Genomic DNA, 115,343 nt, shown 5'->3' with positions numbered 1-115,343 from the left:
GAATGAGAAGGACCTCGAGCTCTATCAGAACCATCCGGACCATCGCGCGGTCGCCGAGTTCATCGACAACGTGAAAGAAGACCGGGCCGTTGTCGACTACAAGACGCTTTGACATTTTTTGTCTATATATAAGGAAGCCGCATTCAATTCTGAAGTGCAACAAATGAGCGAGTTACTTCCAGAGGTGTTTTGAATCCCAAGCATCTTCTGGGTCGGTTGTTGATCAGCTTTTCGTTTTCTTATCTGCTTTTTGTCAAACGTACTGAAATCAGTGCTCTTTGGCAAGTTGCGTCGGCTAAGACCATTTATTGAGCCACATAACACACCAGACTCCGGTCTGATAATGGAGTGGCAACCCGAAGGGCTCATGCAAAGTTGTCGCATGTAACAGTAAAAAATCCCCCAGCACCTGCCGGGGGATTTTCACTCTGAAAACGTATGTTTTGAAGAGTTGGAGATTGTATCTCGCCTTACATGGTCTGTACGCCTGCCGCACGGCGCCTACTGCACAATAAGGTGTCCTTCATGGCTCAGGATAATGAACTTATCGCTTCCAATATACTGCAATTCAATGGCATCATATTGGCCTCCGCTGATTGAACCCGTGATTCCAATTGTAGTGCTTGGCTTGGTCGCACTTGATGTGTAAACATAGTCTGTTGTAGCCATCACAGCGGCCAGATTGGCGCCGTCCGAGGATGAGGCCAGACAAAACCAGTTATTGGATGGCCCGCGCGGCGTCCAGCTCAAACCTGAATTAATTGATGTGTAAAGTTGACCGCCTAATTCCGAAGCAACCAAAGTAACTCCGTCTGCGGATGATGCTACAGATGACCAATATCTGGGTGCATCGCGGGACGTCCACGTTGCGCCGGAATCATCGGAGGTATACAGGCCTCCATAAGCCGCTGCAACCAGTTTTGTGCCGTTAGTAGATGAGGCAACAGACGTCCACGACAGGGTTGGACTGGTCGCGCTTACTATCCAATCTACACCTGAATTAGTGGAGGTCCACAGCTGGCCTCCGTATACTCCTGCAACCAGTTTGGTGCCGTCTGAGGATGATGCAACAGACTGCCACGATGCGGTTGGACTGGTGATCACTTCGCCCCAAGTCACACCTGAATCAGTGGAGGTATACAGCTTGCCCCCATATACTCCTGCAACCAGTTTAGTACCATCCTCAGATGAGGCAACGGTCCGCCACGACAGCGCTAGGCTGTTGCTTACGGTCCAGGTCATCCCTGAGTTAATGGAGGTATAAAACTTGCCCCCGTCCACCCCTGCAACCAGTTTTGTGCCGTCCGCAGATGAGGCAACGGTCCGCCAATAAAAGGTTCCAGTCTGTCCGCTTGAGATCCAGCTCTGCCCTGAATTCGCGGATGTCCAAATTCTGCCGCCGTAATTGAGGACAACGAGTTTAGCGCCGTCTACGGACGATGCCACGGCGGAGAATGAAGCCGATGCCAGTCGCTGGGTCCAATATTCACCAATATTAGCTTCAGGCAGGTTTCTCGTTATTATGGACTGCCCTGCATTCTGCGCGATCTTCCAGCCGCCCGAGCCGATACCTGCTACCTGTATGATATTTCCATTTGTTGGCGATGGCGGCAGCGTGATCGTGACCTGTGTAGACATATCTGCTAAATAACCGGTGTTCGCCTGGGCCTGCACCGGTGTGGTGGTGACGTTTACCCAGGTGACACCCGGTCCTGCCGGTCCTATGGCCCCGTTACAGATATAATCCGAAGACGTAATTTCGGCGCTATCAAGAATGTTATTATGGTTGGAATCCTTGCCGACACTGACCTTCTTGCCTCCGTCCGTGCAGTTTGTTCCCGCGGGCTCGGACGTAACTGCAACAAGGGTATCAAGGCCATTGCTGCCAGACGCCCCATTACACACATACTGTGTACTGGTAATTTCTTCGGGATCGAGAACTCCGTTGTTATTACTGTCTATGCCGGCATCAACCTGAATGCCCTCGTTCGGACAGGCGCTGACAGGCGCGAAATTATAGATTTTTGTAACGATTGAAGGGTCAGCCGATGTGGCAGCAGTACCCCCCCCCGCCCCCGCCTGAGCAACCGACAACGACCGCCGCAGCACAGAGAGCTGCCAACCTTTTTAGAAGACAAAACCCGGATTTGTTCATAATTTCTCCTTATGCTCACGTGCAAATAATCGCATTGAAAACCATTGTATCGTACGAGTTGTCCGAAACGCAGACGCATCCCATCATGAGGCCTCTATTGGCTGCCTTTTCTTCATTGTCGCGCAGGATTCTGTTTGTCCGCGTGAAATGCATATCGAGGCGATCGAACATCAAATACTGCGCATGTCAATTTTACGACCACCTCATCTATCGTCCTGACCCACTTGTTATTTCTTTTACTATACGCGCGGTGAATATTTTGTCAAGCTGCTACCCTGCAGGCAGTGTAAAATTCCCGCAGTAGAAAAAGGTTGATTCAATAAACCCCGTTAGAGAACTTCGTTTTCTCATGATGTAAGATTGTGTCTTTGAACCACAATCTGAGGAATGATACGTACTGCCGACAGAAGTTGGCATCTTTCTCTAACGGGGTAAACATTGCATCCGGAAAGCCTTAATCGCCGAGCGACCGGTGTTTTTATAAATACGCCGCAAAATACGGTTTGATCTCCCGGAGCAGGTCATCCGCGGCAAGCGGCACCATCTGGGCGAAGCAGTCGAGGTTCACCAGGGCGTTCACGTTGGCGTCCTTTTTCGCAGCGTCCCGCAGCCGCAGCGCGAAGTCCCGGTTCACGATGCCCACCTGCGTGTAGACATTCGCGAGACCATCAAGGTTCCAGGCGGGCGACTTGCCGTCCTGTTTCTGAAAATACTGCGCCATAAGGTACATCGAGGCCATCCTGAAGATCGTTTCCTCGAGCGAGGCAAAGGGAAGGTGGAACCGCACCATGGGCTTGAGGTGGTCCATGATCGGGCATCCGCTCGTGGTCATGATGATGCCGATGAGCGGGCTCAAGCCCTGCTGAACGGTCGTTGCTTTTGAGTACTGCCGCTCTTCGGTCGTGACAACAACCGTTACGTGCTCATGCGAGACCAGATCCTTGAACTGTTCCGCAATATCGGCAAAGTTGCGCGCTACCGGGCAGTAGGGATGCTCCCTGTCCGCAAGCGGGCAATTCTCGCATTTTTTATGATTCAGGAGCGCCCAAGGTGGCGGGGCGGGCCGCTTTTCGACCTGCAGGTCAAGCGTAGTCTGGTCCAGGACCATGGCGAAGTTCTTGACCATGCCGGAACGGAATACATACTTGTATTCAATGGTGATTGCTTTTGACATTTGTTCCCTCCCTGTGCGGAGACAGTATCGCATTGCGCCGTACTTGTCAAGACAAGGGGCACGTCAGTAATATGCAAATATACAATGAAATGATGAATTTTACAGTTGCAGTCTGCGTTCAGAAGGAGTAGATTGAATCACTGAATATCAAGGAACACCACGCAAACAGGGACGCATTTCCCTGGTTTTTTTTACTTCAACAGAACAAGAGGAGAACACCATGGTTCAGGCAAAACAGGGAGATACGGTTCAATTACATTACATGGGCAAACTGCAGGATGGGACCGTCTTCGATTCCTCACGGGAGCGCTGTCCGCTGCAGTTCACCATCGGCAACGGACAGGTGATCGCCGGATTTGAACAGGCGGTGATCGGAATGAAGGTCGGCGAGCTCAAGACCGCACGGATCCCGATGGAGCAGGCGTATGGTCCCCATCGCGAGGACATGATCGTGAAGATGGACCGCAGCAAACTGCCGTCGGGCGTGGATCCAAAGATCGGCCAGCGTCTCGAAATGACCCAGGTCGATGACCAGACCAGCCTGGTCACGGTAACGGATGCGAACGAAACAACCTTGACGCTCGATGCCAACCATCCTTTGGCTGGCAAGGAACTGACCTTTGATATTGAGCTGGTCGGGATCGTGTAGGGGATCGACTGATTTTCTCTGATACGAAGGCAATTAATGTTGATAAAAACGTAAAAAGACTATTCTCACACAAAGCCACGAAGCTCACAAAGAAAACCTAAACTGCCTTTTTCTTTCTTCGTGTCTCCGTGCCTTCGTGTGAAAAAATGTATTTTTTAAATAGGAGCCGTCATGGACATCACGATCACCTTTCCCGGCGGGAAAAAGGTCAACGCTGAAATGAACGGAATGGTCATTCCCACGGACCAGTCGAAACTCCAGGGCGGCGAAGACAGCGCGCCGAGTCCCTATCTTCATTTTCTTGCCTCCATCGGGACCTGTGCCGGCATCTATGTCCTCAGTTTCTGTCAGGAGCGGAAGATACCAACCGACCACATTACCCTCACCGAGCGGCTCGAATATGCGACCACGCCTGAAGGGAAACAGGTCCTGGACACCATCGCCATTGACATCAATGTTCCGCGGGACTTTCCGGAAAAGTACCACAAGGCCCTTATTAAGGTCGTGGACCAGTGCGCCGTAAAGAAGACCATTATGTACCCGCCGAAGTTCGCGATCAATACCATCGTTCGGGGATAAGCCCTGCAAAGGCGCCTCAAGTCCTGCTCTACGAGTACTACCAGGTTGTCCGCCTGTTCTCCGCTTCGCCCGTTGGGGAGAAATCAGGTGTAAGCGGGAATTCACTATGAAAAAAACACTCGGCCTGCAATCCATTTTTCGCATCGTCCTCTACTACCTCGTGTTCGGCATCGCCTGGATCATCCTGTCCAAAAACGTGCTCGACCTGCTCACTCCGGATCCGCATCAGATGAGCGTTTTCCAGACCTATACCGGCTGGGCCTTTGTTATCGCCAGCTCCCTGCTCATCTATTTTACCATCCAGCGCGAGCTCCGGTCGCGAGCGCGTACCGAGATGATCTTGCGCGAGTCCGAAGAAAAATACCGCACCCTTATTGAAACCGACAACGACGCAGTCTTCATCATTGACGCGGAAACGGGGATCATCCTTGACGCCAACAAAAAAGCCGACGACCTCCTCGGAATGCCCCATGAGAAGATCATCGGAATGCACCAGAAGTCGATCCATGCCGGGGAAGACGCCGACCAATGCGCCAGGATCCTTGAAGACGGGCTCAGGAACGACGGCGTCGTCTCCGGCGACATCTGCGTTTTCAACCGGGGGGGGAGGAAAATACCCGTTGAGGTCAGTGTGACCGTCGTCGAACGGCGCGGAAAACGGGTCATTCAGAGCTTCTTCCGGGACATCACCAAACGAAAACATGCCGAAGACCTGGCAAAGGAACGGCTCCAGCGCCTCACCGCTCTTCATGCCATCGACATGATCATCAGCTCGAGCCTCGATCTTCGGGTCACGCTCTCGGAGTTTCTCGACCTCGTGATCGCACAACTGCACGTGGACGCCGCTGATGTTCTGCTCCTGAACCCGCACACCCAAACCCTCGAATACGCCGCGGGCCGCGGGTTCCTTTCGAAGGACATTCAACGATCGCGTCTCCGTATGGGTGAAGGCATTGCGGGCCTTGCCGCCCTGGAGCACCGGAGCATCAGCATCCCGAATATCCTTGACCCCGCAAGCGGTTTCCGGCGCGCGCCGCTCTTCGAGAGCGAAGGCTTCATCGCCTATGCCATGGTGCCGCTCATGGCAAAAGGCCATATAACGGGCGTGCTTGAGGTCCTTCACCGGTCCCCCCTGGTCCTTGATACGGAATGGCTGAATTTCCTCGAAGCGCTTGCGGCCCAGGCCGCCATTGCCATAAACAACGCCGCTCTTTTCAATGAGCTCCAGCGATCAGCCATCGAGCTCACCGTGGCGTACGATGCCACCCTCGAGGGCTGGGCCCGCGCCCTCGATCTTCGAAACCGGGCGACCGAGCGCCACACCGAGCGGGTCGCGGAAATGACCATGCGCCTCGCGCGAAGCATGGGGATCAGCGAACAGGAGCTGGTGCATATTCGTCGAGGCGCGCTCCTGCACGACATCGGCAAGATCGCCATTCCCGACAGCATCCTGCTGAAGCCCGGCCCCCTTACGAGCGAGGAGTGGACCCTGATGCACAAGCATCCCCAGGACGCCTTCGATATGCTTCAGCCTATCGCGTATCTCCGGTCTGCGCTGGACATTCCTTATGCGCACCATGAAAAGTGGGACGGCAGCGGGTATCCCCGCGCGTTAAAGGGAGAACAAATTCCTCTCGCGGCCAGGATCTTCGCTGTCGCGGACGTATGGGACGCCATGACCGATGAGTTGCGGCCGTACAGAAGAGCGATGTCAAAAGAGGAAATTCGAGAACACATTCGCGGGTTGGCGGGGAGCCACCTTGATCCAAAGGTGGTTGAGGCGTTTTTGAAGCTGGAGTGGTAGTTCTGATGAGAGGACCATGCCCGGCGTAAATAACTTTGAAAAGAACGTGCAACAATACGAAGAGTGGTTTGTCGATAATCCCTTTGCCTACGTGTCCGAGCTCCATGCCGTGCAGAAACTGCTTCCGGTGAAGGGGAGCGGGATCGAGATCGGCATGGGAACCGGCCGTTTTTCAGCGCCGCTCGGGATCAAGCAGGGGATCGAACCGTCGCGCTCCATGGCAGAGGTCGCGAAGAAAAAGGGGCTCGACGTCCTCTCCGGTGTAGCCGAGAACCTGCCGTACAAGGATTCAGAATTCGATTTCTGCCTCATGGTCACCACGGTCTGTTTTCTTGACGATATCGATCGGGCTTTCCAGGAGGCTTACCGGGTGCTCAATCCGCGCGGCTCGTTCATCATCGGATTCGTGGACAAGAACAGCCCCATCGGTAATACATACCAACAGCAGAAGAACGAGAGCCTGTTCTACAAGGCAGCCACATTCTATTCCGTCGATGACCTTCTCGTTCATCTCAAAAAGGCCGGGTTCCTGAAATTCCGCTTTTGCCAGACGCTCTTCGGTCCTCTGCAGGACATGCAGGAACCGTCAGAAGTTAAAGAAGGGTTCGGTGAAGGTTCGTTCGTGGTGATCAGGGCGGATAAATCTGAAGAGGATATGTAGGTAGCTACAAATACACAAAAATTACGGGGAAAAACGCGCGCCTGACGCGCCGCTGGTTGAAGTCATAGTGCGATATAACTGGCCCTGGTCTGCTCAAACAAGAGATTCTACTTCTGCCTGTCAATCCAGTAGTCCGGTTGCCGATGTAAATGAGCGAATGCAAGAACGACTATTTTGTCAGCTTGAATGGAATAGAGAATCTTATATGGGAATTTGTGGACGATGTAACGCCGGATTTCCTTGCGCTCCGGCGGCCATGCTTGAGGGTACTGTTGAATGCGGAGAAGGGAATGTCTGATTTGTTCCTTGAATTGGGATCCTAAGCCGGGTTGCTCTGTTTCATAAAACTCTTTAGCCTCATCATATTCCCGACGGGCAATTTCGAGAATCTCAATTTTCATTTAGCGAACATATCCTCGAATGAGACTGTTTTAATCTTGCCGGCCTTGTATGCCTTGAGTCTTTTCTCGGCTTCAACCGCCCATATCCTTTCAATTTTTGGATCGGTTATATCAAGGCTCCGAAGCAAGGCTTCGATAAGAAGGGATTTTTCCGCTGGTTTAAGGTTTAAGGCTTTTGAAATTATAGTTCTTGTCGGGCTCATATATTTACCAAACCTCCACTATCCGTTTATTTGCTGCTGTTCTGTTGACAATTATAACAATATAGCAATTGTTTATCAATCAGTTTTCGCTAGTAAACATCCTTGTTTCCAATTTATCTAACATACAATAAGAAGCTGACAACCAACAGCCCAAGGCCGCATAGGATGATGCTAAAAATGCCGCCGATGCTTTTACGTTCAATAACGCCTAAAGCTTGTAGGCTGGGCTAAGCCCAACGTATTCGTATTGAAAGATGTTGGGCAAGTTGAACTTTTTGCCCAACCTACCACTGTTCGTCAAGACCATCAAGAAGTTCCTCGTAAACCTTAAACGCCATCACAAAGACCTCTACGAAGCTCTGGATAAGGCCCTTTCCGACCGGTACATGACCAAACAGGGAGAAGCTGTCTTCTCGATGGTTAAGCCTTCGGAATCGACAAAGACACTTGCGAGCTTGGCTGAGGACGTTTTCACCCTTGTGGAACATTTCAGGGGAAATGAGCCGGTCGTCACCATGACCAGTTATCAGTTCCTTATCCGGCTGCTCAAGGAACAGTGCATCCTGGCGCGTGTTGATACGCATACCACTCAGGTCTCGGTCAAAGAGAACAAAGACGTTTCGTCTGACTCATTGCAGAACCCTTCCGACCCTGATGCCGGGTATAACGGCTATAAGGGCCAAGGCTATCAGGTGCAGGTCGCCGAAAGCTACGGTACTTCCGAAGATACCGACACCCTGAATTTGATCACCGGTGTGATCGTCGAACCTGCACACAAGCGCGACGCTCATGCCCTGGTCCCTCTCATCGAAACCATCACGGAGCTTGGCCTGAAACCGAAAGAAGCCTTGGCCGATACCCTTTACGGCGGTGACGAGAACTGCCAGAAGGCGGCAGCTCTGGGTGTTGAAATCATTTCGCCGGCCAAGGGCACAGGACCCAAGGCCTCTTCGCTCACGGAATTCACCATAAACAGCATGAACGAGGTAACCGCATGCCCAATGGGAAATGCACCGGAACACACAGAAAGCCGGAATGACAAGTACACCGCGTTCTTCTCAAAAAGAATCTGTCGCGGCTGTTCCCGAAAGAAAATGTGCCCGTCGAAGCTCGTCAAAAAAGGACGCTCTCTCAGATACGACGATAAGGCGATCCGTCTGGCACGGCGGCGTGTGTACGAAGAATCCCCCGAGTTTCGGAACCGGTACCGTTTTCGTGCGGGAATCGAAGGGACCATGTCTCAGCTTGATCGCTTGACTGGAATCAAGAACCTTCGCGTCCGAGGCATGTCCAGCGTGAGCTTCGCCGCTTACTTAAAAGCAGCGGGGATCAACATCATCCGGGAGGCGGCATATCGAATCCGGGAAGCCGAAGGAGAACCGGCCCCCACAGCCGCTTTTTCCTTGCTATCTTGTGCTGTCAAAGAGCGATTGCAGCGCGTTTCAGCGGCCATCCAATGTTGGAGCAGTCTCCAATGGCCGAATATGCACTTCGCGGCGCTTTTTGCCGCGTGACTTCTTACGAGACCATCAATATTAGATGCTTTCAAGGTATATAGTACTATATGCTTTTCGTACATACGGTGACATGAATATATACCTGATTCACGACTGTGTCAACGCTGACGAATAGGGTTTGACGAATGGGGTTGACGAATGGGGTGACGAATGGGGTATTTTATGGGTAAATGCTGAAGAACGGGTGGCCAACTGCCTTTTTTAGCAGGCTGTTGAAAAAGTCACTGCTTACGGCATAATTCGTCATCCCCGTGAAAACGTGGATCCAGAACATTTTTGGACCCTGGATTCCCGCCGCAGCCTGCCCCAGCATGACGCAAGCAGGGGCGGGAATGACAGGAGGGGCGCGAGATCAATTTTTGAACAGCATCTTAGTCCAATTGTGTCTCGATGCTCCTGCCTTGATTCCATTCATCCGGGCGAAAAAACCGTACAACCGTGTCAGCGCTACGACGAAAGAAGCGGCGTGTTCCCCGACGCACCGATAAGCTTCCGCACATAGAGCTGCTGCACGATCGAGAGCACGTTGCTCAGGGTGATGTAGAGCAGGAGCCCCGCCGGGAGCCATGCGAACATGAAAATAAAAGCGATGTTCATGAACATCATGATCTTTGCCTGCTGCGGGTCGGGAGTGGAAGACGTCATTTTCATCGTCAGGATCATGCTTACGCCCATGAGCACCGGCAGGATGTAGAAGGGGTCAAAGACCGAGAGGTCCTTGATCCAGAACGAAATGAATGACGCGTGGCGCAGCTCGATGGACACGGACAGCACGTTGTAGAGCGCCACGAAGAACGGGAGCTGCAGGAGCATGGGCAGACACCCGCCGACCGGGTTCACCTTGTGGTCCTTGTAGAGCTTCATCATCTCGGTATTCATCTTCGACGGGTCCTTCTTGAGTTTCTCCCGGAGCGCCAGGATCTGGGGCTGGATCTTCTTCATCTCCTCCATGGACATAGCGCTTTTCAGAGAAGGATAGAACAACAGGATCCGCACCACAATGGTGAGCAGGATGATCGCGATACCGTAATTCCCGGTGAGCGCATAGAACTGCTTCATGAGCCAGAACATGGGCTTGGCAAGGATGCCGAACCAGCCGTAGTCAACCATCTGCTCCAGTCCATGGCCGTATGATTGCAGTTGCGAATAGCTCTTGGGTCCCGCGTAGAGCGTGAAGGCGCGCGCTTCCGGTTTTTCTTTCACGGTCAGCGCGGTCGTGAGCAGGTCGCCGACCTCTTTCGGGGCCGTTGTTCGCTTGCCCGTCACGAGACCCTGGCCCCCGTAAATGATGGTGGCGGTGAAATACTTGTCCGCTTGACCAAACCATCCGATGGCGCCGGCGTGCTGCACCTCGCCCTTTATGTCCTCAATCTTCTCGCTCAGCACCTTGCCGTCGGTCTGATCAACCAGCGCGACGCGTCCGCTTGCATCCGAGCTCGTCTTGTCCGCAAGACCGAAGTCTGTTCCGAGAGACAGGTCATAGCCGTCCAGCCCGCTGGTATTGACGACGACATCAACCTTGTACTCATCATTGTAAAAGGTCAACCGTTTTTCGATACGCAGGCCGGCAGGACCCGCATAGGTGAGGACCAGGGTCTCTGATTTTTTGTCCATGCCGAGCCGCACGGCGTCGCGGTCCGCGCGATACTCCACCTGAGAAAGCTTGTACAGTTCCTTGTCAAGAGGGATCATGGTCAGCGGCGCGACCATGTCCTTTTTGTCGATACCTGCATAGACCGGCAGAAGCTGGACATTGCCGAGCTCCTTCTTCGGAGCTTCAACTTTCGGCGCCTGTCCCATTATCTTATGGTACATGACCACGAGCCCGACCGGGGTCTTGTCCGACTCCCGGTAGTGCTTGAGCTCCCAGCCCGAGATCACCCCGCCGGCCGTGTTCACCGTGGCCTTCACCAGATCGGTCTCAATGATGATGTCGCGGCCCCTGGCAGCTTGCTCGATCTTCGCGGCCAGTGCAGCGGCGCGAACCGGTTTCTGCGCGGGTTGTTCCGGCGCTGCCTCCTGCTGTGCCTGCACCGGGGCAGCGGGTTTCTCGGGCAATTTGGGCGCAAAGAAACGCATATAGCCCACGAACACGAGCAGAGAAAGGGAAAGCGCTAAAATGAACCTTCGTGTTTCCATGGAACCTCCGAAATTATTTTATTGGGTCGTCAAGATTTAACCACAGAGCACACAGAGAAAACCTTGATTGAATGGAGGAAAGGCCTCTGTGTTCTCTCTCCCCTCCGGAGCCTTGTTGCATTACCAGTTTCGTTAATTTTTAATTATCTTTAAATCAAGAGAGCACTGAATATCTTATTGATAAATAAACTCAAGGTATTCTTGTTTTCCCAGGTATTTCTCAGTGCCCTCTGTGGTTATAATTGCTTCTTCGGTTTTTATGGAACGTTTGACACTACTTATTTTACCGGGTCGTATCCGCCCGGATGAAAGGGGTGACATTTTAGAACCCGTATGACGGTCATCCAGAGCGCTCTAAACAGGCCTTTTTTCTGAAAGGCCTCGATGGCATATTCCGAGCATGTCGGCGTGAACCTGCAGGCTGGCGGCAACATCGGCGAGAGGGTGCGTTTGTACAGTCGAAGGAGAGCAATCAAAAATCTGTTCATAATCACGGTGCGGTGCTTTCCTGTTTTCGGTCGCGAAGCACGGTCCGCTGGAGAACGGTTTCAACGGCCTTCATGATCCGCTCATGCCCCGCGGTGACCAGCTCCCGCCGCCCCACGAACACCAGGTCGAACCCCAGTGTCCGGTCCCGGAGCGTTTTCATAATGCAGGCCCGTATCTGCCGTCTCAGCCTGTTTCTGGTGACCGAGTTCGCCAGCTTTTTACTGACGGCGATGCCGACCCTGAAATTCCCCGTTTTGTTCCCGGTATAAAAAAGAGAAAGACCGTCAACCGACAGTCTTTTGCCCTTCATGGTGGTCACAAACTCTGAATTTTTTCGTATCCGCTCGCTCTTTCGGTATGCGTACGGCATCGCGCCTTTCCCGGCCCAATGTTATACGGCCAGACGCTTTCTTCCCTTGGCCCTGCGGCGCTTGATGACATTCCTGCCCGTGGCGGTGCTCATCCGCTTCCTGAAGCCCTGTGACCGTTTCTGCTTAAGGTTGCTTTTTTGTGCTGTTGTTTCCGACATCGTCTTGCTCCTTCAGTGATAATTTTGAACAGGCGGGTATTATAAGCGAAAACGTACATATGTCAAGCGAAAAACCAACAAAAAGGGGCTGTTGCCCGAATTGCCCAACTTCCCTTTGACCCGCCCGAGGGAGTGATAATTGCATCAACGCTTACCGTTTATGCCGGGATACGCGAGGCGCGGAATCGATCCGGGCCGCTGCCAGGACACCGGCAACAGTGCTTGACTTTCGTTATTCCCTTCTGTATATTACGCTATGCACAAACAAACCAAGCCGGTTCGGGCCGGCAAAAAATTGGTTCCCGGCCTTCGCGGCCGCGTCTGGATAGACGGGACCGACGGGACGTTCCTGGGATACGGCCGCGTCGTAATGCTTGAACGGATACGGGAATTCGGGTCCATTACCAAGGCCGCCAAGTCCATGGAGATGTCCTACCGCCGCGCCTGGGACCTCGTGGATTCCATGAACCGTCAGGCGAAGCGGCCTTTTGTCGAGCTTGCCACGGGCGGCAAGGGCGGCGGCGGCGCCCGCGTCACCGAGGACGGCGAACGCGCCATTCATCTGTTCTGGAAATTCTCGGAGGATTTTGAGGCATTTGTCGCAAAGGAACAACAAAAGCTTTCAGCTGATGAATTGTTTAAAAAATAGGCAACTACACAGGTGGCCGAATTTATAGAGAACCACGACATATTTGCTGCCGCCATTACCGCATAGTGTCGTCATTCCCGAACGATGTAATCGGGAATCCACCGGTTTTCAACGCTCCTGGGTCCGTCCTCGAAAGTACTTATCGGGGATAGGGGCATGCGGGGACCCAGGGAATTAGTCACATGAAGAGTTATTAAAATAGTCGCATAGATCGATCGGGAGGAAAATTCATATGGGATTTTTGAAGGGTATTTCAGCAGGGCTGTTGCTCACCGTAATAGTCGGAGGTATTGTTTTCGCATCAACGGAAACGAGGATTCGCTGCGCATCCACCACGAGCACACAGAATTCCGGGTTGTTCGATTACCTGCTCCCGATATTCGAGAAGAAAACGGGGATCAAGGTGGACGTGGTTGCCGTCGGCACCGGCGCCTCCATCGAGATCGGAAAGCGCGGGGACGCGGATGTTGTCTTTGTCCACGCCAAAGAGCAGGAGCTGAAGGCTGTGGAGGAAGGCTATTTCGTGAACCGGCACGATGTGATGTACAACGACTTCGTCATCATCGGTCCGACAAATGATCCTGCGAAGATCAAAGGGATAAAGTCAACGACTGATGCCTTCAAGAAAATTGCGGAATCAGGATCATCCTTTGTCTCGCGCGGGGACAAATCCGGCACGCATACCAAGGAACTTTCTCTCTGGAAAAAAGTCGGTATTGAGCCGGCGGGCCAGAAATGGTATCTCGAAGTGGGGCAGGGCATGGAAAAGACCCAGCGAATTGCCGATGAAAAACGGGCCTACACCCTCACGGACCGCGGCACGTGGCTTGCGACAAAAGACAAGGACAAACTCGACATGGTCATCGTCCTTGAGGGTGACAAGGCGCTGTTTAACCAATACGGCGTCATGGCGGTGAATCCCGGGAAGTTCAAGACGGTGAAGTACAAAGAGGCCATGGAGTTCGTGAACTGGATCATCTCGAAGGAAGGACAAGGCGTGATCGCGGCATTCAAGGACAAGAACGGCAACGCGCTCTTTATTCCGAACGCCCAGTAACGTCGCAAGGCGAGCACGGACCCGAGCGGCATACGAAATGATACCCCCAGTATCCTTCAACGCTCCGGTCCGTGCTTTTTTTCTATGAACTCACTTATCCAGGGTTTTGTACAGGCCATTGACCTGATCCTCCATCTTGATCCGGTGCTCTTCGGGATTATTTTCCTTTCCCTGAAAGTATCGGGTCTTGCCCTGCTGATCGCGACGGCGTTCGGCCTGCCTGCGGGCGCGCTGCTCGGTCTGAAGCGGTTTCCCGGCCGCGACCTGGCCATCAGCACCGCTAACACATTCATGGGGCTGCCGCCTGTGGTTGTCGGCCTGTTCGTCTATCTCCTGCTTTCACGCAAGGGGCCCCTGGGTTTCATGGGGCTCCTCTACTCCCCGACCGCGATGATCATCGCCCAGACCATTCTCGCGACACCCATTGTTATCGCGCTTTGCCAGTCGGCTATCGTCAACGTCGACCCCATCATCAGGCAGGCGGCCCGGACCCTCGGCGCGACTCCGCGACAGGTGACGCTCACCATCATCAAAGAAGCGAGATACGGCATTCTGTCCGCCATCATCGCGGCGTTTGGAAGGGTCATGGCCGAGGTCGGCTCGATCCTGATCGTTGGCGGGAACATCGCGGGATACACACGGGTCATGACCACGACAATCGCCCTGGAGACTGACAAGGGAAATTTCGAGCTCGCCCTTGCCCTGGGGATCATTCTGCTGGCCATCTCGTTCAGCATCAATTCTATCCTGCATGCTGTGCAGAAAAAAGGAACGGTTACGGTATCATGAAGCTGACGGTGTCAAATATCGCAAAGGCATATGAAGGCAGGGTGATCCTGAAAGACTGCTCGTATTCATTCGACCGGAACGGGACCTATGTGCTGATGGGTCCGAACGGCTGCGGCAAGTCCACCTTGCTGAGGATCTGCGCCCTGCTCGAGCAGGCGGACGGAGGGACGGTCACCTATGGTGAGAACGGCGCAGTGCTTCAGCCTGATATGGCGCTCAGACGACGGATCACACTCGTCCTGCCCAGGATCGGCGTGTTCAACACAACCGTGTCACGGAACGTGGCATATTCCCTGCGAGTCAGGGGGATTGCTCATGCCGAGATCGAGTCCCGGGTGAACAAGACACTTGCTTTCGTCGGCCTCGACCAAAAGAAGACCCAGCAGGCGAGGACCCTTTCAAGCGGCGAAACCCAGCGTCTCGGCATTGCGCGCGCCCTCGTTCTTGATCCGGAGGTACTCTTCCTTGATGAACCGACCGCGTCCATTGACGAAGAAAACACCCGGATTATCGAATCCATTATCAATGACATGAGAAAACAGAACCGGTCCAAGGTCATCATGACGACCCACGATCACGCCCAGGCTGAGCGGATCGCGGACAGGATGCTGGTGCTGGAGCATGGGATTTTAAAAGGATAGCTGGATAACCGGGAGAAGGGAGTTCATCCGCAGCCCCGCTTAATCGCCCGTCCACACCGGACGATTGTTTGATTGACAATTTCACCTCATCGCATTACAATTCCATCCGAATAAGGCATCAGACACCAAACATCATCAAGGAGCGCTTATTGTGACGATTACGGTGAAGGGTCCCATCGTGGAGATGGACGGCGACGAAATGACGCGCATTATCTGGAAGATGATTAAGGACAAGTTGCTCGCGCCGCACCTGAACATGAACCTCAACTATTTTGACCTCGGCATCAAGCATCGGGACGAGACCGATGATGCCGTAACGATCGAGGCGGCGAATGCCGTCACCCTGCACGGCGTGGGCGTGAAGTGCGCGACCATCACGCCGAACGCGGCACGGGTGAAGGAGTACAACCTTAAGCAGGCATGGAAGAGCCCGAACGGCACGATCCGCTCCATCCTTGACGGCACGGTCTTCCGCAAGCCCATCATCGCGAAGAACATTCCGCCGGCGGTTCGGAGCTGGAAAAGGCCGATCAGTATCGGCAGACACGCGTATGGCGATATTTACAAGTCGGTCGAGTATAAGGTTCCCGCGCCAGGCAGGGCAGAGCTGGTGTTCACGCCTTCCGCGGGCAAGGAAACGGTCTCGCTCGTGATTCACGAGTTCACCGGGCCCGGCGTGATCATGGGCATGCATAATACCGAGAAATCCATCCAAAGCTTTGCGCGGGCCTGCATCAATTACAGCATCGGCGAACACTGCGACCTGTGGTTCGGCGCCAAGGACACCATTTCCCGGACGTATCACGGTTTTTTTAAAGAGGTCTTCGACCGGGAGGCCGCGGCCCGCAAGGCCGACCTTGCGAAGGCAGGCGTCACCTATCGCTACATGCTGATCGATGACGCGGTTGCGCAGATCATGAAGGCGGAAGGCGGCATGCTCTGGGCGTGCATGAATTATGATGGCGACGTGATGAGTGATCTGGTGGCCTCGGGTTTCGGCAGCCTCGGCCTCATGACCTCGGTGCTGGTCTCGCCCGAGGGAAAGTATGTGTTCGAGGCCGCGCACGGCACAGTAATGCGCCATTACTACGAACACTTGAAGGGCAACCCCACGTCAACGAACTCCGTGGCGTCCATCTTTGCCTGGACCGGCGCGATTGCCCGGCGCGGCGAGCTGGACAAGACGCCGGAGGTGGTGGCGTTCGCCAAGAAGCTGGAGTCCGTTGCGGTCAAGACCATCGAGGAAGGCGTGATGACCAAGGACCTTGCTGCGATCGCTGAACCGAAGCCTGCGAATTATGCGACTACCGAGACGTTTATCGACAATGTGGCGAAGAAGTTGTTGTGATGAGAGGGCAGGGAATGGTAGGCCGAAGATTTGACCCCCGGTGGTTTCATGCAAAGAAAACCGGGCGGCATTTGAAGTAATGATTATCACTCGAAAAACGCAAAGTGTGGTTCTTCCCGACCTCCGCATTTTGTGATAGTGTCATTCAGCAAAAAGTAGATTCTATAATTCCCCGGTTTTCTCGGCAGCCCCGTTACGAGACATTCCCCCATATTCTTCTTTTTACTGAACCAAAACATGATATAATTTCCCCCATGCGGAAAGTGCTTATGACGGGCAACGATGCCCTTGCCGAGGCGGCGGTCCGGGCGGGATGCAGTTTCTACGCTGGTTATCCCATAACGCCCCAGAATGAAATCCCTGAGTACCTGTCCCGAAAGCTGCCTGCCGCGGGCGGAACGTTCATCCAGGCGGAGAGCGAAGTGGCCGCGATCAATATGGTCTACGGTGCATCGGCCTGCGGGGCCCGCGCCATGACGTCGTCGAGCAGCCCCGGGATCAGCTTGAAGCAGGAAGGCATATCGTTTCTGGCAGGAGCCGAACTCCCCGCCGTGATCGTCAATATGCAGCGGGGCGGCCCCGGCCTCGGCAATATCTCGGCCAGCCAGGCGGACTATTTTCAGGCGGTCAAGGGAGGCGGGCACGGGGATTACCGGATGCTCGTCTACGCGCCCTTCAGTGTGCAGGAGCTCTGGGACCTTACGATGCTCGCCTTCGACAAGGCTGATGAGTACCGGACCCCGGTGATGGTCTTGGGCGACAGCATCCTGGCACAGATGATGGAGCCTGTCGAGCAGACCCCCTATATGCGGCCCCGTCTACCCGAGAAGACCTGGGCCCTCGGCGGCTGCAGGAACAGACAGCCCAATGTCATCAGGACCCTGTACATGGCGGAAGGCGAACTCGAACAGCGGAACAACGCGCTCCAGAAAAAATATCGCACCATGAAGATGCGGGACGTCCGGTATGAGACCTATGCCGTCGAGGACGCCGGGCTGATCGTAGTTTCCTTCGGGATAACCGCCCGCATCGCAACTGCCGCGGTCCGCATGCTCCGGGAGGACGGCATGAAGATCGGCCATTTCAGGCCGATCACGTTGTTCCCCTTCCCGGAACAGCAGCTGCGAGAACTGGCAGGACCACACCGGAGGTTCATGACCATTGAATTGAATGCCGGCCAGATGGTGGAGGACGTGCGGCTGGCGGTCAACGGCAGATCAGAGGTCCTGTTCTACGGGCGGCCCGGCGGTTCGATCTTCACACCGGAAGAGTTGTACGAACGGCTGAAGGGTGCAGTAAAGGATAACGGATGAAAAAGAACGTTGACAGGCCCCGGAGCCTCAAGAATACTTCATTTCGCTACTGTCCCGGCTGCGGGCACATCATCATCCACCGCCTGATCGCCGAGGTCATCGACGAGCTGAACATCCGTGAGCGCACCATCGGCATCGCACCCGTCGGATGCGCTGTTTTTGCTCATGAGTATTTCGACTTCGACATGCTTGAAGCGGCCCATGGCAGGCCGCCTGCCGCCGCCACCGGCATGAAGCGGGTGTGTCCCGACAGTATCGTGTTCTCCTATCAGGGTGACGGCGATCTGGCCGCGATCGGGCTCGCGGAGATCATTCACGCCGCCAACCGCGGGGAGAACATCTCGGTCTTCTTCATCAACAATGCCACGTACGGCATGACCGGCGGACAGATGGCGCCGACAACCCTTCTGGGGCAGATTACCACGACGACGCCGAACGGCAGGGACGGCATTACAGCAGGCTACCCGCTTCACATGGCGGAGCTGCTTGCCACGCTCGAAGGCCCGTCGCTGATCGCCAGGACCTCGATAGATTCACCCGCAAACGTGAAGAACACCCGGGCGCTCATTGAGGATTCCTTCCGCTGCCAGATGGAGAACAAAGGCTTCAGCTTGATCGAGATACTATCCGCCTGCCCCACCACCTGGAACATGACCCCCGCCCAGGCCACCATCTGGCTGCGTGAGAAGATGATGGACGTATTCAAGCTCGGGGTGTTCAAGGATGCCCGGTAAGCAGGCGGGACCTGTACTTCTATGGGAAAACGCATTATCATAGCCGGCTCCGGCGGACAGGGCGTGCTGTTCTTCGGGAAGCTGTTGGCCTACGCAGCCATGCTTGAAGGCCGGGAGGTCACCTGGTTCCCTTCCTACGGGGCCGAGATGCGCGGCGGCACCGCGAACTGCACCGTTATCATATCGGACAGAATGATCGGCTCTCCGGTCATCAGGAACCCCGACGTGCTGGTGGTCATGAACGATGATTCCTATCGGCGCTTCGTGGAGAGACTGTCTCCCGGCGGCATCCTGATCTATGATCCATCGCAGATACGATCCGCAACACCCAGGGGCGGCATCAGGCTCGTCACGACACCTGCCGGCGCCATCGCTTCATCCATGAACAATGCAGGCCTCGCGAACATGGCCTTGATGGGTGCGTTCATCGCTGCTGCCGGCATCGTCGATATTAAGTCCGCGCTCAGCGCGCTTGACGAAATCACCCCCGCTCACCGGAGGGAACTGCTCAAGGTCAACAAGGACATCCTCATGAAGGGATATGATGGTCTGCAAGATTCAAACGGAACTTGTTAATCCCGCGACTTGAAATCCCCCGGCTCCCTCCGGGGGAGGAATGCATGGTGGCGCGGGAGGTCGCGTTATTGTATAGGTCCCGCCGTGGCGGGACTGCCGGAGGGGGGCTCCACTAGTTTCGATTGATCGAAATCACAAAACTTGTTGATGATGATTGGGAGAGCCTCAAGAAGCTGCAGAAAATGTCCAGGAACTGACGACTGCATCGGAAGACAACGTGAAGATCAACTGAGGCGGCAAGGAGCATATTCATACTGCTCACCCCGGGCCTGATCCAACGGAAACAATGAGCCATTGTCCCGCAGGGTGTCAGGTGCCATAACATGAAGAAAAATAAAACGAAAACTTGACACACCCAAAGAAATGTGTTAATTTTTTTAACATGCCAGTTAAAATACTATTGGCCGACAAGAGCATCACAATCCAGAAAGTGGTGGAAATGCTTTTTTCGGGAAGAGACTACGAAGTCGTTTGCGTGAGCGACGGCGAGACGGCACTGAACGAAGCGACGCGGGTCGTCCCCGATGTGGTGCTCGTGGACGTGGGTTTGCCGCGCATCGACGGCTATTCCTTGGCGGCGCGGCTGAAACAGACCCCGCAGTTCGCGCAGATGCCGGTCATCCTCATGATGAGCAGGGACGACGTGTATGACGACGCAAAGGGCAAACAGGCGGGGATCATCGACAACATTGCCAAGCCCTTTGAGTCCCAGGAACTTATCGGAAAAGTGAAAAAAGCGCTTGCCGGGGCCGCGCCACGGCGTGCTGAGCCCACGCCTTCCCCCACGCGCCAGCCCTCGGCACCCCCACCAGCGGCACCACCAAAACCCAAAAAGGCCGCGCCTGCGGATATCTTTGATATTATCAGCGAAGCCCCTTCTCCGGCGGATCTCGTGCGAACAGCCTCACCGGTTGAGGAAGAGTCTGTGTACGAAGTTGAGCCCGTCGTGGAAGAGGTGGACGAACCACTTGCGCGCGACATGGCGAAGTCGTTGCCAGTCGGCGCCAAGGCCGTGGAAGAGATGCGGGCCGGATTGGGCCTGACCAGGGATAAAGAAGAGCCCCAACCCGAGATCACTACCATTGAAGCCCTTAATCGCGCTCTTGGGGCGGATCAGCAGGCAGCATCGAGGCCCAGGACCCCGAGCTCTCCGCCGCCGCAGTCCACACCGCCGTCGATTCAGGCATCGTCGCCGTCTGAGGCCGAGCTGCGCAAGATGGCAGAAGAGGTCATGACCAGGATGGCGAAGGATGTATTCGCAAACCTGCCGCCTGTTCAGCCACCGAAGATTTCCGATGAGACTCTTCGCGCCATGGTTGATGAAAAAGTTGCACGCATGACGAAAGAGGCTTTAGCAAACCTGCCGCCTGTTCAACCACCGAAGATTTCCGATGAGACTCTTCGCGCCATGGTTGATGAAAAAGTCGCGAGCATGACGAAAGCGGCCCTGGAAAAGATGCCGGCGCCGCAACCGCCGACGCTTTCTGCGAGCGAGGTATGGAGCATAGCGGAAGAGACCATCGCCAAGATGGCAAAAGACGTGTTCGCCCAGATGCCGCCGGTCCAGCCGCCTCAGCTGTCCGATGAGGCCCTGAGCGCGCTGGTGGAAGAAAAGGTATCGAGCTTGACGAGCAAAGCTTTCGAGAAGAGGCCTGTTGCCCTGCCGCCGGACCTCTCCCCGAGCGATATGTGGAGTGTGGCCGACGAGGCCGTCCAGAGGATCGCAAGAGAGTTATTTGACAAACAGCCATCGACGAAAACGTCGCCGCGTTCCGATGAGACGCTCAGGACCATGGTGGAAGAAGTGGCCGCGAAGACGGTGGAAGAGGCGCTTGAAAAAAAGGCCATTTCGCATCCAACACCGATTCCCGCGGGCGAACTGCGGAAGATGGCGGAAGAGACCGTCTCCAAGATGGCGCTGGAAATATTCAGTGACATGACTCCGCCCATTCCGAAGATCTCCGAGGACACGGTGCGGAGAGGGATCGAGGAAGCGGTCATGAAGATCGCCCGGGAAGTCGCCCGGGAAGTGATCGAAAAAGTGGCCTGGGAAACAGTCCCTCAGCTGGCAGAGGTCATGATCAAAGAGGAAATCGAACGATTGAAAGCGATGGAGTCTTAATAAGATACATTCCAGGATCCAGGCACCAAATCCCAAATAAGCGCCAAAACACCAAGCATCAAATGGCAAACGTTTTGAATTTGGTAATTGGTAATTGGAATTTATTTGGGATTTGTAATTTGAGATTTATGATTTACATAAAGGGGACTTGCTCCCCTCTTTTATTTGGACGACGGTGTGCGGGTAAACCCCGTGAGAGAACACATTCCCTCATGATGACCGATTGCAGCTATCGACCGCAATTTTTCACGGAGTATATCAATCGCCGACAAGAGTGAGCCTTCTCTAACGGGGTAAAGGAGATCGTGCTTCATGTCAGGAAAAGAATTGCCCAAGGCCTATGACCCGAAGTCAGTAGAAGAAAAATGGTACGGTTTCTGGACGGAGAAAAAATATTTTCACGCCGATGAACGTGCGAGCAGCGCGCCTTTTTCGATCGTGATCCCCCCGCCGAACGTGACCGGCTCGCTCCATATCGGCCACGCGTTGAACACCACGCTCCAGGACATCCTTGTTCGATGGATGCGCATGTCCGGCAGAAACACGCTCTGGGTGCCGGGCACGGACCACGCGGGAATCGCTACGCAGAACGTGGTTGAGCGTCATCTGGCAAAGGAGCATATCGACCGCCATCAGCTCGGGAGAGAGCAGTTTGTCGAGAAGGTCTGGGAATGGAAACAGGAATACGGCGGCAGGATCATCAACCAGTTGAAGCGCATGGGCGCGTCCTGTGACTGGGACCGAGAACGGTTCACGATGGACCCCGGTCTTTCGAAAGCAGTCATTGAGGTCTTTGTCACCCTTCATGAAGAGGGACTGATTTATCGAGGCGAGCGCTTGATCAACTGGTGTCCGCGCTGTCACACGGCGCTGTCGGATATCGAGGTGGAGCACGAGGACGAGAAGGGCAAGCTCTACCATATTGCTTATCCCCTGAGCCACGACCACTCTATCCGATTGACCGTCGCGACCACGCGGCCGGAGACCATGCTCGGAGACACCGCCGTCGCCGTTCACCCGCTTGACCCGCGCTATAAGGATCTGATCGGCAAGACCGTTGACCTGCCGCTTACGGGCAGGAAGATCCCGATTATCGGTGACTCGATCCTGGTGGACCTCGAGTTCGGGACCGGCGCCGTCAAGGTCACCCCTGCGCATGATTTCAACGATTATGAGGCAGGACAACGGCAGAAACCGGAGTTGCCGCGCATAAAAATACTGAATGACGGGGCTGAGATACGAGGCGACATTCCCGATGTACTGCCGGACGTTCTCAAGCTGATCGTGGGAAAGCCGGCGAAAAAGGCCCGCGGCATGGTGGTTGAACTGCTCCAGGAGCGGGGTTTCATGGTCAAGACCGATGACCATGCGCACTCCGTAGGCAAGTGCTACCGCTGCAAGTCCATTGTTGAGCCCGCTCTATCCCCCCAGTGGTTTGTGAAGACCGGACCTCTTGCCGGACCCGCGATCAAGGTCGTGGAGGACGGCCGCGTGCAGTTTGTTCCCAAGGGTTGGGAGAACACCTACTTCGAGTGGATGCGGAACATCAAGGACTGGTGCATCTCGCGCCAGATCTGGTGGGGGCATCAAATACCGGCATGGTATTGCAGGCAGTGTGATAAAGCCGTACGCATTTCAAAAACAGGTGCAGGTGCTGTCGGTGAGGGTGGGAGGATGCCAGCCCCGCCGGAGGAAGTTGCAACAATAGGAGTCGATGCGGTAGCCATTGTCCAGAAGGAGGCGCCAAAGCAATGTCCCCGTTGCGGTTCTCACGAGTTAATGCGAGATCCCGATGTTCTCGACACATGGTTCTCGTCGGCGCTCTGGCCTTTCTCCACACTGGGATGGCCGGACAAGACCAAAGAGGTTGAGACGTATTATCCCACCTCGGTGCTCATCACCAGCTTTGACATCATCTTCTTCTGGGTGGCGCGAATGATCATGATGGGGCTGCACTTCAAGCACGAGGCGCCGTTCCGGCAGGTGTATATCCATGCGCTCGTGCGCGACGCCGAAGGCCAGAAGATGAGCAAGTCCAAGGGCAATGTGATCGACCCGCTCGTGATGATCGACCAGTACGGCACCGACGCCTTCCGGTTCACGCTCACGGCGTTCGCCGCCCAGGGCAGGGACATCAAGCTTGCGCCTGAACGCATCGAGGGCTACCGGAATTTCGCGAACAAGATCTGGAACGCGAGCCGCTTCGTGTTCATGAATCTGGAAGAAGACTTCGCTCCGAACTCCGAACTCCTAACCCCGAACGCAACACTCGCCGACCGCTGGATCCTCTCGCGCTTGAACTCGGTCGCGAAAGACGTGCAGGCCGCGCTTGTTGACTACCGGTACAACGACGTCGCCTCGTCGCTGTATCACTTCATCTGGCATGAGTACTGCGACTGGTATCTCGAGTTGTCCAAGCCCGTCTTATACGAGGAAAAGGGATCCGCGTCGCGGCAAGCGACGCAGACCGTGCTTGCCCATGTTCTCGAAACCGCGCTTCGCCTGCTGCATCCGATCATGCCGTTCATTACGGAAGAGATATGGCAGGCGCTGCCGGAGGGAGTAAGAGCGAAGGGACGAGGGACGAGGGACGAGGGACGAAAAAGCTCGGCCGAGTCGATCATGGTTGCGGCATATCCGGTGGCGGATGAGAAACTGATCAACGCCGGGATCGAGCGGGACATGCAGATGGTCATGGACCTGATCCTGGCGATCAGGAACATCCGCGGTGAGATGAACATAGCGCCGTCCATGCAGATAAGCGTCATCGTGAAAGTGGAGACCGCGGAACTCGGCGAGCATCTTGAGAAGTGCGCCGGATATGCAAAGACCCTCGCCCGGATCAAGGAGCTTCGCATAGGCGTGTCTGAAGCAAAGCCCAAATCCGTGGCAACAGCGGTGATTGCCGGCGCCGAGGTCTATGTGCCGCTCGAAGGTCTGCTCGATCTCGCCCAGGAACGCGACCGGCTCCAGAAAGAGATCGCGAAGATATCAAAAGACATCGAAGTATTTTCCAAAAAGCTTTCCAACAAGAATTTCGTTGATAAGGCGCCGAAGGAAGTTGTCGAAAAGGACACGGCGAAGCTTGAGGAGTTCAAGATCAAGCGCGGGAAACTTGAGCAGAGCCTGGGGATGCTGGGATAAGTCTTTTCCGTCGGACAGGTCCGACCTTTCAGAAGCAATGCCATGCGCGACAATTATGATTTGATCCCTTTGCACGGCGGTTATCTCAAACTGTGCAGTTTCCAAAATGATGCTGAAAGGGCGCGCGATGAAAGAAATAACCGGCAATAATCCGTCGATCACAGAAGAATACCGGCAGTTCATCGCAGATTTGAAAGTGCGGGTCGCCGCCGCCCGTCTTTCCGCCGCGCGAGCCGTGAACCGCGATCTGATTCTGCTTTACTGGGACATCGGGCGTGGCATCGTGGAGAAACAGCAGACGCTGGGATGGGGCGATTCGATTGTCGAGATGGTTTCGGCGGACTTACGACAGGCATTTCCCGGCTCCTTCGGTTTTTCACCGCAAAATGTGTGGCGGATGCTTCAGTTTTTTCGGACGTATACAGATAACCTATTTCTCTCACAGGCTGTGAGAGAATTGGAAAAGAAAGGGCAGAAAACGCCGGGCCGCGAAGAACTCTCACAGCTTGTGAGAGAATTGATCGCCGCAGTTCCATGGGGCCATCATGCAAACGTTTTGGCCAAGCTCACCGACCCCGCCGCCCGCCTTTACTACCTCCAGGCCACCGTCCAGTTCGGCTGGTCGCGCAACATGCTGCTCAACCAGATCAAGGTCGGGGCCTATGAGCGCGCCGTTGTGGAAAAGAAAACGCACAACTTCCCTCTCGCCCTGCCGGAACATCTTGCCGAGCAGGCCGAAGAAATGATGAAGAGTTCCTACAACCTGGAATTCCTCGGCATCCGCCGGGAAGTGAAGGAGCGGGAACTGGAGGACCGGCTCATCTCCCGTCTGCAATCGTTTCTCCTCGAACTCGGCTACGGGTTCTGCTTCGTCGGACGTCAACACCGCATTGCCCTCGGCAACAAGGAGTATTTCATTGATCTGCTTTTCTATCATCGCTTTCTCAAGGCGCTGGTGGCCTTCGAGCTGAAAGTCGGTCCGTTCGAGCCGGAGTTCGCCGGGAAGATGGATTTTTACCTGAACGTACTCAACGACAAGGAACGCGGGCCGGGTGACCAGTCCTCCATCGGCATCATCCTCTGCGCGGAAAAGGACGATGTGGAAGTGGAATACGCCCTGCGCACGAAAGCAAATCCCATCGGCGTGGCCGCGTATCACTTGCAGTCGAAGCTGCCCGGCGAACTGAAGGGGAAACTGCCGACCGCCAAGCAGCTTGCCGGGGTCGTACGGGCGGAGCTGGATATGGGAAAATGATGCGATGAATCAGGCCTCGATTCATCGAGTCTTCGCAAATGAAATTTACTGAGAGAGCGCATCAAGGGAACATCATGGGGCCAGGTCTATAATGTTGTACCGGTGTAGATAATCCCACCTGAATCATGGCCAAACGTAAAACAGACAAATCCCGTGAGGAGCGTATTGACGAAGAAATCATCGTAGACTGCTACGACGAAACCGAGCGCGCCATGGGGTGGTATTATTACCTTGAGGACCGCTTGGAGTTTCCATTTAACGGAAAATGTATTAAAGCCAGATCAATTTCCCCATTGAAGACCGGCGAGGTAGTGGAAGTCCTCAGCATGGCGCCGGAGGATGAATGCAAACATGAAATGTTCGTGACGATCCGATGGGAGAAACGAAAATTCGGCGTGCCGCTCTCGCAGTTGGAAGGTATCAAGGCGAGCAACGGTGCCAAGCAGGCTGTTGAAGACTGGCGCTACTGGGTGTCGATGGGAGATGAATTTTGAGCGGATATGATTCGGAGAAGACCCATACCGGTTCATTCATCGTGTTCAATGTCTATATCAATTCTTGTAAAGACAGTGGAAGAGGCGGGAGATGAAAGAAAATACGCTTGCTGTATTTGAAAACTACAAGATCCGCAGAATATATGATGAGGGATCCGAAACCTGGTATTTCTCCGTCGTGGATATTATTCAAGCTTTAATTCAACAGCCGGAGTATCAGGCTGCAAGAAATTATTGGAAAGTTCTGAAGAACCGTCTGAATAAAGAAGGAAGTGAAGCGGTTACAAAATGTAACCGGTTGAAGCTGGTTGCTGAAGACGGTAAAATGCGCCTTACCGACGTTGCTGATCCTGAAACGCTTCTCCGGTTGATACAGTCCGTATCCAGATAATTCACGGACAATTTTGCGATTGCCAACCATCTCAAGTAGTGCTATGTTTAATGCTCAATAACACCTCACAGGAGGTGCGGTATGTCTCGCATAAGTCTCTCAGAGGATATTCGCTCTGTTACCGAGCTGAAACGGAACACGCGGGATATTCTTGATCATCTCCACGCCACGGGGCGGCCGGTAATACTGACGGTCAACGGCAAGGCCGATTCCGTGCTGCTGGATGTGCATGTTTACGAAAAAAATCTGCATGCCGGAAACCTTGCAAAACTCCTTGCGCCGGCCGAGCGGGATGCGGAAAGCGGCCGGACTCGTCCGGCCCGGGACTTTCTAAAAGAGTTTAAGCACGCCAAAAAAATACAACGTTGATATTACCGCAGCCGCGGAAGCTGATGAGAACAGTTGCTGGAGGAATTGACGAAGTCATGAACATTTTCCCGAGGCGCGATGTAGACCCTTATCTTACGAGTCTCATAGAGCGCGCACTTTCCGAAGACCTCGGCGCCGGGGATATAACCTCCGAGGCGACGATCCCCGCTGAGTCAACGTCCGAAGCCGTGATGCTGGCGAAGCAGCACCTGGTGCTTGCCGGGATTGAGGTCAGTCGGGAAGTGTTTCTCATTCTCGATCCAACCATTCAGTTCACGCCCTTTGCGAAGGACGGCGATATCATCCACGCGGGTACCGAGCTTGCGCGGCTGTCCGGCAATACGAGGGCGCTTCTGGCGGGAGAGCGCCTTGCGCTGAACCTGCTCCAGCATCTGTCCGGCATTGCGACCTTGACGGCAAAGTATGTTGAAAAGCTGAAGGGACTCAAGGCCGAGGTTCTGGATACGCGTAAAACACTCCCCGGTTTGCGGCAGCTTGAAAAGTACGCTGTCCGGATGGGAGGCGGGAAGAACCACCGCATGGGTTTGTATGATATGATCCTGATCAAGGACAATCATATCAAAGCGGCGGGAGGCATTACGAAAGCGTCCGCGTCCGCGCGAACGAAGACCGGCACGCTGAGGATCGAAGTCGAGACCAAAACACTCGATGAGGTGCGCGAGGCTTTGGCGGCGAAGGTCGACATCATTATGCTGGACAATATGCCGATCGATATAATGCGCGAGGCAGTGAAGCTGATCGCAGGCCGCGTACTCGTGGAAGCCTCCGGCAACGTGACGCTTGAGACGGTCCGGCAGATCGCGGAGACAGGCGTGGATTTCGTGTCGTCCGGAAGCCTGACGCATTCGGCGCCGGCTGCGGATATCAGTATGAAAATCAAATAGCAGTGTTCAGGGGTCGGGGTTCAGGGGACAGTATAAGATGTGCGAGGCTTTGCTGTTTGACTGAATCCTGACAACTGACCCCTGTACCCTGGTTTATCTATGTATAAAGAAAAAATTCTGAACCTGCTCCGGTCGTCCTGCCCGGGATTCATCTCCGGAGAAGCACTGGCGAGAAAATGCGGTATTTCCCGCACGATGGTGTGGAAACACATCAAGTCACTGGAGCGTGAGGGATTCGGGATCGAGGCCGTCCCATCGCAGGGATACAAAATCACGACCGTGCCTGATATCCTCAGACAGAACGATATCAAGCCGGGGCTCAGGACCACGGTCATGGGAAAAAAAATACATTTCCTGTCCGACGTGGCATCCACGAACACCCTGGCCATGGAGATGGCGGCTGAGGGAACGCCCGAAGGGACCGTCGTGATCGCCGAGACGCAGACGGGCGGCAAGGGGCGGCTCGGCAGGAAATGGATCTCGCCGAAAGGGAACCTCTATCTGAGCGTGGTCCTCCGTCCGAATATTCCGATGCAGAAAGCGCCCCTGATCACTCTGACCGGCGCTGTGGCCGTGGCGTCGGCGATCAGGACAACGTGCGGGCTGGAGGCGGGCATCAAGTGGCCGAATGATATCCTTATCTCCGGCAAAAAGGTCAGCGGGTTGCTGACCGAGATGAGCGCCGAGCAGGACCGCATTCGCCATATCGTGCTCGGCATCGGCGTGGATGTCAACATGGAGATGGGCGAGCTGCCCCCCGAGGTCCGCAGCCTGACGACCACACTCGCGGCAGAGGCGGGAGCGAAGATAAACAGGACCGTACTGCTTCAGCAGGTCCTGCGGGACCTTGAGCGCTGGTATCAGAAGTTCCTCAATAATGACGGGGATGTTCTCGAAGAATGGGAAAAGCTCAATATGACCGTGGGCAACCGCATCACCGTGAGCGGAGCGGGCGAGGCTTTCGATGGTCTCGCGCAAGGGATTGATCGTGATGGCAGACTTATCGTCAGGCTCGATGACGGCACGATACGCACGGTAGCGGCAGGGGATGTGACGATAGTAAAAACATAGGGTGCAGGGTTCAGTAGCCAGGGTAAAGGAAGGCCTAAGGCACCAGGTTTTTTCAGCTCATTGCCTGGCCCCCGGACCCTGACCCCTTGACCCTTATTTTTCCGGAGGAAAAATGCTCTTAGCCATCGACATAGGCAACACCAACGTGGTCCTCGGTGTGTTCGACGGGGAAAAGCTTGTCGAGAACTGGCGCGTGGGCACGAACACGCAGATCACGCCCGATGAGTACGCCATGATCTTCAAAGATCTCTTCGGCTTCGCCCGGATCGAGTTCACGCAGATACACGGGGTGATCATCTCGACGGTGGTGCCGCCGCTCCTGCCGGTGATGGTCGAAATGTCCCGGAAGTACTTCAAGATCGAGCCCATGGTCGTGACGCATAAGCTCAAGACGGGCATCACGATATGCACTGATAATCCAAAAGAGGTGGGAGCGGACCGTATTGTGAACGCGGCCGCGGCCTACAAGCGTTACGGCGGTCCGCTCATCATCGTTGATTTCGGCACAGCCACCACCTTCTGCGCGATCACGAAGAAAGGCGAGTACCTCGGCGGGGCCATCTGTCCGGGCATGAAGATCTCGGCTGAAGCTCTGTTCAAACGCGCATCAAAGCTGCCTCGGGTCGAACTCGTTAAACCCGCGAAGATCATCGGTTCGGACACCATCAGCGCAATGCAGGCGGGAATCATCTACGGCTACGCAGGTCTGGTGGACGGCATTGTCATGAAGATGAAGGAGGAGCTATCGGCCGAAGCGAGGGTTGTGGCGACCGGAGGTCTTGCTGAGCTTGTTTCTTCGGAAACAAAGACCATTCAGGAAATAAAACCACATCTTACTCTTGAGGGGCTGCAACTGCTGTTCGATATAAATCGTTGATATTTCAAATAGCTAAGCTATGACTGTGCGCATATTCTCTTTTTTCTGCAAGGAGTGTTACTCTGTGTAACCTTGACGATTGCATAAATTTATGATATTTTTTCTCTACCATCTTGTATTGAGGGAGAACGAATGAAGATTCTTGTTGTCGATGACGAAGAAGGCGCTCGCGATCTCTTCAATACCATATTGACCGATGAAGGCTATGACGTTTCCCTCGCCAACGGCGGTGAGGAAGCGCTGAGCCTTTTCAAAAGCCGCCCCTTTAACCTCGTTATCACGGACATCAAGATGCCGGTCATGGACGGCCTGCAACTCCTGCAGGAAATCCGGAAGATGGGGTCAAAAACAGACGTGATCATGGTTACCGCGTATGGCGAGGTGGAAAGCTATCTCAAGGCCATGAGCCTTGGCGCCGCCGAGTATATCAACAAGCCCATCCGTATCAAGGAACTGAAACAGATCGTGCACAAGGTGCTGACCGAGCAGCGGGCGAGGTCGGGCAGCTGATGTCCCGCCTGCGTAAAGACCCCATCGTCGGCCGGTGGATCATCATTTCCACCGAGCGTCCGAAAAAACCCGAAGACTATTCATTTGAAGAGCTGCCTGATGATGTGACGCCTGCGGAGTGTCCGTTCTGCGGCGGCAATGAGGCAAAGACACCCCCGGAGATCGCCTCGTTCCGCACCGAGAAGTCCGCACCGAATAGCGAAGGCTGGTGGGTGCGCGTGATCCCGAGCAAGTTCCCGGTGCTGCATATCGAAGGCACCCTTGAGCGCGAGGGCAGCGGCATCTACGACTGGATGAACGGCATCGGCGCCCACGAGATCATTATCGAGAGCCCTGAGCACGCGCTCCGGCTCGAGGAGCTCCCCGAAAGCCAGGTGGAAAAAGTGCTCTGGTCCTACCGTGACCGGATCCTCGATCTCGAGCGGGACAGCAGGCTCCGCTATGTCCTGGTTTTCAAGAACCAGGGCTGGACCGCCGGCTCGGCCCTGAACCACTCCCATTCCCAGATCATTGCCACACCGGTCGTCCCCAAGGCCGTGAAGGAAAAGCTGGATGGCGCCAAATCGTACTATGATTATAAAGAGCGATGTCTCTTCTGCGACATCATCAGGCAGGAACTTGCAACTCCGGAGCGCGTGATCGAGGAGACGCGCCACTTCCTGGTCATGGTGCCCTTCGCGCCTCGATTTCCCTTCGAAACCTGGATCTATCCCAAAAAACATCTGTGCTCCTATGTGGACATTTCCAAGGAGGAGATCATGGACTTTTCCCGGACGCTCCGCCATACGCTCCAGCGTCTCGGGAAGGTACTCAAGAATCCCCCGTACAATTATATGCTTTACTCCGCGCCGAACCGCATCGCGCGCCGCGGTCACTGGCATACCCTGAACGACGACTTCCATTGGCACCTTGAGATCACACCACGGCTCATGCGCGTTGCGGGGTTCGAGAGGGGCTCCGGCTTCTATATCAATCCCACGCCGCCGGAAGCGGCTGCTCAGTATCTAAGGGAGGTAAAATTGTAACGACACGCACCTCATCGACGAGTTGTTGTTTTTTTCGGCGACCCCTGCACCGTATCCCTCCGGCAATAAATCTCAGAACCGCAGTCAACCACAGCGTGACAGACGAAGGCCCCGGAATCTTTATTGCCCTTTTCCGAGATTTTCGCAGTTGTCGTACTCCCCGCGTTCTTATCCTTTTGCAGCCGATCAGCAATACAAAACCGGAAACGGATAACTCAGCGGAGAGAATCGGCCGACGTTGTTAAGAGTTGGCTGATGCAGAACTGAAGCGTCCCTTTGACCTTGTCCCTGCTTTTCAGGATTTTTTTACCGATCTCGATGATCCCCCGGGACGCGGGGCATCGGGGATAGAGGTCCACAAAGGCCCGCTGTGCTTGAACAGCCGCATGGACAGCCACGTCGAGAGGGAGATTGCCCAGGTAGTCAAGGGATATGCTCTGGCACGGCTCGGTAGCGAGCGAGAGGCGCCTGAAAACCTCAAGTGCTTCTTCGTCGTTCTTCGCCAAATTGACGAGCACGTGAAACTGCTTTTCCTGGTATCTGCTGTACAGCACGGTGATGAGCGCGGCGGAATCGGCGATGGACGCGTGCTTCGGAGAAGTGAGGATAAGGATCTCCTGTGCAGCGCTGCAGAAGAAAGCGATATTTTCGGAGATTCCCGACGCCGTGTCGATGAGGAGAACATCAATATCGCCGGCGAAGACGTCGATGGCGTTCAGAATATTGAGACGCTGGAGCTCTGTGAGGTCCTTGAGTTCCCGCGGCCCATGGCCGGCGGAGAGGATAGTGCTGCCTGCCGGATCTTCCCCGAGAATATCCTTGAGCGAAAGCTCCCTGTTCAGCAAGTGTTGAATAGGGTATTTCGGCGGCAGGTATGGCCGTTCCCCGATAGTTCTCAAACCGAAATCCGAGTCCATGAGCATGACCTTTCTGCCGAGCTTGTTCATGGCAAGCGCGAGATTCACCGCCACAGTGGTCTTGCCCACGCCGATCTTGCCGCTTGCTATGGCGATGGTTTTTAAGAATTTTTTTTCGCTCATGAAAGGCACCTTTGTTGCTGATATCGATTCAGCTTCCATTGCCGAAGAGAGTATCGATGGTCTTCGCAGAGATCATCGGCATTGATAACTATATTTATACAAGAATTGTGCCTACCACAACCCATTGAAATAAAGTGCGTTTCATTTTGACGATGTCAGATTAATGGCTGTTTTTCAGTATATGCGATCAATATTCATGAAACGAAACGGCTGGAGTTAAAAACGAGTGTCAATAGGTTGACAGGGTTGTGGTCTTCTGTTATGTTTGTCCTATACATTATGAAGAGAGTTCTTGTCATAGAAGATGATGAAACCGTTCGAGATGTCCTCCGCTCCTTTCTCGGGCAAAAAGGGTTCGAGGTAACGCTGGCTCATAATGGCGAGTCAGGGCTTGATCTGCTGCGGACGGATAAGTTCGATCTTATCTTCACCGATCTTGTGATGCCCGGCATCAGCGGGATGGAGGTGTTGAAGGAGGTCATCGCGGCCAAGATCGCCGTCCCCGTTATTGTTATGACGGCCTTCGGCACCGTACAGACCGCTGTTGAGGCCATGCGTATCGGCGCCTTCGATTACATCACCAAGCCCTTCAATCTCGACGAACTCATGATCGTCCTCGAGAAAGCGTTCTCCGCGGCAAAGCTCCAGAAAGAGAACCTGATGCTCAAGATGCAGCTCAAGAACAAGTACAACTTCAAGGGGCTCGTCGGTGATTCTCCTTCGATGCAGGTGGTCTACGGATTGATTGAAAAGATCGCGGACACGGACAGCACGGTCCTCATTACCGGCGAGAGCGGGACGGGCAAGGAGCTCATCGCCAAGACCATCCACTTCAACAATATTTCGCGCTCCGGCGGCCCCTTTGTGCCCCTTAACTGCGCCGCGATCCCAAGAGATCTTCTTGAGTCCGAGCTCTTCGGCCATGAGAAGGGCGCCTTTACCGGCGCTATCAATACCCGGATCGGCCGCTTCGAGCTGGCACAGGGCGGTACGCTTTTTCTCGATGAAGTGGGCGAACTCGATCCCTCGCTTCAGGTCAAGTTGCTGCGAATCCTGCAGGAGCGGGAGTTCGAGCGGGTCGGCGGCGTCAAGACGATCAAAGTGGACGTGCGGATCCTTGCCGCCTCGAACAAGGACCTCGAGAAGGTTACGAAGGAGGGGAAGTTCCGGGAAGACCTCTTCTATCGCTTGAACGTGATCCCGCTTCACCTGCCGTCGCTCCGGCAGCGGGTCGAGGACATCACGCTCCTGACAGCCCATTTTATCGAGGAATTCTCTCAAAAGAGAAAGCGTGAAGCATTCACGATCTCATCCGATGCGATGCACTGCCTGCTGAAATACGACTGGCCGGGGAACGTGCGGGAGCTCGAGAACCTTATCGAGCGCCTTACCATCCTGGTGAGCAACAAGGTCGTGACCGTAGCGGATCTTCCCGAGAAGTTCCATCAGCTGGACTTTGTGGACCGTGAGCGGGCGGGCGGTGCTCTCACGCCGCCGGACCAGACCGCACTGAAATCCCCGCCCGCGACGCTGAAACACGGCGCGATGGAATTCGGAGATGACGGGATCGACCTCAACAATATGGTGAGCAATCTGGAGCGGAACCTGATCACGCAGGCCCTCGCAAAGGCCGGAGGAGTGAGAAGCAAGGCAGCCCAGTTGCTCAGACTCAACCGGACGACGTTGCTCGAGAAGATGAAAAAAATGGGCATTGAAACACAAAAGAAGTAGGTCAGCGGCGAACTCACCACGCTATCCCTACGCAGAAATGAAAGCGTGAATATTCCCTCCCCGCAGTATATAACCCGGAAAACAACGGCAAGCCGATGACAAATATGGATAGACGCGGATAAACAGGGATTTTGACCCGGCTGTTCGGCTGAGACTTCGTCGAGCTCAGTCGGGGCGCTCACGACAAAACCTGCCCTGTCTTCGCCCCGTCATGGCGGGGTTTAATAATGCTGCAGGTGATGCTCTTGTCAAGTGCTGTTCAGTTAAAACAGGAAGGGGTAGTGCGCGTTCGAATCGCCGCGTGGTTGCACTGGAAGAAGAGAGAAGGGCCGGTAATGAACAGAAGGATTATTTTTTAGGAAGCGGGCCCGTTCCCGGTTTTTTTAATTTTTTGATCGACCGTGGTCACGTCCGTTCCCGTGGGCAATTCGAACGTAAACGCGGTGCCGCCCTCATTATTTTCGAACCAGATGACCCCGCCATGCTCGGTGATGATCCCGTGGGAGATTGAGAGACCCAGCCCCGTTCCCTGGCCCACGGGTTTTGTGGAGAAAAAGGGGTCGAAGATCTTCGCGGCGATCTGCGAAGGAACGCCGGCGCCGTTATCGCTCACGGTTACGATGACCCGCCGGCGCTCTTTGTCGCCCCGGGTACTGAATACGATCTTGCCATTTGCCTGTCCGGCGTCGAGGATCGCCTGCTCGGCATTGAGCAGCAGGTTCAGGACCACCTGCTGGATCTGCTGCGAGTCCACGAACACTGTTGTAGCAGGAGCGTAGTCCCTGACGATCTCGATAGAATTGGCCTTGAGCCAGTAAACTCTGAGGCCGATGGCCCGGTCAATGATGTCGTTGATGGATTCGAGGCTCTTGGACGGCGTCCGTTGTCGGGAAAAGGTCATGAGATTGTCCACGATCTTTTTACACCGCTCGGCGCTGTCCAGGATCTTCTTCAGTTCGGCTTTGGTCTCCTCGTCGGTCACTTTCATGGAGAGAAGTTCGGTATAAGCGATCGTCCCAGTCAACGGGTTATTGATCTCGTGTGCCACACCGGACACCAGAAGGCCGATGGACGCCAGCTTATCGGCATGATACAGCTGGTCCTTCAGTCTTCGCACCTCGGTGATATTCTTCAATACATGGATGGTGAGGAAGTAGTCATTTTCACGGAGTGGGAAAATACTGACCTGATAAATGTCATCGTTGATCTTTTTCTCGTATGTCCGCGGCATGCCGTCCCTGCGGACATCATTGAGTAGTGTTTCGTTCGGGATGTCCCCATTGAATACCTCCTCGAGTTGCCTCCCGACGAGGTCCCGCGGGTGCATGCCGATCGCTGTTGAGAAGGATTTGTTCACTTTCACGAGTCTCTGCGCATGGTCAAGAACGAAGATGTGGTCCGTAATGGCATCGATGATCGACATCCACTGCTTCTGGTTTCTGATGATCTCCAGTGTCTGCTCTGCGTACGCCTGGGAGGTCCCGGAGCGCGCGATGGCGCGCAGGGCGATTGCCGGGTAGCCGGCAATGGTTTCTTGGTCCATGCCGACGCAGTCTGATGCGCCGCCGCGGAGCGCATGGAGAATTGCCGCCTCATCGGCATGGGGCGACATCATGATGACCGGTGCGTGCTGGTTGATCGCGGCAAGATCACACGCGAATTCGGTGGCGTTGGGCCTGCCCCGGACCTCGTTGATGAACAGGACATCAATGGTCTCTCGCCTCATGACCGCGAAGCAGTCCTCGCGAGTGGGGACAAATTCGAGGCGCGCTGGCATGTTCGCTTTTATGAACGCCGCACGGATACGCTCGCGCGTATCGAGGTTGTTCTCGATGAACAGGATGGTATGCTCCGACTTTTTCAACGACACCGGGAACGTCTCCCTTCCGGTACGGATCCTTTCTTCAGCCATACCAATGCAAACAAAGTGATACTTGCTACCTTTTGTTATTATAACAAATTCCATGGATTCTGCCCGGGCATCATTCCCGGAGGTCCTGTCGTCTCACGAGGCCTGATTCTATTTCAGCCGCGAGTTCAGCCGGGCAGGCAAGTTTATGGTTTTATCGGGTTTATGATGATGAATGGCTGTGAGGGGATGTTCGTTCAGACAGGTATGAATTTCTTTGACTTCGTATCGAGTATCCGCCGTACCACGGAAAGAAGATAATACGATTCGAACGGCTTCTGAAGAAAGCCGTCAATTTCCTTGATCTCGTCCTTATCCGCAACATATCTCGAATACCCTGAAACCGCGAGAACTTTAACGTCGGGATTGATCGTTTTTATCTGCCGTATGAGCTCCTTGCCGTCGATGCCGGGCATGACGATATCGGATATGACAAGCGCCACTTCGTGAAAAATTCTTCGATAAATGTCCATTGCCACAACAGGATCGCTGGTTGCAAACACCTTGTATCCATTGGTTTCCAGCGAATCCCGCATGATGTCCAGAACATCCTGTTCGTCATCGACGACAAGCAGGGTTTCCTTTCCGCTGGTCCGCTTTAAGGGCTCCTTTGTTCCGGCGACTGCCGTGGGGGCTGCAGCAGGCAGGTACACGGTAAACGTGCTCCCGACGCCGAGCGTGCTCTGAACAGAGAGATATCCCTCATGGTCCTTGACGGCTCCATAGACCATGGACAGGCCGAGCCCGGTGCCTTTTCCCTGCTCTTTCGTCGTGAAGAAAGGTTCGAATATCTTGTTCAAGATGTCTTCGGGAATCCCCGCGCCCGTGTCAGTGACGCTTATCTGGACATATTCCCCGGGAGGGACATAGGGCGGTACATCCGGCATGCTCTTCACGACCGTCCTGGATTGCGTATGGATGACAATGCGCCCGCCCTTTTTCGGCATGGAATCACGGGCATTGACGATGAAATTCATGATAACCTGCTCCATCTGATTGACATCGCCCTGGATCAGGGGGAGCCGGTTATCAAGTTCCACGCTCAGGTCTATGCTCTTGTCGATGACCTGCTCGAGCAGTTTGATGGTTTCATACACCACGTCGTTCAGGTTGATCGGGATACGCTCATATTTGCTCTTGCGCGCGAAGCCCAGCAGTTTTGAGATCATTCTCCCCGCTCTTCGCGAAGCGTCTTCGATAACGTTCAGACTGCGTGTCGCCTTTTCGTCCAGCACGGAAAACCGGCGAACGAGGTCGGTGTGGCCGAGGATGGCGGTCAGAATATTATTGAAATCGTGGGCGATACCGCCGGCGAGTACCCCGATGGATTCCATCTTCTGCGACTGGAGCAAATGTTGCTGGAACTTCTGCTTTTCAGTGATATCACGATAGAAGGACTGAATGAACAACGCGTTGCCGATGGAGATGGCCTTGGAACTGATTTCGAAATAGACCGCTGTGCCGTCCTTTTTGTTGTTCTTGGCTTCAAACACGAGAGATTCGCCGTCTAATATCCGGCGCAGCCTCTCCGCCATTTTATCCCAGTCACCATCGCCCGCCAATAGCTTCATATGGGTGCCGACAAGCGCCTCTCGTGTAAAGCCGTGCATTTCGCAGGCCTTGTCATTTGCGTTAACGATGATGCCGTGCCGATCCATGACGATAATTCCGTCCGTTGCGTTCTCAAAAAGGGATCGGTGCCATTGCTCGGATTCGTGGAGTTCTTTTGTTCGTTCTTCAACCTTGTCTTGAAGCTGAAGGGAGTAGTTTTCGAGCTGCTTCTTTTGCTGTTCCAGATCATACTGCAGGGAAAGGTTTTTTATAAGCAATTTTTGGCTGACGTATCTCCATGAAATTCCACCAAGAGCTGCGGCCAATAAAAAAATATTATTATTGATAAATATTCTAGCATTAACAATTTTATCGAAAATTAAAATTGGTACAAGATAAATGCTATATACCACAATCGCTACTGCAACCGCTAACTTGACGGAAATCGGGAGAAATCCGAGAACAAAAGCAAGAACAATGATCATTCCGGCATAATAAATAGATTGATGACCTCCAAAAGATAAAATCATCAATTCAACCATTAATGATGTTATTATCGTAGCCAAAATAACAGAAAATAAAAGAAATAAATAGCCCTTCTTTAATTTGAGGAGAAAATAGAGAATCGCCATGAAAAAGACAGCGAATAGTCTATAAGTTAAAAATGGCAGAAAATTTTCAGGAGTTACAAGGTAATCCAACAAACTTAATGACAAATCTATGACGCCACCTATAATAATAAGCGTAGGAGCAAGAGAGGCCGCAGTGGCATATAATTCCTTCTCTATATAGTGGTCTTTTTTACTATCTTTATTAGTCATGATTGAAATTTTATCATAAAATGATGATAATATCTTAAATAAATTTCTTTTTTAGTATTGTTTTAGCAGTATCATAACCAACATACGCCACTCCTGGAATCCCAAGCCCGTGCGTTGTCCAATGACCGGTTAAGTAAAGACCTCGGATGAAAGAAGGTTTTCTAAAATCAGGAATTGTCAGTTGCGTTGGAAGCCCCGCCCATCCAAAGGCGGCACCATTATAATTAAAAGTATATCGTTGTAAGGTATGCGGGGTAGCTGTCTCTCGATATTGTATGAATTTTGATATTTCGGGAATCGCGTTTGACTCTATTTTTTTAATAAATGACTCTTGCCACTTAATCTTGTTATCTTCCCAATACTGTTTATTTTTAAAAGGTGCAAACCGTAAGGCGACTATACTTTTTTTATCGGGTGACAGATGCATCAGGTACTCATTTATTTCATCAACATTGGGATTTTTTAATGAAAAATATTCATCGCCTGAAGTAGTATGAGACAAAAACCATAAGTTAGCTCGAGGCTCGAGTGCGGTATTAAAAGCTTCATTCATGCCTAAATATAAAATAAACATCGAGGCTGAAGGAATCATATTTTCAATGTCGACTAAAAATTGATTTTTAACAAACTCTTTCCGAATAAGCTCAAGGAAAGTCTGGCGAGCATCGCAGGCAGATATTACAAATTTTGATTTAATAAACCCATCTGTTTCTAAAACTACACCTGTAACAATATTGTCTTTAACCTTTATTCTTTTAGCAAGAGAGGACAGTCTTAGCTCGCCACCATGCCCCCTCAATATCTCTACGAGAGCATTAGATAATGCCTGCATTCCGCCATCTGGATAGTATCCGCCATCGAGGATAGACTCCTTAAAAATACCTAACCCCAAAAAAGCGGAGATCCGCGATGAAGGCAAACCGGTATATCCACCTAAGGGGACAGAAAAAATGGCTTTAAGCACATCGTTATTAAAAAATTGGTCTAATAATCTTTTAAATGTCCAATTTCTTATAGACATTAAATTAGCTGGATCAGGCTTAATGAGGAACTGAATAAATTTCTCTATATTGTCGCGTTCTTCTGGAAAAACTATTTGAAATTCGCTGATGGTTTTATCCAGTTTCGACCAGAAAGAAATTTTCAGCTTGGGTGTTATTACAATATTTGAAGGATCGAACCGCAATAGCCGCAATTTTCGTTCGATTTCAAGGTCGCTAAAAACCTTTCCGAGAATACCATGCTTACATCCACCCATTGAATGGGCAGCGGCATCAAACGTAAAGCCTTGTCTCCTAAACGAAGTACAGTAACCGCCGGGTTTATTATGCTTTTCAACTATGAGCACTTTCATTCCAGCCTTTGCAAGATAGCAGCCGCATACAAGGCCGCTCATGCCAGCACCTATTATAACAGCATCATATGTCCCCGCGTCCATATCAGCCTTAGACTTTCCCCGAACTTTTTTGATCCAGCAATTTATTTATGAGAGCGACAGCTTCTTTCACGGTTGTAATTTTGGGGACATCCTCATCTCTTACGGAAACCTTAAATTTTTTTTCAAGTGCAACTGTAATCTCGATCGCTTTAATAGAGTCTACCTCCAGATCTTTAAAAAAATTTTTCTCAGGGGTTATCTCATCCTCATCAAACCCCGAAACTTCAGAGATTATAAAAACGATTTCCTTTTCCACATTGTCAGCCATTGTTAAATTCACATCCTCCTTAGTTGATAAATTTTGATAAAACCAGACAGGCATTGTTACCGCCAAATGCGTAGGAATTATTCAATGCTATGGTGACGGAATGTTTTCGTGATTGATTGGGAACACAGTCGATATCACATTCAGAGTCTGGAGTTTCATAATTGATGGTTGGCGGAATCATATCGTTTTTAACAACGAGTGCGCAAGTGATTGCTTCGATTGCCGATGCTGCTCCCATGGTGTGACCAAGCATGGATTTGATGGAACTGGCAGGTATTTTATTACACCGACGCCCGAATACCTCTTTGATGGCGGCGCATTCATTTTTGTCGTTCGTCAACGTACCGGTACCATGGGCGCTGATATAGTCAATATTTTCTGATGAAACGCCCGCTTCTTTCAATGCTTTTCTCATGCACAACTTGATTCCATCGACCGAAGAGCTTGTCATATGGTGGGCGTCGCAGCTTAGACCATATCCCAAAACCTCGGCATAAATGAGGGCCTTTCTCTGTAGGGCGCTCTCCAAAGCTTCTAGAACCAGCATTCCTGCGCCCTCCGCTACCATCATACCTTTTCGGTTTTTATCGAAAGGACGGCATTTGTCCGGAGCCACCGCTGCAAATTGATTAAAGCCAGTGAATGCAACTTTAGAAAATGCATCGAAACCACCTGCCAAGACCGCCTGTGCTCGGTCCAACTTGATTAAGTCAAACCCGTATCCTACTGCATAATTACCCGCCGAGCACGCTGTTGAAAATATCATATTGCCACCGTCAAGGTTGAATTCTTTTGCGATCATAGCGGGAGTTGTCTCGGTCGGGATCTGGGCCACCAGTCTATCGCTGATATCAATATTATTTCCACGCAAGAGTATCTCGTTGACTTTTTCGACGGTTTGAATAGAACCGATATTCGTTCCAATGCATGTAGCGATGTTGATGGTTGAAGCATCGCTACTCAATATATGAGCATCATTCAATGCCAGCTTTGCACCAGCAAGCGCCATCTGAGATGACCGACTCAAGGTTCCGAGAAGCTCTTGCCGCATAAAGTTCTCAGGTTTAAATATTTTTACCTCACCGGCCATATGGGTAAACTGGTTCGAAGTGTCAAAGGACGCAACAGGGCTTATACCTGATTGCCCCTTCAAGAGATTATTCCAGAATTGTTCCCAACCAATCCCTATTGATGATATAACGCCAAGTCCTGTTATAACAACTCGCTCACTCATTTTTTACGCTGAATACCAGCTCCGCCTCTGCTATTTTTTTATTGTCAACAAATGCCTCGCCTGAAACAAAAGCTCCGCTTGGCAAGGTTTTCACGTTTTCAACCCGGATTTTCAACTGATCGCCTGGTACTGCAGGTTGAAGGAACCGTGCTTTGACCGAACCGAAATAATACAATGGTTTTTTTTCGCTGTTCCCGGCTTTTCCGCTTGTGGCAAAGAGAATGATAGCGGTCTGCGCCATTGCCTCGATAATGAGAGCGCCGGGCATGACGGCCTTTTCCGGAAAATGGCCGAGGAATACCATGTCATTGCCGGAAATGTTCTTCACGGCAATTGCGTGTTTTCCCGGTTCAATCTCCACGATTTTATCGATCATGATAAAAGGGAATCGCTGAGGAATGAGTTTCTTTATTTCTTCGAAGTCAAGCTGCATGGGTCACCGGATTTCCGCATAGAGCATGGAGTAAAGAGCAGAGAGTTATACTCTGTGCTTTACTTCATGCTCATACATTATACGCTACGCTTATTAATCGTATCAAAATAGAAACTACATTATTAGAAAATCTCCCCCCGCCCCTCTTTGTCAAAGAGGGGCGTTTCCTCCCTTTGGAAAAGAGAGGTTAGGAGGGATTTTGAAAAATGGATATCAATACGATTATGAGACCGTTAATATCTTCCCAGCACAATAGCCGTGTTCTGGCCATAGGGATCTGCCGAAGTTACAAGCACATTCTGTATCCGCCTCTGTCGCGCAATATTGGGGACATAATCGAGATCGCACACAGGGTCTCGTTCGTGGTAGTTTGCTGTTGGTGGAATCATCTCCTTCCGGAGCGCTCCGACTGCGGCTGTCAAAGACAGTGCGCCCGATGCGGAAAACGATTCGCCCACCATGGATTTTATCGAGCTGACAGGCAGCGAAAGTGCCCGCGCCCCAAAGACTTCCTTGATGACGTTCGTTTCCATCCGGTCGAACCCTTTTGATGAATTGGCACAGGCGCAGACATAGTCGATGTCTCCGGGATTGAGAGCGGCTTCCTGCAAAGCGAGCGTTATGGCGTTTTTCAATCCCTGACCTGCATGATGAAAGTTGCTCTCAGCCAGAGGGTCAAAGGCATTGCCGTAACCCAGAACGCGCGCGAGAATCACCGCATTTCTGTTCACTGCGTGCTCCTCCTCTTCCAGTACCAGCACTGCCGCACCTTCGGACAGAATCGTACCGTTCCTTCGCGCGTCGAACGGGCAGCAGATTGGTTCAGAGCCGTCGGTTCCGGATAAGCATCCGAGATTATGAAAACCCATAAAAGTCTCTTCGCATAGTTCTTCCACTCCTCCTGCCAACACAACATCGGCCCGGTTCAATCGGATAAAATCCGCTGCATACGAGACGGCATCGAGACTGGCGCAAAAACCGGTGGATATTGTAGTGTTGAAGCCTTTGATCTTGAATTTTATCGATACCTGGCTGGCCGGCGAATTGATGACCGTATTCGGAAAGTGCGATGGATTGACGAACCGCGGCCCGTCAATGAGGCCTGATCGGTCGAATTGTGAAATGCTGTGGAGACTCCCGAATGTCGTGCCGATGGAGACGCCCATCGAATGGGTAGTGTCTTCCGTGATCTCTATCCTGCTGTCGTCTATGGCGAGTTTGGCAGCGGAGCAGATGAGTCTCGTGCTTCTATCGAGGTCCCGCAGTCCTTTTTTGCCGAGGAATGAAAGGGCGTCAAAATCCGTGATCTCTCCCGCGATGTTGACGCGAAAAGGCGATGTGTCGAAAAGGGTCACGGGACGAAAGCCCGTCTTGCCTTGAGACAATCCTTCCCAATAGGCATCTTTGCCGATTGCAATAGGCGAGAGAACGCCGATGCCGGTAATGACTATTCTCCTGTTCATGCCGGGCCTATATCCCCAATCCACCATCGATCTGTATTGTCTGCCCGGTAATGTACTGCGAGTCATCACTGAGCAAGAAAAGTACAGCCTGTGCCACTTCATCGGCAGTGCCGAATCTCCTGAGCGGGATCATGCCCATAAATTTTTCTCTTGCCTTCTCGCTGAACTCAGCGGTCATCTCGGTGCTGATAAAGCCGGGGGCAATTGCATTGACCCTGATGTTATAGGGTGCCACCTCTTGTGCGAGCGATTTGGTAAAGCCGATCACACCGGCCTTCGCAGCAGCGTAATTGACCTGGCCGGGGAGCGGGTGGATGCCGCTTACTGACGAAATGTTGACGATGTTCCCGCTTTTCTGCTTGAGAAAGGTAATAATGCACGCCCGGGTGGTATTAAAGACCCCCGTGAGATTGGTATCGATCACATCGGACCAGTCTTCCTGACTCATCATCATGAGCGACTTGTCTTTTGTAATGCCGGCATTGTTAACAAGAATGTCGAGCCGGCCGAATTCTTTTTTTACTGTATCGACGAGCGTTTTGGCGCCTTCAAAATCCCTCACGTCAAGCTGAACGGGCAACGCTCTTCTGCCGAGACGTTGCACCTCTTCAGAAAGTGACTCCGCTGCATCGCGTTTACTGGAATAGGTGAACGCGCAATCAGCACCCGCACCGCAGATGGCAAGGACAATGGATCGGCCGATGCCCCTTGTTCCACCCGTTACGATCGCCACTTTATGAAGAAGAGGGTTGCTTTTCAGACTCTTCTCCCGATTTGAATGTGTGGCATCGATTTGTACAGTTTGAGAGACATGTGTGTAATACACCCTGCCTGAGTATGATCTTTATAATGCTTTGTACTTATACTTATATCATTTTTTTAAAGCGGCTTCAAGCAATAGTTCATCCTCCGGGCGATTTGTCGCCATTCCGTATATATTACTGCTTCGTGATCGAGTAGAAGACTATCGATCCGGAATCGACCCGGGTCATTGATAGTGCGCTATCCGGGATATTGGCATCACGGAATACTTGCAGAAAATCCTTCTCAGTGCGTTGTAAAAAACCGTCCCAATCAACAAGCCAGTGGCAAAGCTCTGGACGGTAATGGTCCGCATCTTTGAAGGACGCAATAAGTTTTCCGCCGGGATTGAGCAGCAGATACAGGGAGTTCAGCATTTTCACCAGAAAATCATCGGGAAGATAATCAAAGAAACCGATACTGTAGATGACGTCCTGCATCCCGAATTCCGTCTGCGCCGTCTCGTTATCGAACATTCTAAGCGCATTGTACTGAATCAATTCTGTATGCTCTTCTGTAAGCTTTGCAATAGCAAAACGATCGAGGGCGAACTCCAGGGCAGCAGGGTCCAGATCAACACAGGTGAATTTAGCTCCCGACGCCTTGATCTCCGGCGCTAATTCGAAAACTTCCCTGCAGGAACCGCAGGCCACATCAAGGACCTTTGGATTGCCCCTGCTTACCAGTTCTTCTTTCAACAAAGAACGCATTTTGACGATCCGCTCCCGTACTCCGACACCAAGGGTCGTGGCTTGCGTGTATTTGTCCAGATAGTATCCAATGCCATCCGACATCGGCATGTTCTTATAAGCCAGTTCCAGGGTCATAAAATCTCCCTGCTGTCCCTGCGGCCATGTTCGGCAGCGATTGATGATATAGCTTTTTGAAAGGATCGGGTGTGTCTTTTCGCGGAAGTAGACCTGGGCTTGTTTAAGGGCCAGCGGATCATCCACTCCCTCTTCAAACTGGGCGCAGGCTTCAAGAATGGTGTCGTTCAGCATGGTAATTTCATCAAGGAACGCTTCCTTGTTCGCGTCCGGCATGGAACATCGGACTTCGAGGTCTCCCAGCGCCAGCATATATTTCTCGATCTTGGCGTCAAGCGCCTCGACATAGGTTCTCGGTCTTTCCTGAATCAGTCCTGTATGCTTCTGAATCACCTCTCCCTGGTACATTAATGAGTCTTGCATGATGTTCTCCCTTTTAAGTTCAAATGGTTGTTTATTGAGATCACTGGAGTTATAAAACAGCAACCCATCCGTTTTGCCTGGATGAACGTACAAGAGCTTTTGATTACGAATAAGGCAGGTAAAAGAGCGAAGCGCGAAGTTGTGTTTGCATTTTGAGATCCTGATTCTCACAACGGCACTTCTGAAGAAGTTCGACAGGCATAATGATCACCTCCTTTTTCATGAGCGACAGAGAATTAAGAAATATTCCGGCGGGATGTGCTCTGAGCAAACCAAAAATGAAACCAAATTTATTTGTAAGAATGTTAATCTAATCGATTTTTATTGTAAAGGAATTAATGAATACTGTCTCAGATTTTATAAAAGAAGGATGTGTGTTCATCTGTTAGGGCTTTAGTATTACTGATGGTCCTTATTCCCATGAGCGAATAAGGATGTGTAGAACAAAACTATTTAGTGCAATGATTTTACTGCATGAAGAACATCGAGAAATCAAATGGTTTGCAGTGCAGGAGAAAATGCTTTGTAGCTTTTATCAGGTTCATAGGCTAACTGCGTCCCCGGGAAGAGGAGGCATGCTTCGTCGAGAGCTTGTCCGAACAGAGGAGGCGAGGCGCAAGAATACCGGGCTTCCCCCTCGCCGTGATCCACTATTCATGCTGCAGGAAGGGGAAAAGTTATGGACAAGCCGCGGGCTCATTTGTTAACAAATTCAAAACAGCTTGAAATCCTGTCTGCTTTGTGAAATAATGGGTTCGCTTGGAGCTGTGCAGCCAAGATGATGCGGTGTTAAATGGCAAGGAAGACATATAATTTGGCTGAAGAGGTGAAGCGTGATTTTTGAAGCGATTTTTCTCGGCATTATCCAGGGGATCACGGAGTTTCTCCCCATCAGCTCCTCGGCCCACCTGATCCTGCTCCCCTGGATGTTCGGCTGGCAGGGCACGCTGATCGACAGCCTGAACTTCGACGTGGCGCTGCACGCCGGCACGCTGGTCGCGATCCTGGCGTTCTTCTGGCGGGACTGGTTTGATCTGTTCGGAAAATTCTTTACCGGCATCAAGGACGGCACGTGGAAATCCAACGAAGGCAGGCTCGTGTGGTTCATTGTCCTGGCTACGATCCCCGCGGGCGTCCTGGGCTTGAAATATGAACATGTGGTGGAAGAGAGTTTCCGGAACCCGCTCCTGATCGCCGGGGCGCTCGCTGCGATCAGCCTCGTGATGTGGGCGGCGGACCGATATTCAGCAAAGAACGCGGGTCTCGGGCGCCTGACACTTGGTCATGCGATCTTTATCGGATTCGCCCAGGCCCTTGCCCTGTTGCCGGGCGTGTCGCGATCGGGAATTACCATTAGTGCCGGTCTCATGGCCGGATACACGAGGGCGAGCGCGGCACGGTTCTCCTTTCTCCTTTCCACGCCGGTCATTGCAGGAGCGGCTATTCTGAAACTTCACAAGCTTCATCTTGCCGACAACGAAGTGCTGCCCTTTGTCTTGGGAACCTTGTTCTCGGCAATCGTCGGGTATTTGTGCATAAAATTCCTGCTCCAGTATCTGGATCGGCATACGCTGAATATCTTTGTCTGGTACCGCCTGGCGCTGGTCGGAGTTGTGGTGGCGTTATGGGCGGCGAGGCGATAACAAAAAGTAGAACGAGGGATGAGGGACGATTGACGAGGTAAAAAACTGCATCAGGATGAGCAGGTTCTATCCAGTATCAAGAGTCAGCGCATGTTGCGAGAAAATAATTTATTTTCGGATAGTCCGAATTAGGAGCCTATGGCGGTTAACGCAACGAAACAGAAGCACTGGAACGAGATGGTCGGGCTGCTGCTCTTCGCCATCGGACTGCTGATCACGCTCAGCCTGGTCTCGTACACCGCGGTCGATCCCTGCTTCAGCGTCTCCGGCACGGGCGCGGGTATCAGGAACACCATCGGGATCATGGGCGCGTATCTCTCCGACGCATTGCTCCATCTCTTCGGCCTCTCCGCATATGTGATCCCGCTTCTCATGTTCGGGTATGCCCTGCTCTTCACCATAGGGTGGGAGGCGGAGCACCCGCTTCTCAAGAAGGTCGGCGGCATCATATTCTTCCTATCGGCAGGGGCATTCTTCGGGCTCGGGAGCGAAACAACCCGGTTGTTCGGGGAGTCTGTGCCGTCAGGCGGCATGCTTGGCGGTTTCATAGCGCGCGTGCTTGTTTCCGGATTTTCCGGAATCGGCGCCACCATCATCACGTTCACGGCCATGGTCATCGCCCTCATGCTGCTCACACCTTTTTCTCCGCTCAAGGCATTCGCGTGGCTGAGCGACCTGAACGGACGCATGATGGAACAACTCGATATTCTGATAACCGTGTACCGCGGCCGCAAAGAAAAAGCGCGCGAGGCAAAAATGCGGCCCGTCGTGCCCAAGGAACCGCCGAAGATCATGGAAACCCAGAAGCAGCCGTCTCCTGCGCCGAAGATCGTCAAACCGGAAAAGCCGGTGAAGACCGTTCAGATGCCTTTGCCGGGGATGGAAAAAGGGGACAAGGATGCGAAGGGGGCATATGAGCTTCCATCACTGGACCTGCTCGATCCTGTCCCGGTGATCGCGAAAAAGGTCTCGAAAGAGGACATGTTCGCCCAGTCCGAACTGCTGCAGCACAAACTCCAGGACTTCGACATCCAGGGACGCATCACGCAGGTCTATCCCGGCCCCGTGGTCACCATGTTCGAGTTCGAGCCGGCCCCGGGCGTGAAGGTGAGCAGGATCGTGAACCTCTCTGACGACCTGGCGCTTGCCATGAAGGCCGGCAGCGTGCGTATTGTGGCGCCTCTTCCGGGCAAAGCCGCCGTCGGCATCGAGGTGCCGAACAACACGCGCGAGACGGTCTACTTCCGCCAGATCCTCGAGACGCCGGAATACCAGTCGAACAAATCGAAGCTCAAGATCCCCCTGGGCAAGGACATCTTCGGCGCCTCGGTGATCGGCAGCATCGACAAGATGCCGCATATGCTCGTGGCAGGCGCCACCGGCTCGGGCAAGAGCGTTGCCATCAACTCCATCATCCTGGCGATCCTGTACAATGCGCGACCGAGCGAGGTCAGGCTCGCCCTGATCGACCCCAAGATGCTCGAGCTCTCGGTGTATGAAGGCATCCCGCACCTGCTTTCTCCGGTCGTCACCCAGTCCAAGAAGGCGGCAGAAACGCTCCGGGCAATCGTGGCCGAGATGGACCGGCGGTACCGCACGCTCTCCGAAAAGGGGAACAAGAACATCGACTCCTATAACAAGGCCGTCCCCGAGGCAGAACGGCTCCCCTACATCGTCGTGATCATCGATGAGCTCGCGGACCTCATGATGACGGTGGCGCGCGAGGTAGAGGACTCCGTCATGCGACTCGCACAGATGGCGCGGGCCGCGGGCATCCATCTGATCGTGGCGACCCAGCGGCCGAGTGTGGATGTGATCACCGGCCTGATCAAGGCGAACCTGCCGGCCCGGATATCCTTTCAGGTTTCATCCAAAACCGATTCGCGCACCATCCTCGATGCGAACGGCGCCGAGAACCTGCTCGGCATGGGCGACATGCTCTTCCAGCCGCCCGGTTCGTCCCACATCATCCGGGCCCACGGGTGCTTCGTATCAGAGGCCGAGATCAAGCGCGTGGTGGAGTTCGTCAAGAAACAGGGCAAGCCGAACTACGACCTGCTCCAGCAGCGGGCAAAGGAGATCGTCGAGGCCCAGGTCGCGGAGGTTGAGAAAAGCGAGCGGGACGAGCTGTACCAGCGTGCCGTTGAACTGGTCCAGATGAACGGCCAGGCCTCCACGTCATTTATCCAGCGCAGGCTCCGCGTGGGCTACAATCGTGCGGCGCGCATGATCGAGATGATGCAGGAGGACGGCATTGTCGGGGCTGCTGACGGATCCAAGCCGCGGGAGGTGTTGGTGCGCAAGAACATGGACGGTACCCTGAATGATCTGGACGAGCTGTAGGCATCAGGCATGTTCCATCCACGGGCTGACACGCCTCGCGGTGATCTGTTTCGCCGCTCGTGTCTTTATTGAAAAACAGCCCTTGTCAATTTGCTCATAATAGGATATAGTTTCACCAATGCAGTATAATTCTAATTTACAGGAGGGAAAGACATGGCAAAGGCAATGACGAAATCACAGTTGGTATCGAAGATCGCGGAAAAGGCATCACTTACCAAGAAGGCAGCCGCTGAGATATTGGATTTCATCGCGGCGGTGGCCTATAAAGAAGCAAAGAACACCTTCACGCTGCCCGGGCTCGGCAAGCTCGTGCTGGTGCAGCGCAAGGCCCGCATGGGCAGAAACCCGGCAACCGGTGAAACCATCAAGATAAAGGCAAAGAAGGTCGTAAAGTTCCGGGTTGCCAAGGCAGCCAAAGATGCAATCCTCGGATAACCGCAATCAATCCCTCGCGTAACCAGGCCCGCTCCTGAAACGAGCGGGCCTGAAGTATTTCAGGAATATCGCGGAGGCGGATTTCCTTTCCCGCTCCTGACTGGTTTCTCTCTGCTTTGCCAACGAGTACCGAGGAAAAACAGCAGAGCCACGCTATTTCATCCCTTTGTCTTCCCGAACACCCGTATCTCCACATCGACATCTAACATCAGCCGAGAAAGCGCCTCCACCCTGGACTTGGTGCTCAGATCGATGTTCCAGTAGAAGGGGGTCATTGCCAGCAGGTCCATGATCTCTGCGGAGCTCTTCAGCTCGATCTGATAATTGGTACTCGTTTCCATGAGCGGAGTGAAAAGCCCCCTGGCCTGTTCTATCATTGCTGATTGTTCATGCTCCCTGACAATTGGATAGATGATCTCTCTCAGGCCGTTCAGGTGTCTGGGGCCGGGGCTTACGATCACGAGCATGCCTGTCTCATTCAGGACCCTGGAGAACTCCGCAAAATGTACCGGCGAAAAGACGTTCAGAACAACATCAAAGGATGAAAGGGCAAAGGGCAGGTCGATAATGCTTGCGACAAACCAGTCAATTGTCCTGTCGCGCCTGGCAGCCTGGCGAACGGCGAACTTCGCAATATCGACTCCGTAGCAATCGATGGGAATTGCGCTCCCGTGCCTGCCAGCCAGAAACTCCTTGAGGCGCTTGAGATAAAAACCCTCACCGCAGCCCGCATCAAGAATACCGCAAGCCCGTTCATGCTCCGATCGATCGAGATTCTTTTCGATAGCCTCATTGATTCCATCGGACACCCTGTTGTAATGCCCCAGGTCAAGAAACCGCCTCCGGCTCCGGATCATGTCCGGGCTGTCTCCAGGCTCCTTTGAATGTTTCTGGTGAGCAAGCAGAAGATTGACGTACCCTTCCCGGGCCGCATCAAATGTGTGGTAATTGGAGCATTGGTAGCCGTCAGCAGAGTTCAGCAGACGGTTTTTGCAAACCGGACATTGCAGAATGGGGGTCATATGCCGTTACCCCCAAAGGTCCTTATCGCTTCCAGAAAGTCCTCTCCATACCGCTGAAGCTTCACATCTCCCACGCCGGAGATTTGCCGCATCTCGGACGCGGTTTTCGGGAACTGCCTGCACATCTCATGCAGCGTCTTGTCTGAAAAAATAACGTAGGGAGGCACGCGGTTCTCTCCGGCGATCTTTTTTCTGATCACGCGCAGCCGATCAAAGAGCGTCTCGTCATACCAGCCGCCCTCGGCTGTTTTCCTGCGTCGCTCGTTTGTTTTCACCTCTTCCCGCTTGAGCCCGAAGACCTCTCTTTTCCCGGTGAGCGCTTCCGAGCCCGCGGGCGTGATCTTTAATACCGGGTAACGATCGCCGTCCTGTCTGATCAGCTCCTGGGCAAGAAGTTCGTTAACGATGAAGCGCCAGTGGTTTTTGTCCTGATGTCTTCCCGCGCCGAAGGTCCTGAGCTCATGATGCCCGAGTTCCCTGATGCGCCTGGTGTCCGCGCCGATAACGATGTCGATGATGTGGACGATGCCGAACCGCTCGTTGGTCCTGGCCATGGCCGACATCAGTATCCGGGCATCGGTAGAGATATCGATCTGGTTCACCGAACCGGTGCAGATATCGCATGCGGTGCAATTGTTCCCGGGATACGCTTCACCGAAAAAGGAAAGAAGCTGCTTCCTTCTGCATACATTATGAGACGCGAACCGCACGGTCTGGTCCAACTTCTCCATGGCGATCGCGCGTTCCGCTTCGTCTTCCATCTTGTCGATGAAATACCGTATCTTCGGGATATCGCCCCTGCTGAAAAAGAGCAGGCAATGGGCCGGCTCGTTGTCGCGGCCCGCGCGGCCCGTTTCCTGGTAATAGGCCTCGATATGTTTCGGGAGATCGGCATGGACCACGTACCGGACGTTCGACTTGTCGATGCCCATGCCGAAGGCAATGGTTGCCACGATCACCGGGGCTTCATCCCGGTTGAACGCCTCCTGGTTCTTCTCGCGTTCTTCCGCCGACAGACCGGCATGGTAGGGGAGCGCGTTGATGCCGTGGGATGCAAGGAAGCCCGCTGTTGCCGTGACCGAGGCCCGGGTCGTCCGGTAGATGATCCCCGATTCGCCCTCGTGGTCCCTCACAAAGTTCAAAAGCTGCTGTTCGATCCCGTCCTTGGGCCTGACCTGGTAGAAAAGGTTGGGCCGGTTGAAGGATGCGCGAACGGTATGGGGCGTCCTGAGCCCGATCTTGTGAATGATGTCCTGCTGGACCTTTTCCGTTGCCGTGGCGGTGAATGCTGCAACCGGGACATTCGGAAAGAGCTCTGGAATTGCGGAAAGGGCGAGGTAATCGGGCCGGAAATCGTGTCCCCACTCGGAGATGCAGTGCGCCTCGTCGATGGCGAAGAGCGAGAGAGGGATGCCTCTCAGCGTCTTGATGAACTGCGGCATGGCGAAGCGTTCCGGCGCGATGTAAAGGAGTTTGATCTGACCGGCGCTGAGCCTGCGCTCTATATTCGCCAGTTCCCGCTGGTCAAGCGAGCTGTTCATGAACACGGCCGCAATCCCGTTTTCCCTCGCGGCGTCTACCTGGTCCTTCATGAGAGAGATGAGGGGGCTGATAACGACCGCTGTTCCCTCCAGCAAGAGCGCAGGGAGCTGGTAACAGAGCGATTTCCCCCCTCCCGTGGGCATGACCGCGAAGACGTCCTGCAGGTTCAGGATTTTATCGACAATGGTCTCCTGATTCGGACGGAATGACTCAAAACCGAAAACCGTGCGGAGAATATTGTGAACTGAAGAAGCTTGTGAAGGAGAGCGGGTATCCATGCGGTCTCATGATAAGCTCGGAGCCGGGTATTGTCAAGATTGGTGAATGAAACCAATTTTCTGTCTTCTCAGCAGGTATTGTTTATGGTATGATACGCTCCTCGGGAGGAAGTAATGACTGCTCATCATAGTGCATGGGGAAAACAGTGTCTCATTGCCGCTGCCCTTCTCTTCTCTGTCTCAGCACCGGGTGCAATAAAGCCTGCAGATGCCCAGACCATGCAGGACGTGGTTGTTTCTGTCGAAAACCATTACCGCGATCTTGCGGACCTCACGGCGAAGGTCATTCAGAAGAATAACCTCAAGTCCATTGGCAAAACTCAGAAGTTTGAGGGCACGCTCTGGATCAAGAAGCCGGGCAAGCTGCGGTTAGAGTACTCGAACGGTCAGCTGATCCTCATCAACAACAAGGCCGCGCTGTTCTATTCTAAAAAGAGCGAACAGGTGATCAAGAAGACCTTCACTGATTTCGAGCACATGAACATCCCGGTGGCGTTCCTGCTCGGCGCAGCCCATATCCGGGACGACTTCGACGTGCTGCAGTCGGACCCGAAGACACCGCGCGTGCTTGAGCTTCTCCCCAAAAAACCGGGGGCAGCCATGAAGAAGATACGACTCGTTGTCGATGACGTTGGCCGGATCACCGAGCTCATGATCTTCGACCGGTCCGGGAACACGACCACGATGGCCTTTACGGACATCCGGGAAGGCATTGGTCTCGACGACAAGCTCTTTGTCTTTAAAGCCCCGAAGGGGACGGAGATAATCGAGCAATAGCTCGAATTGCGAATTGAAGATCGTAAATTGGAAATTGCAAATTTGAAATCTACACTTTTCACTATTCACGTTCCAATCAACCGGAGGTTGCCATGGCCGCAGAAAATTCATTTGATGTTGTTTCAAAGATCGATATGGCCGAGGTGACGAACGCGGTGACCCAGGCCATGAAAGAGATCGGCCAGCGGTTCGACTTCAAGGGGAGCAAGTCGAACATCACGCAGGAGAAGGACGCCCTCGTGATCGTGTCTGATGACGAATACAAGCTCAAGAGCGTGATCGATATTTTGCAGGGCAAACTCGTGAAGCGCGGAGTGCCGGTCAAAAACCTGTCCTACGGCAAGGTGGAGCCGGCCCTCTCCGGCACGGTGCGCCAGCGCCTGACGCTGCAGCAGGGGATCCCCACGGACAAGGCCAAGGAGATCGTGAAGGCGATCAAGGACTCCAAGATCAAAGTGCAGGCTTCAATCCAGTCGGACCAGGTGCGCGTATCAGGCAAGGACCGGGACAATCTCCAAACGGTCATTCAGCTCCTGAAGGGAAAGGACTTCGGCGTCGAGCTTCAGTTTGAAAACTACCGGAGCACGTAGCGGGAATATGCCCGGAAAAAATTCAGGAGAAATGGAGAAAAAAATGGTGGAAAAACCGGGAGAATCGGCTGTTACCCCGTTTCGCATTTCTACTCCCCCTTTCCCTGTATGCAGGTTTCCTAACTTTGATCTTCACAGGCTTTGAGGTTTTTCAATTGAAATACGAACGACCATTTTTTTTGTAAACGAATAATGATCGCGTTTCAAGCTGCGTGACACCTGTTTCCATCAAACTATCTTTTCGCCTCGCCTGTATCCGTCCTAACTGATGAATTAATCTTGCATTATTTGCTTAACCTGATATAATTTTAAAGATTCAGTTTGTTAGGGAGAATTCATGAGCCTTGTCGGCAGGCTGGAAGATCTTGCACTACCCGACATCTTCCAGATCATCAGTCTGAGTAAAAAAACCGGCACCCTCGTTGTCCGAAGCCGCAGGGGAACGGGCATGGTTGTGTTTAAGGATGGTCAGGTGATCCAGGCCGCGAGCGACAGCATTCGCGACTCGCTCGGCAACATCCTGGTGTCCCAGGGCATGCTGGACGAAGCTGCGCTGTCCAAGGCGCTGGCATTCCAGAAGAAAGAGCCTGACAAACCGCTCGGCATGATCCTCACGGACATGGGGGCGGTGGCTGCGCAGACGCTTCAGAGCGTCATTCGCAAGCAGATCGAAGAGATCATTTACGACCTGCTCGACTGGGAGGGGGGGTTCTTCAACTTCGAGCTCGGAGAGATCATTCCCAAGGACACGATCGAGATCGACACCCAGGAATTTCTCCTCAAATCCGGCATCAGTGCCGAATACCTTCTCATGGAGGGCACGCGGATCCTCGACGAGAGGCGGAAGGATGAGAAAAAACCGGCAGCTGCCCGGCCCGCCCCCGCCCCTGCTGCCCCTGCTTCGCCATCGCCTGCCGTGCCCGCGGCTGCACCGAAAGCTCCGCCTTCTCATGTCAGCTATGAACCTGCCAAAGAAGAATTCCGGACTCGAATAGAAAAAGAAGGGCCCCGCAAGGATATCACCGCGCTCAAGTCCATGTTCGACGAGCTCAGGTTCCCGACCGCCACGGCCGAGGTGACGCTTCTGATCCTGCGATACGCAAGCGAGGTGGTGAACCGCGCGGTCCTGTTCATGGTAAAAAAGGACGAGGTGCGCGGTCTCGGTCAGTTCGGCATCGAGCTCACGGGGAAATCCGCGGACCAGGTCGTCCGCAACATCAAGGTCCCGCTGAATCAGCCCTCCGTGTTCTTCAGCGTGATAGAAAGCCGGCGCAGCTATCTGGGCGCCCTCGAGTCGAACCCGAGCCACACCTACCTCGTGAACGAGCTCGGCGGCGCGATGCCCGATGCGGTTATCGCCATCCCGCTGGTCGTGGACGGGAAGGTGGCACTGGTCGTGTACGGTGACAATCTGCCCGAGCGAAGACCGATCAGGGGTTTGGATACGCTCGAAATATTCATGAATCAGGCCGGCATGGCGCTGGAAAAGGCGCTTCTCGAAAAGAGAATTGCGGAACTTCAAAAGGAGCAGCGATGAAGAACGTTCTTATTGTCGAGGATTCCAAGGCCATTCGTACAATGATCCGGGTCGCGCTCGAGGAAGCGGGCGGTTTTTTCGCGGTGGAGGCAGGCAACGGTTTTGAGGCGCTCAAGACGCTCCCTTCGCGGCGCTTCGACCTCATCATCACCGACATCAACATGCCCGACATCAACGGCCTTGAGCTTATGGGCTACGTGAAGTCCAATCCCACCTACCGTGATATTCCGCTTATCATCGTAAGTACTGAAAAGAGCGATGAGGATAAGAAGCGCGGGATCGCCCTCGGCGCATCGGGTTATGTGGTGAAGCCGTTCAGGAAAGAAGAACTCATGGCCATGATCATGAAGGTGCTGGGAGAAAAATGATAGTTCGGAGTGCGGAGTTCCCCCGATAGAGATGTTCGAGGGCAGGCTCCGTGCGGAGAGAAGCGATACCATGAAGACAGACCGGCCCATAAAAGACTTTCTCGCCGAGGCAGAGGACATCCTGGAGACGGCGAACCAGACGCTGCTGTCGCTTGAAACAGGGCAGGCCGCGGGCCGCATTGACCCTGATCTGGTGAATGCCCTGTTCCGCGCGATCCATTCCTTCAAGGGGCTTGCGGGCATGTTCGGGCTCAAGGAACCGTCGGAGCTCTCGCACAAGCTGGAATTTCTCCTCGACGAGCTCCGGCTCGGCAAGGTGGGTATGGGCCGGAAGGTCCTTGACGCGGTGATCGAGATCGTGGCGCAGCTCGGCAGGCTGGTGCAGCAGGCCGGGACGGACCATCCCTTCGAGGACATTGCGTCCGCCCTGGCGATTATTGACGGCATCCTTCAGGCAAAGCCGTCCGCCGCGGCCGGCCGGCCACTTGGCGAGCAGATCGGTCTTGACCAGGGAATTCTGCAGGTCCTAACCGAGTATGAAGAGCACCGGCTCAGGGAATGCATCCGGGAGCGAAAGAACCTGTTCATGCTCAAGGCCCAGTTCGAGTTCGCCAATTTTGAGACGGCGATCAAGGAGCTCAATGCCACGCTTAAGAAACACGGCGAAATCATTTGCACCCTGCCGACGGCGGGCGGGGGGAGCGGGATTGGTTTCAGCATTGTCGTTGGTACGACCGAGGATGCGGGGGTGCTCACGTCCGCCATCGCTCTGCCGGATGTGGCTGTCGAGAAGATCGCCTACGCCGAAGAGCGAAGGACCGAAGAGCGAAGGATCGAGGAGCCGAAGGCAGACGCGGCGGCGGGTCTCAAGTCGGTGAGCAACACCGTCAGGGTGAACATCTACAAGCTCGACAGCCTTATGAACGTCGTGGGAGAGATGCATCTGATCAAGAACATCATCGTCCGGATCACGAAGGAGCTTCGCGCCTCGCAGGGCGTAATCGGCATTTCCGCGGATCTCTACAAGGCGCAGCGCAGCCTTGAGCGGAAGCTGAACGAGCTCCAGGAGGGCATCCTTGAGGTCAGGATGGTCCCCATCGGCCAGATATTCACGCGCCTGGCGCAGGTGGTCAGAAAATATGTGAAGGACGCAGGGAAAGAGATCGACCTGCAACTGCAAGGCGAGGAAACGGAACTCGACAAGATCATGATCGAAGATCTTGCGGACCCGCTCATGCATCTTATCAGGAATGCGATCGATCACGGCATAGAAGCCCCCGAGGTCCGGAGACAGCTTGGCAAGCCGGAACAGGGGAGCGTGAAACTGACGGCATTCCCCCGGGGCAATCATGTGGTCATCACGATCGAGGATGACGGCGCGGGGATGGACCCCGCGAAGATACTGAACACCGCCGTTGAGAAGGGCGTACTTTCCCCGGATCACGGGCTCGATCTCGAGCGCGACCGCAAGGAAATCTTCGATCTCATTTTTCTTCCCGGCTTCACCACCAACAAGGCGGTGACCGAGATGTCAGGCCGCGGCGTGGGCATGGATGTCGTGAAGCGGAACGTTTCCAAGCTTTCGGGCATGATCGATATCCAAACCGAGGTTGGAGCAGGCAGTATCTTTACCCTGACGCTTCCCATCACGCTCGCCATCATCAAGGCGCTCGTCATCGAATCGGGCGGGCAGGTTTTTGCCATCCCGCTCAGCTCGGTGCTCGAGATCCTGCAGGCAACCAGCGATCAGGTGGAGACCATCGAGGGGCGCGAGGTGATGGCCGTGCGAGAGGACACGATCCCGCTTCTCCGGCTTGCCCGGGCATTCAATCTCTCCGCGGAACACGAGGGTAGTTCTTTCTATGTCATTCTGGTAGGCATTGCCGAACGAAGACTTGGCATTATGGTTGATCATCTCAAGGACCAGCAGGAGATCGTTATCAAGCCGCTGGGGAAGAGGTTCTCAGAGACGCCGGGCATTGCCGGGGCCACTGAGCTGGGGGACCGGCGGGGCGTCGTGCTCGTTCTCGACGTGGAATCGCTCGTTGATGGGGCATTGAAGAGAGTAGCAGTCAATAAACAGTGATCAGCAGACAGGAGTCGGAAGACGGGAGTCAGGAAACAGGACGAACCAACCGTGTTCGTCCGTGACCGGTCATCTGACCACGGTCTTCTGAAAAAGCATGTACAAAGAATTTTACAGGCTCAGGGAAAGACCTTTTAATAAAACGCCGGACCCGCGGTTCCTCTACCACAGCCCGAAGCACGGAGAGGCACTCGCGCGGCTTCTGCATGCCGTGGAGGAACAGGACATTGTCCTGCTCACCGGCGAGATCGGCTCAGGCAAGACCACGCTTTCCCGTGCCTTCATCGATTCGCTGGACGAGAGCTATCACCCGCTGCTCATTATCAACCCGAGGCTTTCTCCGTCGCAGCTCCTGCGCACGGTGGTGTTGCGACTCGGCATGGACGATGTGAACCGGTACCGGCATGACATCCTTGAGGGGATCAATGCGAAGCTCTATGAGCTGTACGAGGCGGGCAAAAGGCCGGTGATCATTATCGACGAGGCGCAGCTTATTCCGGGCAAGGCGACCTTCGAGGAGCTGCGGCTCCTGACGAACTTTCAGCTCGACGATCGCAATCTCCTGGCCCTTGTGCTGATCGGCCAGACCGAACTCCGGGAGCGTCTCAACAAGAAGCCGTACCGGGCGCTCCGCCAGCGTATCGGGATGCAGTATCATCTGGGCCCGCTCAACGCGGAAGAGGTTGAGGCCTATGTTCGGCACCGGCTCGAGATCGCCGGCCGGTCAGAGCCGTTGTTTGATCCTCAGGCGCTCGCGCTGCTGTTCGAGCACTCAGAGGGCATTCCCCGCCGGATCAATACCATCGCGGGAAACGCGCTTGTCGAGGGTTTCGGCAGGTCGGCCGAGATCATCGGGCCGGAGATCATTGAGAGCGTGGTTAACGATGGGGCGTAAGGTAAGGCACGATAGACGAATGTAAGGCACCACAGACGAAGGACGAGGGACGAGGGACGAGGGACGAAAAAAGCGTCCGTCGTTGATTTTGAGTAGGAGCGAACGCGACATGGACATTCTTGCAGCGCGAAAGAAAGCAGCGGAACAGGCGAATGCCCGGAACAAACCGGAGCCGCACGCAGCGGCACCTGCAGCGCAACCGGAGCCGGAAGCAGCAGCGCCTGCAGTGCAACCGAAGCAGGAACCAGAGGCGACGCCTGCTCCCGCGGAGTCTTGCCTGGCCGTGCCCGCCGCATCTCCAGCTGCGGCTGGCGTTGCTCCCCTGATTGAGGAGTCCCGCGACAAGGCAGGGGCCGTGCCTGTTTCCTCGGCTCGCGAACCGGAAAAAACGCAACAGGGAGAGATCGAGCTGCTCTCATTTCGCCTCGGCGGAGAGGAGTATGCCGTGCTGGTGGCGGATGTGCGGGAGGTCCTGAAGTTCTTTCATCTGACGATCGTGCCGAATACACCCGACTATGTTCTCGGCGTCATGTCCCTTCGGGGAACGATGCTGCCCATTATCGACCTTTGCAAACGGTTCGGTCTTGCAGCGGCCGTAAAAAACGAAAAATCGAGGGTCGTCGTGGCCAGTTCCGCTGACGAAGAGGCAGGGCTCCTGGTGGACCAGGTGACGGGCGTGTTCAGGATTTTTCCCGATGAGATCAAGCCGATTCCGGAAAACATTGAGCAGGGGGCGGAGTTCCTGAGCGGCATCGTGAGGACAGCGGACCGGCTGTATATCCTGCTGGACCTGGGAAAGGCCCTGGGTGTTTAACAATTCCCCGGGCACGATGCTTCGTGCCGGCGGCAGCATGACGATGCCACCCCCATGGAATGAAAGGGCAAAGACCTGTTTCTTGCCGAACAGTGTCATGCGTGGAATTGCTGAACAATCCCGACCCGCACGCAGGTAAGGAAGGTTTTCTCTCTATGGAACGATTCGAGAAATGGAAAAAATGGACGGCATTTGGAATTCTCGGCGTCATTGTTGCCGCCGGGTGTGCGGCGCTCAAGGAGTCGAGGCCGATCCTGCCGATCAGGGAGTATGAAACGATGATCGCCGGCCGGCTGGACGCGAACTACGTGGGCACCGATACCTGTCTCAAAGCATGTCACGTGCACGACAAGATCCGCAAGGATTTCGATCTCTCGACCATGGGTGTCCAACTCTCCCGCGAGTCGGGATTGCCGCTCGTGAACTGCGAGAGTTGCCACGGCGCTGGAAGCCTCGCGATTGAGAAGCTGACACCGGAAAGACTCCAGGACGATCAGAAAACCGGGAAAAAAACGGCCTGCGATTTTAAGACGCTCATTGACATCAAGAACCTGCCGGCACAGGCACGGTCGCTTATTTGCCTCAAATGTCATTCAGCCAACGCGTCGTTCAACCTGCACAACTGGAACGCGGGTGCGCACAATATCGCCGACGTGTCCTGTTCCGACTGCCACCCGATCCATGGAAACCACAACCTGAAGGTGCGGTCCCGTGACATGGCGGACATGTGCGACAAATGCCATCCTGACGTGAAGGCCGCCTTCTCGCTCCCGAATCATCACCCGGTGCCGGAGAAAAAGGTGTTCTGCAACGACTGCCACGACCCGCACGGCGGCAGCAGCGAGAAGAGCCTGAGGCAGGACACGGTCAAGGCGACCTGCACGCAATGCCATGCTGAAAAGGAGGGGCCCTTCCTGTATGAGCATGCGGACATCATGGAGGATTGCCGCGCCTGCCACACGCCGCACGGATCGGTCAACAACAAGCTGCTCATTCTGCGCGAGCCGTACCTGTGCCTGCAGTGCCACCCGACCCACCGGCTTGGTGAGACAACGACCCCGGAGAGAAAGCAGGCGTTCTACACACGATGTTCCGATTGTCATTCCCAGATCCATGGCACAGACCTGCCTTCGCCGAACGGCGCGGGCAGATTCATTCGATAAGGATGCTTGAAGATGAATAAGCAGACCATAATGCTCCTGATGATCATGTTTTGCGCCTCACCAGCAATGGCGCAGCAGTTGCCCGGCGATACGGGCCCGGAAGAGGTCCTGGAAGGAATGATCGGGCTGACCTATACCGGGATATCGTCTGAACGCAGTTCCCGGGCGGGAGAGTATGAATACCTCCACTCCTCCGCGGGCGGCGATCTGCACGTGGAATGGGTCCCGCTCCCGCACCGGTTCTCGCTTGAGGGCCACGCCCTGAACCGGAAGGACTACTTCAGCGAGATGGACTATGCCTACCATGATATTGTGCTGTTTAATTTTCTTGAGCGGGGAATTTACCACAACCTTGATCATTACTCGTTCGGGACCGATGACCCGGCCACGACGATGCTGCGCTTTATTGACCTGAATCCCGGTGACCAATACGGGATCGAGAACTCTTTGCGCAAGGGGTTCATTCGGTTCAAGACCCCTGATTTCCCTTTTCATCTGTACGCCGGTGCGACGAGAGTCGACCGCAGCGGGACCATGCAGCAGCGATTTCTGAGTGGAGATTTCAGCGACCTGAACAAAGTTTCCCAATCCCGCGTTATTGACTGGAGCTCTACGGAAGTCCGGACGGGGATGAACAGTCATCTCGGTCCCCTGGAGTTCGACTATAATCACGCGGAAAAGAAATTTACCGCATCAGGAGACAAGGTACTGTATGACCAATATCTCTTCATGACCCCCCATAACCTGGTGCCCGACCTCACGTCCTTCTCGGACACCGTGAAGCTCCACTCCTCCTTGAACGGCAGACTGGTGGTTTCCGCGACCTTTACGGAAGGAAAGAAGAAAAACGAGGACAGCGATGCGAAGACGAATTTCCGCAACGCTGCCGGCGATATCGTGATCACGCCGGTTGCCGGCCTGACGCTCTTTCTCAAATACCGGCATTATGAGCTCAGTCTCAACAATCCCGATACGGTGACGACGTCCGGCATTGTGCGCACCTATGCGGTCCGCGATTCCATATCTTCGAAAAAGGACATGATGACCGGTTCTGTCCGGTATCGCCTTACCGAGCGCATGACCGTCAAGGGCGAGTATGCGATTGAAACGATCGAACGGAACGCCTGGTACGGGGACAGCATCGCGCCGCTCCAGATCGCGCCGGTTCAGACAGGGACCGCGCCGAATTACTGGGACGCCGCCCACCGAACGACCAAAACAACGGAAAAGATCGGCATTTCCTATCGAGCCATGAACAGTCTCTCCGTGAGAGCGGACTATACCGCGGTGCAGATATCGAATCCAGCGTACGCCGCCGATCCTGACCGCGTCAATTCGGCCAATGCTGCCGCAACCTGGACACCCGTCCGATGGGTCATCGCGCTGGCGAGCTACGGAGGAGTGCGGGAGAAGCGCGATGGACTATCGGCTCCGCTTGCGGGCGGCTCCAGGAAGACCAACCGCGATCAGGGGCTCGGCAGCGTTACCTTTCTTGTCGGGAAGCGTTCCTCCGTCACCGCAAGCGCTCTGTATTATCAGAACAAGGCGAAGGAGACACTCACCTACCGGGATGCCGCGGGTTTGCCGATTCTGGGAGACACTGTCCCCTATGCTGACATTGCGCAGGTGTACTCCGTGACCGTAACTCATGCGCTGAGTGACCGTGTAACGTTGACAGCAGAGGGGAGCAAGAGCACCTCGCGAGGCGATTTCCGGAACAACGGCTCGGTGGTCAACACAACGGGCATCGATTTTTTCTCTGACATGAGGGTCGTCGAGGACATTTACACTGCCGGCCTGGAGACACAGCTTGGCAAAAACATGAGCAGCGAACTCCGATACCAGCAGCGGCGCTATGATGACAAGATCGACAATTCTCAGGACGGCAGGGTGAATATTATTATGGCCTCCGTGGCCGTTAAATGGTAGCAGGAAGATAATGAGACGACTGCGATGGAAGCTGTATACTGTACTCCTGATACTCTGCGCGTCCACGGCCCTGGCTGCGGATAAGACCGTGGGCGTGATCATGTCGGGGAATATCAGTTTCTATCAGGAAGTGCACAAGGCCTTTGTGGGCGCTCTGGTAAAAGAGGGGTTTGATCATCGCAAGGTTGATACCTTCCTCCAGATGCCTTCACCCGACCCGTTGTCCTGGACGAATGCGGCGCGCAGGCTGGCGGTTGCCGAGGTGGACGTGCTGGTGACCTACGGAGCGCCCGCCGCACTGGCTGCGATCAGGGAGGCCAAAGGCATCCCGATCGTCTTCGCCGGTGTCTACGGGCCGAACGCAGTGGGCGTCTCGGCCAAGAATGTCACCGGCATCAGTTCCAAAGTGCCGATGTCAAGTCTGCTGAAATATTTAAAAAAGCTCACGCCCTTTACCCGGCTGGCCATTGTCTATAGTGAGCTGGAGCCTGATTCGGCGCGTCAGGCGGACGAACTGACGCGGCTCGAGAGTCAGTATGGGTTCCAGACGGTCAGGATGTCCGTCAAGAGATCCGAAGATGCCGGGAAGCTCGTGTTCGCGGGCAGGGCGGACGCGGTGTTTATCTCGGTAAGCGCGGTGGTGAATGAGGCGATCGATGTTGTCGTGAAATCAGCGCATTCCGCCAGGATCCCCACGATCAGCCAGACCGGCGGTACGGCGGAGCACGGGGTCATTCTCAGCCTGGCACCGAACGCAACGGAGCAGGGGGCGGCGGCGGCTCGATTTACCGCGAGAATGCTCAGGGGTGAGAAACCCGCCGCTTTGCCGGCTGAGGTCCCCAAGCTGGTGGACCTGGTTCTGAACCTCAAGGAAGCGGGAGTACTCGGCATCAAGGTGCCGTCTGATCTGATCACGGATGCGACGCAGGTGATCAAGTAACGGTGCGCGTCCGGACCATGAATCGATAAACGCGGGCCGTGCCGACGGCGCGGCGGCGGGCAGGCACATCCAGGAGAAGGGCGGGGTGGACGTGCAGCGTGTGTACAGCGGGATGAAAAATTTCCGGGGCCATGATCGGGATGGCGGTTTGGGAAAGGTACGTTTCTCGAAACGACGGAGAAGTTCTCAGTGGTGCAAGAGGAGATCGTTGACCGGCATGACGGTTTAGCCGTCCCCTGGGGGGCGCCGACGCTCGTGAGTAGAATTCACTAATGAGGGGCAGAGAATGAATGGCACAAATACAATGATGACGTATATGCAGGGTTGGAAATTGACAAAAAAATTCCTGGTCAGCATCCTGCTGGTGCTCGCCGTCGTGATGACCATCATGGTTATTGTTCTCAGCATCCACCAGAAGGGCGTCCTGATCGAGGAGCTCAACAAAAAAGGAAAGAACACCGTCGAATTTCTGTCCGGCATATCGGCAGAGCCTGTTCTCTCCTATAACTTCGCCTACCTGGAGAACTACGTGCGAGACTCCGCACGGGACCAGGACGTCGTCTATGTTGTTATCCAGGACAACCAGGGGAACCCCCTCACTCACCAGAAGGAAGAGCCGAAGGACAAGGACGGGATCCTGGAGTTCACCGCGAAGATCATGAACAATAACGACCAGATCGGCATTGTCAAGGCCGGGTATTCCACGCAAACCATCGACACGTCACTCCGCGAGTCGCAGATGATCATCATCGGCCTGTCGCTGGGCATGATGGCGGTCATTTCGCTGGTCGTATACCTGCTCTTCCGGGTGCTGGCCCTGAGGCCGATCGAAAGTCTCCATGCCATCATAACCCGGGTCGCGTCCGGCGATCTGTCGCGGACAATGGAGGTGTTGACGAATGACGAAATCGGGGAGTTGGGCCGGGCGGCGAACAAGATGGTGGTGGATTTGAGGCACCTGATCGCAAGCGTTCATCGGACGGCGAAGCAGACAGCGGCGTCAGCCGAGCAGATTGCCGCGGGGTCCCGTCAGGTGCAAGAAGGAGCGAATGCAACATCCGAGGCAATGGCACAGACCGCAACGACCGTGATCGAGATGGTCGCTTCTTTCAAGGGGGTCGCCGAAAACGCCGGGGAGATGTCCCGTGTCGCCACGGACGCGTCGTCCTCGACAACGGAGATGGCATCGTCGATCGAAGAGGTGTCCAGGAATTCGGGCGCGCTTGCAGCGGCCGTAGAAGACACGGCCTTGTCAATCGAGGAAATGATCGCCTCGATCAAGCAGGTGTCGGAGAATACCGATGCGCTTTCCGCATCAGCGGAGCAGACCTCATCGTCCATCACCGAGATGAGCTCCACCGTGAAGGAGGTCGAACAGCGCGCCATCGAGTCGGCCCGCCTGGCGGAAAAGGTCTCCCTTGATGCCTCGGATCGCGGGATGGCCGCCGCCCGGGAAGCGATCAAGGGCATGCAGAACATCAAGGAGACCGTCGAGGCCACCGCCGCGGTGGTGAACCGTCTCGGGAAGCGGTCGCATGAGATCGGACAGATATTGAAGGTCATCGATGAAGTGACGGAACAGACCAGCCTGCTGGCACTGAACGCCGCCATTCTCGCATCGCAGGCCGGTGAGCACGGCAAGGGATTCGCGGTCGTTGCCGAAGAGATCAAGGACCTCGCGGAGCGCACCGCCGCGTCCACCCAGGAGATCGGCAGCCTCATCGCATCGGTGCAGGAAGAGACCGCCGAGAGCGTACAGGCCATGGGCAGAGGGCTCAAGGCCGTCGAGAGCGGCGTTGATCTGGTGAATGTGACCAATGATGTTCTCGAACAGGTAACGAACAGCTCGCGGCAGTCAGCGGACATGGTACGGGCCATCGAAAAGACCACAGCGGAGCAGGCCAGGGGAGTAGCACAGATCACCGAAACCTCCCTCAGCATTTCGGACCAGCTCGAGCAGATCGCCGGCGCTTTGAAGGAACAGCGCAAAGGGAGCGAACGGATCGTGCAGGCGGCGGAACGGATGCGTGACATCACCCGGCTGGTGAGGTCCGCGACCCAGGAGCAGACGACGGGCAGCAGGTCGATCGCGAACGCCGTTGAATCCTTGACAAAGCAGACCTCTCAGGTCGCTCACTCCACGTCGGAGCAGAGTCTGGGAGCGCAGCAGATCAGCGATGCCATCAACCGCATTCAGAAGATCACCGGCGACACGGTGAATGTGTCCATTGAGATGGATAAGGCCGTGAAGGTATTCAAGCAGAACGCGGACGCGCTCCAGGGGGAACTGGATGGCTTCAAGCTCTAAAAAACAGAAGACAGAAGCTTTTAACTCAGTCTGACATCTGATCGCTTGTCGTCGGACGTCCGTATTTCAGTCTGTAGCCTGTGCTCTAATCGTTCATCGGAGGAATTATGGGTAGTATAAGACAAAGACTTATATTCCTGGTCTTCGCGGGGCTGTTCGTGGCAATGGGGTTGGTCGGGACGTCCCGGTATGTTAGTGAAAAGCGGGACATCAGTACCACTGTCCGGATCCAGGGGGAGCAGTCCGGCAAGCTCATGGCCGGGCTGGCTGCGCCCTATCTGCTGAGCTCGGACCTCAGCGGACTCAACTCCCTGGCCGGGCATTTCATCCACCTTCCCGCTGCCCAGGAGATAACCATTGTTGACCGCGAGGGAAGGGCGCTCGTTCACCTCGCCAAGCCGGTCTTGGAGAAGAATCGGGTCGTGGTAGGGCCGCAGCCGATCTTTTCGGACACCACGAAGCTCGGCGAGGTCCGCCTTTCCGTATATCCGGTGAAACCGAAAGGCGGACTCAGCGCCTCACTCCTGGGAGTGTTCTTCGAATATCTCGTTCTCTTCATTCTCCTGGCGGGAATCCTGTTCTTCTCCGTGACCCGCATCATCACAACGCCGGCCAGGGAACTCAGCCGCGCGCTCAAAGAGGTGATCGATCGAAAGGACTTTACGCTTCGTGTGGAGGTGAAGGAACGTGATGAGCTCGGAGACCTGGCGAACAGCGTAAACGAGCTGATCGCGCATCTCGAGCAGTTCATCGTTGGAATGAGCGCGATTTCCGCGCGGATCAATGAGCTGAGCCCGCTTATCTCTTCGGACACGCGGGAGATCAGAAAAAATGCCGAGATCGAATCCGGGGACACCATGAGTGTGTCTTCGTCGGTTACCGAGATGTCCTCTTCCATCCAGTCCATTGCCGAAAGCGCTGAAAGCCTGTCGGTCTCGGCTGAAGAAACGTCGTCAGCTATTCTCGAGATGAACGCCTCCAATCAGGAGGTCGCCAGCCATACGTCCGAACTTGCCTCATCGGTCGAAGACGTGACCGCCTCGGTCACCGAGATGATCGCTTCGATCCGCGACGTGGCCGGCCATGTCGAGAGCCTCTCCTCGGCGGCCGAGGAGACCTCGGCTTCGGCGATCCAGATCGAGGCAACGGTGCGGGAGGTGGAGCAGGCGGCCAAGGAATCGGCCGGGCTGTCGCAGCAGGTGTCCCGGGAAGCACAGGACATAGGGGTGAAGTCCATCCATGCAACCATAAGCGCCATTGCTACGATCAAAGACACGGTCGGGAAGTATGCCGAAACGGTCACGCGGCTCGGGAAGCGATCGGAAGAGATCGGCAAGATCCTCGGCGTGATCGTCGAGGTGACGGAGCGCACGAACCTGCTGGCATTGAACGCATCCATTCTCGCGGCCCAGGCCGGCGAGCACGGCAAGGGATTCGCCGTGGTGGCCGAGCAGATCAAGGCGCTGGCCGACCGCACCGCCGGCTCCGCCCAGGATATCGGAAAGCTCATCGCGTCGGTGCAGCGGGAGGCCAAAGAGGCTGTGCTGGCCACCTCGGGCAGTCTCACTGCCGTGGAAGAGGGCGTGCGGCGTTCTCAGGAGGCTGGTGCGGCGCTCGATAAGATCCTGGCGAGCTCGAGCCGCTCGGCGGAGATGGCCACCATGATCGAACGGGCCATGACCGAGCAGTATCGGGGCATCAAACAGGTGAGCGAGGCGGTGATGAACGTCAAGCAGATGATGGAGCAGATTGCCGGGGCGACCCAGGCACAGACCAGGGGCACGGAGAAGATCATGAGCGCCGCGGAGGAAATGCGTACGATCGCGCGGCAGGTGCGGACCGCCATGACCGAGCAGGGCCGGGGCGGCAAACAGATTGCGGTGGCGGCCGACAATGTCACCCTGCGCGCCGGCAAGATCGCCGCCGGCAGCCGCGAGCAGCGGCAGGCCATCGGTCAGATCATCGAGTCCCTGGAGCGGATCCAGGACCTCCCGCGCCAGAACATAACGCGCGTCGATGGCATGACCGTCGCGCTCAAGACACTTGGAGAGCAGGCGGAACTGCTCAATCAGGAGATCCTTGCGATGAACACGACCAAGGTGAAGAATAGCGCCGGAATATCGGGAGCGAGGTGATGCAACTATGCGAACCATGATAATGAGATTTTTTAAGGAAGGCAAGGGAAAGAGGCTGAAGGACCGCATTGACGCCAGCATGGGACTTAAGTTCATGTTCGCACTGTTCGGCGCTGTTGCCGTGCTTATGGTAATGGGCTCGTTTTTTGTCGCGCGCATGCTGATGGACGGGCAGTATCGGGCGCTGGAAACGCGGGGCCGTGAAATGGGCCAGCTTCTCGGCAAGGCCGGCACTGATGCTCTTCTGCACCGGGACATCCCGGTGCTCGACGGTCTTGTCGCGGAAACGGTGAAGTCCCCGGACGTGCTTTACACCTATATAGCGGACTCGTCGAATGTGATCCTGAACAATGCATCCGTCAGCTTCAACCGTGCCCATCCTGATGTGAAGAAACTTCTCGCGCAGGGGGAAATCGAGGACACGGCGACGTTCGCGGCGAAAGCAAAGGAGAAGTTCGATCCCGTCGAGGTGCAGGTTGATGTCAAGGACGGCGACACCCGCACCGGCCTGGTCACGATGGGATTTTCCCGGGCAGCGGTCCGGAAGGACGGTCGGGACGCGGTTTTGCTGCTTCTCGGGACCAGCGTACTGATCACCGGCGCCCTCGCCCTGATGATCTACCTCATGGTGCGGAGCATGATCGTTCTGCCTGCAAAGGAAGCGGTGGCCGTGGCCTCGAACATTGCGGCAGGAGACCTGACGCAGAGCATGCGCGTAACGTCGAGCGACGAGCTCGGGATGCTCGGGCGGGGCCTTAACCGCATGACCATCGGGCTCAAGGGCATGATCGAGAACGTGCGGGAGGCGGCCCGCAAAACAGCGGCGATCTGGGGAGAGGTGAAGGGGACCTCCCAGGAGATCACCGGGGGAAGCAAGGGCCAGGCGGAGGCCGTGGAAGAAGTGGCGTCGTCGGTGAATGAAATGCACTTCGCGCTCAAAGAGATGGCCGATAACGTCAAAGACCTGTACTCCCACTCGGAGACGACCTCCTCATCAGTGATCGAGATGGCGGCGTCGAGCAATGAGGTCGCGAAAACGATCGTGCAGCTGTCCACCGCCATTGAAGATACGTCCACCGCCATCATTCAGATGTCTGCCGCGGTCCGCCAGATCGCGGAGAACGTTGAGGTGCTTTTATCGTCCGCGGAAGATACGGCGGCCTCGGCGACCGAGATCAGCGCATCCGTGAAAGAGGTGGAATCCAATGCGAAGGAGTCCGCCTCGCTGGCCGAAGCCGTTGCTTCGGACGCCAAACAGCTGGGCATGCGCTCCATCGAGAAGACCATAGAAGGCATGAGCCGGATCGAAACCACGGCGCGCCGTACCGCAGATGTGGTGAACCGTCTGGGAGAGCGCGCGGAGAATATCGGCAGCATCCTGACGGTCATCGAGGATATTACGGACCAGACCGGGCTGCTTGCACTGAACGCGGCCATCCTCGCGGCGCAGGCCGGTGAGCATGGCAAGGGATTCGCGGTGGTTGCGGCCGAGATCCGCGAACTCGCGAACCGTACCGCCTTGTCTACGCAGGAGATCGGAAAACTGATCACCGCGGTGCAGGAGGAGTCGCGCGAGGCGGTCGGGGTCATGCGGGAAGAGGTTTCCCTGGTGGAGGAAGGGGTGCGTCTTGCCCGTGATGCCAGCAGCGCTCTCGAGAAGATCGTTGAACGCGCGGACCATTCGCGGGACATGAGCAGGAGCATCAACAAGGCCGCGACCGAGCAGGTGCGGGGCGTCAGGCAGGTGAGCGATGCCGTTGACAAGATCAACGAGATGACCCATCAGATAAGTCAGGCCGTGAATGAACAGCGGCAGGGCAGCGAGCAGATCACGAGGGCGTCGGAAAAGATGCGCGAGCTCACGCGCTTTATCAGGTCCTCAACGGACGAACAGGCACGGGGGAGCAAGGACATTTCCGCCGCGGTCGAGAACATGAGCGCAAAGATCGGCATGGTGAACAGGGCCGCCGGTGAAGTACAGGCCGGAAGCGACCTCATTGTAAGGTCGATCGAGCGCATTAAGGAAATCGCACGATCGAACGCCGACCTGGCGGCGGGACTGAACGTGGCCATGGACGTGATGGTCAAACAGTCGGAATCGCTCAACAAGGAAATATCGAAGTTCAGGACAGAGCGTGCGTAAAGGGCGGTGAGCGTTGTCTCTCACCGGGGTCCCGTATCATCAGGGTCAGGGGGCAAGGGTTTGAAAAGCATGCTATCAAAAGAGAAAAAGGATGCCGTGGTCGATGACGTGGTCCAACTCGTGACGTTCAAGGTCGGCGGCGAGGAGTACGGAGTGGACATCCGTCTGATAACCGAGGCGGTCCGTCCGCTCAAGATCACTCCGCTTCCGCGAATGCCGGAGTTCATAGAGGGCGTGGTCAATCTGCGCGGCGTTATCATCCCGATCGTGGACCTGCGCAAGCGCTTTGCCCTTTCTCAGATCGTCGATAATCCAAGGAAGATGCGCATGCTGATCACCAAGGGCGCCATTCCCGGGGCATCGGGAGCAACGCCGGAGGCATTGCTCGGGCTGGTGGTGGATGGCGTGCAGGAAGTGATCCATGTTCCCGGGAATGACATTGAACCGGCGCCGGAGGTCGCGAAGGGTCAGTATGCCGGGTTTATCACCGGTATGGGCAAGGTGGGCGACCGGCTCATCATCCTCATCGACATCACGAAGATACTGAACCAGCAGGAGCGCTCAGCGTTGGCGGAGGCGGGTCATGCAGGATATTGAGGCCTTAGGCAAAAAGCTCCAGAGCATTGACGCGGAAGAACGGCGGGAGGCCGCGGTTGATCTCGGCCGTGCGGGCAAGCAGGCAGTTCCCCTGCTCTTGCGCGCCATGGCGGACAAGGACTGGCGGGTGCGGAAGACAGCGGTCGAGGCGCTGGTGGCAATCGAAGGGGAGAGCGTTATCATTGGTCTGATCGAGGCGCTGAAAGCTGAGGATAACGCCGGAGCCAGGAACTCGGCCATTGAGGCCCTTGCTCAGATCGGAGGGCCCGCGCTGGAAGCCCTGCTTCCCGCTCTCGCGACGCCGGATCCGGATGTACGGAAGTTCATCGTCGATATTCTCGGAGACACCAGGGATCCCCGCGCCGTGCCCGCGCTGATCGACAGGCTCGTCGAGGACGTTGACGAGAATATCCGCGTGGCTGCCGCCGAGGCGCTGGGAAAGATCCGTGATCCCCGGGCAGTGGATGCCCTGCTGGCCTGCCTGAACCGACACAATCAGGGCTGGCTTGACTACGCCGCGGCCGAAGCGCTCGGCGAGATCGGCGAACAGCGGGCGCTCGGAACGCTTCTTGCCGCGCTCGACCGGAGCAATCTCCGTGAACCGATCCTCGAGGCGCTCGGCAAGATCGGCAATGTGAACACCATCGATCCGCTCGTCGCAAGCCTTGCTGACGCGCTCAGGATCGTTCGCGAAGTTTCGATTGTCGCCATAGACGCGGTCTACCGCAAGAGCAGTGCGACGGACCGGCACATGATCATCGAGTCGGTGCGCGCAGGGACGATCAAGCGGGCAGTAGATCTTTTGGAAGAGACCCTTGTCTCGAGCACCGGCGATCTTCAAAAAGCAGCCATCGCCCTGCTCGGCTGGATCGGCCGGGAAAGCTCCATCCGCAAGCTGCTCTCCCTTTTGAACGAGGAAGAACTCCGGGATTCCGTTGCGGATTCACTCGCGCACATTGACAAGGACAAGGCAGGTTTTCTTTTCCCTTACCTCACGAGCGACAATGCGCTGGTCCGGCGGACCATAGCAGAGGTGCTGGGGGAAGTCGACCGTGCGGAGGTCGAGGAACGCCTGATCCCGCTCCTGCGGGATGAAAACGGCCACGTGCGGAGCGCTGCCGCGAACGCGCTCGGCCGCCTGCGGAGCCGGATCGCGGTCACACCGCTCCTGGACCTGCTGGGCGACGAATACGAGAACGTGCAGGAAGCGGCTATCCATGCCCTGGCCTCGATCGGCGATGAGTCCGTGCTCGACGGGCTCACGAAGGACTTCTCTTCCCGCGACGCTATTATGCGCAGGAACATCGTGCTGCTGCTCGGAAAATTTTCCACGGAAAAGGCCGTGGACGCCCTTGCCTTCGCCCTGAAGGACGAGGAACCGGACGTGCGGAAGGCCGTGGTCAGCGCGCTCGCCAACGCGTCCGGCACGAAGGCGCTCCGGCCTCTTCTGCTGGCGGTCACCGATGATGACCCCGAGGTCAGAATGCCAGCCGCGGAGGCGCTCGGCGCCATGGACGTGCCCGAGGCGCGAGAGGCCCTCATAACCCTGCTTGCGGACACCGACCTCTGGGTCCAGGCAACCGCCGCGCGGGGGCTGGGCAGGATCGGCGGCGCAAAGGCCGGCGAGGTACTTATGTCGTATCTTGGTTCAGCGTCCGATATTTTTCTTCTTGCTCTTGTGGAGGTGCTGGGCATCCTTCGCTACGCGCCGGCATGCGATCCGCTCCTGAAACTGGCGGATCACCAGGACCCGGAGGTGCGTAAAACAGTGCTCGCCGCACTTGCCGGTTACGAAGGGGACGAGGTGCTGTGGGCCGTGCTTGCACGATTGTCGGACCCGCACTGGAGCGTGCGGAAGGGCGCGGTTGAGGCGCTTAAACACAGGTGCGACGCGTCGGTCGAGGCGCTTCTCGCGAAGATCGCCGAAGGAGATCCGGATCCGGCGGTACGCCAGGCGGCGAACGAGGCGTTGGGGAGATAAATGTTTGAAGAGCAGACCATTCCGCTGCCGGACGATGTGTTCAGGCTCCTGCGTGATTTTATCCACGCCTACTGCGGGATATTTTTTGACGATGCGTCCAAGTACCTTCTTGAACGCCGGCTTTCTCGCAGGCTTGAGCAGCATCGGCTCAAGAGCTTCGAGGAGTACTACCACTTTCTCCGCTATGACCGGAAGCGGGAGGAAGAGCTCACCATTCTCATCGACAACCTGACCACGAACGAGACCTATTTCTTCAGGGAAAGTCCGCAACTGCGCGCTTTTTCCGAGGAGATCCTCCCCGAACTGCGTGAACGTCTTGCCGACCGGAAGGCCCTGCGGATCTGGAGCGCCGGCTGTTCCACGGGAGAGGAACCCTATACCATTGCCATGCTGCTGTTCGAATCCGGTGACTGGTGGCGCACCTGGCAGGTGGAGATCCTCGGCAGCGACATCAACCAGCGGGTCCTGCACACGGCGCGCAAGGGAGTGTACAAGAAGGGCGCCCACCGCGTGACGAGCCCCGAAATGCTGGCGAAGTATTTCATCGAAGAGGAAAAGGGCGATTACCGGATCGTCGACAAGGTCAAAGAGCTTGTTTCGTTCAGCTCCGTGAACCTGCTCGATCCGCTCAAGAGTACCCTGATCAACAACATGGACATCATCTTTTGCCGGAACGTCATCATTTATTTTGACAAAGAAGCCAAGAAAAAGGTGATCGAGAGCTTCGCGAGCAAGCTCCGCGAAGGCGGCTACCTGCTCCTCGGGCACTCTGAATCGTTGATAAACATCTCGAACGCGTTCGTGCTTCGCACACTGAAAAACGACATGGTTTACCAGAAGCCTCTCCGCACCAGGGCGGAGTCGTGAGCGGCGCGCGGATCGGAAAAGGATGATCGCCATGAATAAGAAGATACGGGCCCTCGTTGTCGATGATTCGGCGTACAATCGCACGGTGATCGGGGAGATGCTCGCGAGCGACGCGGGGATCGAGGTGGTAGGGAGCGCCACGGACGGCGTGGACGCCATCGCCAAGACGCTTCGCCTCAAGCCCGATGTGATCACCCTCGACCTCGAGATGCCGAACATGGACGGGTTCTCCTTTCTGCGGTGGCTCATGAAAGAGCGGCCTACCCCGGTGCTCGTGATCTCGTCGCTTTCCGACAGTCGCAGTGTGTTTCGCGCACTGGAACTCGGGGCCGTCGATTTTTTGGCCAAGCCTGAAGCACGCATCTCAAAGAGCATCGAGAACGTCAGGGACAGCCTGGTGTCCAAGGTCCATGGCGTGTTGAACCTTGAGATGACGAAGGTCAAGTCCACGATCGATCTTCTTGCCCGTGAACACGTTCAGCGCCCGGCGAGGAAAGAGGATGAGATGCCGCGGGACCACGGGCCGGTCGACGTGGTGGCGATCGCATCGTCCACCGGCGGGCCGCCGGCGATCCAGGCGATCCTGACCACGCTCCCCGCCGAACTCAACGCCGGCATCGTGATCTCCCAGCATATGCCCGCCGGGTTCACCCGGAGCTTCGCCGAGCGGCTGAACAAGCTCTCGCCGCTCCTGGTGCGCGAGGCCGCGGCAGGTGACCGGGTGAAGGCGGGGACCGTGCACATAGCACCCGGCGGGCATCACCTTCTTGTCAGGAAGACCCGCAAAGGGCTGGTGATCGAGCTGGTTCAACGGAAGCTATCGGACAAGTACGTTCCCTCCGCCGACCAGATGATGGTGTCCGTTGCCGAGGCCTGCGGACCGACCACCCTCGGCGTCGTGCTTACCGGGATGGGCAACGACGGCGTCGAAGGAGTGGTCGCCATCAAGGGCAGGCAGGGCCAGTGCCTCGCTGAGAGCGAAGAAACCGCTGTTGTTTTCGGCATGCCGCAGGAGGCCATCCGCACGGGATTAGTGGACAAAGTGCTGGCGCTCGGCAAAATGTCCGCGGAGATCGAAGCGCGGTGCAACTCCAAACGGGCAGCGTCATGAATGAAGCCGCGGCGCAATAATTCTTTCTGTAATTCTTTCTTGATAATTTTTGCGGACTCAACTATAATTACGGTGTTGCATATTTAATTCTTCAGCGGCGTCGGTACCCTGAGCGGCCATAACAGGAGGGCATGATGGAAAAGGACTCTGCATCGATCACCAAGAAGGTTGAAGAGTTTCTCCAGGTATTCAAAAAGGGCGAGGAGTTTACCCAGGCGCTTTTAAAGGAGAACGAGAAGCTCAGATACCGGGTCGCCCAGTTCGAGGAAGTCACCAAATTCTCGGGCAGGGAAGGAAATTTTGTGGCGCACAGCATGGAAGAGAGGATCAAGTTCCTTGAGGAAGAGAACAAGCAGCTGATCGACCGCTATCGCGTGGTGGAGGAGGAGAACAAGGACTTCGCGAACCGTTACATCGAGGTGGAGGCGGAGAACAACAACCTGGCGAACCTGTACGTGGCAAGCTATCAGCTCCATTCCACCCTTGATTTCAGCGAATGCCTCAAGATCATCCTCGAGATCGTCATGAATCTGATCGGCGCGGAGGAGTTCTCGATCATGATGCTCGACGAAAAGACGAACGAAATGACGATCGTGGCACAGGAAGGCATGGGGCCGGAAGCGCGGGCAAGCGTCAAGCTGGGAGAGGGGACCATCGGCTCGGCGGCGAAAGAGGGCGAATCGTTCTACCGCGCAGGCGATCCCAAGGACCTGAAGAGCGTCGATTATCTCAACCCGCTTGTCGTTATCCCGCTCAAGATCAAGGAGCATGTGATCGGCGTGATCGTCATCTACAAGCTCCTGGTCCAGAAGGAAGCGTTCACCCCCGTGGACTACGAGCTGTTCACCATGCTTGCGGGCCATGCGGCCACGGCGCTCTTTTCATCAAAGCTGTATTCGCAATCAGAGCGCAAGCTCACGACGATCCAGAGCTTTCTCGATCTGCTCAAGGAAAAATAAAGGGAGGTTGGAAAATGCCCGAGTATAATTTTTTAGTGGTGGAAGATTCTCCTACAATGCGGCAATTGATCTCCTTTGCCCTGAAGCGCATTCCCGGCAGCAAGATCGTCGAGGCCAATGACGGCATTGATGCGCTCAAGAAGCTCTCAGTCCAGAAGTTCGACATCATCCTGACGGACATCAACATGCCGATCATGGACGGGCTCAAACTCGTCTCCATGGTGCGGAACGACCCCTCGCACAAGACCATCCCCATTATCATCATTACCACCGAAGGCGCGGATGAGGACCGCAAGCGCGGACTCGCCCTGGGCGCCAACGCGTACATTCCCAAGCCCATCCAGACGGCGGAACTCCTGGGCGTGGTCAATGGGATTCTGGGGAACAAAAGCTGACGGAGTAAATATGAAGCGTGAGGGACGAGAGACGATGGACGATGGACGACAAAAATAACCTTCTCCCTCGTCCGAACGAAGCGATTATCCCTCTTCCCTCATTTTTTTCGCGAGATCCACCCGCTCCCGCAGTTGCCCGCATGCCGCCGAAATGTCCCTGCCGCGCGACTCGCGCACCGGTGTAATATAGTAGTGGTCCAGCAGGATCTTTTGAAAACCAAGCACGGTCGCGTCGTCAGGCCTGTTGAACACGCTCCCGGGAAAAGGGTTGAAGGGGATAAGGTTCACCTTGCACTTGATCCCCCTGAGCAGTTTGGCAAGCCCCCGGGCGTCTTCCTTCGTATCATTCACACCCTGTAACATCACATATTCAAAGGTGATCCTTCGCCTCGGTTCAAGCGGATAGCGCCGGCAGGCGGCAAGAAGCTCCTTTATGGGGTAGAGACGGTTCACGGGCATGATCCTGTCCCTGACCTCGTCGGTCGTTGCGTTGAGCGAGATCGCGAGATTTACCTTCACGCCCGCTCTTCCCAGCTTCTCGATCTCCGGAACGAGTCCGTTCGTCGATACGGTCACGCGTCGCGTGGCAAATCCCAATCCCTTGTCCGAAGCGATGACCTGTAACGCTTTCAGCACCTCATCAAAGTTCGCCAGCGGCTCGCCCATGCCCATAAGCACGATGTTCGTGACGCGCCGTTTTCCCTCCTGGCGCAGGATGCGCGATATTTCCAGGACCTGGTCTACGATCTCATAGGTTTTAAGATTCCTGATAAAGCCCTTGCTCCCGGTGAGACAGAAACGGCACGCCTGTTGGCAGCCAACCTGGGAAGAAATACAGAGCGTCTGCCGGTCCTCGTCGGGGATCAGGACGCTCTCGATGGTGTGATCGTCCTCAAGCGCAAACAGAAATTTTCTCGTGCCATCCTTTGAAAGCTCCATCCGGGCGATGCTCGGTGAAGAGATATAGAAGGCTGACGAAAGCAGGACGCGCTCTGTTTTCGGGATGTTCGTCATCTCATCGAAGGAGCTGGCGTACTGCGTATATATCCACGTAAAGATCTGGCCCGCGCGGAATTTTTTCAGCCCCCTGCCGATGAGGTCGGCCTGGAGCTCGCCGCGGCCCATGGATTTTATGTTGATCTTTTGAATGCTCATGCAAGTTTGTCCTCAACTCTATTCCGGACTGTAACATCTTTGTTTTTTAAAAGCAAGGCAGGGGGCGCAATTTACGCGAGGAAATGTCCTGTTGATGCTTGTAATTAATTTTTGATACGCTCGTAACAAGCCCGAACGTGTCACCCTGAGCAACGCGAAGGGTCTTTCAATTGATGGAAATAACCCTATTTTTTGGTGTGCGGAAGCGGCACCCCCAACCGTTGCCGCTTGTTCTCACCCTGAACCCTGCAAGACAGCATACCCCCGAAAATTACATCTCTTTTCTGGACTTTTGTGACCGCTTGTAGTAATGTTTTGAATTATTGAGAGATTAGTCGCAGTCGGGGAGGGGCATGGCTGATTTAGAAGCAATCCAGAAAAAGATCATCTCATTCCGGAACGAGCGTGACTGGTCGCAATTCCACGATCCCAAGAACCTCGCCGAAGCCCTCTCCATCGAAGCAGGGGAGCTGCTTGAAAACTTTCTCTGGAAGACCACCGAGCAGTCCCGCAAACTCTCTGCAGAAGAACTCAAGAACGTAAAAGAAGAACTCGCAGATATATTCATCTTCCTCACCTACCTTAGCGAGGAATATAAAATTGACTTGCTGGCGGAAGTGGAGAAGAAGATTGCGAAAAATGAAGCAAAGTATCCGGTTGAAAAATCGAAGGGATCATCGAAGAAGTATTCGTCCTTATAGGCAAAACCCTGTCCAGGTGGGAGAATATATTCCTTGAAATAAACGAGATTAATGAATCTAACCGACTACCACGCAAAATACTTCGCTCATGAGCTGACCAAACGCTGCGCTTCGGACAGCATCGAGAAACTTGCCGGCGCGTTGGTTGATGCTCAGGTTGACCTGAATCCCCATCAGATTGACGCCGCGCTCTTTGCCTTCAGGTCTCCACTATCCAAGGGCGGGATCCTTGCTGATGAGGTCGGGCTCGGCAAGACCATCGAAGCCGGGCTGGTCATATCACAGCACTGGGCAGAACGTCATCGCCGCATTCTGATCATCACACCCGCCAACCTGCGCAAACAATGGCACCAGGAACTGCAGGAAAAATTCTTTCTGTCTTCGATCATCCTCGAAAGCAAGCCTTACAACGAAGCAATCAAAAAAGGGAATTTCCGTCCTTTCGAATCAGACAAGATCGTTATCTGCTCTTACCAGTTCGCTCGTGGCAAGGCAGCGGATGTCAATGCCATACCGTGGGACCTTGTGGTGATCGATGAGGCCCACCGGTTGCGCAATGTGTACAAGCCCTCCAATGTTATCGCAAACACGTTAAAGCAGGCACTGATACACGCCCCCAAACTGCTTCTTACCGCAACGCCGCTCCAGAATTCACTATTGGAACTTTACGGTCTTGTCAGCTTCATCGACGAGCATACCTTTGGCGATCTCAAAAGCTTTCGCGAACAATACGCCAACCTGAGTGATGAACGCACGTTCACAGCCCTCAAGGCGCGTCTCAAACCGATCTGTCATCGGACCCTCCGGCGACAGGTGCTGCCCTATGTGCGCTTTACCCAGCGGTATTCCATTGTTCAGCCGTTCACGCCGGAGGAGAGCGAAGACCGCCTATACAATTTTGTTTCCAACTATCTCCAACGGGACAACCTGCAAGCCCTTCCAGCAAGCCAAAGGTCGCTCATGACGCTGGTCCTTCGGAAGATTCTCGCTTCCTCCTCGTTCGCTATCGCCGGTTCACTCGAAACCTTGAGCAAACGTCTCCAACTCCGTCTCAAGAAGCAGGAACCAGAAGAACCACTTTCGGACGAACTCGACAAGGATTATGAAGCACTTGGCGAAACAGCGGATGAGTGGGGTAATGGGGAACAAGAGGAGCCTTTATCCGCCGAGGACAGAGTAGTCATTGAACAGGAAATCAGTGATCTCGAAAGCTTCCGACAGCTTGCACTCTCCATTGATTACAATGCCAAGGGAAGAGCGCTTCTGAAGGCGCTTGAAATCGCATTTGCCAAAGCACGAGAAATCGGAGCTGAGGAAAAGGCTATTATCTTCACTGAATCCCGCCGCACGCAGATCTATCTGCTGCGTGTACTTGCCGAAAGTCCTTGGAGCAAAGGCATCGTTCTGTTTAACGGCTCGAACAATGACGAAAGCTCGCGCCAGATTTACAGGGACTGGTCCAAAAAGCATGAAGGTACGGATCGTGTAACAGGATCGCGGACTGCTGACATGCGTTCGGCGCTCGTGGATTACTTCCGGGAAGAAGGCAGGATCATGATTGCTACAGAGGCAGGCGCTGAAGGCATCAACCTCCAGTTCTGCTCTCTTGTGGTGAACTACGATCTGCCCTGGAACCCCCAGCGCATTGAGCAGCGTATCGGCCGATGCCACCGTTACGGTCAAAAGCACGATGTAGTAGTCGTGAATTTCCTGAACCGGAACAACGAGGCGGACCAGCGCGTATTCCAGCTTCTTTCCGAAAAGTTTATGCTGTTCGAGGGCGTCTTCGGCGCAAGTGATGAGGTCCTGGGTGCCATTGAGTCCGGCGTGGATTTCGAGAAGCGCATCGCCGACATCTACCAGCGCTGCCGCACGCCCGAGGATATAAAATCATCATTCGACCAGCTTCAGCTTGAGCTGAATATCCAGATCGACGAGGCCATGACCCGCACCCGTCGCCAACTGCTTGAAAACTTCGACGATGAAGTTCGAGAAAAACTGCGGGTGAGCGATGAAAGTACTCGACAATACCTTAATCGCTATGAACGTCTACTTATACAGCTCACGCGTTATGAATTAGGAAATCATGCGGAGTTTCTGGATGATTCGTCCTTTCGATTAAAATCCTGCCCTTTTGATGGAGACATCCCAACCGGTCTCTACGAGCTGCCAAGAAGGACCGGCGAAGCCCATCTTTACCGGCTCAGCCATCCGCTTGCCGCCAATATCCTTGAACAAGCCAAAGGACGCGACCTTTCTCCCGCAGAGATCATCTTCGACTATAGCGGACACGAGGGCAGGGTCAGTAGGCTGGAGCCGTATATCGGCAAGCGGGGTCAGTTACTTCTCAGTCTTTTTACTGTTGAATCACTTGACCAGGCCGAAGATCACGTGCTTTGTTCAGCTATTAGTGAAGATGGTCAGATTCTTGAGGAGGAACTTGCGCAAAGACTTTTGTCCCTGCCGGCGAAAGCTGTTTCTCCGTTGACAGACACTCCGAATAATGACAAACTGCGGGAGCTGACAGAACAGCGGCAGGTTGCTATTCAAAAGGGCATCTCCGAGAAGAATGCGAAGTATTTTGAGGATGAGGCGGAAAAGCTGGACGGGTGGGCGGATGATCTGAAGCTGGGGCTGGAGAGGGAGATCAAGGATCTTGACCGGCAGATCAAGGAGGCCCGGCGAGCTGCAACAGTTTCCCTGACATTGGAAGAAAAACTCGCTGGTCAGAAGCAGATTAAGGCGCTTGAAGCACTGCGCGGCCAGAAACGAAAGTCCTTGTTTGAAGCGCAGGATGAGATTGATCGGCAAAGGGAATATTTAATTGAAAAGATCGAAGGGAAGCTGAAGCAGAGGACAGAGCTTACAAGCCTTTTTATGGTTCAGTGGAGGATACAATAAATGGAACTACATAGAGTTCAGATTACCAATTTTAGATCTATCAAGGACTTAACGATATACTTTAGTCCTAGATGTAGAGTTCTTGTGGGAATCAATGAATCTGGCAAAACAAATATTCTCCGCGCTCTGTCCATGCTGAATGAAGATCAGGTTCCAACGGATGATGACAAGCGGGATCCTTTGCCGGACGAACCTCCGGTAACGGAGTCGTATATCCGATTCATTTTTAAACTCGATAAATTGGAACGGCAAAAGGTTTTTGAGAAAATCAAAGATAACTTTATTGCCAAGAATATCAAAAAACCTATGTTGACATATAAGGCGCAAGAAATGACTTTGCAGAAATTTTGCGATGAACTAACGGAAGGTGTCTACCGGGTAAACATATTAAGCCCTAAGAACAAAAAAGAGGCTGTTTATCGGAAGCTCAGTACGGGATATAAAGTGCATGACACTTGGAAAAAACCTTCGGCTGCGTGCCCACCGACTTACACCCTTGCATTGCCAGACAGCAACAACGCGATTAGTATTTCCAAGCACATCATTGACGTGGAAGATTGTCCGGATATTCCAGCTAACTATTTAACCGACGTAACACCAGAAGACATTAATGAGATGGTAGGTTCGCAGATTGTAAACATAGTAAATGATGGTTTGCTGGATTGTATTTATTGGGTGTATAGCGAGAAGAACCTGCTGCCAGGAAAGATTGAACTAAGTGGATTTATAAGTAATCCAACAAGTTGCTTGCCTCTGAAGCACATGTTTGAGTTGGCAGGTATCAGTGATATAGCTAAAGCAATTACAGAGGAACAGAAAAGGCCAAATGGTTTGCGGAATTTGCTCAAGCGTGTAGCGGACAGGACAACGAAGCATATAAGAAATGTGTGGAAAGAATATAAGGATATTAAAATCATTTTATCGGAGAACGGGCCGCACATTGATGCCGCAATCGAAGATAAATTCAATGTCTATAATTTTGCCAGAAGGAGTGATGGGTTTAAACGGTTCGTTACGTTTTTGTTAATGATATCTGCAAAAGAGAGGACTAAACAACTTAGAGACACTTTGTTGTTGATTGATGAGCCGGATATCGGGTTGCATCCATCTGGCGCAAGATATTTGAGAGATGAGCTGATTAAGATATCTGAAACCAATCATGTTGTCTATAGCACGCATTCCATTTTTATGGTGGACCGCGAGAATACGGAACGACACTTGATTGTGAAAAAGGAAAATGAGGAGACATCTGCTGAGAATGTAAGTCAGTCGAATATAAAGGATGAAGAAGTCATCTATAACGCCTTGGGCCATTCGATATTTGAGGATTTGGCAAAGAAAAACATCGTGTTTGAAGGGTGGCGTGACAAACAGCTATTTCGCATTGCGATTAAAACACCTCCATCAAAATATAAGAGTCTTAAAGATGACTTCAGTGGCATTGGTACTTGTCATGCTGTCGGTATAAAAGATATTCCACGTGTTTCCACAATTTTAGAGCTTGCAGACCGAGAGTGTATGATTGTTAGCGATGACGATAACATTGCAAAACAATATCAGAAAGAATATGACGGCCACGGTAGGTGGTGCCGGTATTCAGAAATATTGGAAAACACCAAGGCGCTAACAGGTGAAGATTTTATCAAGCCGGAAGTATTTGAACCGATCTTCAAGAAATTAATGCAAAAATATCCGTTGCTTTCTGAGTTATCAGAGGGTCAGCTTCACGATAGTGGTGGGAAACTGTATGTAATCGACGAGTGGTTGAAAAAAGGTGGTATCGGTCAGCAAGAGAAAAAGGCTGTATTGAATGAAATCAAGGGAGAAATATTCAACAACCTCAAAGCATCACATGTAGAAGAAGAGTATTTTGAATTTCTGAAAAAACTTGCAAAGTTGCTGTAAGTAGAGGCGAGCTATTGAAAATATGACTCAACGAAAACAAAAACTCGAACTGACCTGGATTGGCAAAGAAAACCGGCCGAAGCTTGAGCCGCGTATTCTGCTCGAAGACCCGGACAAGTCTTATCACGCGCCGCATAGACAGACGAAGAAGGATATCTTCGACAATCTGCTGATCTTCGGTGACAACCTGCTTGCGCTGAAGGCGCTGGAGCAGGAATTTACCGGGAAGGTGAAGTGCGGATTCCTTGATCCGCCGTACAACACAGGCAGTGCGTTTACCCATTACGACGACGGGCTGGAGCATTCCATCTGGTTGTCGCTGATGCGCGACCGGCTGGAGATCATCAGACGGTTGCTGTCCGACGATGGCTCGTTATGGATCACGATTGACGACAACGAGGCACATTACTTAAAGGTGTTGTGCGATGAGGTGTTTGGTCGGGCGAACTACAAAACAACAATAACATGGCAGCGCAAATACAGCGTCAGCAATAACTATCAAGGTATTGCGACTATTTGCGATTTTGTACTCGTCTATGCTAAGAGTGAAAAGTTTCAAAACAATCTGCTTCCCCGAAGCGAAGAGTCGACGGCGCGGTATAACAATCCAGACAATGATCTGCGTGGACCGTGGAAGGCCGTTGATTATCTGAATCAGGCAACGCCCGAAAAACGCCGGAATCTGTGCTATGACATCGTCAATCCGAATACGGGTGACGTCGTAAAAAATACCAAAAAGGCATGGAAGTACGACCCAGATACACATCGGCGCCATATCGAAGAGAACCGTATTTGGTGGGGACGCGATGGACGTAATACGGTCCCAGCAGTAAAACTATTTCTATCTGAGGTGCGTGATGGTATGACACCCCATAATTGGTGGCCTCATGAAGAAGTTGGACATACAGATGAGGCGAAGAAAGAAATGATTGGGTTGTATGGTGCGCGCGATGTTTTTGATACACCCAAACCAGAGCGTTTGATTCAACGTGTCCTTGAAATCTCAACCAACCCAGGCGACCTCGTTCTCGATTCCTTTGCAGGTTCCGGTACGACCGGAGCAGTAGCGCATAAGATGGGGCGGCGGTGGATTATGGTAGAGTTGGGCGAGCATTGCCATACCCACATCATTCCGCGCATGAAGAAGGTGATCGACGGCCAAGACCCAGGGGGTATCACTGAGGCTGTGGGCTGGAAGGGCGGCGGGGGATTCAGGTATTATCGGCTTGCGCCGTCTCTGCTTGAAAAGGACAAGTGGGGCAACTGGGTCATTAACAAGCAATACAATGCCGCGATGCTGACAGAGGCGCTCAGCAAATTAGAGGGCTTCACCTACGCGCCGAGCGATTCGGTCTATTGGCAGCATGGACATTCGAGCGAACAGGATTTCATCTATGTTACAACGCAGAACCTGAACCATGAGCAACTCCAGGCTCTCTCGGATGAAGTGGGGTCAGGCAGGTCGCTTCTGGTCCTGTGCTCCGCCTTCCGCGGCAAGTCCGACCGCTATCCGAACCTGACGATCAAGAAGATTCCGAACGCGGTCTTGAAGCGTTGCGAATGGGGGCATGACGACTACAGCCTTCAGGTGGAGAACCTGCCCAAGGCCCCGCCGAAATTGGGACAGCAGGGGTTGTTTGACGAGGAAGAGTGATATTATTGTCCGCAGATTACCCCCGCTTAAATCTTTCGAGGGCAGGCTCTGATGGCCGCAGATTAGAAGAGGTATGCGATGAGAAAAAAGCCGCTGTATGAACGCATTCGGCAGATACTCGAATCAGCCAGGATCGGCGCTGCCCGGACAGTCAATACGACGCAGGTGGTTGCAAATTGGCTGGTCGGTCGGGAGATCGTGGAAGATGAGCAGGCTGGCAGCAAGCGAGCCAGATACGGTGGAAAGCTTCTCGAAGAAATTTCCAGACGTCTTAAAAAGGAGTACGGCGCAGGTTATTCCGTTGATAATCTGGAGCTGTTCCGGCGGTTCTATCTGGAATACCGAAAGCTGATTTCCGACGCAGCGTCTCGGAAATTGGAGAATCCTGAAATTTCCGACACACCGTCTCGGAAATCGTGTGAGTCCACTCAAACAGCAGCTCTAATTCGTCACACACTGTGTGACCAATCGTGGAGACCCGGCCTGCTCCATCCCAACCTGTCCTGGTCACTCTACCGGCATCTCGTGCGCGTGGAATTATCTCAGGCTCGAGCTTTTTATGAGATCGAGGCTATCCAAAACAACTGGTCGGCGCGGGAGCTGGAGCGGCAGATCAACAGCCTGCTCTATGAACGTCTTGCCCTGAGTAAGGACAAGAAGGGGCTGATGAAGCTGGCGACGAAGGGACACGAGGTGCAGAAGCCGGTCGACGTGTTCAAGGACCCGGTAGTCATGGAGTTTCTCGGTCTGCCCGCGATGCCGAAGCTTGTAGAGTCTGACCTGGAACAGGCGCTTATCAACAACCTCCAATCCTTTCTGCTGGAACTCGGCAAGGGCTTCGCTTTCATCTCCCGTCAGGAGCGGATCACTCTCGACGGCGATCATTTCTATATAGATCTGGTATTCTATCATACGCTTCTCAAGTGCTACGTGCTCATTGATCTCAAGACAGGTAAGCTTACGCACCAGGACCTCGGCCAGCTCCAACTATACGTCAATTACTTCGACCACGAGCGCCGCACAAAGGGAGACAACCCCACGCTGGGCCTGATCCTCTGCACGGATAAGAATGATGCTGTTGTTCGATACACTCTGGGTCCGGACCAGGAGAAGAAAATATTCGCAAGCAGGTATAAACTGTATTTGCCCACGGTGGCCGAGCTGAAGACGGAGTTGAAGCGGGAACTCAAAGAACTGGACACAGCTTCAGCAGAGTGATGATTGTCGTAACACTGTCACGACAATCGCGTTGTTGGATAAGGATTGTGTCCGCATTGCGGACACAATATGATCTGGCGCCCGGGTTTCTTCGGGTGACGAGAAATATGGGGACGCGATGAACAAATATGTAAATGCCATTGCCGGGCGGCTCAGCCTCCGACCGCCTCAAAGGCGATCTCTTGAGATACTGGATAGAATCACGGAGATCGTACCTCCTCGCAAGGGTGCGGATATTCAAGCTGCTCTCGCCACGATCAAGTCTGAATTCCCTACGGTAACCGACTTTGAGAGAGACTTTCCCTCGCTCTGCTTTGCTCTGGCTACAGGCGTTGGCAAGACGCGACTCATGGGCGCGTTTATCAGTTATCTTCACCTTGCCCATGGCATCAACCACTTTTTCGTTCTTTCGCCGAACCTCACGATCTACAACAAGCTCATTGCCGACTTTACACCGAACACCCCGAAGTACGTATTCAAGGGGATAGCCGAGTTCGCTGTTGAGCCTCCTGTCATCATCACCGGCGACAATTACGAATCCGGCGTGGGTGTGCGGGCAGGCGTATTGCCTGGGATCGATATGTCGGTCCATGTAAACATCTTCAATATCTCGAAAATCAATTCCGAAGTCCGGGGTGGAAAGTCTCCGCGCATCAAGCGTTTGTCAGAGTACATAGGCGAAAGCTATTTTGAATACCTCGCCGGTCTTGACGATCTGGTTCTTCTCATGGACGAATCGCACCGCTACCGCGCTTCCGCCGGCATTCGGGCGATAAATGAACTGAAGCCTGTTCTCGGTCTGGAACTGACCGCGACTCCCATTGTGGAGACAGCGAAGGGCGCGATCCAGTTCAAGAACGTGATCTTCGATTACCCTCTGTCAAAAGCAATGGAAGATGGCTTTGTAAAGGAGCCCGCTGTTGTTACGCAGAAGAACTTTGACCCCAAACAGTTCACTCCCGAGCAGATCGAGCAGATAAAGCTCGAAGACGGTATCCGACTGCATGAGAACACCAAGGTCGAGCTTGAGACGTATGCACGCCAGACCGAACAGCGGATCGTGAAGCCCTTTATGCTGATCATTGCCAGGGATACGACCCATGCCGGCCAGTTGAGCGAATATATCAAGTCTGACAAGTTCTTTGAAGGACGGTACAAGGATAAGGTGATCCAGGTCGACTCGAGCAAAACCGGCGCGGAAGAAGACGAGATGGTCGCGCGCCTGCTGAAGGTGGAAAGCTCCGATGAGCCGACGGAGATTGTGATCCACGTGAACATGCTCAAGGAAGGCTGGGATGTGACGAACCTGTACACTATCGTACCGCTCCGTGCCGCTAATGCCCGTGTCCTGATCGAGCAATCAATCGGACGAGGTCTGCGGCTGCCTTATGGCAGGCGAACCGGGGTGAACAGTGTTGACCGTTTGAACATTGTTGCCCATGACCGGTTTCAGGAGATCATTGACGAGGCCAATAGGCCCGATTCCGCAATCCGGCTCCAGCAGGTCATTCTTGATCCGGCTACCGATATGCAGAAGATGCAGACAACAGTTGTGCAAACCACCCTTGCCACACAGATCGGGGCTGTGAAGGCAGAAGGTCAGGTACCTAGCGACACTGCTCAACCTCTTTTTGCAACCGAGACGGAGCGTGCCATTGCGCAGGCGACGGTAGATATCATTAAAAAGTACGAAAACTTGCCGGCATCGAGCCATTTATTGAAGAAGGAAGTGCAGGAGAGGATTGCCGAGGAAGTGGCCGAGTACGTTGCTCCGATGCAGCAGGCTTTGCCGGGGATTACGGAAAGACCAAACATCGCGGCCGTGGTTGCGAAAACCGCAGAACTTATGGTTCAGCAGACGATTGATATCCCGCGAATTCTCGTTGTTCCCAAAGGACAGGTAACCGTCGGGTTTCATCCATTCACGCTTGATTGCTCAGGCATCCGGTATCAACCGGTTGAACGGGACTTGCTTATCCAACACCTGAGGACGAACGCTCAGGAAACTCTGGGTTTCAGCGGCAGTGGTCAGCATGAGAGCAGACTCGAAGACTACCTTGTCCGAGGTCTGATCGACTTTGACGATATTTCCTATGATGAGCATGCGGACCTTCTGTACGATCTTGCCGGCCAGATGGTAAGGCATCTGCGCTCATACCTTTCGGAAGACGACACGAAGAATGTGTTGCTTTATCACCAGAAACAGCTGGGATCATTCATACACGCCCAGATGCAGGAGCACCAGTGGGAAAAGGCGGCTGATTACGAAGTGATCGTTAGCAAGGGTTTCACTGAATTGAAATCCAGCGCCTTTACGAACAGGGCTAATGAACCTGTCTTTGATTTCCGCAATACCGTGGAGGACAAAACCAGAATCGGCCAAATGCTGTTCGGCGAGTTTAAGCGCTGTCTTTATCCGATACAAAAATTTCACTCAGACACTGAACGGAAACTTGCAGTTATTCTCGATCGGGAAGCCCAAAAATGGCTCAGGCCAGCCATTGGTCAGTTCCAGATCTTCTATAAATCAGGCGTTGTTCAGAGTGATTATGTGCCGGACTTCGTAGCCGAAACCGATAAGTGCATTTATATGATGGAATCCAAGGCTCGAAACGATATGGACAGCGCCGAGGCGCAGGCCAAGAAGGATGCTGCCGTCAAATGGTGCGCACATGCGACAAAACATTCTACTAATAACGGTGGCAAACCGTGGAAGTATGTGCTGATTCCGCACGATTCGATTACAGAGAACATGTCGATCGCGGGATTGGTAAGCCAATTCGGGGGCTAAGAAAAGGGGTTGCGGGTCTGGCCTGAAAAGCGGCAAGGTTAGTCGCTCGCTCCTGGGTTTGCATGGCGGGCAGGCATCAGTAATTATTTCACCATTTCATGTTTGCACCTTGACGCTTGTCTTTGAATAGGAATGGGCAAGTTAATATTGGAGGTGTCTCAGTTATATTGACACAGAGGGCTATCGACTTATTACGAGTTCACTATTAACTGTCAGTAAAAACTATGTGGTAGATTAGTATTTACCCAGATCGCAGCGCCTCTTGACGGGGCGCTGCGATTTTTTGTACCCGCAACAATAACTCGTTAACCAACAAACTATTTTCCCCCGTGCTCCTCGGCAAAGCCCGCTACTTAGTGGTAAATATGCCTGCCATTTCCATCTGTATCACTTCAATATATAACACTTTTATCATTGTTGGCGGCATGTTTTTAGTCACCTGACAATATCGCTCTACCGTTGCATGCTGACAGAACTCCGTTAGTTACGATATGTAACAAAAAATCCTTGACACCCAAGCTTCATAGATGTTATTTTGATGCTCTATTTTCTATTTGTTGAGGAGATTTGCTTGAAAATAGCTATTACCGGCAAGGGTGGCGTGGGCAAAACGACGCTGGCAGGTCTGTTGGCGCGGCTCTATGCGGCCGCGGGCAAAAAGGTCCTTGCGGTTGACGCTGATCCGGACGCGAACCTGGCCTCCGCGCTCGGGATCTCGCCTGAGGCTGCCTTGAAGGCCCTGCCGCTCGCCGAGCAGTCTGACATGATCGAGGAGCGGACCGGCTCCCGGCCCGGCAAACCCGGCGGCATGTTCAGCATCAATCCCAAGGTGGACGATATCCCGGAGGCGTACGGGATCCAGCATGAGGGCGTGCGGCTCCTGGTCATGGGAAAATCGAAAGAGGCCGCGGCGGGCTGTTATTGTCCGGAACACGTTCTTCTGCGCCGTCTCATCAGTCACCTTATCCTGCGGCTGGACGAGGTGGTCATCCTTGACATGGAGGCGGGCATCGAACACCTGACCCGAGGCACGGCCAGCGGCGTGAACGCCTTCATTGTTGTCGTGGAGCCCGGACAGCGGAGCCTTCAGACCGCGCGTCACGTGGAGGAGCTGGCAAAGGGACTCGGCATCAAGGATGTCTTTGTTGTCGGCAACAAGATCAAACAGGCGTCGGACAGGGAATTCATCGCGAAGCACCTTGCCGGCATGAAGGTCCTTGGGTTCATGAGCTACAGCGACGACACGGTCAAGGCGGACCTCGACGGCAGATCGCCCTTCGATGCCTCGCCCCGCGCCGTTGACGAAGCGAAGGTCATTAAGGCCTCGCTCGACCAGTTGATGAAGAAGTAATTCCTTCACGTGAAAAAAGAGATCAGAAAAAAGGTTCTCGCTGCAAGGGACAGTCTGTCGCCGGAAAAAAGAACAGCGAAAAGCCGGGAGATCGAAGAGCGGCTCTTTTCCCTTTCTGAATTCAAGTCCGCGCGCATTGTTCTGTTCTTCGCGTCATTCCGGAGCGAAGTGGACACGGGTCCGATGATCCGGCGCGCATTGACCTTCGGCAAGAGGGTCGTCCTTCCGAAAGTGGAAGGCACGGAACTGGCGCTGTACGAGATCGCGGATTGGGACCATGACGTTTCTCCCGGCGCATGGGGAATTCCCGAGCCCCATGAGAACAGGCCGGTCAGACTTGATGAGCTCGATCTCATTCTGGTGCCCGGTGCGGCGTTTGACGGGCGGGGCAACCGGCTGGGATACGGCGCCGGATTTTACGACAAGCTGCTGAGTTCTTTCACGAAGACGACCGTGGCGCTGGCATTCGAAGCGCAGATCGTTCCGCAGGTTCCGGCGGAGGAACATGATATGCCGGTGAAGAAGATCGTGACGGAGAAGAGAGTTATAATTGCGCATAGCGCATAGCGCAAAGGGTAAAAGCCTTTCTCTATGCCCCATGCGCCATGCCCTTTGCGAGGTTCACCGACCATGGACAATAAAAAAATAGAAAAAGGCGTCAAACTCATCCTGGAAGGGATCGGCGAAGATCCCGAGCGGCCGGGCCTTCAGGACACACCCAGACGGGTGGCTGAGATGTATGGGGAGATCTTCACGGGCATCTCCATGGACACCGAGAAGCTTCTCACCCCCATGGCCGGCGAGAGCCACGATGAGATGGTGATGATCCGCGATATTCCATTTTATTCGGTCTGCGAGCATCATCTCCTTCCGTTCTTCGGCAAGGCGCACATCGCTTACATCCCGGGCGCCGGAAAGATCGTGGGTATAAGCGCGCTTGCGAAAGCGCTTGAGGTGTTTGCAAAGCGGCCCCAGGTGCAGGAGCGGCTCACGGCCCAGTTCATCGATCTGATCGTGAGCCACCTGAAGCCCAAGGGCGCCATGGTGGTCATCGATGCCGAGCACCTCTGCATGAGCATGCGCGGCGTGAGGAAGCCCGGCTCCCGGGTGGTCACGTCCGCGGTGCGGGGCACCTTCCGGACCAAGGAGTCCACCCGCATGGAGATGCTCGAACTGCTGACGAAAAGAGAATAATTTTGCAACCACGGATGAACACACCCTGCACTCGCGTTACCACTCGTAAACGCCGGGCGCAGGCGGATGAAAAGCTTTTCAATCCGCACTTCGCAATCCGCATTCCGAAATCGAATTAGGAGTAATCAATGGCATCGGAAACAACGTGCATCCCAACCGAGTACCGGCCTTACGGCGCCGAGATCAAGGAAACAAGGCCCTATTCACCGTGCCGTGCCGCATGCCCGGCGCATACCGATGTTCAGGCCTATGTGGGCCTGATCGCCCAGGGCAGATATACCGAGGCCTTCGAGGTCATCACATCGGTGAACCCGATCGCGTCGGTCTGCTCCATGATCTGCCACCATCCCTGCGAGCAGTCGTGCAGGCGCTGCGGCGTCGACGAGCCGCTGGCGGTCCGCCACCTGAAGCGCTTTGCCATCGAGAGGTCCAGGGACTATCGGCGCGCCAGGCGCAAGCTTGTCCAGAAAACGAAAGGCAAGAGCATCGGCATCATCGGCTCCGGTCCCTCGGGCCTTACCGCGGCACGGGACCTTGCCAACCTCGGCTACGGGGTCACGATCTACGAGCGCCAGCCTGTGCTCGGCGGCATGCTTGCCGTCGCGATCCCGCCTTATCGTTTGCCGAGAGAAGTTTTGAAAGAAGACATAGACGATGTTGTAACAAAAGGCATCGAGGTAAAGACGAACTTCGAGATCGGCAAGGACGCAAAACTTGATGATCTCCTGAAGAAACATGATGCAGTGCTGATCGCCATCGGTCTTTCCCTGAGCCGGTCGCTGAACATTCCCGGCGTGGAAGGTTCCGGCGTGCTGCTCGCGATCCCATTCCTCGAAGATGTTGCCTTCAACCGGAAGCCGAAGCTGGGAGAGAAAGTGCTGGTCATCGGCGGCGGAAACGTTGCCATGGACGTCGCCCGCTCTGCCCGCAGGCTTGGTGTGAAGAACGTGGAAATGGTCTGCCTCGAGAACGAAGAAGAGATCCCTGCCTGGAAATGGGAAGTGGACGAGGCTGTTGAAGAGGCGATAAAGATCAATTACCGCTGGGGCCCGAAGGCGGTCAAACGCGAAGGCGACAAGGTAAAGGGCCTGGAGGTCACGAAGGTCCTATCGGTCTTCGACGCGAACAAGCGGTTCAGCCCGACCTTTGACAATAGTGTGACCAGGCTTCTTGAAGCCGACACGATCATCATCACCATCGGCCAGATGTCGAACCTCTCGTTCCTGAAGGACGGTCCGGTGAAGGTGGACGAGCGCGGACGGGTGGAGTGGAATCCCGCGACCCAGCAGAGCGGCGCAGGGAAGGTGTTCGTTGCCGGCGAGGTCGTGACCGGGCCAGGCTCGGCGATCGCGGCTGTAGCGAACGGCCACCGTTCCGCGCTGGCGATGCACCTGTATCTTCAGGGAGAGTCGATCGAAGGCAGGCTTCCTGTACAGGAAAAGGAAAAGATCGCGCAGATGCCGTCGGAGGTCGTTGAAAAGATCGCCAGGCAGCCGCGCATGAAGGTCAGGCATCTTGCGCCCGAGGTCCGCGTCAAGACCATGGAGCACTTCGAGGAGGGCTTCACCGAGAAAGAGGCGCTTGAAGAAGCAGGGCGGTGCCGGGGCTGTGGCGGCGGCGCTGTGGTGGACCAGAAAAAATGCATGGCCTGCCTCACCTGTCTGCGTGTCTGCCCTTACGGCGCGCCGGTCGTGACGTCGGTGTCCGAGATCAGGCCCGAGTATTGCCAGGCCTGCGGGCTCTGCGCGCCGGAATGTCCTGCCCAGGCCATCAGCATGGTGAGCTACGACGTTCGAGAGATCAGGAAAACGCTGCCCACCGTTATCGGCAAGATTGACGCCAAACGGCAGGAGCCGGTCGTTGTCGCGCTTCTGTGCACGAACCACGCAGGTATGCTCGGGTTAGATCTGCCGAAGAACGTGCGAACTGTTCCCGTCCACTGCACCAGCCGTATCGATGTTCTTGACCTTCTGAAGGCATTCGAGCTTGGCGCTGACGGCGTGGCAGTCGTGCGCTGTGGCGATGGCAACTGCAAGTATAAGGACATTGCCCCGCGAGTGAACGCGCGGGTGAAGCGCGTTCAGGACCTGCTCGGCATGCTCAAGATCGAGCCCAGCCGTATCGAGATACTTTCCGCACCATCGACCAATGGCGGCAATCCTTACGCGGCAGTGTGCGCGGAGTTTTCGGAGAAGGTGAAGAAGATAGGGATGAGAGCTGGCAAATAACGGCTCATGCAAATGAGCTCGTCATAAAGGAGTATTACCTATGATCGTAGGATCACAAAAACCAATCGATGAAATCTGGGGCATGGTGAAGGACTTCAAAAAGGTCCTCGTATTTGGCTGCAACACCTGCGTGGCCATCTGCCATGCAGGCGGCGAGAAGGAGGCCGAGACCATCGCGTCCCTCATCAGGATGAAAGCAGCGCAGGAGGGAAAGCAGATGACGGTGAATCACCTGGGCGTGATGCGCCACTGCGAGCCGGAGTATTTTGAACCGGTGATGGACGAGGTGAAGAAGTACGACCTCGTGCTCTCGACTGCCTGCGGCGTGGGAGTGAACTTCCTGTCGGACCGGACCGGAACGATTCCCGTGTATCCGGGAATCAACACATCATTCTATGGCGCCGTTGAGTCTGCAGGCAATTTCAAGGAGCTTTGCGCGGGCTGCGGGAACTGCATCCTGCATTTGACCGGGGGCATCTGTCCTGTTGCACGCTGCGCCAAGACGCTCATGAACGGGCCCTGCGGTGGTACGAACAAGGGTAAGTGCGAGATCAGCAAGGACGTGGACTGCGCCTGGTACCTTATTGTCGAGCGCATGAAGATGCTCGGCACCCTCGAGAAGCTCTCCGCGGTCCAGCCGCCGCGGAACTGGTCCACCTCGCGCGACGGCGGACCGCGACGTATATCGGTTGAGCATATCCGGGAGTATGAGGAAAAGGAAGAGGCGAAGGCAGGGAAGTAAGAAAAAGCAATATTCACCACGGAGGTACAGAGACGCGGAGAAAAACTTCGAAGCTTTAAACAGTTCTCCGTGAACTCCGTGACTCTGTGGTTAAACCTGATTGTGACGTTACCCTTTTGGAGGTTTGGATAATGAAGAGCGGAAGCACACTCGAAAAAGTACTCGCCAGCGGCAAGCCCGCGGTCACGGCGGAGCTCGGCCCCCCGATGAGCGCCGATCCTCATGAAGTGATCAAGAAAGCGCAAATGCTGAAGGGCTTCTGCGACGCAGCGAACATCACGGATTGCCAGACCGCGGTGGTGCGCATCTCGAGCATCGCTGCGGCGGCCATAGCGTTCCAGCAGGGCCTGGAGCCGGTCATGCAGATGACCTGCCGGGACCGGAACCGGATCGCCATACAGGCCGACCTTCTCGGCGCCGCCGCGCTTGGGCTTAAGAACTGTCTTTGCATCGCCGGTGACCACCAGTCATTCAGCGCAGCGGGCAGGCTCAAGGGCCACCCCGGCGCGAAGAACGTATACGACGTGGATACCTGTCAACTTGTCGGCATTATGAAGAAGATGCGCGATGAGAGCAAGCAGGACGGCGGCGATCCCATCGAAGTGGCGCCGAAATTCTTTATCGGCGCGTCCTGGACGCCCATGGCCGATCCGATCGACTTCAGGCCGATCAATCTCATGAAAAAAGTGAATGCCGGCGCCGATTTCATCCAGACCCAGGGCATTTACGACATGGAGCTTTTCCGCGGGCAGATGGCAAAGATCCGGAACATGGGCCTCCATGAGAAGACGGCGATCCTTGCCGGCATCATTGTGCCGAAGAGCGCCATGATGCTGAAGTACATGGATTCCTCGGTTGCCGGGGTGTCTGTGCCGAAGGCGCTGATCGACCGGATGAACAAGGCCAAGGCGGCTGCCGGAGAAGATAAAAAGAAGGCCAGGGAACTCCAGGAGCAGGAGGGCATCAGGATCACGATCGAACTCATTCATCAGGCATTGGAGACACCCGGCGTAAAGGGCGTGCACATCCAGGCAATCGAATGGGAGAGCGCCATCGAAGGGATCGTTAAGGCGGCGGGGCTTTATCCGAGACCGGCAGTGTAACAAGTGCGGATTGGCGAGTGCGGAGTGCGGAATTGCCCCTCACCCCGGAGGGTTAGAGGGTGATTAATTAATTTTCCTCTCCCCAAGGGGAGAGGATCAAGGTGAGGGGGGGACTAAAACTATGCCAAAAACAACCGTTCTCGATATCTATAAGAAAAAAGCCGAAGGCAAGAAGATCACGATGCTGACGGCATACGACTATCCCACAGCCCAGATCGTGGACCAGGCCGGGATCGATATGATACTCGTGGGGGATTCTCTCGGAATGGTGGTACAGGGCGTGTCGAGCACGCTGCCGGTCACCATGGACGAGATGATCTATCACACGAAGATGGTCACCCGGGGGACCGTTTCCGCCATGGTCGTGGGCGACATGCCGTTCCTATCCTACCAGACAAGCCGTGAAGAAGCGGTCAGGAACGCCGGCAGGTTCTTGAAAGAGGCCGGGGCGGAGGCGGTGAAGCTGGAAGGCGGGTCACCGATGGCCGAGGTGATCAAGGCGATCGTGTCCGCGGGCATCCCGGTCATGGCACATATCGGTCTGACTCCCCAGTATATGCACGCACTCGGCGGCTTCAAGGTCCAGGGCAAGGATGAGGCTGCCCGTTTAAAGCTCCTCGCTGATGCGCGGGCGGTGCAGGATGCCGGCGCTTTCGCTGTCGTACTTGAGGCCCTGCCAGCCTCCCTTGCAAAGGAGATCCATGAACTGCTCCATATTCCGACCATTGGGATCGGCGCAGGTGTGGATTGCGATGGACAAGTGCTTGTTCTCCACGATCTTTTAGGGCTCTTCGACCGGTTCACTCCCAAGTTCGTCAAGAAGTACGCTAATCTGAAGGAGCAGGCGCTCAAGGCAGTGACCGCGTATAAACAGGATGTGGAAAGCGGAAAATTCCCGTCAGAAGAACATAGTTTTAAATAATAAAACATCGAAATGACAGCAGACTTAAGTGGCAGATGCCTTGCTATCGTATTGGCTATGACAGTTGTTTTTATCAATGAAATTTATACGTTAATTAAAAAAAATATTATCCAAACCCGCTCCATTTTCCTTGACTCATGAGACAGGTGCTCGCTATAATAACCATTCCTTGGCATCCGGTTTCCCCCCTTTTTTCTCGCTGTATGGGGTGTCGAGGGAGCTCTGGAGAGGAGGGGACAGCATGCCTGAAGCATCATTGAACGTTGTTCTCCTTCGTCATACACCGGACCCCGAAGAAGTTGTGGCCATGGCAGCGAAGTTGTGCTACAGCCCGTCGGGTGTTGAGGAGCTCAAAGAGAAGATCGAGGCCAGGGACCAGGCGGCCTTTGTGGAGAAGCTGGCATCCATCGGTCACCTCTCTCCCATCGAGCATGTCTCGTTCACCTTCGGGATCGAAGGCATCTCCCGCGCGTGCTCTCACCAGCTTGTCCGCCATCGCGTGGCTTCATATTCACAGCAGAGCCAACGCTATGTGAAGGCGGATCAGTTCGATTATATTATCCCGCCGAGCATCAAACAGGATCCGGCGATGGTTCAAGAATTTAAGAAATGCATGGCCGAGGCCCAGGAGAACTATACGAAAGTCCTCACGCGGCTCGAGGAACTCGGTTTCAAGGGCGAGGCGGGACAGCAGGATGCGCGGTATCTGCTGCCGAACGCGGCTGAGACGAAGATAGTGGTCACCATGAATGCGCGGGAGCTGCTGCACTTCTTTCGCGTACGGTGCTGCAACCGGGCGCAGTGGGAGATCCGGGAAATGGCCGACCGCATGCTTGCCCACGTGAAAAAAGCGGCGCCGACGATCTTCGGGAAATCAGGCCCCGGTTGTCTGTACGCGCCGTGCCCCGAGGGCAAGATGACCTGCGGCAAGATCGAAGAGGTCAGGAAGAAGTTCGGAGTGAAGAAAGCATAGGGGGCAGGGGCCAGTAGCCAGGGGCCAGGGAAAGAAGTGCAGTTCCCGGACCCTGGACCCCGAACCCTGGACCCTGAAGTTAAGACATGGGCTTTACCATAGCGGTTGCAGGCAAGGGCGGCACCGGCAAGACCAGCCTCTGCGGCCTGACCATACGATATTTGAAAGAAAAAAAGCGCGGCGCGATATTGGCCGTTGACGCGGACGCGAATGCGAACCTGAACGATGTGCTCGGCGTTAAGGTCCACGCCACGGTCGGGAAGCTGCGCGAAACCTCTCTCGAAGCGATCAAGTCCACGGCGCCCCGTCCGGGCGGCATGAGCATGGAGCAGCTCTTCGATTATCAGATCCAGCAGGCTTTGATCGAGGCAGAGGGCTTCGACCTGCTCGTCATGGGAAGGCCCGAGGGCTCCGGCTGTTACTGCGCAGCGAACAACATCATCCGCAAGTACATGGACAAGCTGGCCGATACGTACCCCTTCATTGTCATGGACAACGAGGCGGGTCTTGAGCATCTGTCGCGCCGCACGACGCAGGACACGGACCTGCTGCTTATCATCAGCGACTCCTCGGTGCGCGGCATCATGACCGCCGGCCGGATCGGTGAGCTGGTAAAAGAACTGAAATTGAATATCAAACGCGCGGTCCTGATCGTGAATCGCGTCCAGGACCGTGAACTGGACAGTACGCTTCAGAAGGTCATTGACCAACAGGGTGTGGAGTTTGCGGGTTTTGTTCCGGCCGATGAGCTGATCTTTGACTATGATCTGAACGGCAAGCCGCTGATCCAGCTTCCGCCTGATTCAAAGGCGCTTACAAGCTATTTTGCCGTGCTGGACAAACTGATCCCGTAAGAGAGCGCCGTATCCGCAGATTTCGCAGATGACGCAGATTTTTTTAAGAAACCTTAAGGTATCTGTCATCGGCGCAATCTGTGTAATCTGCGGATAAACAGATATGACTTCAAAATCCGTCGCCATCATAGGCGCAGGCCGCGTCGGCAGTTCTGTGGGCTTCCTGCTCAAGCGGGCAGGGTATACGGTGACCGCGGTCGCGGCGCGTTCCCTGGAATCGGCGCAAAAGGCCTCGGCCTTTATCGGGGCGGGAAAGCCGGCGACGGATGTGGTGAAGGCAGCGTCGCAGGCTGAGATCGTTTTCATCACAACGCCGGACGGAGCAATAAAGAACGCCTGTGACAGGATCGCATCAGGAGGCGGGTTTAAGGCAGGCTCGCTCGTTGTCCATATGTCCGGGGCCCACTCGCTGGATCTTCTCGACGCGGCACGGACAGCCGGGGCGCATCGGGCAGTGCTCCATCCGCTGCAGTCGCTCGCGAGCAGGGAGCAGGGCATTAAAATCCTTTCCGGATCCTACTTCCGGATCGAAACGGACCCTGAAGCGCTGGTCATTGCCAGGAAGATCGTAGCGGCATTGGGCGGTATCGAGCTCGTGATGCCGAAGTGGGGCCCGGATAAGGATTCAGCAGCACTCTATCACGCGGGCGCGGTGGCGGTCTCGAACTATTTTGTCGCGCTTGTTGATTACGGACTGAAGTTTTATCAGGCACTGGGCGCCGATAAAGATGAAGCGCTGAAGGCCGTGCTGCCGCTCATTCGAGGGACGCTCCAGAACATTGAGACCCTTGGGATACCCGATGCGCTCACCGGGCCCATTGCCCGCGGAGACATCGAGACCATCCAGGGGCATATCGAGGCAATGCAGAATAAAACGCCGGAGCTTCTTGGTCTCTATAAAGGACTTGCACGGCAGACGATCCCGCTCGCCAGGGACAAGGGCGGCCTCACGGCGGAGACAGCGGAAGAGCTTTTAAGACTGGTGAAAGAGTAGAAACGCGGGGCAAGGGGCAGGGACCCGGAACAGACCTGAAGCAGTAACTTGCCCCTTGCTGCGTGACCTTCTTGGTAAATTTGAAAGGAGATTTTTCTGACCATGATAATAATCGGAGAAAAGATCAGTGTGATGGCAAAGAAGGTGCGTGAGGCCCTTACGAAGTTCGACCCGAAGCCTCTCCAGGAACTCGCTGTTGCCCAGGACAAGGCCGGCGCTCATTTTATCGACATTTCCATCGGCCCGGCCGAAGACAACGGTCCCAAGCTGATGGATTGGGCGGTGAAAGTCCTGCAGGAAGTCGTCGAAAAGCCGCTGTGCCTCGACACGACGAATCTGAAGGCCATGGAGGCGGGGCTCAAGGCGCACAACAACGCGTGGGGCGCTCCGATCATCAACTCCACGTCCAATGAGCCGGAGCGTTTCCCGATGATGGAGCTTGCCGGCAAGTACAACGCGAAGATCATCGCGCTCACCCTGGGCAAGGGCAGCATCCCGGCGGACGCCGAGGACCGCTGTGGAATCGCGGCCGAGATCATGGCCCGCGCCATGGAACACGGCGTGCCCCTGGAGAACCTCTTCCTCGATCCGCTCATCCTCCAGCTCGCAACGATGCAGGACCAGGGTCTTCAGGCCATCCGTGCCGTCAAGATGTTCCAGCAGCTGAACGATCCTCCGATGCAGACCGTGGTCGGGCTTTCGAATATTTCAAACGGCGCGCCGAAGCTTGTTCGTCCCATCATCAACCGGAACTTTCTGACCATGCTCATCTACGAGGGGCTGACGGCCGCCATCATCGATCCGCTCGATAAGGACATGATGGACACGGTCAAGACCACGGAGATGATCATGGGCAAAAAGATGTATGCCCATTCGTATCTCGATATGTAAGAAATCTTTCGGTTTTTCGGGTTGTGCCGATCGACCGGATGCGGTGTTCATAAGCACGCTGGTGCAACGTTATCGCCAGGCATTATGGTTGCAATTTGTTGTGTTTTTTGTTGTCCAGTGCGGGGAAATCTGATAAGATGCGCAATATTTTTTCGAGGAGGCTTTTATGGCACTCGTAATACCGAAAGAGACCTATAGCGGCAAGATTTACAATGTACAGATCGGTACCGGCGCAAAAGCGGTGACGATTGGAGGGGCAAGCGCCCTGCCATTCCTGGGCTTCGAGGGAACATTCCCGAACAGGCCGGCCGTCGCGCTGGAGATCATGGATATCGCTCCCGATGATTGGCCGGAGACCCTGAAGAAGGCGATCGGCGGCGCGGGGGCTTCTCCCGTGGCCTGGGCGAAGTTCTGCCAGCAGAACGGCGCGGACATGGTGGCGCTTCGGCTCATGGGAACGCACCCGGACCAGCAGAACAAGAGCCCTGAAGAGGCGGCCAAGGTTGCGGCCGAGGTTGCGGCGGCGATCGACATTCCGCTTATCATTCTCGGAAGCGGCGCCGCGGACAAAGACACCCAGGTGCTCCAGGCGGCGGCAACGGCCACGCGCGGAAAGAACTGCGCGATCGGCAAGGCCGTGGAGGAGAACTACAAGACCGTGGCGGCGGCCGCGATGGCGAACGATCACAAGCTCATTGCCATGAGCCAGCTGGACGTGAACCTCGCCAAGCAGCTCAACATCCTGCTCTCTCAGATGGGCTTCGACAAAGAGAAGATCATCATGGACCCCATGTCCTCGGCCCTGGGGTACGGCCTTGAATATACCTATAGCGTGATGGAACGCATTCGTCTGGCAGCGCTCCTGCAGAACGATCCCATGATGCAGACCCCGATCATCTGTGATATCGGCGCGAATGTCTGGAAGGTAAAGGAGACCATGGCGCCCGATGCCGAGGTGCCGGAGTGGGGCAAGTTGGAAGACCGCGCCCTCGCCTGGGAAGCCGTCACCGCCTCGGCCATGATCACGGCGGGCGCGGACATGCTGATCATGCGCCATCCCGGCGCTGCGGCAAAGGCAAAGGAATTCATCGCGGAGTTGATGGGATAGTGCCCGCGACGATCGCGGGAATTGTACATTGAAAAGTGAAAATTTAAAATTACCAATCTTCAATTTCCAACTCATTATAAGGTTTTTCCGAAAGGAGCTCCATAATGGCACTATCCGGAATTGAAATATTCAAACATCTCCCCAAGACAAACTGCAAGAAGTGCGGCCACCCGACCTGCCTCGCCTTTGCCATGAAGCTTGCCGCAAAGCAGGCGAGCCTCGATGCCTGCCCGGACGCGTCTGACGACGCCAAAAAGATCCTGGGCGAATCAGCCGCGCCGCCGATCCGGGACATCACCCTCGGTGTCGGAGACAAGGCCGTGAAGGTGGGCGGCGAGATCTGCCTGTTCCGCCACGAAAAGAAATTTTTCAACCCCAACCTCTTCGCGGTCGCGATCAAGGCCTCCGAAGCCGGTGACGCTGCTGCAAAGAAGATCGATGCGGTCAAGACCTCCGAGATCGACCGGGTCGGCCAGAAGCTGCGGGTTGACGCCATAGCCGTGACCGACGAGGGCGGCGACGCGGCGAAGTTTGCCGCTGTCGTGAAGCAGGTCGTGGACGGCGCGCCGGGCGTGCCGTTGATCCTGGTGAGCAAGGACCCCGCGACCATTGAAGCGGGAATCGCGCACTGCGCGGACAAGAAGCCGTTGATCTACGCGGCGACTGCCGAGAACGCGGAGGCAATGGCCAAGATCGCCAAGGAGAAGAAGGCCTCTCTTGCAATTTCAGCAGACGGACTTGATGCACTCACCGCCCTGTCCGAGAAGGTCAAGGCCCTCGGCGTTGACGATCTGGTCCTCGACTCGGGCGCGCGCAAGGCCAAGGACATGATCGAGCACTACACCATTATTCGCCGCGCAGCGATCAAGAAGAATTTCAAGCCCCTCGGATACCCGGTCATCGCTTTCGCGAACCGCGACAATACCGTCTCCGAGGCCATAACCGCCGCCGTCGGCACGATGAAGTACGCTTCCATCATCATCGTGAACAACGTTGAAAAATGGAAGATGCTTGCGTTGCTGTCGCTGCGCCAGAACATCTATACCGACCCGCAGGTGCCGATGCAGGTTGCCCAGAACATCTACAAGGTCGGCGACGCGAAAGAGGGCTCGCCGCTCATGATCACCACCAACTTCTCGCTCTCGTACTTTATCGTACGCGGCGAGGTGGAGAACAGCAAGGTGCCGGCGTGGCTCGCCGTCATGGACAATGAAGGGCTTTCCGTGCTCACGGCCTGGGCCGCGGGCAAGTTTACCGCCAGCAAGATCGCCCAGTTCGTCACCGAGAGCGGCGTGGAGAAAAACATCAACCACAAGGAGCTTATCATTCCCGGCTACGTGGCGGTGCTTTCCGGATCGCTGGAAGAGAAACTGCCGGGCTGGAAGATCACCGTGGGACCGCGGGAAGCGAACGGATTGCCGACCTTCCTGAAGGCGAGAGCATAAAAAACTTAAGTACAATGAAAAATGAAGGTTGTAAAATGAAAATTTAAAATTTTCAATCTTCAATTTCCAATTTCCAATTCCGGCTTGTCCGGGCAAGGAGTTACCCATGTCAAAAGTCATTGCCACCGGAGCCATTCTGGGCTCCCACTACTATGTGAAGCAGGCCGAGGCGCTTGTCGAGAAGGCCATTACCGAGAAAGGCGCGGATTTCAAGTTTGAGTTCCCCGATACGGCGTATTTTCTGCCGCAGATGTTCGCCATGACGGGTTTTGAGGTCCGCACCCTCGGCGACATGAAGACCGCGCTCGAGCAGAAGGTGAAGCCGCTTGTCACGAACGTGCCTGACGATCATCATTACAAACCGTATCTGGGAGAGGCGCTCGACGCGGGCATGGTGACGCTTTTTGCCCAGGAAATGATCATGGCCATCCGGTACATCTACGGCGAGGAGCCCGTGAAGGACGATTCCATCGGACTCACGTACAACGGGTTCATCTCGGACACCATTCTCCGGAACCTCGGCGTGCAGCTGGTGGACGGCTCCATGCCGGGCTACGTGGTGATCGTCGGAGCAGCGGACAGCGATGAACAGGCCTTCGAGATCGCCAGGGACCTCCAGCAGAAGAACATCCTTACGCTCCTGTGCGGCAATGTGAACGGCAATAGCGTGACCAAACAGCTCCTCCGGAAGGGCGTACAGCTCGGCTGGGACACCCGCCTCGTGCCGCTCGGCCCTGAAGTGGAGCATGCCATCTATGCCGTGAACTGGGCCGCGCGGGCGGGCATCACGTTCGGCGGCATGAAGGGCGGTGATTACAAGAAGATACTCAAATACTCCAAGGACAAGGTATTCGCCTTCGTCATGGTGCTCGGCCCCCTGAACGACCGCATTTGGACCACGGGCGCCGGCGCCATCGACATGGGTTTCCCGGCGATCGCGAACACGGACATCCCGACCATTGAGGTCACCGGCGTCACGATCTACGAAGAGGTGGCCAAGGAGCTTGATCCCGCGAAGCTTGTGCAAAAGTGCATCGAGGTGCGCGGTCTCAAGATCACGGTTTCCAAACCACCCATCCCGGTTGCCTTTGGACCGGCTTTCGAGGGCGAGCGCATCCGGAAAGAGGACATGCATATCGAGTTCGGCGGCCAGCGCACACCGGCCTTCGAGTGGCTCCATATGGTGGACCTGAACAACATCGAAGACGGCAAGGTCACGATCGTCGGCAAGGATGCCGAAGAACGATATAAGAAGGGCGGCCAGATGCCGCTCGGCGTTGTCATTGAGGTAGGCGGCCGGAAGATGCAGAAGGACTTTGAACCCGTGCTTGAGCGCAAGATCCATCACTTTGTCAATGAAGCGCAGGGGATCTGGCACATGGGCCAGCGCGACCAGAACTGGTTCCGCGTGAGTAAAGCCGCGCTCGCCGAAGGGTATGTGCTCAGGCACTTCGGCGACATTCTCACAACCCAGCTCAAGCACAAATTCAACAACATCGTGGACAAGGTCCAGGTGACCCTCTATGTGGACGAGGCCGACGTGACGGCGAAGGTCGAGGAGGCGCGCAAGCACTATCTGGAACGTGACATCCGCCTCGCGACCATGACCGACGAGTCCGTTGACACCTACTATTCCTGCCTCCTCTGCCAGAGCTTCGCGCCGAACCACGTATGCGTCGTGTCTCCCGAGCGGCTCGGTCTTTGCGGCGCCTACAACTGGCTCGATGCCAAGGCAGCCTATGAGATCGACCCGAACGGCGCGAATCAGCCGGTGATGAAGGGCGAGACCCTCGATGCGGTCAAGGGGCGCTGGAAGGGCGTGGACGAATATGTGTACACGAATTCTCACCAGGCGCTCGAATATTTCAATGCCTACACCATCATGGACGCGCCCATGACGTCCTGCGGATGCTTTGAGTGCATCATGGCCATCGTGCCCGAGGCAAACGGCGTGATGATCGTGAACCGCGGCTACACGGGCATGACCCCCATTGGAATGAAGTTCTCGACCCTTGCCGGCACCGTGGGCGGCGGCGCCCAGACCCCGGGCTTCATGGGCATCGGAAGATTCTTCCTTACGAGCAACAAGTTCCTGTCGGCGGACGGCGGATTCAAACGCATCGTCTGGATGACCAAGAACCTGAAAGAGTCCTTTGCCGAACAATTCAAGAAACGCGCCGAAGAAGAGGGGATCCCTGATCTGATGGACAAGATCGCCGATGAGACCGTGGCTGAGGATTCGGACAAAATGATGGAGTTCCTGACCGCCAAGGGCCATCCGGCGCTCACCATGGACCCGATGTTCTAGAAGAATCAAGACCCGGAAGGCGGAAGTCGGGAGGCGAAAGGGGATTATAGCATTTCCCCCTCACGCCTTTCACCTCACCCCTTCCGGTTTTTTTGTCTCAAGAGGACGGGAATGATGGAAGAAAAACTTGAAGGCATACTATCGCGGTACCGCGAGAACGAAGGGAACCTGATCTCGATCCTGCAGGACCTCGAGAGCGAATTCGGTTATCTGCGTGAAGACGCGATCACCTGGATCTCCGAGCGGCTCGATGTCCCGCTCGCGAAGTTCTACGGCGTTGCGACCTTCTATGCGCAGTTCCATCTGAAGCCGAGGGGCAGGAACGTGATCACGGCATGCTGCGGCACCGCGTGTCATGTCAAGGGGTCCGAGCGGCTGATCGACAGCCTGGTAAAAGAACTGGCCATCCCCGCGGGCGAGGACACGTCGGAAGATCTCAAGTTCACCGTTGAAAAAGTAAATTGTGTCGGCGCGTGCAGCATCGCGCCGGTTATCATCGTTAATAAAACAGTGCACGGCAAGATGACGCCGGACAAGCTCACAAAAGAGATGAAAACGCTTAAGGCGGAAGAGCAGCAGCACGCGTAAAATGCAAAAATCTGAGGGATGCGGCGTCCTCAATTTTGCATTTTGAAGAAGCCATGCTGCCTTCATTAGCGGTTTCGGAGTTTTCATGAAGAAAGACATATCGATAAAAGTATGTATGGGCACCGGCGGGATCGCTGCCGGCGGCGTCGCGGTGATGTCCACCTTCGAACAAGCGCTTGCGGACGCCGGCCTCCGGGCGACTGTCGAGAAGAACTGCTCGATGCACAAGGTCGGCTGCCGGGGATTCTGCGCCCGTGACGTTCTCGTGGACGTGGTCATCAACGGGAACAAGTCCACGTATCAGTACATCAAACCGGAAATGGTCGAGCGGATCGTGAACGAGCACATCGTGGGAGGCGTCCCGGTCGCGGACTGGCTCGTGTCGGATGACTACCACACGTTCCACGACAAGCAGGTGAAGGTCGTGCTCTCGGACTGCGGCGAGGTTGACCCCGAGGACATCGATTCCTATATCAGCCGCAATGGATACGAGGCCACGAAGAAGGTCCTCTTGACCATGACCCCTCAGGAGACGATAGACGTGATCAAGGCGTCAGGGCTCCGGGGACGGGGGGGCGCCGGTTTCCCGACCGCGGTGAAGTGGGATATGGCGATCAAGGCCCCCGGTCCGAAAAAATATCTGATCTGTAATGCCGACGAGGGAGACCCGGGCGCGTTCATGGACCGCTCCGTTGTCGAAGGGAATCCCCACGCCGTGATCGAGGGGATGATTATCGGCGCTTATGCCATCGGCGCGCCGTACGGATACGTTTACATCAGGGCGGAATACCCGCTTGCCGTGGAACGCCTCCACCTTGCCATCAAGCAGGCCAAGGAGCGCGGTTTTCTCGGCAAAAACATCCTCGGCAAGGGCTTCGATTTCATGATCAAGGTAAAGCTCGGCGCGGGCGCTTTTGTCTGCGGCGAAGAGACGGCGCTTATAGCATCCATCGAAGGCAAACGCGGACAGCCGCGTGCCAAGCCGCCCTTCCCGGTCCAAAAGGGACTCTGGGGCTATCCTACCATCATCAATAATGTTGAGACGCTCGCAAACGTGCCGTACATCATGCGCAAGGGCGCCGCGTGGTACGCGGCCATGGGCACGGAGAAGAGCAAGGGCACCAAGGTTTTCGCGCTCACCGGCAAGATCCTGAACTCGGGCCTCATAGAGGTCCCGATGGGCATCCCGCTCAGGGAGATCATCTACGACATAGGCGGCGGCATCGAGGGCGGCAGGAAGCTCAAGGCGGTCCAGACCGGCGGTCCCTCCGGGGGGTGCATACCGGCCAGCATGGTTGACACGCCTGTTGATTATGAATCGCTCGGCAAGGTCGGCTCTATCATGGGATCCGGCGGAATGGTGGTTCTGGACGAGACCAACTGCATGGTGAACATGGCCAAGTACTTCCTCGAGTTCACCAAGTCCGAATCCTGCGGCAAGTGCGTGCCCTGCAGAGTCGGCACCAAGCGTCTTCTAGAAATTCTCACCAGGATTACCGAAGGCCGGGGAAGGACAGGCGATATTGAGCTGCTGGAGACCCTGAGCAGCGACGTCAAGACGTCCTCTCTTTGCGGACTGGGCCAGACAGCGCCGAACCCCATCCTGAGCACGATCAAATATTTCCGCGACGAGTACGAAGCGCATATCAACGAAAAGCGCTGTCCCGCTGGTGTGTGCAAGGACCTCCTGACATACAGCATAATCGAAGCGACCTGCACGGGCTGTACCGCATGCGCGCGGGTTTGTCCCGCGGGAGCCATTACGGGAGAAAAGAAAAAACCGCACGTTATCAACCAGGACCTCTGTATCAAGTGCGGCGCTTGTTTCGATAAGTGCAAGTTCAAGTCAATTAAAAAAGGGTAGCATATGATGAATCTCACCATAAATGGCAGGCACATAACCGTTCCCGACAACGCCACGATCCTTGATGCGGCACGGCGGAACGATATCTACATCCCCACGCTCTGCGACGATCCGCGGCTCGAGCCCCATGGCGGATGCAGGCTCTGCCTGGTCCAGGTGAAGGGCCTGCCCCGTCTGGTTTCCGCGTGCACCACGCCGGCGACCGAGGGCATGGTGGTGGAAACCTCGAACGAGCAGATCGAGCGCCAGCGCCGCACCATTGTGGAACTCCTCCTGTCCGACCATCCGAATGACTGCATGGTCTGCGCGCGGGCCGGCGACTGCACACTGCAGGAACTCGCCTATTTCTACGACCTCCGGTCGAACCGGTTCTACGGTGAACGGCGGCAGTACGCCAAAAAGGACATGAACCCGTTCATCGAACGGGACATGGAAAAATGCATTCTCTGCGGCAAATGTGTGCGCGTGTGCGAAGAGATCCAGGGCTTCGGCGCGATCGATGTGGCAGGCAGGGGATTCGCCGCCAAAGTAACACCGCCCTTTGAAAAGGACCTGGATTGTGAGTTCTGCGGCCAGTGCGTGAGTCTCTGTCCCACAGGCGCGCTGATCGGCAAACAGTCGCTCGGCAAGGGCAGACAGAAGGACGTGAGGGAAGTTGAGACCGTCTGCGGCTACTGCGGCTGCGGGTGCAACCTCACTCTGCACATTAGCAGGAACGAGGTGGTGCGCGTCACATCGCGGCCGGATACCATCAACGAAGGATGGCTCTGCGTCAAGGGACGGTATGGCCAAAGTTTTATCAACAGTCCTGACCGGCTCACGACGCCGCTTATTAAAAAAGAGGGTAAGTTCGTCCCCGCCTCGTGGGACGAGGCGCTCGGGTATGTTGCCGAGCGGCTCAGCGCCATCAAGCAGAAACATGGTGCGGATGCCATCGGCGGCCTCTCCTCCGCACGATGTACAAATGAAGAGAACTACCTGTTCCAGAAATTCATCCGCGCGGTCATCGGCACGAACAACGTCGATCACTGCGCGCGCCTCTGACACAGCTCCACGGTGGCCGGTCTGGCCGCTGTATTCGGTTCCGGGGCAATGACGAACTCCCTGCAGGAGATCGAGAACAACGATGTGCTGTTCGTCATCGGCTCCAACACCAAAGAGAGCCACCCCATCATCGCGCTCAAGATGATCAAGGCCAAGCGGAAAGGCGCGAAGATCATTGTCGCCGACCCGCGCCGGGTGCCGCTGGTGCGGTTCGCGGACATCTGGATACAACACAAACCGGGCACGGATGTGGCGCTTCTGAACGGGATGATGCACGTGATCATCAAGGAAGGCCTCGTGAAGAAGGACTTCATTCTGTCCCTGACCGAGGGTTTTGATGATGCGTTCAGGAAAAACCTGGAAGAGTACACGCCCGAGGCAGTATCGAAGATCACCGGCGTGCCGGCTGACACGATCATCAAGGCCGCCCGCATGTACGGATCATCGGATAGAGCAGGCACGTACTATACCATGGGGATCACGCAGCATGCTCACGGCACGGAGAACGTGTTCTCCATCGCCAACCTCGCGCTTATGACGGGCAACCTCGGCAGGGAAAGCGTGGGGGTGAATCCGCTCCGCGGCCAGAACAATGTCCAGGGCTCCACGGACATGGGCTGCATCCCGAACAATTATCCGGGATACCAGGGAGTCGCTCTTCCGGCGATCAGGCAGAAGTTTGAGGACCTCTGGAAGGTGAAGCTGTCCGACAAGGTCGGCATGACCGCCACGGAGATGATACCTGCCGCGGCCAAGGGCACGCTGAAGGCCCTGTACATCATGGGCGAGAACCCTGCTGTCTCTGATCCCGACACGACGCATACGATCAAGGCGCTCAAGGCGCTCGACCTGCTCGTGGTCCAGGACATCTTCATGACCGAGACAGCTGAGCTGGCACACGTTGTGCTGCCCGGCGTTTCGTTTGCCGAGAAGGACGGGACATTCACGAACACCGAGCGCCGGGTGCAGCGTGTAAGGAAGGCGATAAACTCCCCGGGAATTGCGTGGGAGGACTCGCGTATCATCGGAGAACTTGCCAAAAAAATGGGGCATGAGCTGCCGTATATGCCTGTCGCGGACATATTCCGCGAGATCGGGCAGGCATGGCCCGCGATGGCCGGCATGAACTACGCCAGGCTCGCGGGCGGCGGCCTCCAGTGGCCCTGTCCGACGCCGGACCATCCGGGTACGCGGTTCCTGTTCAAGGACGGATTTCCGCGCGGCAAGGGCAGGTTCACCCTCGTAACGTACAAACCCTCTGTCGAGCTTGCGGACAAGGACTATCCCTTCATCCTTACCACCGGCAGACTGCTGTTCCAGTACCATACCGGCTCCATGACGAGACGGGTGAAAGAGATCGACACGGTGTCGCACGAGGCCTTTATCGAGATCAATGCCGCTGATGCGAAGGACCTGTTGCTCGACAGCGGAATGAAGGTAAAGGTCAGCTCGCGCAGGGGTTCCATCACCGTCAAGGCGCTCGTTTCCAGGCGTCCGGCAAAGGGCGTGGTGTTCATCCCGTTCCATTTCAAGGAAGCGGCGGCCAACGTGCTCACGAGCAGCACCTCACTCGACCCGGTGGCCAAGATCCCGTCGTTCAAGGTATCGGCGGTAAGGCTCGAGAAGGTGTGATTCCATTAACGGCTTGAACGGTTTAAACAGTTTGAACGCTTAAGCCGATTAAATTAAAAAACAAAAAGGAGGATTTGATATGCCCTATGATGCAACGAAGTTAGCTGACTGGCAGATTTCCGAGGAAGCGGAAAAGAAGATGCCAACTCCGGAAGCGTGGCGCGAGAAACTGGGTTTGCACAAGGACGAGATGCTGCCCATGGGCCGCCTGTCCAAGATCGACTTCCTTAAGGTCAACGAACGTCTCAAAAATAAGCCCGACGGCAAGTACATCGAGGTGACAGCCATCACCCCGACCCCGCTGGGCGAAGGCAAAAGCACTACCTCGTGCGGTTTGATGGAGGGTCTCGGCAAGCGAGGCGTGAACGTCGGCGGCGCGCTGCGTCAGCCGTCAGGCGGTCCCACCATGAACGTAAAGGGCACCGCAGCGGGCGGCGGCAACTCTTTGCTGATCCCCATGACCGAGTTTTCACTCGGTCTCACCGGCGACATCAATGACATCATGAACTCCCACAACCTGGCCATGGTGGCGATGACCTCCCGGATGCAGCACGAGCGCAACTATAACGACGAGCAGCTGGCCCGTCTCACGAAGATGAGGCGTCTCGACATCGATCCCACCCGCGTCGAGATGGGGTGGATCATTGACTTCTGCGCCCAGAGCCTCCGCAACATCATCATCGGCATCGGCGGCCGGACGGACGGCTTCATGATGCAGTCCAAGTTCGGCATCGCGGTCGGGTCCGAGTGCATGGCCATCCTGTCCATAGCCAAAGACCTCGCTGACCTGAAACAGCGCCTGAACAACATAACCGTTGCCTTCGACAAAAGCGGCAAGCCGGTCACCACGGGCGATCTGGAAGTCGGCAATGCCATGGCCGCCTTCATGCGCAATACTATCAACCCCACCCTCATGTGCACGGCTGAGTATAACCCCTGCCTGGTACATGCCGGTCCTTTTGCGAACATAGCCGTGGGCCAGTCATCCATCATCGCCGACCGGGTCGGCTTGAAGCTGTTCGACTACCATGTGACCGAGTCCGGCTTTGCCGCGGATATCGGGTTTGAAAAGTTCTGGAACGTCAAGTCCCGCTTCAGCGGCCTGAAACCCCACGTTTCGGTGCTCACCACTACCGTCCGCGCACTGAAGATGCATGGCGGCGGCCCCAAGGTGGTGGCCGGCAAGGCCCTGCCCGAAGAGTACACCAAGGAGAACGTGGGCCTGGTTGAAAAGGGCTGCGCTAACATGGTCCACATGATCAACGTCATCCGCAAGTCCGGCATAAACCCGGTGGTCTGCGTAAACCGTTTTTACACTGATACGAACGCCGAAGTGGCCGCAGTCAAGAAGGCCGCCGAAGCAGCCGGCGCCCGCTGCGCGGAATCCCAGCACTGGCTCAAAGGCGGCGAGGGGGCGCTGGAACTGGCCGATGCGGTCATTGACGCCTGCAACGAGAAGACCGATTTCAAGTTCCTCTACCCGCTTGAGATGAAGCTGCGCGACCGGGTGGCGAAAATTGCCAAGGAGGTCTACGGCGCGGATGGTGTTTCCTGGTCGCCCGAAGCGGAAGCCAAGGCCAAGATGCTGGAAAACGATCCCCAGTACGCGGACTACGCCACCATGATGGTCAAGACCCATCTCAGCCTCACCCATGATCCGACCCTCAAGGGAGTGCCCAAGGGCTGGACGCTGCCCATCAGGGATGTGTTGATCTACTCGGGGGCCAAGTTCCTGTGCCCGTGCGCAGGAGCGATCAGCCTCATGCCTGGAACGAGTTCCAACCCGGCATTCCGCCGCGTGGACGTGGATGTGAACACCGGCAAGGTCTCAGGGTTGTTTTAAAAAGTTTAGGAAACAGAAAGCCTCCAGATATTCATTCTGAAGGCTTTCTGTATTTTTAAAGGTATTTGGATCTTTATTGCTATTCGATTTTCTTATGGGGTTTTTTTAAAGCCTTGAATTCCTCTAACGCTTTCTTCCCGCATTCCGGGCAATAACCATGGCTGAAATCAGCTTCAGAATGCTCGGTGATATAGACTTCCATTTCGTTCCATGAACCATTGTCATCACGGATCTTTTTACAGGAAGAGCATATCGGCAGGATCCCGCGCAGCTGCTTGATCGTGGCAAGCGCTTTTTGAAGTTCCGCAATGAGGTTGTTCTTTTCCTCATCAGCTTTTCGCTTGTAAAGGGCCACCTCTATGGCAATATGCAGCTCCCGGCTATTGCAGGACTTGAGGACATACCCATACGGCTCGGTAACCTTAGCCTCCTGAAATATTTTTTCCTCGGAAAATGCGGTGAGGTAAATAATCGGCGTATTAAATCGTTTTCTTATTATTTCAGCTGTTCTGATCCCGTCCAGGGCCCCGCTCAGCAATATGTCCATTAGCACTAAATTCGGGTTTAGCGCCGCAACTTTTTCTATGGCCGCCTCCCCGGATGAAACCGTGTCGCTGATTTCATAGCCGAACGATTCCAGGCTGTTCTTTAAATCCAATGCAACAAGGCTGTCGTCCTCGACAATCAATATCCGTGGAGCAATCATTACTGCACCCCCTTTTCGTACTTCAGCGCATCAATTTTAACGTTACTTCATGCTTCCTGTCAATTCATTTCGATCAGCGTTAATTCCCCTTTTTCAAGGTATTATTATAGCAGGCATTTTGCCCCCGGTCTGTGCACCATGTCTCCGAAGAGAACGGAAAAACAGAAGAAAGTCGGCTGAAGAAATTAGTAGTTGTCATGACGCAAATCATATGCTTTACTTGCAACAAGCGGTATAGTCATCTACAAAGGAGAACAACCATGGACCTGAGCTCGAAAACCAAAGTAAATGATCTTCTCGCCGTCTATCCTTTTCTGAAGGATTTTCTGATCAGCCTGAACCCGGAATTCAAGATGCTGGACAATGCGTTCCTGCGAAAGACCGTTGGGAAACTTGCGACTCTGGGGAAGGCCGCGATGATCAGCGGTATGGACGTGAAAGAACTTCTTGACGATATCGCCGGAGAGATCAAAAAGAAGACCAACGGGATTGTTTCAGTATCCTACGATGAGGCAGGCAAGGGCGAACAGGATATCCGGATCGATACGATGAAGGATATCATCAAGGATCTCCATGCGGGGAAGGACGTTGACTCCCAGAAAAAGAAATTCGGAGAGCTGATCAAGGACGTGACGCCGTGGGAGATCGCTCAGATGGAGCAGCGTCTCATTGCCGAAGGAATGCCGGAAACGGAGATCAAGAGCCTCTGTGACGTGCACGTGAAGGTGTTTCAGGAGGCGCTGGAGCACGGGACCGTGCCCGGCCTGCCTGCCGGCCATCCGGTGCACACGCTGATGCTCGAGAATCGTGCCTGCGAGGGTATTTTAAAAGAGGCAGAGGCAATAAAGGACTTCTCAAAGGAGAAGACCAGGTTGCTCGATATCCTTGACCGCCTTGGCCAGGTTGACAAACACTACCTTCGTAAAGAGAACCAGCTCTTCCCGATCCTTGAGGCAAAAGGCATCACCGGGCCGTCCAAGGTCATGTGGGCTCTCCATGACGATATCCGGGGATTCATCAAGGACGTGCGGAAGAGGGTGGCGGACAACAAGATGGAGCAGGTGGCCATCACAGCCCTGGTCAGGATGGTGGGCGACATGATCTACAAGGAAGAGCATATCCTTTTTCCCATGGCGCTCGAGACACTGACCGAGGAGGACTGGGTAAAAGCAGGGAAGGGCGAAGAAGAGATCGGGTATGCCTGGATCAAGCCGGAGACGCAGTGGAAGGCTTCCGAGGAATCCATACCGCAGGCGCTCCTGGCTGACAAGGTCGGCAGTCTGAACCTCGACACAGGCCAACTCACGCCGGACCAGGTGAACCTGATGCTGACGCATTTGCCGATCGACATCTCATTCGTCGATGAAAAGGACGAGGTTGCGTACTACTCGGCGTCCCCTGAACGCATCTTTCCGCGCAGCCCGGGTGTGATCGGGAGGAAGGTGCAGAACTGCCATCCGCCCAAGAGCATGGGCGCGGTGCAGAAGATCCTGGATGAGTTCCGCGCAGGGAACAAAGACAAGGCCGATTTCTGGATCCAGATGCAGGGAAAGTTTCTTCTCATCAGGTATTTCGCGGTCCGCGATGCTGAAGGCAGGTACCGCGGCTGTCTTGAAGTGAGCCAGGATGTTACGGCGATCAGGAAGCTTGAGGGACAGAAACGATTGCTTGATTGGGAGTGAGACGGAAAGAACTCATCGAGGTTATAGCGTTCGTGGAGTCTCGAGCGTGAGCACCTTAACAGGCTGTTGAAAAAGTCTTTTTGTGGTTCGACAGGCTCACCACGAACGGATAAATACGAATAAATTCAATACACGCTCCGTTCGCCCTGAGCTTGTCGAAGGGTAAACTAAGTGTTTTTCAACAACCTGTTAAGAGCTTAAGGAACTCCACAGAAGCTATGGTCTATTCGGGAACTTCCCCTGAGGAACTCTGAATAGGCAGGCCCATCGGTTGCGCGCGGAATCAATACTCCTTCCACTGTTCTTTCCAGCGCTCGAAGCTGGCCAGCGGCTTCAAGTCCGACAGCGAATGACCGTCGGTGATGTGTTCCAGCGCGTTTTTCGCCTTTTCAAACAGCGGATAGGTTTCTTTGACGTGTATCTTTTTGTCCGTAAATATCGCACCTTCAAAGCAGTTGATCGCCCGGTAGGCGTCCACTTCCAGCGTCATGTCCACGACGCCCTGACCGTTGAGCTGCCAGGTGAGCAGATCGGTCTTCAGTTTGACCGACTGCACCTCTCCCATTTGACCAAATACGTCTTTCAGCCTTTCCTCGGTTATGCTATTTGGTAAATTTTCCACGCTGATTTTCATCGTGCCCCATCTCCTCATTGCTCATTATTGCAAAGTGCGCTTGTTACTGGTATCTACTATAGCAGAAATCTGTCGATTAGGGAAGCGGCTGCCAAATAAATCCGATTACGAATCATCAGAAATGCAGCTTTGCGATAGATACCTCTTGCGCATGGTATTTGCTCCATCTTTTGGCTTGTCTAATCCAGACTGATAGGCTATTATTGCACCGTATGAAGACCTGTCATGCCTGTAAGAAGGAACTCTCCGACGACCTGAAGGTCGGACGAAAAGATGATTGCCCTTCCTGCGGCGCTGATCTGCGGTGCTGTCTCAATTGTGTGTTTTATGACCGCGCGGTTTCGAAACAGTGCCGGGAGACGGTCACGCAGTTGGTGAGAGAAAAAGAAAAGGCCAATTTCTGCGATTATTTTGTGTTCACTGAAAACCGGATTGCCGCGGCGGATGCCGGGAGCGCACAGGCACGCAAGGCCCTGGATGATCTGTTCAAAAAATAATCGGTTCGGACGCTCGTATGATAAAACTTGATAAAAAAACCATCACCGGGCTCGTTGTGGCCTGTCTTGTTCTCGCCGGTTTTATTTACCTGCTGTACTCGTATGGTT

The 115,343-nt window shown here is 54.8% G+C and carries 97 protein-coding genes and 1 pseudogene (2 of these 98 cut by a window edge); 75 read left to right on the top strand and 23 right to left on the bottom strand.

The window, feature by feature from the left end:
* Window positions 1-112, top strand: the end of a protein-coding gene (locus M0R70_02420) for a Dabb family protein (protein MCK9418216.1). Its footprint begins 194 nt before the window's first position; 112 of the gene's 306 nt are visible here — the last part of the coding sequence; its start codon lies off the left edge, out of view; its stop codon occupies window positions 110-112.
* A 389-nt stretch (window positions 113-501) separates the two neighbouring features.
* Here the strand turns inward: M0R70_02420 and M0R70_02415 are convergent, their stop codons facing one another.
* A complete protein-coding gene (locus tag M0R70_02415; protein ID MCK9418215.1) occupies window positions 502-2,094 on the bottom strand; it encodes a hypothetical protein in 1,593 nt (530 codons plus the stop codon).
* Window positions 2,095-2,633: 539 nt separating this feature from the next.
* Window positions 2,634-3,329, bottom strand: coding sequence for a hypothetical protein (locus M0R70_02410; protein MCK9418214.1), 696 nt, complete (start codon window positions 3,327-3,329; stop codon window positions 2,634-2,636).
* Between the two features lie 220 nt (window positions 3,330-3,549).
* Here M0R70_02410 and M0R70_02405 point away from each other — a divergent pair, with 220 nt between their 5' ends.
* The 4 genes from M0R70_02405 (at window position 3,550) to M0R70_02390 (ending at window position 7,022) form a co-directional block, all read left to right on the top strand.
* Window positions 3,550-3,978, top strand: a complete 429-nt coding sequence (locus M0R70_02405) for a peptidylprolyl isomerase (GenBank protein ID MCK9418213.1) — start codon at window positions 3,550-3,552, stop codon at window positions 3,976-3,978.
* A 171-nt stretch (window positions 3,979-4,149) separates the two neighbouring features.
* A complete protein-coding gene (locus M0R70_02400) occupies window positions 4,150-4,557 on the top strand; it encodes an OsmC family protein (protein ID MCK9418212.1) in 408 nt (135 codons plus the stop codon).
* Window positions 4,558-4,663: 106 nt separating this feature from the next.
* Window positions 4,664-6,361, top strand: a complete 1,698-nt coding sequence (locus M0R70_02395) for a PAS domain S-box protein (protein MCK9418211.1) — start codon at window positions 4,664-4,666, stop codon at window positions 6,359-6,361.
* Window positions 6,362-6,377: 16 nt separating this feature from the next.
* Window positions 6,378-7,022: a class I SAM-dependent methyltransferase gene (locus tag M0R70_02390; protein MCK9418210.1), complete on the top strand. Its 645-nt coding sequence runs from the start codon at window positions 6,378-6,380 to the stop codon at window positions 7,020-7,022.
* A gap of 107 nt (window positions 7,023-7,129) precedes the next feature.
* Here the strand turns inward: M0R70_02390 and M0R70_02385 are convergent, their stop codons facing one another.
* A complete protein-coding gene (locus tag M0R70_02385) occupies window positions 7,130-7,423 on the bottom strand; it encodes a type II toxin-antitoxin system RelE/ParE family toxin (protein MCK9418209.1) in 294 nt (97 codons plus the stop codon).
* On the bottom strand, window positions 7,420-7,626 hold the full coding sequence (locus M0R70_02380) for an addiction module protein (GenBank protein MCK9418208.1): 207 nt from the start codon (window positions 7,624-7,626) through the stop codon (window positions 7,420-7,422). Before M0R70_02380 ends, M0R70_02385 begins: the two co-directional genes overlap by 4 nt.
* Before the next feature lie 275 nt (window positions 7,627-7,901).
* Here M0R70_02380 and M0R70_02375 point away from each other — a divergent pair, with 275 nt between their 5' ends.
* Window positions 7,902-9,140, top strand: coding sequence for a transposase (locus M0R70_02375; GenBank protein MCK9418207.1), 1,239 nt, complete (start codon window positions 7,902-7,904; stop codon window positions 9,138-9,140).
* Between the two features lie 450 nt (window positions 9,141-9,590).
* Here the strand turns inward: M0R70_02375 and yidC are convergent, their stop codons facing one another.
* The 4 genes from yidC to rpmH all read right to left on the bottom strand — a co-directional run bounded on the left by yidC (window position 9,591) and on the right by rpmH (window position 12,300).
* Window positions 9,591-11,282, bottom strand: coding sequence for a membrane protein insertase YidC (yidC, locus tag M0R70_02370; protein ID MCK9418206.1), 1,692 nt, complete (start codon window positions 11,280-11,282; stop codon window positions 9,591-9,593).
* 278 nt (window positions 11,283-11,560) lie between these two features.
* Window positions 11,561-11,773 carry a membrane protein insertion efficiency factor YidD gene (yidD, locus tag M0R70_02365; protein MCK9418205.1) on the bottom strand — a complete coding sequence of 71 codons (213 nt, stop codon included), beginning with the start codon at window positions 11,771-11,773 and terminating at the stop codon, window positions 11,561-11,563.
* Complete coding sequence (rnpA, locus tag M0R70_02360) at window positions 11,773-12,141, bottom strand: ribonuclease P protein component (GenBank protein ID MCK9418204.1); 369 nt, start codon at window positions 12,139-12,141, stop codon at window positions 11,773-11,775. Before rnpA ends, yidD begins: the two co-directional genes overlap by 1 nt.
* A gap of 21 nt (window positions 12,142-12,162) precedes the next feature.
* Window positions 12,163-12,300 (bottom strand): 50S ribosomal protein L34, encoded by a 138-nt coding sequence (gene rpmH, locus M0R70_02355; GenBank protein MCK9418203.1) that lies wholly within the window; start codon window positions 12,298-12,300, stop codon window positions 12,163-12,165.
* Between the two features lie 256 nt (window positions 12,301-12,556).
* Here rpmH and M0R70_02350 point away from each other — a divergent pair, with 256 nt between their 5' ends.
* From M0R70_02350 to galT, 19 genes and pseudogenes are all read left to right on the top strand, one after another.
* The gene (locus M0R70_02350) at window positions 12,557-12,949 is read left to right on the top strand and encodes a LysR family transcriptional regulator (GenBank protein MCK9418202.1); all 393 of its coding nucleotides are present in this window, start codon (window positions 12,557-12,559) and stop codon (window positions 12,947-12,949) included.
* A 232-nt stretch (window positions 12,950-13,181) separates the two neighbouring features.
* Entirely contained in the window at window positions 13,182-14,006 is an 825-nt protein-coding gene (locus M0R70_02345; protein MCK9418201.1) for an extracellular solute-binding protein, read from the top strand.
* An 84-nt stretch (window positions 14,007-14,090) separates the two neighbouring features.
* A complete protein-coding gene (locus M0R70_02340) occupies window positions 14,091-14,795 on the top strand; it encodes an ABC transporter permease (protein ID MCK9418200.1) in 705 nt (234 codons plus the stop codon).
* The gene (locus tag M0R70_02335; GenBank protein MCK9418199.1) at window positions 14,792-15,436 is read left to right on the top strand and encodes an ATP-binding cassette domain-containing protein; all 645 of its coding nucleotides are present in this window, start codon (window positions 14,792-14,794) and stop codon (window positions 15,434-15,436) included. Before M0R70_02340 ends, M0R70_02335 begins: the two co-directional genes overlap by 4 nt.
* A 148-nt stretch (window positions 15,437-15,584) precedes the next feature.
* Window positions 15,585-16,784 (top strand): NADP-dependent isocitrate dehydrogenase, encoded by a 1,200-nt coding sequence (locus M0R70_02330; protein MCK9418198.1) that lies wholly within the window; start codon window positions 15,585-15,587, stop codon window positions 16,782-16,784.
* A gap of 254 nt (window positions 16,785-17,038) precedes the next feature.
* Window positions 17,039-18,097: a 3-methyl-2-oxobutanoate dehydrogenase subunit VorB gene (locus tag M0R70_02325; protein MCK9418197.1), complete on the top strand. Its 1,059-nt coding sequence runs from the start codon at window positions 17,039-17,041 to the stop codon at window positions 18,095-18,097.
* Window positions 18,094-18,831 (top strand): thiamine pyrophosphate-dependent enzyme, encoded by a 738-nt coding sequence (locus M0R70_02320; GenBank protein ID MCK9418196.1) that lies wholly within the window; start codon window positions 18,094-18,096, stop codon window positions 18,829-18,831. Before M0R70_02325 ends, M0R70_02320 begins: the two co-directional genes overlap by 4 nt.
* A 21-nt stretch (window positions 18,832-18,852) precedes the next feature.
* The gene (locus M0R70_02315) at window positions 18,853-19,407 is read left to right on the top strand and encodes a 2-oxoacid:acceptor oxidoreductase family protein (GenBank protein ID MCK9418195.1); all 555 of its coding nucleotides are present in this window, start codon (window positions 18,853-18,855) and stop codon (window positions 19,405-19,407) included.
* 439 nt (window positions 19,408-19,846) lie between these two features.
* A pseudogene (locus M0R70_02310) lies at window positions 19,847-20,077 on the top strand (response regulator).
* Between the two features lie 1,764 nt (window positions 20,078-21,841).
* Window positions 21,842-24,673, top strand: coding sequence for a valine--tRNA ligase (locus M0R70_02305; protein MCK9418194.1), 2,832 nt, complete (start codon window positions 21,842-21,844; stop codon window positions 24,671-24,673).
* 127 nt (window positions 24,674-24,800) lie between these two features.
* Entirely contained in the window at window positions 24,801-25,928 is a 1,128-nt protein-coding gene (locus M0R70_02300; protein MCK9418193.1) for a PDDEXK nuclease domain-containing protein, read from the top strand.
* 125 nt (window positions 25,929-26,053) lie between these two features.
* A complete protein-coding gene (locus M0R70_02295; GenBank protein MCK9418192.1) occupies window positions 26,054-26,422 on the top strand; it encodes a calcium-binding protein in 369 nt (122 codons plus the stop codon).
* A gap of 91 nt (window positions 26,423-26,513) precedes the next feature.
* Window positions 26,514-26,813 (top strand): hypothetical protein, encoded by a 300-nt coding sequence (locus M0R70_02290; protein MCK9418191.1) that lies wholly within the window; start codon window positions 26,514-26,516, stop codon window positions 26,811-26,813.
* Window positions 26,814-26,894: 81 nt separating this feature from the next.
* Window positions 26,895-27,182, top strand: a complete 288-nt coding sequence (locus M0R70_02285) for a type II toxin-antitoxin system Phd/YefM family antitoxin (GenBank protein ID MCK9418190.1) — start codon at window positions 26,895-26,897, stop codon at window positions 27,180-27,182.
* Between the two features lie 56 nt (window positions 27,183-27,238).
* Window positions 27,239-28,087, top strand: coding sequence for a carboxylating nicotinate-nucleotide diphosphorylase (nadC, locus tag M0R70_02280; protein MCK9418189.1), 849 nt, complete (start codon window positions 27,239-27,241; stop codon window positions 28,085-28,087).
* Window positions 28,088-28,186: 99 nt separating this feature from the next.
* Window positions 28,187-29,158 carry a biotin--[acetyl-CoA-carboxylase] ligase gene (locus tag M0R70_02275; GenBank protein MCK9418188.1) on the top strand — a complete coding sequence of 324 codons (972 nt, stop codon included), beginning with the start codon at window positions 28,187-28,189 and terminating at the stop codon, window positions 29,156-29,158.
* A 112-nt stretch (window positions 29,159-29,270) separates the two neighbouring features.
* Window positions 29,271-30,035, top strand: coding sequence for a type III pantothenate kinase (locus tag M0R70_02270; protein ID MCK9418187.1), 765 nt, complete (start codon window positions 29,271-29,273; stop codon window positions 30,033-30,035).
* A gap of 132 nt (window positions 30,036-30,167) precedes the next feature.
* Window positions 30,168-30,545: a response regulator gene (locus tag M0R70_02265; GenBank protein ID MCK9418186.1), complete on the top strand. Its 378-nt coding sequence runs from the start codon at window positions 30,168-30,170 to the stop codon at window positions 30,543-30,545.
* Complete coding sequence (galT, locus tag M0R70_02260; GenBank protein MCK9418185.1) at window positions 30,545-31,570, top strand: galactose-1-phosphate uridylyltransferase; 1,026 nt, start codon at window positions 30,545-30,547, stop codon at window positions 31,568-31,570. The genes M0R70_02265 and galT overlap by 1 nt, the downstream gene beginning before the upstream one ends.
* 215 nt (window positions 31,571-31,785) lie before the next feature.
* Here the strand turns inward: galT and M0R70_02255 are convergent, their stop codons facing one another.
* Window positions 31,786-32,610 carry a P-loop NTPase gene (locus tag M0R70_02255; protein MCK9418184.1) on the bottom strand — a complete coding sequence of 275 codons (825 nt, stop codon included), beginning with the start codon at window positions 32,608-32,610 and terminating at the stop codon, window positions 31,786-31,788.
* 279 nt (window positions 32,611-32,889) lie between these two features.
* On the opposite strand from M0R70_02255, the gene M0R70_02250 reads away from it, so the two are divergent.
* Window positions 32,890-34,341, top strand: coding sequence for a sigma-54 dependent transcriptional regulator (locus M0R70_02250; protein ID MCK9418183.1), 1,452 nt, complete (start codon window positions 32,890-32,892; stop codon window positions 34,339-34,341).
* A 355-nt stretch (window positions 34,342-34,696) separates the two neighbouring features.
* Here the strand turns inward: M0R70_02250 and M0R70_02245 are convergent, their stop codons facing one another.
* The 9 genes from M0R70_02245 to M0R70_02205 form a co-directional block, all read right to left on the bottom strand.
* Window positions 34,697-36,211, bottom strand: a complete 1,515-nt coding sequence (locus M0R70_02245) for an ATP-binding protein (protein MCK9418182.1) — start codon at window positions 36,209-36,211, stop codon at window positions 34,697-34,699.
* 236 nt (window positions 36,212-36,447) lie between these two features.
* Window positions 36,448-38,079, bottom strand: coding sequence for a PAS domain S-box protein (locus M0R70_02240; GenBank protein ID MCK9418181.1), 1,632 nt, complete (start codon window positions 38,077-38,079; stop codon window positions 36,448-36,450).
* A gap of 577 nt (window positions 38,080-38,656) precedes the next feature.
* The gene (locus tag M0R70_02235; GenBank protein ID MCK9418180.1) at window positions 38,657-40,060 is read right to left on the bottom strand and encodes an NAD(P)/FAD-dependent oxidoreductase; all 1,404 of its coding nucleotides are present in this window, start codon (window positions 40,058-40,060) and stop codon (window positions 38,657-38,659) included.
* Window positions 40,061-40,067: 7 nt separating this feature from the next.
* On the bottom strand, window positions 40,068-40,328 hold the full coding sequence (locus M0R70_02230) for an acyl carrier protein (GenBank protein MCK9418179.1): 261 nt from the start codon (window positions 40,326-40,328) through the stop codon (window positions 40,068-40,070).
* A gap of 19 nt (window positions 40,329-40,347) precedes the next feature.
* Window positions 40,348-41,562 carry a beta-ketoacyl-[acyl-carrier-protein] synthase family protein gene (locus tag M0R70_02225; GenBank protein MCK9418178.1) on the bottom strand — a complete coding sequence of 405 codons (1,215 nt, stop codon included), beginning with the start codon at window positions 41,560-41,562 and terminating at the stop codon, window positions 40,348-40,350.
* Entirely contained in the window at window positions 41,555-41,995 is a 441-nt protein-coding gene (gene fabZ / locus M0R70_02220) for a 3-hydroxyacyl-ACP dehydratase FabZ (GenBank protein ID MCK9418177.1), read from the bottom strand. The genes M0R70_02225 and fabZ overlap by 8 nt, the downstream gene beginning before the upstream one ends.
* 233 nt (window positions 41,996-42,228) lie before the next feature.
* The gene (locus tag M0R70_02215) at window positions 42,229-43,458 is read right to left on the bottom strand and encodes a beta-ketoacyl-[acyl-carrier-protein] synthase family protein (GenBank protein ID MCK9418176.1); all 1,230 of its coding nucleotides are present in this window, start codon (window positions 43,456-43,458) and stop codon (window positions 42,229-42,231) included.
* Between the two features lie 7 nt (window positions 43,459-43,465).
* Window positions 43,466-44,191: a 3-oxoacyl-[acyl-carrier-protein] reductase gene (gene fabG, locus M0R70_02210; GenBank protein MCK9418175.1), complete on the bottom strand. Its 726-nt coding sequence runs from the start codon at window positions 44,189-44,191 to the stop codon at window positions 43,466-43,468.
* A gap of 205 nt (window positions 44,192-44,396) precedes the next feature.
* Window positions 44,397-45,449: a class I SAM-dependent methyltransferase gene (locus tag M0R70_02205; GenBank protein ID MCK9418174.1), complete on the bottom strand. Its 1,053-nt coding sequence runs from the start codon at window positions 45,447-45,449 to the stop codon at window positions 44,397-44,399.
* Window positions 45,450-46,282: 833 nt separating this feature from the next.
* Here M0R70_02205 and uppP point away from each other — a divergent pair.
* From uppP to M0R70_02190, 3 genes are all read left to right on the top strand, one after another.
* Window positions 46,283-47,092 (top strand): undecaprenyl-diphosphatase UppP, encoded by an 810-nt coding sequence (gene uppP / locus M0R70_02200; GenBank protein ID MCK9418173.1) that lies wholly within the window; start codon window positions 46,283-46,285, stop codon window positions 47,090-47,092.
* Between the two features lie 138 nt (window positions 47,093-47,230).
* Entirely contained in the window at window positions 47,231-49,435 is a 2,205-nt protein-coding gene (locus M0R70_02195; GenBank protein ID MCK9418172.1) for a DNA translocase FtsK 4TM domain-containing protein, read from the top strand.
* A 153-nt stretch (window positions 49,436-49,588) separates the two neighbouring features.
* Complete coding sequence (locus M0R70_02190) at window positions 49,589-49,870, top strand: HU family DNA-binding protein (GenBank protein MCK9418171.1); 282 nt, start codon at window positions 49,589-49,591, stop codon at window positions 49,868-49,870.
* Window positions 49,871-50,028: 158 nt separating this feature from the next.
* Here M0R70_02190 and M0R70_02185 read toward each other — a convergent pair whose 3' ends face one another.
* Window positions 50,029-50,892, bottom strand: coding sequence for a methyltransferase domain-containing protein (locus M0R70_02185; GenBank protein MCK9418170.1), 864 nt, complete (start codon window positions 50,890-50,892; stop codon window positions 50,029-50,031).
* Window positions 50,889-52,712 (bottom strand): DNA helicase RecQ, encoded by a 1,824-nt coding sequence (gene recQ, locus M0R70_02180; GenBank protein ID MCK9418169.1) that lies wholly within the window; start codon window positions 52,710-52,712, stop codon window positions 50,889-50,891. Before recQ ends, M0R70_02185 begins: the two co-directional genes overlap by 4 nt.
* Window positions 52,713-52,826: 114 nt before the next feature.
* Between recQ and M0R70_02175 the strand changes: the two genes are divergently transcribed.
* From M0R70_02175 to M0R70_02085, 19 genes are all read left to right on the top strand, one after another.
* A complete protein-coding gene (locus M0R70_02175) occupies window positions 52,827-53,489 on the top strand; it encodes an outer membrane lipoprotein carrier protein LolA (protein ID MCK9418168.1) in 663 nt (220 codons plus the stop codon).
* A 92-nt stretch (window positions 53,490-53,581) separates the two neighbouring features.
* A complete protein-coding gene (locus M0R70_02170) occupies window positions 53,582-54,079 on the top strand; it encodes a YajQ family cyclic di-GMP-binding protein (protein MCK9418167.1) in 498 nt (165 codons plus the stop codon).
* A 337-nt stretch (window positions 54,080-54,416) separates the two neighbouring features.
* Window positions 54,417-55,616, top strand: coding sequence for a DUF4388 domain-containing protein (locus M0R70_02165; protein MCK9418166.1), 1,200 nt, complete (start codon window positions 54,417-54,419; stop codon window positions 55,614-55,616).
* Entirely contained in the window at window positions 55,613-55,984 is a 372-nt protein-coding gene (locus M0R70_02160; GenBank protein MCK9418165.1) for a response regulator, read from the top strand. The genes M0R70_02165 and M0R70_02160 overlap by 4 nt, the downstream gene beginning before the upstream one ends.
* Window positions 55,985-56,015: 31 nt before the next feature.
* Complete coding sequence (locus tag M0R70_02155) at window positions 56,016-58,070, top strand: chemotaxis protein CheA (GenBank protein MCK9418164.1); 2,055 nt, start codon at window positions 56,016-56,018, stop codon at window positions 58,068-58,070.
* Window positions 58,071-58,167: 97 nt separating this feature from the next.
* Complete coding sequence (locus tag M0R70_02150) at window positions 58,168-58,965, top strand: tRNA (adenosine(37)-N6)-threonylcarbamoyltransferase complex ATPase subunit type 1 TsaE (GenBank protein ID MCK9418163.1); 798 nt, start codon at window positions 58,168-58,170, stop codon at window positions 58,963-58,965.
* A gap of 109 nt (window positions 58,966-59,074) precedes the next feature.
* A complete protein-coding gene (locus M0R70_02145) occupies window positions 59,075-59,779 on the top strand; it encodes a chemotaxis protein CheW (GenBank protein MCK9418162.1) in 705 nt (234 codons plus the stop codon).
* Between the two features lie 155 nt (window positions 59,780-59,934).
* Window positions 59,935-60,942 (top strand): DmsE family decaheme c-type cytochrome, encoded by a 1,008-nt coding sequence (locus tag M0R70_02140; GenBank protein MCK9418161.1) that lies wholly within the window; start codon window positions 59,935-59,937, stop codon window positions 60,940-60,942.
* Between the two features lie 12 nt (window positions 60,943-60,954).
* Window positions 60,955-62,871 carry a hypothetical protein gene (locus tag M0R70_02135; protein ID MCK9418160.1) on the top strand — a complete coding sequence of 639 codons (1,917 nt, stop codon included), beginning with the start codon at window positions 60,955-60,957 and terminating at the stop codon, window positions 62,869-62,871.
* Between the two features lie 10 nt (window positions 62,872-62,881).
* Window positions 62,882-63,811, top strand: a complete 930-nt coding sequence (locus M0R70_02130) for an ABC transporter substrate-binding protein (protein ID MCK9418159.1) — start codon at window positions 62,882-62,884, stop codon at window positions 63,809-63,811.
* 286 nt (window positions 63,812-64,097) lie between these two features.
* Entirely contained in the window at window positions 64,098-66,119 is a 2,022-nt protein-coding gene (locus M0R70_02125) for a methyl-accepting chemotaxis protein (protein MCK9418158.1), read from the top strand.
* A 107-nt stretch (window positions 66,120-66,226) separates the two neighbouring features.
* On the top strand, window positions 66,227-68,254 hold the full coding sequence (locus tag M0R70_02120) for a methyl-accepting chemotaxis protein (protein ID MCK9418157.1): 2,028 nt from the start codon (window positions 66,227-66,229) through the stop codon (window positions 68,252-68,254).
* A gap of 7 nt (window positions 68,255-68,261) precedes the next feature.
* Window positions 68,262-70,397 (top strand): methyl-accepting chemotaxis protein, encoded by a 2,136-nt coding sequence (locus M0R70_02115; GenBank protein MCK9418156.1) that lies wholly within the window; start codon window positions 68,262-68,264, stop codon window positions 70,395-70,397.
* A gap of 69 nt (window positions 70,398-70,466) precedes the next feature.
* Complete coding sequence (locus M0R70_02110) at window positions 70,467-70,994, top strand: chemotaxis protein CheW (protein MCK9418155.1); 528 nt, start codon at window positions 70,467-70,469, stop codon at window positions 70,992-70,994.
* Window positions 70,981-72,975, top strand: coding sequence for a HEAT repeat domain-containing protein (locus M0R70_02105; GenBank protein ID MCK9418154.1), 1,995 nt, complete (start codon window positions 70,981-70,983; stop codon window positions 72,973-72,975). Before M0R70_02110 ends, M0R70_02105 begins: the two co-directional genes overlap by 14 nt.
* Window positions 72,976-73,842 (top strand): protein-glutamate O-methyltransferase CheR, encoded by an 867-nt coding sequence (locus tag M0R70_02100; protein ID MCK9418153.1) that lies wholly within the window; start codon window positions 72,976-72,978, stop codon window positions 73,840-73,842.
* Window positions 73,843-73,873: 31 nt separating this feature from the next.
* Complete coding sequence (locus M0R70_02095; GenBank protein MCK9418152.1) at window positions 73,874-74,953, top strand: chemotaxis response regulator protein-glutamate methylesterase; 1,080 nt, start codon at window positions 73,874-73,876, stop codon at window positions 74,951-74,953.
* 131 nt (window positions 74,954-75,084) lie between these two features.
* Entirely contained in the window at window positions 75,085-75,912 is an 828-nt protein-coding gene (locus M0R70_02090; GenBank protein MCK9418151.1) for a GAF domain-containing protein, read from the top strand.
* 14 nt (window positions 75,913-75,926) lie between these two features.
* A complete protein-coding gene (locus tag M0R70_02085) occupies window positions 75,927-76,307 on the top strand; it encodes a response regulator (GenBank protein MCK9418150.1) in 381 nt (126 codons plus the stop codon).
* An 84-nt stretch (window positions 76,308-76,391) separates the two neighbouring features.
* Here the strand turns inward: M0R70_02085 and rlmN are convergent, their stop codons facing one another.
* Complete coding sequence (gene rlmN, locus M0R70_02080; protein MCK9418149.1) at window positions 76,392-77,462, bottom strand: 23S rRNA (adenine(2503)-C(2))-methyltransferase RlmN; 1,071 nt, start codon at window positions 77,460-77,462, stop codon at window positions 76,392-76,394.
* A gap of 353 nt (window positions 77,463-77,815) precedes the next feature.
* On the opposite strand from rlmN, the gene M0R70_02075 reads away from it, so the two are divergent.
* The 24 genes from M0R70_02075 (at window position 77,816) to M0R70_01960 (ending at window position 111,716) form a co-directional block, all read left to right on the top strand.
* Window positions 77,816-78,163, top strand: a complete 348-nt coding sequence (locus M0R70_02075; protein ID MCK9418148.1) for a nucleotide pyrophosphohydrolase — start codon at window positions 77,816-77,818, stop codon at window positions 78,161-78,163.
* 51 nt (window positions 78,164-78,214) lie between these two features.
* Window positions 78,215-81,064 (top strand): DEAD/DEAH box helicase, encoded by a 2,850-nt coding sequence (locus M0R70_02070; GenBank protein MCK9418147.1) that lies wholly within the window; start codon window positions 78,215-78,217, stop codon window positions 81,062-81,064.
* A complete protein-coding gene (locus tag M0R70_02065; protein MCK9418146.1) occupies window positions 81,065-82,969 on the top strand; it encodes an ATP-binding protein in 1,905 nt (634 codons plus the stop codon).
* 22 nt (window positions 82,970-82,991) lie between these two features.
* Window positions 82,992-84,623, top strand: coding sequence for a site-specific DNA-methyltransferase (locus M0R70_02060; GenBank protein MCK9418145.1), 1,632 nt, complete (start codon window positions 82,992-82,994; stop codon window positions 84,621-84,623).
* A 78-nt stretch (window positions 84,624-84,701) separates the two neighbouring features.
* Entirely contained in the window at window positions 84,702-85,841 is a 1,140-nt protein-coding gene (locus M0R70_02055) for a PDDEXK nuclease domain-containing protein (protein ID MCK9418144.1), read from the top strand.
* 118 nt (window positions 85,842-85,959) lie between these two features.
* On the top strand, window positions 85,960-88,632 hold the full coding sequence (locus tag M0R70_02050) for a DEAD/DEAH box helicase family protein (protein MCK9418143.1): 2,673 nt from the start codon (window positions 85,960-85,962) through the stop codon (window positions 88,630-88,632).
* A 571-nt stretch (window positions 88,633-89,203) separates the two neighbouring features.
* Complete coding sequence (locus M0R70_02045) at window positions 89,204-89,983, top strand: carbon monoxide dehydrogenase accessory protein CooC (GenBank protein MCK9418142.1); 780 nt, start codon at window positions 89,204-89,206, stop codon at window positions 89,981-89,983.
* 9 nt (window positions 89,984-89,992) lie between these two features.
* A complete protein-coding gene (locus M0R70_02040; protein ID MCK9418141.1) occupies window positions 89,993-90,550 on the top strand; it encodes a 5-formyltetrahydrofolate cyclo-ligase in 558 nt (185 codons plus the stop codon).
* 63 nt (window positions 90,551-90,613) lie between these two features.
* Window positions 90,614-91,177, top strand: coding sequence for a GTP cyclohydrolase I FolE (folE, locus tag M0R70_02035; GenBank protein MCK9418140.1), 564 nt, complete (start codon window positions 90,614-90,616; stop codon window positions 91,175-91,177).
* A gap of 128 nt (window positions 91,178-91,305) precedes the next feature.
* Entirely contained in the window at window positions 91,306-93,405 is a 2,100-nt protein-coding gene (locus M0R70_02030) for an FAD-dependent oxidoreductase (GenBank protein MCK9418139.1), read from the top strand.
* Between the two features lie 40 nt (window positions 93,406-93,445).
* Window positions 93,446-94,147: a methylenetetrahydrofolate reductase C-terminal domain-containing protein gene (locus M0R70_02025; GenBank protein ID MCK9418138.1), complete on the top strand. Its 702-nt coding sequence runs from the start codon at window positions 93,446-93,448 to the stop codon at window positions 94,145-94,147.
* 131 nt (window positions 94,148-94,278) lie between these two features.
* Window positions 94,279-95,250 (top strand): methylenetetrahydrofolate reductase, encoded by a 972-nt coding sequence (locus tag M0R70_02020; GenBank protein MCK9418137.1) that lies wholly within the window; start codon window positions 94,279-94,281, stop codon window positions 95,248-95,250.
* A 121-nt stretch (window positions 95,251-95,371) separates the two neighbouring features.
* Window positions 95,372-96,172 (top strand): 3-methyl-2-oxobutanoate hydroxymethyltransferase, encoded by an 801-nt coding sequence (gene panB / locus M0R70_02015; protein ID MCK9418136.1) that lies wholly within the window; start codon window positions 95,372-95,374, stop codon window positions 96,170-96,172.
* 241 nt (window positions 96,173-96,413) lie between these two features.
* Window positions 96,414-97,145: an FAD-dependent thymidylate synthase gene (thyX, locus tag M0R70_02010; protein MCK9418135.1), complete on the top strand. Its 732-nt coding sequence runs from the start codon at window positions 96,414-96,416 to the stop codon at window positions 97,143-97,145.
* A gap of 86 nt (window positions 97,146-97,231) precedes the next feature.
* Complete coding sequence (locus M0R70_02005; GenBank protein MCK9418134.1) at window positions 97,232-97,999, top strand: AAA family ATPase; 768 nt, start codon at window positions 97,232-97,234, stop codon at window positions 97,997-97,999.
* 103 nt (window positions 98,000-98,102) lie between these two features.
* A complete protein-coding gene (locus M0R70_02000; GenBank protein ID MCK9418133.1) occupies window positions 98,103-98,993 on the top strand; it encodes a DUF2520 domain-containing protein in 891 nt (296 codons plus the stop codon).
* Between the two features lie 102 nt (window positions 98,994-99,095).
* On the top strand, window positions 99,096-99,884 hold the full coding sequence (locus M0R70_01995; protein ID MCK9418132.1) for a dihydropteroate synthase: 789 nt from the start codon (window positions 99,096-99,098) through the stop codon (window positions 99,882-99,884).
* Window positions 99,885-100,050: 166 nt separating this feature from the next.
* On the top strand, window positions 100,051-100,992 hold the full coding sequence (locus tag M0R70_01990) for an acetyl-CoA decarbonylase/synthase complex subunit delta (protein ID MCK9418131.1): 942 nt from the start codon (window positions 100,051-100,053) through the stop codon (window positions 100,990-100,992).
* Window positions 100,993-101,096: 104 nt separating this feature from the next.
* The gene (gene acsC / locus M0R70_01985; GenBank protein ID MCK9418130.1) at window positions 101,097-102,437 is read left to right on the top strand and encodes an acetyl-CoA decarbonylase/synthase complex subunit gamma; all 1,341 of its coding nucleotides are present in this window, start codon (window positions 101,097-101,099) and stop codon (window positions 102,435-102,437) included.
* A gap of 106 nt (window positions 102,438-102,543) precedes the next feature.
* The gene (gene acsB / locus M0R70_01980) at window positions 102,544-104,745 is read left to right on the top strand and encodes an acetyl-CoA decarbonylase/synthase complex subunit alpha/beta (GenBank protein MCK9418129.1); all 2,202 of its coding nucleotides are present in this window, start codon (window positions 102,544-102,546) and stop codon (window positions 104,743-104,745) included.
* A gap of 114 nt (window positions 104,746-104,859) precedes the next feature.
* Window positions 104,860-105,333 carry an NAD(P)H-dependent oxidoreductase subunit E gene (locus tag M0R70_01975; GenBank protein ID MCK9418128.1) on the top strand — a complete coding sequence of 158 codons (474 nt, stop codon included), beginning with the start codon at window positions 104,860-104,862 and terminating at the stop codon, window positions 105,331-105,333.
* 85 nt (window positions 105,334-105,418) lie between these two features.
* Entirely contained in the window at window positions 105,419-107,197 is a 1,779-nt protein-coding gene (gene nuoF, locus M0R70_01970; protein ID MCK9418127.1) for an NADH-quinone oxidoreductase subunit NuoF, read from the top strand.
* Between the two features lie 3 nt (window positions 107,198-107,200).
* On the top strand, window positions 107,201-109,873 hold the full coding sequence (fdhF, locus tag M0R70_01965; GenBank protein MCK9418126.1) for a formate dehydrogenase subunit alpha: 2,673 nt from the start codon (window positions 107,201-107,203) through the stop codon (window positions 109,871-109,873).
* A 79-nt stretch (window positions 109,874-109,952) separates the two neighbouring features.
* The gene (locus M0R70_01960; protein MCK9418125.1) at window positions 109,953-111,716 is read left to right on the top strand and encodes a formate--tetrahydrofolate ligase; all 1,764 of its coding nucleotides are present in this window, start codon (window positions 109,953-109,955) and stop codon (window positions 111,714-111,716) included.
* Between the two features lie 79 nt (window positions 111,717-111,795).
* On the opposite strand, the gene M0R70_01955 is transcribed toward M0R70_01960, so the two are convergent.
* On the bottom strand, window positions 111,796-112,422 hold the full coding sequence (locus M0R70_01955) for a response regulator (GenBank protein MCK9418124.1): 627 nt from the start codon (window positions 112,420-112,422) through the stop codon (window positions 111,796-111,798).
* Between the two features lie 260 nt (window positions 112,423-112,682).
* Here M0R70_01955 and M0R70_01950 point away from each other — a divergent pair, with 260 nt between their 5' ends.
* Window positions 112,683-114,104 (top strand): DUF438 domain-containing protein, encoded by a 1,422-nt coding sequence (locus tag M0R70_01950; protein ID MCK9418123.1) that lies wholly within the window; start codon window positions 112,683-112,685, stop codon window positions 114,102-114,104.
* A 283-nt stretch (window positions 114,105-114,387) separates the two neighbouring features.
* Here the strand turns inward: M0R70_01950 and M0R70_01945 are convergent, their stop codons facing one another.
* Window positions 114,388-114,738: an RNA-binding protein gene (locus M0R70_01945; protein ID MCK9418122.1), complete on the bottom strand. Its 351-nt coding sequence runs from the start codon at window positions 114,736-114,738 to the stop codon at window positions 114,388-114,390.
* Between the two features lie 212 nt (window positions 114,739-114,950).
* Between M0R70_01945 and M0R70_01940 the strand changes: the two genes are divergently transcribed.
* Together M0R70_01940 and M0R70_01935 are read left to right on the top strand one after the other, a co-directional pair.
* Window positions 114,951-115,235: a hypothetical protein gene (locus tag M0R70_01940; GenBank protein MCK9418121.1), complete on the top strand. Its 285-nt coding sequence runs from the start codon at window positions 114,951-114,953 to the stop codon at window positions 115,233-115,235.
* Between the two features lie 17 nt (window positions 115,236-115,252).
* Window positions 115,253-115,343, top strand: partial view of a TVP38/TMEM64 family protein gene (locus M0R70_01935; protein ID MCK9418120.1) — the 5' end (the start) only. 647 nt of this gene lie beyond the right edge of the window; 91 of the gene's 738 nt are visible here — the first part of the coding sequence; its start codon is at window positions 115,253-115,255; its stop codon lies off the right edge, out of view.

This window comes from Nitrospirota bacterium, from assembly GCA_023229435.1.
In the GTDB taxonomy this organism is placed as follows: domain Bacteria; phylum Nitrospirota; class UBA9217; order UBA9217; family UBA9217; genus JALNZF01.
Note: the sequence above shows the minus strand (reverse complement) of the source record. Positions and strands in the feature narration are given on the sequence as shown.

Coding starts and splice junctions, on each gene's coding strand:
- M0R70_02020 (MCK9418137.1), top strand. CDS start 94,279: ATGAAGAGCGGAAGCACACTCGAAAAAGTACTCGCCAGCGGCAAGCCC.
- acsC (MCK9418130.1), top strand. CDS start 101,097: ATGGCACTATCCGGAATTGAAATATTCAAACATCTCCCCAAGACAAAC.
- M0R70_02195 (MCK9418172.1), top strand. CDS start 47,231: ATGGCGGTTAACGCAACGAAACAGAAGCACTGGAACGAGATGGTCGGG.
- M0R70_02055 (MCK9418144.1), top strand. CDS start 84,702: ATGAGAAAAAAGCCGCTGTATGAACGCATTCGGCAGATACTCGAATCA.
- M0R70_02340 (MCK9418200.1), top strand. CDS start 14,091: ATGAACTCACTTATCCAGGGTTTTGTACAGGCCATTGACCTGATCCTC.
- M0R70_02225 (MCK9418178.1), bottom strand. CDS start 41,562: ATGAGTGAGCGAGTTGTTATAACAGGACTTGGCGTTATATCATCAATA.
- fabZ (MCK9418177.1), bottom strand. CDS start 41,995: ATGCAGCTTGACTTCGAAGAAATAAAGAAACTCATTCCTCAGCGATTC.
- rnpA (MCK9418204.1), bottom strand. CDS start 12,141: ATGCCGTACGCATACCGAAAGAGCGAGCGGATACGAAAAAATTCAGAG.
- M0R70_01960 (MCK9418125.1), top strand. CDS start 109,953: ATGCCCTATGATGCAACGAAGTTAGCTGACTGGCAGATTTCCGAGGAA.
- M0R70_02160 (MCK9418165.1), top strand. CDS start 55,613: ATGAAGAACGTTCTTATTGTCGAGGATTCCAAGGCCATTCGTACAATG.
- M0R70_02135 (MCK9418160.1), top strand. CDS start 60,955: ATGAATAAGCAGACCATAATGCTCCTGATGATCATGTTTTGCGCCTCA.
- acsB (MCK9418129.1), top strand. CDS start 102,544: ATGTCAAAAGTCATTGCCACCGGAGCCATTCTGGGCTCCCACTACTAT.
- M0R70_02380 (MCK9418208.1), bottom strand. CDS start 7,626: ATGAGCCCGACAAGAACTATAATTTCAAAAGCCTTAAACCTTAAACCA.
- M0R70_02205 (MCK9418174.1), bottom strand. CDS start 45,449: ATGCAAGACTCATTAATGTACCAGGGAGAGGTGATTCAGAAGCATACA.
- panB (MCK9418136.1), top strand. CDS start 95,372: ATGCCAAAAACAACCGTTCTCGATATCTATAAGAAAAAAGCCGAAGGC.
- M0R70_02270 (MCK9418187.1), top strand. CDS start 29,271: ATGCTCTTAGCCATCGACATAGGCAACACCAACGTGGTCCTCGGTGTG.
- M0R70_02410 (MCK9418214.1), bottom strand. CDS start 3,329: ATGTCAAAAGCAATCACCATTGAATACAAGTATGTATTCCGTTCCGGC.
- M0R70_02395 (MCK9418211.1), top strand. CDS start 4,664: ATGAAAAAAACACTCGGCCTGCAATCCATTTTTCGCATCGTCCTCTAC.
- M0R70_02350 (MCK9418202.1), top strand. CDS start 12,557: ATGCACAAACAAACCAAGCCGGTTCGGGCCGGCAAAAAATTGGTTCCC.
- M0R70_02105 (MCK9418154.1), top strand. CDS start 70,981: ATGCAGGATATTGAGGCCTTAGGCAAAAAGCTCCAGAGCATTGACGCG.
- M0R70_02300 (MCK9418193.1), top strand. CDS start 24,801: ATGAAAGAAATAACCGGCAATAATCCGTCGATCACAGAAGAATACCGG.
- M0R70_01995 (MCK9418132.1), top strand. CDS start 99,096: ATGATAATAATCGGAGAAAAGATCAGTGTGATGGCAAAGAAGGTGCGT.
- folE (MCK9418140.1), top strand. CDS start 90,614: ATGGACAATAAAAAAATAGAAAAAGGCGTCAAACTCATCCTGGAAGGG.
- M0R70_02050 (MCK9418143.1), top strand. CDS start 85,960: ATGAACAAATATGTAAATGCCATTGCCGGGCGGCTCAGCCTCCGACCG.
- M0R70_02345 (MCK9418201.1), top strand. CDS start 13,182: ATGGGATTTTTGAAGGGTATTTCAGCAGGGCTGTTGCTCACCGTAATA.
- M0R70_02030 (MCK9418139.1), top strand. CDS start 91,306: ATGGCATCGGAAACAACGTGCATCCCAACCGAGTACCGGCCTTACGGC.
- M0R70_02090 (MCK9418151.1), top strand. CDS start 75,085: ATGATGGAAAAGGACTCTGCATCGATCACCAAGAAGGTTGAAGAGTTT.
- M0R70_01955 (MCK9418124.1), bottom strand. CDS start 112,422: ATGATTGCTCCACGGATATTGATTGTCGAGGACGACAGCCTTGTTGCA.
- M0R70_02145 (MCK9418162.1), top strand. CDS start 59,075: ATGGACATTCTTGCAGCGCGAAAGAAAGCAGCGGAACAGGCGAATGCC.
- rpmH (MCK9418203.1), bottom strand. CDS start 12,300: ATGTCGGAAACAACAGCACAAAAAAGCAACCTTAAGCAGAAACGGTCA.
- M0R70_02005 (MCK9418134.1), top strand. CDS start 97,232: ATGGGCTTTACCATAGCGGTTGCAGGCAAGGGCGGCACCGGCAAGACC.
- M0R70_02150 (MCK9418163.1), top strand. CDS start 58,168: ATGTACAAAGAATTTTACAGGCTCAGGGAAAGACCTTTTAATAAAACG.
- nuoF (MCK9418127.1), top strand. CDS start 105,419: ATGAAGAAAGACATATCGATAAAAGTATGTATGGGCACCGGCGGGATC.
- M0R70_02275 (MCK9418188.1), top strand. CDS start 28,187: ATGTATAAAGAAAAAATTCTGAACCTGCTCCGGTCGTCCTGCCCGGGA.
- M0R70_02140 (MCK9418161.1), top strand. CDS start 59,935: ATGGAACGATTCGAGAAATGGAAAAAATGGACGGCATTTGGAATTCTC.
- M0R70_02165 (MCK9418166.1), top strand. CDS start 54,417: ATGAGCCTTGTCGGCAGGCTGGAAGATCTTGCACTACCCGACATCTTC.
- M0R70_02070 (MCK9418147.1), top strand. CDS start 78,215: ATGAATCTAACCGACTACCACGCAAAATACTTCGCTCATGAGCTGACC.
- M0R70_02250 (MCK9418183.1), top strand. CDS start 32,890: ATGAAGAGAGTTCTTGTCATAGAAGATGATGAAACCGTTCGAGATGTC.
- M0R70_01950 (MCK9418123.1), top strand. CDS start 112,683: ATGGACCTGAGCTCGAAAACCAAAGTAAATGATCTTCTCGCCGTCTAT.
- M0R70_02290 (MCK9418191.1), top strand. CDS start 26,514: ATGAAAGAAAATACGCTTGCTGTATTTGAAAACTACAAGATCCGCAGA.
- M0R70_02000 (MCK9418133.1), top strand. CDS start 98,103: ATGACTTCAAAATCCGTCGCCATCATAGGCGCAGGCCGCGTCGGCAGT.
- M0R70_02295 (MCK9418192.1), top strand. CDS start 26,054: ATGGCCAAACGTAAAACAGACAAATCCCGTGAGGAGCGTATTGACGAA.
- M0R70_02385 (MCK9418209.1), bottom strand. CDS start 7,423: ATGAAAATTGAGATTCTCGAAATTGCCCGTCGGGAATATGATGAGGCT.
- M0R70_01990 (MCK9418131.1), top strand. CDS start 100,051: ATGGCACTCGTAATACCGAAAGAGACCTATAGCGGCAAGATTTACAAT.
- M0R70_02285 (MCK9418190.1), top strand. CDS start 26,895: ATGTCTCGCATAAGTCTCTCAGAGGATATTCGCTCTGTTACCGAGCTG.
- M0R70_02175 (MCK9418168.1), top strand. CDS start 52,827: ATGACTGCTCATCATAGTGCATGGGGAAAACAGTGTCTCATTGCCGCT.
- M0R70_02305 (MCK9418194.1), top strand. CDS start 21,842: ATGTCAGGAAAAGAATTGCCCAAGGCCTATGACCCGAAGTCAGTAGAA.
- M0R70_02390 (MCK9418210.1), top strand. CDS start 6,378: ATGCCCGGCGTAAATAACTTTGAAAAGAACGTGCAACAATACGAAGAG.
- M0R70_02130 (MCK9418159.1), top strand. CDS start 62,882: ATGAGACGACTGCGATGGAAGCTGTATACTGTACTCCTGATACTCTGC.
- rlmN (MCK9418149.1), bottom strand. CDS start 77,462: ATGAGCATTCAAAAGATCAACATAAAATCCATGGGCCGCGGCGAGCTC.
- M0R70_02320 (MCK9418196.1), top strand. CDS start 18,094: ATGAAAAAGAACGTTGACAGGCCCCGGAGCCTCAAGAATACTTCATTT.
- M0R70_02185 (MCK9418170.1), bottom strand. CDS start 50,892: ATGACCCCCATTCTGCAATGTCCGGTTTGCAAAAACCGTCTGCTGAAC.
- M0R70_02100 (MCK9418153.1), top strand. CDS start 72,976: ATGTTTGAAGAGCAGACCATTCCGCTGCCGGACGATGTGTTCAGGCTC.
- M0R70_02110 (MCK9418155.1), top strand. CDS start 70,467: ATGCTATCAAAAGAGAAAAAGGATGCCGTGGTCGATGACGTGGTCCAA.
- M0R70_02400 (MCK9418212.1), top strand. CDS start 4,150: ATGGACATCACGATCACCTTTCCCGGCGGGAAAAAGGTCAACGCTGAA.
- nadC (MCK9418189.1), top strand. CDS start 27,239: ATGAACATTTTCCCGAGGCGCGATGTAGACCCTTATCTTACGAGTCTC.
- M0R70_02230 (MCK9418179.1), bottom strand. CDS start 40,328: ATGGCTGACAATGTGGAAAAGGAAATCGTTTTTATAATCTCTGAAGTT.
- M0R70_02085 (MCK9418150.1), top strand. CDS start 75,927: ATGCCCGAGTATAATTTTTTAGTGGTGGAAGATTCTCCTACAATGCGG.
- M0R70_02315 (MCK9418195.1), top strand. CDS start 18,853: ATGGGAAAACGCATTATCATAGCCGGCTCCGGCGGACAGGGCGTGCTG.
- M0R70_02255 (MCK9418184.1), bottom strand. CDS start 32,610: ATGAGCGAAAAAAAATTCTTAAAAACCATCGCCATAGCAAGCGGCAAG.
- galT (MCK9418185.1), top strand. CDS start 30,545: ATGTCCCGCCTGCGTAAAGACCCCATCGTCGGCCGGTGGATCATCATT.
- M0R70_02325 (MCK9418197.1), top strand. CDS start 17,039: ATGCGGAAAGTGCTTATGACGGGCAACGATGCCCTTGCCGAGGCGGCG.
- M0R70_02060 (MCK9418145.1), top strand. CDS start 82,992: ATGACTCAACGAAAACAAAAACTCGAACTGACCTGGATTGGCAAAGAA.
- M0R70_02095 (MCK9418152.1), top strand. CDS start 73,874: ATGAATAAGAAGATACGGGCCCTCGTTGTCGATGATTCGGCGTACAAT.
- M0R70_02120 (MCK9418157.1), top strand. CDS start 66,227: ATGGGTAGTATAAGACAAAGACTTATATTCCTGGTCTTCGCGGGGCTG.
- recQ (MCK9418169.1), bottom strand. CDS start 52,712: ATGGATACCCGCTCTCCTTCACAAGCTTCTTCAGTTCACAATATTCTC.
- M0R70_02405 (MCK9418213.1), top strand. CDS start 3,550: ATGGTTCAGGCAAAACAGGGAGATACGGTTCAATTACATTACATGGGC.
- M0R70_02215 (MCK9418176.1), bottom strand. CDS start 43,458: ATGAACAGGAGAATAGTCATTACCGGCATCGGCGTTCTCTCGCCTATT.
- M0R70_02025 (MCK9418138.1), top strand. CDS start 93,446: ATGATCGTAGGATCACAAAAACCAATCGATGAAATCTGGGGCATGGTG.
- M0R70_02155 (MCK9418164.1), top strand. CDS start 56,016: ATGTTCGAGGGCAGGCTCCGTGCGGAGAGAAGCGATACCATGAAGACA.
- M0R70_02125 (MCK9418158.1), top strand. CDS start 64,098: ATGAATGGCACAAATACAATGATGACGTATATGCAGGGTTGGAAATTG.
- thyX (MCK9418135.1), top strand. CDS start 96,414: ATGCCTGAAGCATCATTGAACGTTGTTCTCCTTCGTCATACACCGGAC.
- M0R70_02190 (MCK9418171.1), top strand. CDS start 49,589: ATGGCAAAGGCAATGACGAAATCACAGTTGGTATCGAAGATCGCGGAA.
- M0R70_02335 (MCK9418199.1), top strand. CDS start 14,792: ATGAAGCTGACGGTGTCAAATATCGCAAAGGCATATGAAGGCAGGGTG.
- M0R70_02115 (MCK9418156.1), top strand. CDS start 68,262: ATGCGAACCATGATAATGAGATTTTTTAAGGAAGGCAAGGGAAAGAGG.
- M0R70_02170 (MCK9418167.1), top strand. CDS start 53,582: ATGGCCGCAGAAAATTCATTTGATGTTGTTTCAAAGATCGATATGGCC.
- M0R70_02265 (MCK9418186.1), top strand. CDS start 30,168: ATGAAGATTCTTGTTGTCGATGACGAAGAAGGCGCTCGCGATCTCTTC.
- yidC (MCK9418206.1), bottom strand. CDS start 11,282: ATGGAAACACGAAGGTTCATTTTAGCGCTTTCCCTTTCTCTGCTCGTG.
- M0R70_02235 (MCK9418180.1), bottom strand. CDS start 40,060: ATGGACGCGGGGACATATGATGCTGTTATAATAGGTGCTGGCATGAGC.
- M0R70_02065 (MCK9418146.1), top strand. CDS start 81,065: ATGGAACTACATAGAGTTCAGATTACCAATTTTAGATCTATCAAGGAC.
- M0R70_01945 (MCK9418122.1), bottom strand. CDS start 114,738: ATGAAAATCAGCGTGGAAAATTTACCAAATAGCATAACCGAGGAAAGG.
- M0R70_02075 (MCK9418148.1), top strand. CDS start 77,816: ATGGCTGATTTAGAAGCAATCCAGAAAAAGATCATCTCATTCCGGAAC.
- M0R70_01975 (MCK9418128.1), top strand. CDS start 104,860: ATGGAAGAAAAACTTGAAGGCATACTATCGCGGTACCGCGAGAACGAA.
- M0R70_01940 (MCK9418121.1), top strand. CDS start 114,951: ATGAAGACCTGTCATGCCTGTAAGAAGGAACTCTCCGACGACCTGAAG.